Here is a 102,921-nt window from a genome sequence, read left to right on the forward strand (position 1 = left end):
GGCGGCCTCGATGCGCAGGACGCCGTCGGTGTGGGTGACGGTGGTCTGTTCGGCGGCCTTGGTGTCGCGGGTGTTGGAGGCGTTGGCGGGGAGGATCTCGACGGTGGTGTCGGTGCGGTCGGAGGCGATGAGGCGGATCGTGCCGGCGGGGATGTCGAGGACGGTGGTGAGGGCGGTGGGGGTGGTGAACTTCCGCATGGTGTGTTCCTTCGTCCGGGTCGTTCGGCTTGTTCGGCCTCTTCGACGCGTTGTTTCCGATGAAGGAAAAGCTACGTTGCGTTCGCGGGTATGGCAACGTGTTCGTTGCGCAGAAATGCCGTAACTGCAGGTGGATGCGGGAAAGTTGTTGCAATGGGGCTGACGGGTAACGCAACGTCAGGGAGGGGATCGTTGCAATGGGTTGAGCGTGAACGCTATGCTGCGGGCATCGGGCAGTACACGGAACGCGCAGCACCACGAAGGAGACCGCGATGCCGGGAGGCAGGCTCACCCAGCAGGAACGCCAGCAGATCGCACTGGGGTTGGCCGACGGCCTCGCCTACGCGGAGATCGCCAGACGGCTCGACCGCCCGACCTCGACCGTCACGCGCGAGGTGATGCGCAACGGCGGGCCCACCTCCTACCGCGCCGAGTCGGCCCACCGCGCCACCGAACGCCGCACCCACCGGCGCCGGCAGGCCGCCCCCCGCGACCCGGCGGCGCCCGAGCAGCTCCACGGGCGCGACGCGGAGGCGGTGCGCGAGTACGAGGAGACGTTCACCGCGGTCCTCATGGGCTCGGGCATGCCCACGATGATGTCCCGGGTGATGGCCTGCCTCACCCTCACCGACACCGGCAGCCTCACCGCGGCCGAACTCGTCCAGCGCCTCCAGGTCAGCCCCGCGTCCATCTCCAAGGCGGTCACGTTCCTGGAGAGTCAGGGCTTCGTCCGCCGGGAGCGCGACGAGCGCCGCCGCGAGCGGTACATCGTCGACGACGACATCTGGTACCAGTCGATGGTGGCCAGCGCCCGGTCCACCGCCCAGATCGTCGAGATCGCCCGGCAGGGCGTCGGCGTCCTCGGCCCCGACACCCCGGCCGCCACCCGCCTGGAGAACGTGGCCCGCTTCCTGGACTTCGTGTCCGAGAGCATCGCCCGTGCGGCGGAGCAGGCCCGCGACATCCTCCACACGAAGGCGGTGCCGCCCCGGGTCGACACCGCCGAGCCCGGCGCGGCCCGGGGCCAGGACGGGTAGCGGCCACCTCCTGGGCCCGGCACCTCCTGGGCGCGGCAGCACCCCCTCGGCGCGGCGGCTCGGCGGGCTCAGCGGGTCGGCGGCTCGGGAGCTCGGCGGCTCACCGGTTCCGTCGCGCCCCCGCGGTCAGCGCCACGGACCCGGCGACGGCGAGCACGGCTCCCGCCGCGAGTACTCCCCGGCGCGAGCGCCAGGAGAGCACCGACCAGCACGACTGGGCCGAGAGCACCGAACCGACGCTCAGCCAGGAGCCGGCCGAGGCCGCCGAGAGCGCGGAGCCGACCGACCCGACGGACAGGTACGAGCCGACGGAGCCGATCGACAGGAACGAGCCGACCGAGCCGACCGAGAGCATCGACCCGACCGAGCCGACGGACAGGAACGAGTCCCGGGACCACAGGGACAGGGACGAACCATGGCGAAGGGTCATGCCCCGATCGTAAGCACGGGGCGGCCCGGGCGCCTCACCCGCCGCAGGCCGGCAGGAATTCCAGGCCCTCGGGTGTCCCGAAGCGCAGCACGGCGAGGTACGCCTCCGGGTAGTCGCAGCCCAGGTCCGTCCACTGGAGCGCGAGGACGGTCCAGACGGCGAACACGGCAAGGAGGAACCAGCCCCAACCCTTTGACATGTACGCCTCGTACCCGTCGGTTCCGCGGAGGAACCGCTTCCCGTCGCGACCGCCGTCAGTCGATGCGCACGATCTGGAAGGCCTCCGCCATGCGTCCCGGGGGCAGGCCGCCGGCTGCCGCGTGTTCGCCGAGCCAGGTGCGGAGGAGGCCGGCGAGGTCGTCGAAGTGGGCCGTCTGGGAGGTGTGGATGCGCAGGGCCTCGACCTTGCGGTCGAAGACGGAGGTGACGTCGACGTACTGGTTGGGGGTGGGGCCGGTCATCAGCCACAGCTCGTGGACGGTCCAGGGCTCCAGGCCCTCCTCCTTGAGCAGTTCGGCGTGGGCGAAGGGGTTGCGGGCCTCGGGGTAGACCGCGCGCAGGCAGGCGTCGCCGACCGCGCGGTGGTCGGGGTGGAGGTCGGCCACCCGCGCCCAGTTGATCTCGGGCGAGGGGATGATCGCGCGCTGCGGGCGCACTTCGCGGATGACCCGGCACAGGTCGCGGCGGAGGTCCACGGAGGCTTCCACGAAGCTGTCGGGGTAGCCGAGGAAGCGGACGTCGGCGACGCCGCTGAGCTTGGCGGAGTGGACCTGTTCGGCCCGGCGCAGGTCCGCCATCGCCTGGCGGGGGAGCCGTTCGTCGTAGCCGCCCGCGCCGCCGTCGGTGACGATGCAGTAGGTGACGCGGGTGCCGCGCTCGATCCACCGCATGACGGTGCCGCTGACGCAGAACTCGATGTCGTCCGGGTGCGCGGCCACGACCAGCAGGGATTCGGGTGCGCCCCGGTCGGTGAGCTGAGTGGGATCGGTCGCCAAGTCCTCCATGTGTCCAGCCTGTTGGGGTGGCGGGGGCGTCGCAAGGCCAAGCCCTGGCGTGAACCGGACATGGCACTTACGCGCCATTCAAAAACTTGGTAGATTCAAATCATTGGGCGCGACCAGTCTGTTGTGTTGAGGACAGTGACTTCGGAGGCGACCGGCATGTGCAGGATTCTCGGCTCCCTCGCCGCCGGGGCGGACCGCCCCGAACCGGCGCAGCTCGCGGCGGTCTCGGCCCGCCAACGCCACGGCGGACCCGACGAGCACCAGGTGCTCAGCGGACCCGGCTGGTCCCTCGGGTGCGACCGGCTCGCCGTGACCGACCCCCGCGGCGGACGACAGCCCTACCGGCTGCCGCACCTCCCCGGCGTCCTCGCCGTGCTCAACGGCGAGATCTACAACCACGCCGAACTGCGCCGGAGCCTCGCCGCCCGAGGCCACCGGTTCCCCGACCACTGCGACGGCACGCTCCTTCCCGCGCTCTACGCCGAGTACGGCCCCGCCTTCGCCGAGCACCTCGACGGCATGTTCGCCGTCGCGGTCCTCGACCTTCGCCCCGGCACCGCCCAACTCGTGCTCGCCGTCGACGACATGGGCATGAAGCCGGTCCACCTCCACCACGACCCGTACGACGGGTCCACCCGCTTCGCCTCCGAGATCCCCGCCCTCCTCGCCTTCGAGGGGGTGCGGATCTCCCCGCGCGAGGACTCCCTCGACACCGTCCTCGCCACCCGCACCTCGTACTCCACGCACACCGCGCTCGACGGCGTCAGCGTCCTGCCGCCCGGTGCCACCGCCCTCGTACGGCCCGGCGCCGCCCCTCTCGTACGCCGCCGGGGACCCCACCGCACCACCCCCGTCGGCGACACCCAGGACGTCCTGCGCCGCGAGGTGCGGCGGCTCGCCCGGGCCGAGGCGCCCGTCTGCGCCATCACCAGCGGAGGCCTCGACTCCGGGCTCGTCACCGCACTCGCCGCCGAACACGGACGGGAGACCGACGCGCCGCCGCTGCACACCTTCCACCTCACCTACCGGGGCCGGTGGCCCGACTCCGAGGCCGCGTACGCCCGGACGGTCGCCCGCCGCGCCCGGACCGTGCACCACGAGGTCGCCGTCGACCCCGACGAGCTCGGCTCCCTCCTCACCCGGACCGTCCGCCACCTCGGCCAGCCCAACGCCGACCCGATCACCGTCTCCACGTACGCGCTGTTCCGCGCCGTCCGCGAGAACGGCTTCACCGTCGCCCTCACCGGCGACGGCGCCGACGAACTCTTCGGCGGGTACGACCGGATGCGCGCCGCCCTCGCCGCACCCGCCGGAGCCGACTGGGCCGGCGCCTACGCCGACTCCCTCTCGGCCGCGCCCCGGCTGCTCCGCGAGCACCTCTACACCGCCGACTACCGGGCCCACATCGCCGACCAGGGCTCCGCCGCCGACCGCATCGAACAGGAGCTGCGCTCGGCCGAGGCCGTCGGCGCGGACCGGCTCACCGCGATGACCGCCTTCGAGACGCGCTGGCGGCTCCCCGCGTACCACCTGCGGCGCGTCGACCACCTCTCCATGGCGTGGGCCGTCGAGGCGCGGCTGCCGTTCTGCCAGCCGTCCGTCGTCACGCACGCGCGGGGGCTGCCGACGGCGGCGCGGACGGGGAAGCGGGCGCTGTACGAGGCGGGCGCGGAGCTGCTCCCGTCCTCGGTCCTGCGCCGGCCCAAGCAGCCGTTCACGCTGCCGGTCGCCGCGATGCTCGCGCCCGGCAGCCCGCTGCTCGACACCGTGCGCGAACTGCTCTCCCCGGCGCGGCTCGTGCTCGGCGGGAAGGTCCGCGCCGACCGGGTCCGCACGCTCCTCGCCCGCCACCTGGAACGCCCCTCGCACCACGACGCCCAGGCGCTCTGGGCCCTCGCCGTCCACGAACTGTGGACGGAGGTGGTCCAGGGCATGCGCATCCCCGTCGGCTGTGCGGCCTGACCCCTCGGGCCCCGCCCCGGCGGACCGGTCCGCCCCGCCCCCGCGCCCCGTCCCGGCCGCCCCGGCGGCCGTGCCGTGCGTCCCGGTCGCCGTCGTCCGGGCCCGGGACGCCCCCGGCCCCACCCTCGTCGTCCGCTGCGACCGGCTTCCGGCCGGGGCGCTCGGCCTGGGCGGGGAGCTGGCGCGGCTGCGCGGCGCCCTCGCCGGCACCCCGTACGCCGGGCTCGGCAAGCTCGCCCTCTACGGCCCCGCCGCCCGCCCCGGCCACACCCTCGACTACCGGTTCGTCCAGGCCCTCCCCGGCGGCCGACTCGACTTCCGGGCCGGGTGCGGGCACTCGCTGCTCGCCTGTGTGGTCGCGGCGGGGCGGCCCGGGCCCGTCACCGTGCGCGCCGTGACCACCGGGGACACCGTGCTCTGCGAGCCGGACGGGGACGCGTACACGCTCAGCTTCCTCAGGGCCCCCACCGCCCCCGGCGCCCTCCCCACCGGCCGTCCCGTCGACGTCCTGCTCGGCGTGCCCGTCTCGCTCGTCCGGTACGGCAACCCGTACGTCTTCGTCGACGCCCGCCACCTCCCCGAGGAGGCCCTCCGGGAACGGCTCCTCGCCCTCCGCGCCGAGGCCGCCCGGCTCCTCGGCCACCCGCCGCACTCCGCCCTCCCCAAGATCGCCGCGTTCACCGACGGGCCCGAGGGGCTCTCCGTCCGCGCCCTCACCGTCGGCGGCTGGCACCCCCATCTCGCCCTCACCGGCGCCGCCGCCCTCGCCGCCGCCGGGGCGCTCGACGGCACCGTCGTGCCCGCCCCGAGCGGCCCCGTCCGCACCCCCGGCGGCACCGTGACCGTCTCCGCCGGACCCGACCGCGTCCGCGTCCACCACAAGCGCGCCGAACTCCTCGACCGGCTGCACCTGCCGTGGCGTGTCCACGCAACGGCGTGAACGCGCACCCCGCTCACCAGGCCCGGGGTCCGGTCCCTCTGCCACGCTGAAACGGACCGGCCATCGGTATCCGTGGGGAGAGCAGACACACATGAAATTCGAGAACCTGCGTGTCGTCGTGACCGGAGCGTCCCGCTATTTCGGTCGCGCGCTCGCCGTCGGATTCGCGCATCTCGGCGCCGAGGTCTACGTCTCGGCGCGGACCGTCGAGGCGGCCGAACGCACCCGTACCGAGGTCATGGGCTCGGCCCGTGACCGTATCCACGCCTTCGGCTGCGACCTCAGCCGGCCCGCCGAGATACGGGAGTTCGCGGCCCGGGTCGGCGAACACACCGACCGGGTCGACCTGTTGGTCAACAACGGTGCCCGCTGGCTCGACGGCATGGACCTGGAGGCGGCCAGCGACGCCGAGATCGTGGAGACGATCGAGTCGACGGCCGGCGGCACGGTCCTCATGGTGAAGCACTTCCTGCCGCTGCTGCGCGGCTCGCTGCGGCCCGACATCGTCAACATGGTCGCGGTCCGCGACGCCGAGGGCGCCTCGGCGGCAACCGCGGGCGCGGCCCACGAGGCCTTCTGGGCGGCGAAGAGCGCCCAGGCGGGCTTCGCCGACATCCTCTCGCGCCGGCTGCGGCCCTCGGGAGTCCGTGTCTTCTCGCTCTTCCCGCCCGACTTCTCCATCTCCGATCCGCGTGTCGCGGAGTGGGACGGATCGAATCCGGACGGCGTCGCACCCGACGAGAAGCTGACCACCCAGGCCCTCTTCGAATGCATCGTCTACGCGGTCGAGCAGCCCCGTGACTGCTTCATCCGCTCCTTCCACTTCGAGCCCCGCTGACCGCCCTGCGCCGACGGCGCCCCGCCGCCGGCCTCCCGCCGAGGCGACCGCCGAAGCCCACCGCACCACAGCGTCAAGGAGGTCCCATGAGCACCCCCGTCTGGATCACCGCGACCCCTCCCGCCACCCACGGCGAACTCCACATCGGCCATCTCGCCGGGCCGTACGTCGCCGCCGACGTCCTCACCCGCTATCTGCGGGCCGAGGGCGAGGCGGTCCGGTTCACCACCGGCACCGCCGACCACGCCAGCTCGGTCGAGGTCCGGGCGCTGCGCCACCACCGCAAGCCCGAGGAGGTCGCGGAGGGCTACCGGGCCGCGATCACCGCGGACTGGCTGCGTTCGGGGGTGGAGTTCGACCACATCGTGCGCCCGCGCCGCGACAAGGGGTACGGGCGCTGGGTGCAGGACCTCTTCGGCCGTCTCTTCGCGCAGGGCGTCATCGCCCCGCGCACCCGGTTGCTCCCGTACTGCGAGCCCTGCGACCGCTGGCTGTACGGGGCGCACGCGACGGGCGGCTGCCCGCACTGCGGCGCGGTCAGCGACGGCGGCATGTGCCACGAGTGCGCCCGCCCCAACGACGGCGGCGACCTCGTCGCCGCGCGCTGCGCGCTCTGCGACACCCCGGCGGTGGCCCGCCGCTGCCGCCGGCTCTACGTGCCCCTGGAGCCGTTCCGGGAGACGCTCGCCGAGCACTGGGCGACGGCGGGTCTGCCGCCGCGGCTCGCCGCGCTGTGCGAGTCGCTCGTCGAGGACGGCCTGCCCGACGTCGCGGTCGGCCATCCCGCCGAGTGGGGCCTCCCGGTGCTGGTCGAGGGTTTCCCGGACCACCGGATCGACGGCTGCTTCGAGACGGCGGCGATGCACCTCTTCGGCTACGACCTGAAGGGCCCGCTGCCCCGCCGCGCCATCCACTTCTGCGGCTTCGGGCACGCCTTCTGCCACGCCGTGCTGCTGCCGGTGCTGCTGCTCGCGCAGGACGTCAAGCTGCCGCAGGACTTCAACGTCAACGAGTCGTACGTCATCGAGGAGGGGGTCCGGGAGGGCAACGTCTGGGCGCTCGACCTGCTCACCGAGTACGGCTCCGACACCCTGCGCCGCCACGTCCTCCAGGCCCGCCCGCTGGGCCGCCGTACGGTCTTCCACCGGGAGCGGCTCGCCGCGGCCCGGCGCGAGCTGGACGAGAGCTGGAACAGCTGGCTGTCCCGGCTCTTCGCCGCCGTGCGGGAGGAGTGCGACGGTCTCGCCCCGCAGGCGCTGCCCGGCGGCACCGGCTGGGAGATCCTGGAGCGGCGGCTGCACCGGGGCGTGGACGACCTGCGGGAGGCGTACGGCCCCGACGCGTTCGACCCGCGCCGTGCGGTGGCCGTGCTCGACGAGATGGTCCGCTCGGCGGCCGACTTCGGTCATGTCAACGCCCATGAGCGCTGCCGGCCCAGTACCTCCTGCCGTCATCTCCCGGCGCTCGCCGCGCAGTTGGCGGTGGCCTCGGCCCTGTCGGCGTGGTCGCGGCCGGTGATGCCGGAGGGCGCCGACCGGCTGGCGGCGGCGCTCCACGCGGTGCCGGGGCGGCCGGTCGACCGGCACGCCCTGGCGGCCCCCCTCCCGGGGACCCGGCTGGCGCCCCCGTCGGGCCCGGTCTTCGGTTTCTGACCCCCACTACTAATCAACTAAGTAACCCAGTAGCCCGGCGCCCGCGCCGGCAGACGAGCGGCTCGGTGCACCAGCGTCCGATCGATCCCCCTCCCGCCGCGTGACCGCGCGCGAGCGACGCGCGGGGACACGTGGCCCCCACTCCCCAGGAGCCCCACGTGTCCCTGCGCGTCGCCATGCTCAGCGTCCACACCTCCCCGCTCCACCAGCCCGGGACGGGGGACGCCGGCGGGATGAACGTCTACATGGTCGAGCTCTCCCGCGCCCTGGCCGAACAGGGCGCCGAGGTCGACCTGTTCACCCGCTGCCGGGGCGAGGGCCTGCCCCCGTTCGTCGACCTCGCCCCGGGGGTGCGGGTGCGGCACCTGCACGCCGGGCCGCGCCGGGCGCTGCCGAAGGAGGCCATGCCCGACCTGGTGGTGCCGTTCTCGCTGGCCCTGCTCAAGGAGGAGCGGCGCTACGACCTGGTCCACTCGCACTACTGGCTCTCCGGGCAGGCGGGCCGGATCGCCTCGGTGGGCTGGCGCGTCCCGTTCGTGCACACCGCCCACACCCTGGCCCGGGTGAAGAACGCCTCCCTCGCGGCCGGTGACACCCCCGAGCCGGAGCTGCGGGTGCGGGGCGAGCACCAGGTGGTGGCGGCCGCCGACCGGCTGATCGCCAACACCGCCGACGAGGCGGAGGCGCTGCGTGCGCTGTACGGGGCGGAGGGGGCGCGGACCGAGGTCGTACGCCCCGGGGTCGATCTGCGCACCTTCCACCCGGGGGACGGGCGGGCGGCCGCGCGGGCCCGGCTCGGGCTTCCCGTGGACGCGTTCGTGCCGCTCTACGCGGGCCGCATACAGCCGTTGAAGGGCCCGGACGTGCTCGTACGGGCGGTGGCGGAGCTGCTGCGCGACTCCCCGGGCCTGCGCCGCCGGCTCCTGGTCCCGGTGGTCGGCGGGCATTCGGGCGCGACCCGCGAGGGGACGGCCTGGCGGCTCGCGGGGGAGCTGGGGGTGACGGAGGTGCTGCGGTCCTGCCCGCCGGTTCCGCAGGAGCGGCTCGCGGACTGGTACCGGGCGGCGGACGTGCTCGTGGTGCCCTCGCGCAGCGAGTCCTTCGGTCTGGTGGCCCTGGAGGCTCAGGCCTGTGGGACGCCGGTGCTCGCGGCGGCGGTCGGCGGGCTTCCGGCGGCGGTGTGGGACGGGGTGACGGGCCTTCTGGTGCACGGGCACGACCCGGTGGAGTACGCGCGCCGGCTGAGCTGGCTCGCGGCGCATCCGGAGGTGGTGGAGACGATGGGGGCGGCGGCGGTGCGCCACGCGCACGGGATGAGCTGGCGCGCGTCGGCCGTCCGGACCGTCGAGGTGTACCGGGGGGCGCTGGCGGAGACGCGCCGGTCCGTCGTCCATGGGGCGGAGCGGTGGGTGGGGCAGGGGCGGCGGCACGCCCCTGCCCCGTCGGCCCCTCTCTCCTGGAGGAACGAGAAGGCCGTCGCACCAGTCTAGCACCTCTTTTGGTTCGACCAAAGATATGGAGAGGTCCGGATCGTTCAATTCCGTTGTGGCGAAGGCGGATTGACGCATCCACGCCATGGCGAGTCCACGCAGAGACGATCCCTGGATTCGATTCGGGGGCGGGGACAGAATGGAGATGTCTTCAGGGAACGCCCGGCGGCACGGGCCCCCGAAGGCGGAATTCACATTCCAAGTCCTGGAGGAATCATGTCCGTTGCGCAGAACACCGGTGTCCGCAAGGCCGTCCGTCAGCTCCTCGTCGCGGTGGCCGCCTGTACGGCCGTCGCCGGCGGTGCCGTCGTCGCCGTTGCCTCCGACAGCGGCCCGGTCGCCCCGCAGACCGTCGCCGGCGTCACCGAGGACAACGGCTGGCCGGTCGTGCCGCCGAAGCCCACCCCCACCAACTGACGCCGCCCCGCGAGCTCTTCACCCTGGGAATTCCCCTGGGGGAACCACCCGGGAATCCCCCGAGAACCCCGAAGAACCCCGGAGAACTCCCGAGAACCCCCCGAGAACCCCCGAGGGATCCGTCCGGGAATTCCGTTCCCACCCGGCCCCGCAATCGCTGCCACGATTGCGGGGCCGCGGCATTTCCCCGTACGAACGCCCCGCGTTCCCGCGGTCAGTCCAGCCAGCCCAGCCGCACCGCGCGCGCACCCGCCTCGAAACGGCTCGTCGCGCCCAGCTCCTGCATCAGCTCCGAGATCATCCGGCTGACCGTCCGCAGCGACACCCCGAGCGTGCGCGCGATCCGCTCGTCCTTCATCCCCGAGGCCAGCATGAGCAGCGCCGCCCGCTGCTGCTCCGAGAGGCCGTCGCCGCCCGCCTCCGCCGCCGCCTCGTTGCCGTACGGGGTCGCCGTGTGCCAGCAGTGCTCGTACAGGCTCAGGTACGGCCGCACGAGCGCGCTGCCCCGCGCCAGGATCGCGCCCTCGCCGGGCTCCTCGGGACGGATCGGGACCAGGGCGAACTGCTGGTCGGCGATGATCATGTTCATCGGGACGACGGGGGCGAGACGGATCTCCACCCCCAGCTCCGCCCGCTGCCCCAGGAACTTCTCCATCTGCGGGTCGGTGGCCTCCTGCCGGCCGTAGATGGCCCGCACCCGCACCCCGTTGGCGATCTGCCGCCGGTCGCGATCGAGCATCCGGTCCGGGTTCTGCCGCCCCGGCGTCCCCGGGTGCAGCGCGGCCGAACTCTCCTGCATCACGTCGGTGATGTCCTCGATGGCCTGCTGGATCCTGCGGTAGTCGGTCAGCGCCTCGACGTGCGCCTCCGCCCGGGTCAGCGCCTCGGCCCGCAGATAGGAACCCGCGAGGATCTCCAGCGTGCTGTACGCCTCGTCCGCCTCGGCCAGGTGCTCGCGCAGCCGCCCCCGCTCGCGCTCCAGGAGCCGAAGCAGCGCGATCTCCGGGTCGATCGCCGCCACCGTGTCCGTCTCGGAGCGCCAACTGCCGTCCTGGACGGCGGTGACGGTGGCGTGCGCCTGCCCCGTGGGCACGATGAGGCCCAGGGTGAGGAGTTCGCCGCGACATCGCTCGTACTCCTCCGGCGCGAGCCCGATGTCCCTGCGGACCTCCTCGAAGTCCGAGACGCCCCGGCGGCGCAGCTCCTGGTACACGGCCAGCAGGATCTCGTTCGCGCCGTCCCCGATGCCGTCGCCCGCAGTGACCATGGCGAAGTGACCCCCCTCATCCTCCGAGTCGCCCCGCCCTCACCTTGTCATACGGCTCGGCGGGAGTCCGTCGTGCAATGACCGTGCCCGTGCCCGTCCGCGTCCGCGCGTCCGTTCCCGTACCGCCCCCTACAGTGCCGTACGGCAACTCCTCCTCCTAGGCCCCCTGTTCGAGCCCCTCGCCGTCGAGCAGGCCGAGCCGGGCGGCCTTCACCCCGGCCTCGAAACGGCTGGCCGCCCCGAGCTCCTGCATGACCTCCGAGAGCAGCCGGCTGACCGTCCGCAGTGAGACCCCGAGGCTCCGCGCGATCTGCTCGTCCTTGATGCCGGAGGCCAGCATGTGCAGCGCGGCCCGCTGCTGGTCGGACAGTCCGTCGCCGCCGCCCTCGCCGGGCTCCTCCCCGTACCGGGCGGCCGCCTGCCAGCAGTACTCGTAGAGCGCGAGGTAGGAGCGGACGAGGCCGGGGCCGCGGGCGAGGATCGTGGGCGAGTCCGGGTCGTGCGGGTCGGTCGGCAGCAGGGCGAAGTTCTCGTCGGCGAGGACCATGTTCATCGGGACGACGGGGGAGAGCCGCAGCTCCACCCCGAGCGCGGCCCGGTCCGCCAGGTGCTGGGTCATCTCGGGCACGGTGCCGACCCGGCGGCTGTACATGGCGCGCACCCGGACCCCGCGGGCGGCCCGGGAGCGGTCCCGCTCCAGCTCGGCGGTCATGTCCTCGCGCCGCACGGAGCCGGTGTGCATGACGTGGACGGCGGTACGCACGGACCGGGTGAGCTCGGTCAGCTCCCGCAGCACCCGCTGCGGGTCGGTGACGATCTCCACCTCGACCTCGGAGCGGGGGACGGCCCCGGCGCGCAGGAACGGTCCGGCGAGGGCTTCGAGGGCGGTGTGCGCGCGGCTGGTCGCGGCGAGCCGCTCCTGGAGCCGGTCGCGCTCGCGGCGCAGCAGCCGCAGCAGGGCGACATCGGGATCGACGACGGTCCGCGCGGGGCACCCGCCGGGGGCGGGGGCGGAGGAGCCGTCGGCGCTGTCGTCGGGGGTGGCCGGTTCCGACGGGTCCTGAGGGGCGGTGAGTCCTAAGGAGGCGAGTTCCTCGCGACATCGCTCGCGCTCGTCGGCGGAGAGCTCCAGCCGGTCCGCGACCTCGTCGAAGGAGGCGTCGGGGCGGGCGCGGAGTTCCTGGTAGACGGCGAGAGCCTGCTCATTGCCCACACGGGACACGGCGGCGTTTCTGGACACGGCGCAGCGGACTCCCCTCGGATCACGCGGACCCTGTCGAATCGCCCCGCCCGACCCTGCCACAGAATCGAACGACACGCACGGAGTTGAACAGGGGTCAGACCGCGGGGAGTTCCGCCCGGCAGTCGGGGCACAGGCCCTTGAACACGACCTCCGCGTCCTCGACCCGCCACCGCGGCAGCGCGCCGCGCGGCGGCTCCGGCACCGTCGCCGTGACGTTCTCCACGCGGCCGCACACCGTGCACAGCGCGTGCTGGTGCGCCGGCCCCGAGACCTCGAAGACCGCGGGCAGGCCCGGCCGGTCGAACTTGCTGACCAGGCCCGTCTCCTGGAAGTGCCGCAGCATCTCGTAGACGGCCTGGCTGGTCAGCGTGCCGAGCCGCTCGCGGGCGGTCGTGGTGATCGCCTCGACGTCGAGATGGCCGCCGCCGGCGAGCACCGTGAGCACCTCCAGGCGCGGGCCCGTGACCCGCAGCCCGACGTCGCGCAGGCGCTGGATCACCGCCTCGCGGCCCGTCAGGTCTTCCACGACTGCCATCTTCTCCGCCCGCCACCTGGTCGGCTCAAACTTTTGTGGGCATCGTACCTCTTGCCCGTCAACGTCGTCAGGTGCTCTTCGGCCGTCCGTCAGACGTCCGTCCTGCACACGAGCAGGACGGACTCGGTCCGCTCGTCGATCCGGTGCCGCCGCCGGCCCTCGATGCGCAGGCCCGCCGCGTGCAGCTCCGCCGCGAGCCGCTCGGGGTCCACGATCCACTTGTCGGTGGTCAGCACGGCCCGCTCGGTGGAGAGCTTGCCGGTCCTTGCCGCGTAGTAGGTGATCCGCTCGCTCATCGACGGCAGGTCGAAGACCTGCCGGGCCACCACCCACTCGTCGATCCCGTCGAAGCGGGGCACCTGGAACGCCCAGGTCCGCCGCGGCTCCGCGATGAGCCCCGGCAGCTGGTGCGCCGTGTAGTCCAGGGCGAGCGCCCCGCCCGTCTCCAGGTGCGAGGCGACCTCGCGCAGCAGCCCCGGCCGCCGGGCCGGGGGCACGGCGGTGACCATGGCACCCGCGAGCAGCGCCAGCCGGTAGCTGCCGTCGAGCCGCAGGTCGGCGAGGTCCGCCCGGTGGGTGACGACGAGCCCGGCCACCTGCGGACCGATCCGGCGGGCCCAGCGTTCGAGGCGCTCCAGGGCCGAGGCGTCCCGGTCCACGGCTTCCACGGCGAAGCCGTGCCGGGCGAACGGGACGGCGAGCCGCCCGGCGCCGGAGCCGAGGTCCAGAACGGGTCCGCCGGTGGAGCGGGCGAGGCTGAGGTACCGGACGATGTCCGCGCTGTGGGGGCCGAGCAGGGCGTCGTGCAGCCAGACGGAGTGCTCGTCGGCGGGGGAGACGGATTCGAGCCCGGGCAGGGCGTCCGGGGTGACCCGGACACCGGCACCGGGGGCGGGTTCGTGCTCCCGGCCGGATCGGGACGGCAGGACCGGAGCGAACGCCGCGGGCACGACGGGCAGGGAAGTGCCGCTCGGTGTGTGCATCGCTCCTCCAGGGGCTCGCTCGGTCCGTGCCGTCCGGACGAGGTACCCGTGCCGCCGGGACCGCGCCGCTGGACCCATCCTGACCTGGGGAGGGAACCCCGATCCACCGGATCGGGCTGCGTGAACACGCGATGGCGTGGATCTGCCACGCCCTGGATCCCCCGCTCGCGCGGGGGCGTTCCGCCGGAGGGGCGGTCTCTCAGACGAGCGCCCTGCCGAGCCGCCGGGGGGAGAGGAGCCCGAAGCCCAGGTGCGTGTAGAAGGGCAGCGCCGGATCCGCCTCCGCCGGCAGCTCCACCCGCTGGGCCCGCGCGCCGTAGCCGCGCATCCGGTCCGTGGCCGCCGCCATCAGGGCCGTACCCACACCCCGGCGCCGGGAGCCGGAGGTCACGGCCAGGGCGTACACCTCGCCCTCGGACGGGACCGGGACACCGCCCGCGGCGACGCCGACGATCGTGCCCTCCGCGTCGGTCGCGACGAGCCAGCCGAGCCAGCCGGGTGCGCCACCCGGAATTTCAATTTCCGCTCGTATGCGGGGGAGTGCGCATTGTGCGGAGATCAGCCGCCGCATCGGGATTTCGTCCAGGATTCCGGCGTAGCTGCTCCGAATGACGTCGGCGAGCAGCCTGGATATCGGTGTCGCGTCGCCGGCCGCGGCCGTCCGAACGCCAGCCAGCTGCATTGGTTGTGTACCCTTCGACGCGCCGAGCCCGGTCCCCAACATACCCACAATAGCGGGGAATTCAGTTGTCCGTGACCGATGCGAAATCTACGAATTCGCTTAGTAAATAAGGTCGTTCGGCAAGCGGCGGCGGTGAACCGGGTCAATTATCCGGGGAAGGAACAGCAGGCGACGATCAGCGGCGCCATCGCGAGTCCCGCCGACGCGATGGTGAACAGTCCCCGCAGGACGGGATGGCCGGCGCTGTACGGGGTGAGGATGCGCCGCATCCGGAGCGCCGCCGAGGGCCCGCCCGCCGCGAACGCCGACCGGGGCGCCCGCCCCGAGGCGAGCGCGTACAGCGCGGTGGCCAGCGCGTCCCGCGTGCACCGGCGCAACGCCCGGTCGTCCGCCGCCATCTCCAGCAGCAGGGGTACGGAGTCCCCGCCGTGCCGGGCCAGCGGAAGGCGCGGGAAGACGGCCGCGAAGGCCTCGGCCGCCGCGACGAGGAGGTGGTGGCGCCCCGTGATGTGCGCCCGCTCGTGCGCGAGCGCCGCCGCGAGCTGGGCGGGGGTGAGCGCCTCCACCGCGCCGGACGAGACGACGACCCGGCGCGAGCGCCCCGGCAGGCAGTAGACGGCGGGGCGCGCGTCGTCGAGGACGGTGGCGCCCAGGGCGGGGTCGTACCGTCCGACGAGCCGCAGCACCCCCGCGTGCCGCACCCGCACCCGCCGGGCCCTGACCAGGCGCCGTACGAACGCGGCGGTGGGCACCGAGAGGACGGCGAGGGAGAGCGCCAGGGCGAACCCCTCGCGCCCGTCGAGGGCGAGGAGTTGGGCGGGGGTCGGCGGCCGCAGGGTGAACATCATGTCCGCCAGCCGGTGGCTGCTCTCGCCCGACAGGACCATCTGGGCGGGCAGCAGGGCGGTCGCGGCGGCGAAGACGGCGCCGCAGGCGGCCCAGACGCCGAGGGCGAGCCGGGGCGCCTGCTCGGCCCAGCGCGCCCGGACCACCAGCCAGGGGACCAGGAAGCCGGTGAGGGCGACGAGTCCGAGCGGGACGAGCGCGTGGTGGTTCACGCGCCGCCCCCGCGGCCGGGGTGCGGGTCCTGGTCCGCGCGGGCGGCGCGGAGGGCCGCGTCGAGGGCGTCCATGTCCTCGTCGGAGATGACCTCGACGAAGCGGAGGAGGGCGGCGGGACGGTCCTGGCTGTCGCCGAGGGCGTCCCGCATCAGGCCCGCCGTGTACTCCTCGCGGCCGCGGACGGGCTCGTACAGCCAGGCCCGGCCGGCCTTCTCGCGGCGGAGCCAGCCCTTGCGGTGCAGGATGTCGGCGACCGTCATCACGGTCGTGTAGGCGACCCGCCGGCCGCGGTTGATGTCGTCGACGATCTCGCGGACCGTGGCGGGCCGCTGCCAGGCCCACAGCCGGTCCATGATCTCGGCCTCCAGCTCTCCCAGCCGGCGCACGTGCATCCCCTCCCCTTGCGGGCGGCTCATCGTACGGGCCGCCTCACCCGCTCAGATATACCCCCCAGGGGTACGGTGGGGAGCGGTCGATGCCGCGCCCCCGCTCCGTCACGTCCGGATGAGCCGGGCGATCGCCTTCGACGCCTCGCCCACCTTCACCTTCGCCTGGTCCCCGCCCTGGGCGATGGCCTCCGTGACGCAGCAGCTGAGGTGCTCGTCCAGCAGGGCCACCGCACAGGACTGGAGGGCCGCGTTGATGGCGGAGACCTGGGTGAGGACGTCGATGCAGTAGACGTCCTCGTCGACCATCCGCTGCACCCCCCTGACCTGGCCCTCGATCCGTCGCAGGCGTCTGATGATGTCTTCCTTGTGCTGTCCGTAACCGGCCACGACGGGCTCCTCGGAAGTTGGCGGGGGGAAGGGGTTCGTCAGCGGTCGGCGGCCTGGAAGCCCCGCAGCCGCAGGCTGTTGCCGACCACGAAGACCGAGGAGAAGGCCATGGCCGCGCCCGCGATCATCGGGTTGAGCAGTCCGGCCGCGGCGAGCGGCAGGGCCCCCACGTTGTAGGCGAAGGCCCAGAACAGGTTCGAGCGGATGGTGCCGAGCGTCTTGCGGGAGAGCCGGATCGCGTCCGCCGCGGCCCGCAGGTCGCCCCGGACGAGCGTCAGGTCGCCGGCCTCGATGGCGGCGTCCGTGCCCGTGCCCATCGCCAGGCCCAGATCGGCCTGGGCGAGCGCGGCGGCGTCGTTGACGCCGTCGCCGACCATGGCCACCGAACGCCCCTCCGCCTGGAGCCGCTTGACGACGTCGACCTTGTCCTGCGGCATGACCTCCGCGATGACCTCGTCGATGCCGACCTCGGCGGCGACGGCCTCCGCGACCGCCTTGTTGTCACCGGTCAGCAGGATCGGGGTCAGACCGAGCGCGCGCAGCCGCCTGATGGCCTCGGCGCTGGTCTCCTTGACGGCGTCCGCGACCTCAAGGACCGCGCGGGCCTCCCCGTCCCAGGCGACCGCGATGGCGGTCCTGCCCGCCTTCTCGGCGGTCTCCTTCGCGGACTTGAGGTCCGCGGGGAGGGCCATGGCCCACTCGTCGAGCAGCTTCTCGCGGCCGACGAGGACGGCGTGGCCTTCGACGACGCCCTGCACGCCGAGTCCGGGGATGTTGGCGAAGTCCTCGGGGGTCGGAAGCGTCCCCACCCTGGCGGCGGCACCGGTGGCGACGGCCTGGGCGATCGGGTGCTCCGAGGAGTGCTCCAGGGCGCCCGCGAGCCGCAGGACGTCCCTCTCGTCGACGCCCTCGGCGGTGTGCACCTTGAGGAGGGTCATCCGGCCGGTGGTGACGGTGCCGGTCTTGTCCAGGACGATCGTGTCGACCTTGCGGGTGGTCTCCAGGACCTCGGGGCCCTTGATGAGGATGCCGAGCTGGGCGCCGCGGCCGGTGCCGACCATGAGGGCGGTCGGGGTGGCCAGGCCGAGGGCGCAGGGGCAGGCGATGATCAGGACGGCGACGGCGGCGGTGAACGCGGCGGTGAGGCCCTGTCCGGTGCCGAGCCAGAAGCCGAGGGTGCCGAGGGCGAGCGCGATGACGATCGGCACGAAGACGGCCGAGATCCTGTCGGCGAGGCGCTGGGCGGCGGCCTTGCCGTTCTGCGCGTCCTCGACGAGCCTCGCCATGCGGGCGAGCTGGGTGTCGGAGCCGACGCGGGTGGCCTGGACGACCAGGCGGCCGCCGGCGTTCAGGGTGGCGCCGGTGACGGAGTCGCCGACCGACACCTCGACCGGGACGGACTCGCCGGTGAGCATGGAGGCGTCGACGGCGGAGGAGCCCTCGACGACGGTGCCGTCGGTGGCGATCTTCTCGCCCGGACGGACCAGGAAGCGGTCTCCGGCCTGGAGTTCGGCGGTGGGTACGGTGACCTCGCGGCCGTCCTTGAGGACGGTCACCTCCTTGGCGCCGAGCTGCATCAGCGCCTTGAGCGCCGCGCCCGCCTTCCGCTTCGAGCGGGCCTCGAAGTACCGGCCCGCCAGGATGAAGGCGGTGACGCCGGCCGCGGCCTCCAGGTAGATGTTCCCGGCGCCGTCGGTGCGGGCGATCGTGAACTCGAACGGGTGGGTCATCCCCGGCGTGCCGGCCGTACCGAAGAACAGCGCCCACAGCGACCACAGGAACGCGGCGATCGTGCCGACCGAGATCAGGGTGTCCATGGTGGCGGCGCCGTGCTTCGCGTTCGTCCAGGCCGCCTTGTGGAAGGGCCAGGCCGCGTACACGACGACGGGCGCGGTGAGGGTGAGGCTCAGCCACTGCCAGTACTCGATCTGGAGCGCCGGGACCATCGCCATCGCGATGACCGGCACGGCCAGCGAGACGGCGGTGATCAGCCGCTGCCTGAGGGGGCGCAGGGCCGCGTCGGCCTTCTCCTCGTCGGAGGGGCCCTCCGGCGCGCCGGGGGCCTCGGCCTTCGGGGGCGCGGGCTCGGCGGCGGTGTAGCCGGTGGCCTCGACGGTGGCGATGAGCGCGGCGACGTCGATGTCGGCGTCGAAGGTGACCTTCGCCTTCTCGGTCGCGTAGTTGACGGTGGCCTCGACCCCGTCCATGCGGTTGAGCTTCTTCTCGATCCGGGCCGCGCACGAGGCGCAGGTCATGCCGCCGATGGCGAGCTCGACCTGGGCACTGCCCGGTGTGGTCGTGGTCATTTCCTGCTCCTCTTTTTTTGGGGCTCGGTTCTCCCCCTCGCTTCGCTGGGGGGACCCCCACCGGGGCGCTCCAGCCGGGCTCACAGCCCCGACCGTGCTCGCCTCCCTCGTTCCTCGGGAGGCTCCGCGCGCTCGGGGCTGTTCCCCCGGCCGCGCCCCTTCGGCTCACTCGCCGGGTTCTCGGGGCGGAGGCGGACTCGTATGGGCGTCGGGCTCGGCGCGGGAGTCGGGCTCGCGGCCCCGGGGAACGGGTGGCTCGGCGATTCAGGCGCGGCCGGTGAGCTCGTAGCCCGCGTCGTCGACCGCCGCCGTGATCGCCGCGTCGTCGGGCTCGCCGCCGGTGGTCACGGTCACCAGGCCGCCGGCGATGTCGACGTCCACGGAGATGACGCCGTCCAGGGCGCTGACGGACGTGGTGATCGCGGTCCTGCAGTGGCCGCAGGTCATGCCGGAGACGGCGTAGACGGTGACGGTGCTCTCGGCGACCGCGACGGCGGTGGTCTCCGCGGTGGTCGAGCAGCTGTTGTCGGGGGTGCAGCAGGAGCCCATGGCGTCCTCCTCGGTCGATTTCCTGGTCCGATACCCTCGGGGGGTATTCGGTTCGTGGGTCCATGTATACCCCCCGGTGGTATCCCCCGCAAGTGTTCCCCCGGCTTGACTTGATACCCCCCAGGGGTATGGTGAAGTGCGTCGGACGGTAACCCACGCCACCCACGTACGGGAGAGCAGCCATGAACACCGGAGTGAAGATCACCGCCTTTGCCGCCGCGCTCGCCGCGACCTTCGGGACCGCCTACGGGGTCGGGAAGGGCGTCGGCCCCGTCGGAGGAGGGCCCGCCGAGGGCGGCCACGGCGAACACGCGGAGGCCCAGCCCTCCCGGACGCCGGAGAAGGGGCACGCCGGACACGAGGAGGGCGCGACCGCGGACACCTCCGCCACCGCCGCGCTCCCCGGCGGCCTCCAGATCTCCCAGGACGGCTACACCCTCGCCCTGGAGACCCCGACGCCCGCCGCCGGCAAGAGCGTCCTGAAGTTCTCGATCAAGGACGCGGCCGGAAAGAAGGTCACCGCCTTCACCACCGAACACGGCAAGGAGCTGCACTTCATCGTCGCCTCGCGCGACCTCGGCACCTTCCGCCACCTCCACCCCGTGAAGGCGGCCGACGGCACCTGGACCACCCCCGTCGACCTCCCCGCCGCCGGCGGCTACAAGGCCTTCGCCGACTTCAAGCCCGCCGCGCCCGGCGCGAAGGGCGTCACGCTCGGCGCCGACCTCTCCGTCCCGGGGGCGTACGCGCCGAAGCCGCTCCCCGCCGTCGCCCCGACCGCCACCGTCGACGGCTACCAGGTCCGCCTCGGCGGCACCCTGGACCCCGGCAAGGCCGGCGAACTCCGGCTCACCGTCACCAGGGGCGGCAAGCCCGTCGACGACCTGGAGCCGTACCTCGGGGCGTACGGACACCTCGTCGCCCTGCGCGCCGGCGACCTCGCCTACCTCCACGTGCACCCGAACGAGGGCGGCCCCGGCCCGGACGTCTCCTTCACGGCGACGGCGCCCAGCGCCGGCACGTACCGTCTCTTCCTCGACTTCCAGCACGAGGGCAAGGTCCGGACGGCGTCCTTCACGGTCACCACGGGTGGCGCGAAGACATCCGTCCCCGCCACCGGTGAGGCCACGCACGATGCGGGAGACCACGCGCACGGCTAGGCTGGTCATTGGACTAGACCTATGCTGTGGGCGGTGGAGGCGTACGGCGCCATGGATTCTTGTACAGAGTTGTGTACTGTTGCGCGCTGTGAGCAACAACTATCGCATCGGCGAGTTCGCCGAACGCATCGGCAGGTCGGCCGCGACCGTGCGCCGCTGGGAGCGCGAAGGGCGCATCACGCCCAAGCGGACCGCCAGCGGCCAGCGGTACTTCGACGACGCCGATGTGCGAGCGGCTCTGAACGTGGGATCCACCCGGCAGGAGCGGATCACCGTCGCCTACTGCCGCGTGTCGTCACCCGACCAGACGGACGATCTGGTGTCCCAGGTCGCCGCCCTGGAGCAGTTCTGTCTGGCCCGTGGCATCGCGGTGGACGAGTGGCTCCGGGACATCGGCAGCGGCATGGACCTGTGCCGCGAGCGGCTGCTCGACGTGATGGACCGCATCGAGGACGGGAAGATCGGCCACCTGCTGGTCGCTCACAAGGACCGGTTGGCCCGCTTCGGCTTCGAGTACCTGGAGCACGTGGCCCGTCGGCACGGCTGCGAACTCACCGTCGTCAACATCGAATCCCTGTCGCCCCGGCGGGAGCTGGTCGACGACCTGCTGGCGGTCGTGAGCGCGTTCAGCCATCGCGTGGACGGCCTCGGCGACGTCGAGAAAGCACTGCGAAGCGAGCTCCGGAGTCCCCTGCGGTGAAGGTCACCCGTATCGCGTACAGCCGAGGTCTGAACGCGGGCAAGTACCAGCGGCTCGAAGAGCAGGCCCGCCGCCTGGGATCCGTACGGACCCTCGTGTGGCGTCAGTACGGCTCCCTGAAGGGCGTCGGCACGACCGACCGCGTGATCCGTGACCGGTGGATGAAGGACGGCACCGCGCGCGGCTTCCGCGTTCCGGCGAACGCGTGGAAGGAGACCGTGCGGGACGTCTTCGCCGACATCAGGGCGAACCGCGAGGCCGCGAAGGTCCCCGTCCGGCGGGCGGTCTCGCGCCGTTTCGCCGACGAGGAGCCCCGCAAGCGGCGTTGTGCCGCGCTCCGGCACGACCGCTGGACGGCGGACTCCTACCTGTCCCGGATGATGCGGCGCCACTGGCGCCGAGGCGGCAGCGCGGTACGGAACCAGATCGTGGTGCGCTCCGACCAGTACCGCACCTACACCCTGGTCGAGGGAGGGAACGTGTGGCTCTCCGTTCCGTCCCTGGTGCGGAGGAGGACGATCGCCGTCCCGCTGAACACCACCGTCGCGCCCACCGGGACTCTGCGGCTGATCCTCCGCGACGGCCGGGTGGAAGCGCACTACGTCATCGACGGCCGGGAACTGAAGTCCTCCCGGCGCCCCTGTGGCTCGAAGAGGATCGGCGTGGACAAGGGGTACTCCGAGGTCCTCACCGACTCGGACGGACGACACCACGGCGAAGCCCTGGGTGAACTGCTGCGTACGGAGTCGGACTTCCTCAAGGCGAAGAACACCCGACGCGCCAAGATCCGTGCCGTCGCCGAGCGGGCCCGCGAAGAGGGCGACGCCGCGAAGGCCGACAGGATCACCCGCAACAACCTCGGCACCGTCAAACGGGGCAGGCGCCGACGCCGTTTCGCGGCGCTCGCTCGATCGGTCACGTTCACGGCCGTCCACGCGGTCGTCGACCGGGCCGGGCACGTCGTGGCGGAAGACCTCACCCGAAGCCTCCCGGCCCGCAAGAGGCTGGGCAAGGACGCCAATCGTCGCCTCGCCGCCTGGACCAAAGGTGTCACGGCGGAGGCGCTGGCGAGCGTGTCGGAGCGCAGAGGTTCTGCGCTGACACTGGTCAATGCGGCCTACACCTCACAAGTCGCCCCCTGCTGCCGCGTTCTCGGCAGGCGCACAGGGGACCGGCTTCACTGCACCCGGTGCGGGGCGGTGTGGCAGGCGGACCATGCGGCAGCGATCAACGTCCTGGAGAGACACGGAGACCCCGACATCTCCCTGCTCACCCCTCACACCCGGGTGAAGCGGATCATCCAGGAACGGGCCGATCGCCGACGGACCAGACTGCCGGTCCAGGACTCCAGCACCACGGTGCGGAGAGCGAACCATCCGAACCGAACAGCACTCACACGGAACAGGAAGCAGGAATGGGCTCGATGAGCAACCGTGCAGTCCTTGAGGTGATCGCCCTCGACGAGGAAGACGCGGTCGCCGCCCAGACCGGTGGGGCCGACCGGCTCGAACTCGTCACCGACATGGCGGCGGACGGGCTCACCCCGTCCGGGGTCGGCTTCGCCACCATCCGCGCCGCCGTCGACATCCCGCTGCGCGTGATGCTCCGCCTCACCGACGGATTCGCGGCCGGTGACACCGACGCCCTCGTGGAGCGGGCCCTGGAGCTCCGCGAGGCGGGCGCCGACGAGTTCGTGCTCGGCTTCCTCACCCCGGACGGCGAGCCCGACCTGGTCGCCGTCGAGCGCCTCGTCACCGTCGTCGACGGCTGCCGCTGGACCTTCCACCGGGCGATCGACCGCGCCGCCGACCGCGACGGCCTGCGCAAGCGCCTCGCGGACCTGCCCGGCCTCGACACCTACCTGACGGCCGGTGCCGCCACCGGCGTCGACGACGGCCTGGCCACCCTCAAGGCCGAGGCCGCCCGCGCGGGCGAGCCCGGCTACGAGGCCCAGATCCTCGTCGGCGGCGGCCTGCGCCTCGACCACCTCCCCGAACTGCGCGCGGCGGGCCTCGACGCCTTCCACATCGGCGGCGCGGCCCGCCCGCAGGGCTGGGCCTCACCCGTCTCGGCGGACGCGGTCCGGGTCTGGCGAGAGGCCCTCGACTCCCAGGGCTGACCGACGACTCCCGCCGGGCCCGGGCCCCCCGGCCCGATCCGACGCCGAGGGGCGGACACGCCCCGGGGCCGGTCCGGAAAACGCGTGGCCCGGGGAGGCCCGGGCTCGCTAGCCTCCCCGCCATGGCAGCCCGTACGACGCACCCCGACCCCCCGGCCCCCGACACCGCGCTCGTCGAACGGCTCGTCGCCGGGAGGTTCCCCGAGTGGGCCGGCCTGCCGGTCCGGGCCGTGCCCTCGGCGGGGACGGACAACGTGATGTTCCGGCTCGGGGACGACCTGGTCGTCCGGCTGCCCCGGGCCCCGTACGCCGCCCGGCACGTCGAGAAGGAACAGCGCTGGCTGCCCCTGCTCGCCCCGCACCTGCCGCTGGACGTCCCCGTCCCGGTGGGGCGGTCCGGCGCGGGACCCGACTTCCCGCTGCCCTGGTCGGTCTACCGCTGGCTCGACGGGGACGACACGTACGACGCCCCGCTCACCGATCTCGCCCACGCCGCCGTCGAGTTGGGGCGCTTCGGCGCCGCCCTGCGCGCCGTCGACGCGAGCGGCGGACCGGCCTCCTTCCGGGGCGGCCCGGTGACCGCGTGGGTGGAGGACCGGCTGCCGGCCGCGATCCGCGACCTCGCGGCCGACGGGCTGGTCGACGCGGAGCTCGCGACCGCCTCCTGGGAGGCGGTCCTGCGGCTCCCGCAGTGGGACGGCGCGCCCGTCTGGGTCCACGGCGACCTGCTGCCGGGCAACCTGCTGGGCCGTGACGGCCGGCTCAGCGCCGTCATCGACTTCGGGGGTCTGGGTACGGGCGACCCGGCCGTCGACACCCTGCCCGCCTGGACCCTGCTCACCGCCGACACCCGCCCGCTCTTCCGTGAGGCGGCCGGCGTCGACGGGGCGACCTGGGCGCGCGGCCGGGGCTGGGCCCTGGCCTGGGGCCTGTCGACCGAGCACGAGTACCGGGAGACCAACAAGGTCCTCGCGGCGGTGGCCCGCCGTACCCGCACCGAGGCCCTCGCGGAGTACGCGGCGTCCTGATCCGGGCCCGGCCGAGGACCGGGGCCGGGGCCCGGGTGGGCCGGGTTCAGGTCGGGGCCGGGGCCGGGGCGGGCCGGGGTCAGCGGACGACGTCGAACACGTTCTTCTGGATGCCGTTGGCGTACACCTCGTGCTCGACGAGCTTCAGCGTCCGCGCGTCCTTGTCCGACGCGCTGAACAGCCGCTTGCCCGCGCCGAGGAGCAGCGGGAAGACGAGCAGGTGGTACCGGTCGATCAGACCGGCGTCCGAGAGCGCCCGGTTGAGGCTCGCGCTGCCGTGCACGATGATCGGGCCGCCCTCGGTCCGCTTCAGCGCGGCGACCTCGTCGAGCGAGCGCAGGACCGAGATCGGGCCCCAGTCGTCCACCAGCTCGTCCTCGGCGAGGGTCGTCGACACCACGTACTTCGGCATCGCCTTGTAGCCCGCGAAGTCCTCCATGCCCGGCCACACCGTGCTGAACGCCTCGTAGCTGACCCGGCCGAGCAGCATCGCCGTGGCCTCCTCCTGCTCCGCGCCCTTGATCGCGTACGCCTCCGGGAGGAACTCCAGGTGCTTGAAGGTCCAGCCCGCGTTCCGGTAGCCGGACTCGCCGCCGGGGGCCTCCACGACACCGTCGAGCGAGACGAAGGCGGAACTGATCAGGGTGCGCATCTGGGTTCTCCCGTGGGTGGCGACCGGTGTCGCCGCCGGTCACTGGCCCGGCGGCACCTGCAACGTACACACCTGGAGACCGCGGGTGGCGCGGAAACTCATCGGAGGAATCAGGGCTGATCCAACTGGGCGGGTACCGGGGCGGAGTGGACGATCGTCAGGCCGGACACGGCACGGGTCAGCGCCACGTACAGCCGGCGCAGGCCGGTCCGCTCGTCGGGCTCGCCGTCGACGACCGCCGCCGGTTCGTCCAGGACGACGTAGTCGTACTCCAGGCCCTTCGCGAGGGTGGCCGGGACCAGGGTCAGCCGGGACTCGGCCGTGGTCTCCTCGCCGGGGGAGAGGTACGCGTGTCCGGCCGCCGTCAGCGCCTCCGCGAGGGGGGCGATCCGCGCGTCCGCCGCGATCAGACCGATCGAGCCCTCGTGGCCGAGCGCGTCGACGCAGGCCGCGACGGCGGCCGCGTCGAGGTCCTCGGGGGAAGCCGCGTGCCGCAGCTCCAGCGAACCGGGGTTCTCCCGCACCGACTCGACGGGCGCCAGCCCCGGCGACATGTGCGGAAGGAGCCGCGAGGCGTACGCGATGACCTCGCGCGGCACACGGAAGCCGGCGGTCAGCTCCTCCACCAGCGCCTCGGGCTTCCCCAGGTGCCCGAGGGCCTCCGCCCAGCTCTCCGTCGCCCACGGGGTCGTGCCCTGCGCCAGGTCGCCGAGGATCGTCGCCGAACCGGTCGTGCAGCGCCGGCCCACCGCCCGGTACTGCATGGGGGACAGGTCCTGCGCCTCGTCGAGGACGACGTGCCCGAGCGAGTGCGTCCGCTCCACCAGGTCCCGGGCCTCGTCGATGAGGACCGCGTCCGCCGCCGACCACTTCGCGGTCCGCACGCTCCGGGCGGGCTTCTGCCACAGCAGCAGCTTCTGCTCGTCCTCGGTGAACAGCCCCTCGGCGTGCTCGGCCAGGAACTCGGGGTCGCTCAGCAGGCGCAGCACCAGCTTCGCGGGCTCCACCAGCGGCCAGCACTCCTTCACGACGGCCTTCACCGCCGTGTTCCGCGCGACCGCGTTCTGCACCCGGTCGTCGGGCGCCTCGCCCGCCTGCTCCATCCGGACCAGGACGGCGTGCGCGATGCGCTGCGGAAGCGCCTCGCGGGCGGCCCCGTACCGGATGTCGCGCTCCATCAACTCGCGCACGATCTCCTCCAGTTCGTGCGCGGGCACCCGCCAGCGGCGCGAACCGCGCACCACCATGAGGGACTCCTTCGGCAGCGCCACGTGCGAGCGGACCGCCCGCCGCAGCACCTCCGCCATCCGGGCGTCGCCCTTGGCGACCGCCGTCGCCGCCTCGTCCGCGCCCCGCACCTCGACGTGCGCGACGAGATCGTCGACCGTGGCCTGCTTGACCTCCAGCTCGCCCAGGGCGGGGAGGACCTGCTCGATGTAGTGGAGGAAGGAGCGGTTCGGCCCGATGACCAGGGTGCCGGTGCGGGCCAGCCGCTCCCGGTGCGCGTAGAGGAGGTACGCGACACGGTGCAGGCCGACGGCCGTCTTTCCGGTACCGGGGCCTCCCTGCACGCACACCGTCCCCGTCAGGTCGGAGCGGACGATCCCGTCCTGCTCCGGCTGGATCGTGGCGACGATGTCCCGCATGGGGCCGACGCGGGGCCGTTCGATCTCGGCCTGGAGCAGCCGGCTGGTCCGCTCCAGCTCCTCCGGGTCGGAGAGGTGCTCGTCCTCGTAGGCGGTGAGCTCGCCGCCCGTGTACCCGAAGCGGCGGCGCAGGCCGACGTCCTGCGGGTCCTTCTTCGACGCCTGGTAGTACGGCTGGGAGACCGGCGCGCGCCAGTCGATCACCATGGGGTCGCCGTCGGCGTCGTGGACGTGCCGGCGCCCGATGTAGAAGCGTTGCCCTTCCTGCGTGGTGTGCAGGTAGTCGAGCCGCCCGAAGAACAGCGGGAGGCCGGACAGGTCGGCGAGCGCCTTGATGCGGTCCTCGATCTGCCGCTCCAGGATGACGGCGTTGACCCAGTTCGCGGTGACGTCCTTGATGTCGAGCGCCTCCACGTCCTCGCGCATCGCGCGCAGGGCGGCGCGGGACGAGGCCAGGTGGGCGCGCTCGCGCGCGAGGGGATCGTCGTCGGTTACGGGCAGGGACACGGACACGAGGAGCCTCCGGCTCGGGTACACGGATCCACGCGGGCGTGGACGCACAGATGCGAGGTCACGGCGAGGTGGCCGCCGGTTACCGACCGGGCGGCGGCTCTCCACGGAGGGAGGCGGGGAAGCTGGCGAGTGTAACTCCTGGGCCGGGGCCGGGGCGAACGGATTTCCCCCTGTCGGCCGCCGGGTCCACCCCGTAGGGGACGGGGTCCGTCTCACGTCGGACCCGGGCGCGACCCCGGTTCACCCCCGAGACCGATGTGTTCGTAATGTCCGGATTCCATCATGGAGACATGACCGCGACGACCTTCACCCTCGTGACCACCGTGACCCGCCCCCGCGTCCGCCCCCTGCACACGGCCTTGCGCGCCGTACGCGCCTTCGGCGGCGCGGCGGCCGGAGTCGTCCTCCTCGGCGACTACGGCCCGCCCGGGGCCGGGGTCAGGAACCCGCGCCCTGAGTACGCCCCGGGCCCCGACTGAGTACGACAGCGCCTTACCGCGCCGCCACGGCGCTGCTGTGATCGGCACATGACGACGACGCCCGCCCCGGCCACCACCCCGGACACCCGCGCCCTGCGCCTCGCCGCCGCCGGCGGACTCCTGCTCCTCGCGGTGTGCTTCGTGTGCACCTGCGCCCTGGCGCTCGCCGACGCCGTCGGGGGAGACGGCGTCGGCGGAGGATTCCTGACCGCCGGCATGTGGGCCCTGGGCCTGGGCGCGCTCACCGGCGCGGCGGCCCTGATCGTCCCCCGCCGGGGCCTGGTGATCGCCGCGTACGTCCTGGCGGTCGCGGGCCCGCTCCTCGCGCTGATGGACTGACCCCGGGCGCACGCCGGGTCGCGCGACCCGCCGAGGGGCGGGCGACCGCAGTACGGGGCGCGCGGCCCGCCGGGGGGACGAGCCGCTCGCCCGGGGGGACGAGCCGCCCGCCCGGGGGAGGCGCGGCTACGGAGCGAGCAGCTCGTCCGCGTCGACGATCCGGTACGCGTACCCCTGCTCGGCCAGGAACCGCTGCCGGTGCGCCGCGAAGTCCTGGTCGATGGTGTCCCGGGCGACCACCGAGTAGAAGTGGGCCTGGTGACCGTCCGCCTTCGGCCGCAGCACCCGGCCGAGGCGCTGTGCCTCCTCCTGGCGCGAGCCGAAGGTGCCCGACACCTGGATGGCGACGGTGGCCTCCGGCAGGTCGATGGAGAAGTTCGCGACCTTCGACACGACGAGGACGCTGATCTCGCCGGTACGGAAGGCGTCGAAGAGCTTCTCCCGCTGGGAGTTCGGCGTCTCGCCCTTGATGACGGGGGCGTCCAGGTGCTCGCCGAGCTCGTCGAGCTGGTCGATGTACTGCCCGATGACGAGGATCTGCTGGCCCTCGAACTTCTTCACCAGGGCCTCGGTGACCTTCCGCTTCGTCGCGGTCGTCGCGCAGAAGCGGTACTTCTCCTCGGCCTCGGCGGTCGCGTAGGCGAGCCGCTCGGAGTCGGTCAGGTTGACCCGGACCTCGACGCAGTCGGCGGGCGCGATGTAGCCCTGCGCCTCGATCTCCTTCCACGGCGCGTCGAAGCGCTTGGGCCCGATGAGCGAGAACACGTCGGACTCGCGGCCGTCCTCCCGCACGAGGGTCGCGGTGAGCCCGAGCCGCCGCCGGGCCTGGAGGTCGGCGGTGAACTTGAAGACGGGGGCGGGCAGCAGGTGCACCTCGTCGTAGACGATGAGCCCCCAGTCCCGGGAGTCGAACAGTTCGAGGTGGGGGTAGATCCCCTTCCGCTTGGTCGTCAGCACCTGGTAGGTGGCGATGGTGACCGGCCGGATCTCCTTCTTCGTCCCGCTGTACTCGCCGATCTCGTCCTCGGTCAGCGAGGTCCGCTTCACCAGCTCGTGCTTCCACTGCCGGGCGGAGACGGTGTTGGTCACGAGGATGAGCGTGGTCGCCTTGGCCTGCGCCATCGCACCGGCTCCGACCAGCGTCTTCCCCGCACCACAGGGCAGTACGACGACTCCGGAGCCGCCGTGCCAGAAGCCCTCCACGGCCTGCTTCTGGTACGGCCGCAGGCTCCAGCCGTCCTCGGCGAGGTCGATCCGGTGGGCCTCGCCGTCCACGTACCCGGCGAGGTCCTCGGCCGGCCAGCCCAGCTTGAGCAGCGTCTGCTTGATCTGGCCGCGCTCGGAGGGGTGCACCACGACGGTGTCGGCGTCGATCCGCTCCCCGACGAGCGGCTGCACCTTCCGCGACCGCAGGATCTCCTCCAGGACGGGCCGGTCGGTGCTGGTCAGGACGAGCCCGTGGGTGGGGTGCTTGGACAGGGTGAGCCGCCCGTACCGGTCCATGGTCTCGGCGATGTCGACGAGCAGCGCGTGCGGCACGGGATAGCGCGAGTACTCGACGAGGGCGTCGACGACCTGCTCGGCGTCGTGCCCGGCGGCCCGCGCGTTCCACAGCCCGAGCGGCGTCAGCCGGTACGTGTGGATGTGCTCGGGCGCCCGCTCCAGCTCCGCGAACGGCGCGATGGCCCGCCGGCAGGCGTCGGCGAGCTCGTGGTCGACCTCCAGGAGCAGCGTCTTGTCGCTCTGGACGATGAGAGGTCCATTCACGTGATCAGGTCCTTCCGACACCCTGCCGTTCCCGTAACGGCCAATCCTCCAGTGTGCCTGACGAGGGCGTCGGCCGCCGGTGCCCCACGTGAGTACGGGGCCCGCCACGGTTGAGTACGCGCACGCTGGGGCGGCCGGGGCGTCGGAGGTGGGATGGGGGCATGACCCACCGCACCCCGTCGTCCACCACCGCCGCGCCCCTGAGGCCCACCGCGCCCGCCGGGTCCGCCCCCGGCGACGAGGCCGACCCCCGCTGGTGGGTGCCGCCGCTCGTGGCGACCGTGCTCGTGCCCCCGCTGTCGTGGGCGGCGGCGGGCGCGGGCGGCATGTTCGCCGACGTGCCCGTCTTCCTGGTCGGCGGTTTCGTGCTGCCCTTCGCGTTCGTCGTACCGAGCTGGTTCCTCGCGCGCACGAGGCGGCGGCGCCGGACGCGGGTCAGCCTCGCCACCGTGGCCTGCGCCGTGGCGGCGGGGTTCCCGACGGCGGTCAGCGGCGTTCTCTGGACGGTCTTCATCGTCATGCTGCTGACGGGAAACGTCCGTTCCTGAAGCGTCCGCTCGCGACCCGTCCGCCCGCGACCCGTCCGCTCGCGACCCGGCCGCTCAGGGAACGTCCGCTCGCGACCGGCCGGGACCGGTCCCCGCACCCGGCCGGGGCGCCCCTACACCTGGTCGTCCGCCAGTTCCGCCACGCCCGTGATCCGGTGCAGGGGGTACGTGCGGACCTCGTCCGCCGTGTGGTCGTAGCCGGTCACGAAGCCGCCCTCCACGCGGACCGGAGCGATCACCCGCTGGCTCGCCGCGCCCTCCGCGTTCACGTAGCCGATCCAGACCGCCGAGCCCGTCATCGCCGCCGCCTGGACCGTCGCCAGGGTCTCCGCCGCCGACGTGCGGGGGAGCGTGCCCGCCGCCGTCGGGGCGGCCGGTTCCCGCCGTACCGCCGTCGCCGCCCGGTCGCCCGCCCGGATCGCCTTGACCGCGGCGCCCAGCAGGGTCGCGTCGGGCGCGGGCGGGCCGTCCGGGACCGGCACCGGGGCCGTACGGACCGAGGTGCGGTACGCGTCCGCTCGGGTGATCAGGACGTCGCCCTCCGCCGACTCGGCGGCCGGCGCGTACCCCATCGACCGCAGCCCTTCGAGCAGCGACGCCGGGTCCACCTGCGCCGCGAGCACCGTCGGCGCGAGCTTGCGCAGCCCGAGCGGGGCCGAACGCCGGTCGGCCAGGATCTCGCCGAGGACCGTGTCGTCGTCGCAGCGGACGTACGCGGACGCCGCCCCGACCCGCAGGTGCCCGTGCCGGCGCGCCACGTCGTCGACGAGGTACGCGAGCGGCTGCGGCACCGGCGTACGCGCGTGCGCCTTGAGGAACTCGTGCAGGTCGGTGGCGGTCCGCCCGGAGTCGAGGGCCCGCCGCACGGACCCGGGCGTGAACCGGTAGACCGTCGCGCCACCCTTCGATTCCACGTCCGCGAGGACGGCGAGCGCGTCGGCCAGCGGCCGCCGCAGCGGCCCGGGCGCGACGGCCGTCAGGTCCGCCTGGAGGAGTACGTGGTCGACCGCCTCGGGCAGCAGCGGTGCGAGCAGCGTCGCCGCCCGCCCGGCCGCCACCGACAGTTCGACGCCGCCGCCGGGCTCGCCCGCGTCCGCGGCCTCCGCGAGCGGGAGGTTCAGCAGGGCCCGGCCGGGCCCCGACAGGGCGCCCCGGCCGGTCAGCCCGAGGAGTTCCGCCTCGGCCAGCGTCCACCGGGCGAGCCGCGACCGCAGGTCGGTGGGCGCGGCGGGCCGCGCCGCCGGGTCCTCCGCGCGGGACTGCGCCGCGCCCCGCAGCGGCCGCTCCCAGCGGAGCCGCGCGAACAGCGTCTCGGGGTCGGCGGCCGAACCCGGCGGCAGCGTCGCCAGGAGCGCCAGGACCCGGTGCCGGACCTCGGGGGCCGGCGCGCGGTCCAGGTCCGGGCCGAGCGCCGAGAGCGCCCGGCCCTTCGCGTCCTGGCCGCCGACCAGACCGGCCGTGCGGGTCGCCGTCAGCCAGGGGGTGACGAGCAGGGCCCAGCGTTCGGCGGGCGGCAGGTCCAGCCAGTCGTCGTAGGCGGGCGTCGGCGCGTACCGCTCGTCCGCCTCGCCGTCCGACGCGAGCAGCCCCGCCGCGTAACAGAGCTCCAGCCAGAACGAGGCCGTCTCCTCCGTGACGTCCATGGCCGCCGCGGTCCGCTTGAGGTCCCGTACCGACAGACCGCCCGCGCGCAGCACCTGCGGCCCGCCCCGGTCCCAGGACTTCAGCAGCTCCTCGACGGTCGCGAGCGCCAGCTGCGCCTGCCCGGCCGCCGCGCTGTCCACCACCTGTGGGCGGTACTCGCGCCGCACCGAGAGCACCGGCGCCGTCGGCTCGGGCGCCCGGTGCGCCCGTCCGCCCCGCAGATGCAGCGCCACCTCACGCGGCAGCACCATCGTCCGCGCCGACACCGGAAGGAGCAGGCCCCGGTCGCGCAGCCAGCGCACCGGAGGCGCCGGGTTCGCCGTCACCTCGCCGTACGGCGGCCCCCACACCAGCCGGTCCAGGACGGCCAGTGCCTCCGGAGCCGCCGTGTCCAGCAGCGCGCCCATCCGGGCCCCGTCCGTGAAGAGACCCGTGAGGACCGCGACCGCCGACACCGGGTCGTGCGTCGCGGGCAGCCCCGCCGTCGCGATGATCTCCTGCACCCGGCCCGGCGACATCCCCGACGTCGCCTCCGCGACCGTCGGCCCGAGACCCGTGGGCGAGGGGTGCTGCGCCGACGGCGCGAGCAGCTCCCGCGCGGTCCGCACCAGCCGCAGCCGGTCGTCCTCGCCCCACAGCAGGGCCTGCTCGCGCAGCAGCGCCACCGCGCCCGGCAGCGCCGCCTCGATCTCCGGATCGCCCTCGTCACCGGTGAGCAGCCCCAGGAGTACGGAGTACGGGGCGGGGTCGGGGGCGACGGCGAGCGCTTCGGCCGTCTGGAGGGCGAACCGGTCGAGCCGCTCCAGGGCCCGCACCACCGAACCCCGCGTACCGGCGCGCGTCGCCAGCTGCGTCAGGTCGTTCGGCACCGGGTTCAGCAGGTCGGGCCGGGCGCGCAGCAGTGCGGCGAGCCCCTCGTCGCCCCGCGCGCGCAGCGCCTCCGCGAGTGTGCGGGGCGCCGCGGCGGCGCCAGTTACCTCGGGCACGTGCGCCTCCCGGTCGAGCTCACCGATCCCCATCCGGACCACGTTAGCCGCTGCGCAGGCGCTAACGTCGGGCCGTACCGGGCGAACCGGCCGTGGAGGGGCACCGTGGGGATCGAGAGCGACCAGTTGGTCTACGACTATCTGAGCCGGGTCGGCGATCTGGCGCAGCAGCGGCAGCTGCCGGCGAGCGACCGGATGCGGTTGGTGTCGACGCTCCGGAACGAGATCGACCGGCGGCGCGCCACGCACGGCGAGGAGAGCCCGGCGGCGGTACGGGGCATCCTCGGCGCGCTGGGCACTCCGGACAAGGTGGTGGAACGGGCGGGCGGCCCGGGCGAGGCGCCCCCCGCTCCTGCCCCGGTGCCGGAGCCCCGCCGGGGGGAGCGGCCGGGGAAGGGCTCCGGCGCCCGGATCCCGGGCCGCCGCCCCGCTGACGGCCCGGCGCCCGACGGCCCGGCGCCCGCGCGCCGAGGGTCCGCACCGGAACCGCGGACGTCCGCGCCCGGCGGGTCCGCCCCCGGCAGGACCCTGTTCGGCAGGCTCAAGCCCACCAAGCCCACCAAGCCCACCAAGCCCGCCAAGCCCACCAAGCCGACCGAGCCCGCCAAGCCCACCAAGCCGACCGAGCCCGCCTCCGTCCGCCCCGCCTCACCGGACGCGGCGACCACCGGCCCGGCCGCCCCGGCCGGCCCCGTCGGCCCGGGCGGTGGCGGCGACAGCCTCGGCACCGGCGCCCTCGGCGTCGACGACGGCGCGGCGGACTGGTGGCGGGTCGACGCCGCCGCGGGACTGCCGGGTTTCGTCGGCGGAGTCGAGCGCCCGGACCTCTTCACGCCCCCCGTCCCCGACGACGAGGAGGAGGACGAGGGCGAGGGCGAAGAGGACACCGCCCCGGGGAAGCGCCGCCGTCTCGCCCGTGTCCTGCGCCGCCGCAGGCCCGCCGCCCCCGCTGCCGTACCGGAGGCGGAGCCGCAGCCCGAGGCGGCGCCCGCCTCCCGCCTCCGGCTCGCGAACCCCTTCGTCCTGCTCGCCGCACTGCTCCTGATCGGCGGCGCCGTCTTCGGCTCCCTGGTCGCGCTCGCGGCGGGCTGGCTCATCGCGTACGCCTCCCGCCGGCTGACCCCCGGCGAGGCGAAGGCCGCCGTCCTGGTGATCCCGGGTCTCGCCGTCGCCTCGGGCGTCGTGTGGCTGTGGGGCCGGGTGGAGGGCCGCTGGGGCGCTCCGGTGGTGGCGGGCGGCGAGGCGATGGGCGCGGCGGTCTCGGAGACCTGGCCCTGGGTGCTGCGGGGCGCGGCGGTCGCCTCGGCGCTGTTCCTGCTCTGGCGCGCCCGCAGACGCTAGGTCGTCTCCGGAAGCTCCCGCCCGGCCCGGGGCGGGGGCCGCTGCGAGCCGACCGGCCCGGCCCGGGGGCCGCTGCGAGCCGCCCGGCCCGAGCCGGGGCCGCTGCGAGCCGACCCGGCCGGGGCGGCGGTCGGTGTAAGCGGCACCCAGTATTCGAACGCCCGGTTCCGGGGTCCCCCAGAATGGCTCTCATGAGCTCCCTGACGACTTCCGAGACCACCCCGCCGCCCGCCGCCCCGCCCACCGTCGGCTTCGACCTCGACCTGACGCTGATCGACACCCGCCCCGGCATCAAGGCCGCCTGGGAGGCCTTCTCGGCCGAGACCGGTGTCCCGGTCGACGCGGACCTCGTCGTCAGCCGTCTCGGGCCGCCCCTGGAGCACGAGATGGCGTACTGGGTCCCCGAGGCGCTGGTCCCCGAGATGGTGGCCCGCTACCGGGCGCTCTACCCCGCGTACGCCATCGAGCCCTCGGCGCCGATGCCGGGCGCCCGGGACGCGATCCGCGCCGTCCGCGAGGCGGGCGGCCGCACGATCGTCGTGACCGCGAAGAACGGCCCCCACGCCGAACTGCACCTCGCGCACCTCGGCATCGAGCCGGACGCGGTCGTCGGCGGGCTGTGGGCCGAGGGCAAGGCGGAGGCCCTGCGCGCCCACGGCGCGCAGGTGTACGTCGGGGACCACGTCGGCGACGTCCGCGGCGCGGCGGCCGCGAACGCCCTCTCGGTGGCCGTGGCCACCGGCCCCTGCGCCCCCGAGGAGCTGAAGGAGGCCGGGGCTGACGTGGTCCTGACCGACCTGACGGACTTCCGTCCCTGGTGGGAGGGCTACCTGGCCTGAACCGGCGAGGCCGACCCGCTGCGGGCCTGCCGCCGCTGGGCCGCGATCGAGCGCAGCACTCCGGCGGCGGCGACGGCGAATCCGACCCCCATCAGCATGGAGACGGTGTAGGCGACGGTCGGGAACGGGTCGGTCCCGAGGAACAGCGGAGCCACGGTGACCAGCGTGGCCACGGCGCCGATCGCGAAGAGGACGACACCGGCCTTGACGAGGCCGTCTCCCGGAGCGCTGTCGTTCGCCGGTGCGGCGGGGGTTTCACTACGCATCCGGCCAGGGTAGTTCCCAGGCCACGGGAACACATCGGCGACGTCTTGTCACCGGCCTCCGGACCACTAGCCTTGGTGGCGGCGGGTCGGTCGGCCCGCTGTTTGCCACCCCCCATCGACGAGGACGAGGACGAGGACAGACGTGCCTACCGGCAAGGTCAAATGGTTCAACAACGAGAAGGGCTTCGGCTTTCTCTCCCGCGACGACGGCGGCGACGTCTTCGTCCACTCGTCGGTGCTCCCTGCCGGAGTCGACGCACTGAAGCCCGGTCAACGGGTCGAGTTCGGGGTCGTCGCGGGCCAGCGCGGCGACCAGGCCCTGTCCGTCACGATCCTCGACCCGACCCCGTCCGTCGCCGCGGCGCAGCGCCGCAAGCCCGACGAACTGGCGTCCATCGTGCAGGACCTGACGACGCTCCTGGAGAACATCACGCCGATGCTGGAGCGCGGCCGCTACCCGGAGAAGACCCAGGGCAAGAAGATCGCGGGCCTGCTGCGGGCGGTCGCCGACCAGCTGGACGTCTGACCGTCCCGGGCACGGGCCGCCCCCGCAGGGCGGCCCGGCTACGGGAAGGCGAGCGCGTCCGGGCCGAGGGGCGGTACGAGTCCCTCGGCCGCGGCGCGGGTGAGCAGCCCGCGGACCGCCGCGTAGCCGTGCTCGCCGAGGTCGGCCGTGAACTCGTTGACGTACAGCCCGATGTGCTGGTCGGCCACGCCCGGGTCCATCTCCTGCGCGTGCTCCAGGACGTACGGGCGGGAGGCCGCCGGGTCGTCCCAGGCCATCCGCACGGACGCGCGGGCCGCGTCGGCGAGCCGCCGCAGGGTCTCGGGGCCGAGGGAGCGGCGGGCGACGATCGCGCCGAGCGGGATCGGCAGTCCGGTGGTGGACTCCCAGTGCTCGCCCATGTCGGCGAGGCGGTGCAGCCCGTAGTCCTGGTAGGTGAAGCGGGCCTCGTGGATGACGAGTCCCGCGTCGACCTTGCCGTCGCGGACGGCGGGCATGATCTCGTGGAACGGCATCACGACCACGTTCCCGACCCCGCCGGGCACCTTCTCGGCCGCCCAGAGCCGGAACAGCAGGTACGCGGTGGAGCGCTCGCTCGGCACCGCGACCGTCTTCCCCACGAGGTCGGCCCCGGTCGCGGGGTCCCGGGTGAGGACGAGCGGCCCGCAGCCCCGGCCGAGGGCGCCGCCGCAGGGCAGCAGCGCGTACTCGTCGAGGATCCACGGCAGCACGGCGTACGACACCTTCAGGACGTCGTGGTCGTCGGTGCCGCCCTCGGCCCAGCCGTTGGTGACGTCGATGTCGGCGAAGGTCACGTCGAGCCGGGGGGCGTCCGGGACGCGGCCGTGGGCCCAGGCGTCGAAGACGAAGGTGTCGTTCGGGCAGGGCGAGTAGGCGATCTTCAGCTTGGTCACGGCGAGGGCTCCACGAGGACGGTCGGGCTGAGCAGCGCGAAGGTGTGCCGGAGCGCGTCGAGGGCCTCGCCGATGCGCCAGGCACCGCGGTCGCGGGGTCCGACGGCGTTCGACACGGCCCGGATCTCGACGACGGGCACGCCGTACGCGGCGGCGGCCTCGGCGACACCGAAACCCTCCATCGCCTCGGCGGCGGCCCCGGGGTGGCGGTCCGCCAGCTCGGCGGCGCGTCGGGCGGTGCCGGTGACGGTGGAGACGGTGAGCACGGGCGCGACGGCGTGCGGGCGGCCCCCGGCGGCCAGGGCGGCGGCGATGCGGCCGGTCAGGGCCTCCGGCACGGGGTGCGCGGACCGGCCGAAGCCGAGCTCCTCGACGGTCAGGTACCCGTCGGGGGTCTCCGCCCCGAGGTCGGCGGCGACGACGGTCGTCGAGACGACGACGGAGCCGAGGGGCGCGAGGGGCTGGAACCCGCCGGCGATCCCGGCGGAGACGACGAGCTCGTAGCCGGCGCTGTCGGGGCCGGTCAGCGCGGCGTACGCGAGGGCGGTCCCGGTCGAGGCGGCGACGGCGGCCGGCCCGACCCCGCCCACCAGGACATCGGCCCGGACGGAGGCGTCGGCGGTGTCCGTGTGGCGGCGCAGGACGAGACCCCCCGGCAGCGGGAGGAGCTCGGGGCCGCCGAGGCCGAGGCCGGCGGAGACGGAGTCCGCCTCCGCCGCCACGGCCGTCACGATCAGGATCCGGTGGACCACCGGAGGATCAGGATTCCTTCTTCAGCTGGAAGTGCCAGATACCGGTCAGCTTCTTGCCGGTGTTCTCGACGATGGTCACCTGGGTGTTGTCCGGGGCCTCGCCACCACCCTGGGTGGAGAAGAAGGCGCTCGCCGGGATGGTCCGGTACGTCTTCTTGTACGGCTCGGGCTCGGCCTGCTGGCCGCCGAGGAAGATCGTCCAGCCGTTGTCCGCGATCTCGGGGTCGACCCCGAAGCGGATCTTGTCGTCCATCGCCACGGTGATGGACTTCTCGGCCTTCTTGTTGAGGCACTGCTGGATCTGCGACTCCTTGATGGCGTCGCCGTTGTTGTAGCAGGCGGCCTCGGAGTGGATCGAGTCGGACCCGACCGTGACGGTCGCGATCGGAGTCGGCTTGTCGCAGGCGGAGAGTACGAGGAGGCCGGCGGAGACGGCCCCGAGGGCGACGGCGGCCCGGCGGCGCGAGCCGGAGAAGAACGCAACGGTCATGAGCCGAAGGCTATCGGGCCGCCGCGCCCACGCCACGCGGGGGTACGGCGTGCCGCTGTCCGGTACCGGAAGGGGTCGCCGCCCGGCCGGGGGCCCGTCCGGCGATTCCCGCCCGATCCGGCGCCGATTCCCGGGCAGGCCCTAGGCCACGCGGGCCTTGGACCGCCCCTTCGCCCCCGGGCGGCGGCGGGCCGCCGCCAGCAGACCGCGGACCGAGAGGAGCGCGCCCAGGGCGAGGAACCCGGCGGCCACCGCCATGCCCAGCGTCCCGTTCAGCGGCAGCGCGATGCCGATCGCGCCGCCCACCACCCACGCCATCTGCAGCGCCGTCTCCGAGCGCGCGAACGCCGAGGTCCGTACGACCTCCGGCACGTCCCGCTGGATCAGCGCGTCCAGGGACAGCTTCGACAGGGCCTGCGTGAGCCCCGCGACCGCGCCCAGGATCGCCACCATCACGCCGCCGAAGAAGATCGCCGCACAGACCGCCGTACCGCAGACCACGCTGATCATGGTGGCGATGATCACCTCGGGCCCGTGCCCCCGGTCGCGGAGCAGCGAGCCCACCGCCGTGCCGCACGCGTTCCCCACGCCCGCCGCCACGCCCACGATGCCCAGCGAGACGGCGGCGCTCTGTCCCGACAGCGGGTGCTCGCGCAGCAGGAACGCCAGGAAGAAGATCAGGAAACCCGACAGCATCCGCTGCGCCGCGTTCGCCTCCAGACCGTGCAGGACCGACGGCCCCACCGTCCGCAGGCTCGGCTTCCGCTCGCCGTGGGTCAGCAGGTGCGCCCGCCGCTCACCCTTGGCCGAGTCCACCTTCGGCGGCATCCGCAACGCCCAGAACGCCCCGAGCAGGAACAGCGCGCACGCCCCGTACAGCGGATACCGGGGCCCGAGCAGCTGGAGCCCCGCCCCGATCGGCGCCGCGATGCCGGTGGCGAGCAGCCCGGCCAGGGTCACCCTCGAGTTCGCCTTCACGAGCGAGAAGTTCGGTGGCAGGAGGCGTGGCACGACCGCGCTGCGCACCACCCCGTACGCCTTCGAGGCCACCAGCACCCCGAGCGCCGCCGGATACAGCTCGATCCCGCCGGTGGCGACCGCCGCCGACATCATGATCGCGAGCACCGCCCGGGTCAGCATCGCGCCCGCCATCGCCGCCCGCCGCCCGTGCGGGATCCGATCCAGGAGCGGACCGATCACCGGGGCGAGGAGGGTGAAGGGGGCCATCGTGACGGCCAGGTAGAGGGCGACGCGCCCGCGGGCCTCGTCGGTCGGCACCGAGAAGAAGACGGTGGAGGCGAGGGCGACGGTGATCATGACGTCCCCGGCGCCGTTCACGGCGTGCAGTTCGATCAGTTTCCCGAGCCCCGACTCGCCCGCTCCGTGCGCGTGCGTCGCCTTCCGGATGCCCTTCGCGGTCCCCGTGAACGGCAGGTGCAGGGCGCGGCCGACCCTCCGGCCCGCTCGGCGGAGCGGTCCGGCATGATCTTCGGATCGTGCGGGGGACCGTGCGGCTGCCACTCCGTCATAGTGCCCCACCGGCACGCCGGACGAACCGTGGCACGACGGTGAAGCACCTCACGACCACCTCGCGTCACCCTCGTCCGCGGCCTCCCGACCCCTTCCGGACCCCCTCCGGACGTCCGCGATCCGGGCCACTTGGGGCGGGCAGGTGGGCTGAGGCCCGCGAACGGGGTAGCGTGCGTAGCGCGTCACCGGCGGAAGCTCTCGGCCGCGCGCCTCTTCGGCATCCCGCAGAATGGATGGCGATAGGTGTGCCCGAGACACGCGAGACAGGTCGGGTGCGCGGACGTCGATGCGGCCCACAGGTCCGCTCCGCCCGCCGCCCGTGGCTTCGCTCCCGCCCCTCGGCCGGCGCACCCGTGAGACGGCGTAGGAGAGAAGCGAGACCTGTGAGTGCTGCGACGACGCGAAGCGGTACCCCGCGTACCCCGCGAGCCACGCGTATCCCCGACCGCCTGTGCGCGGAGGCCGTAGACCTCGCGCGGGAGGCCGCCGAGGAGGCGGCCTTCCCCGGAATCGTCGGCGCCCACGTCGAAGCGGTCGCCGAGGGTGACCGGGTCGTCACCCATTACTTCGAGTCCAAGGAACCCGGCTACCGCGGCTGGCGCTGGGCGGTGACGGTCACCCGCGCCTCCCGCGCCAAGAACGTCACGCTTGACGAAACCGTCCTGCTGCCCGGCTCCGACGCCCTCCTGGCCCCCGAGTGGGTGCCGTGGAGCGAGCGGCTCCGCCCCGGCGACATGGGCCCCGGCGACCTGCTGCCGACCGAGCAGGACGACCTGCGCCTGGAACCCGGCTACTCGGGCGAGGACGTGCCGCCGCCGAACTCCGCGGTGTCGGAGGAGCTCGCCGACCACCTCGACGTCGAGGATGCCGAGATCGTCACCCGCGCCCCGTCGCGCAGCACGATCGCCGCGGTCGCCGACGAACTCGGCATGCGCCGGGCCCGGGTCCTCTCCCGGTACGGCCTGCACATGGCCGCCGACCGCTGGGACGAGGCCTTCGGCGCCCGCACCCCGATGGCCCAGGCCGCCCCGGCCACCTGCGAGTCCTGCGCCTTCCTGGTGCCGCTCGACGGCTCCCTGAAGCAGGCCTTCGGCATCTGCGCCAACGAGTTCTCCCCGGCCGACGGCCGGGTCGTCTCTCTCTCGTACGGCTGCGGCGGCCACTCGGAGGCCGCGATCATGCCGAAGCCGCCGCGCCCGGCGCCGCCGGTGCTCGACTCGATGGCGGCGGACGCGTTCCCCCTCCGCCCGGCCAAGGACTCCGGCTCCACCACGGAACCGGACGCGACGTCGGAAGACCTGGGCCACTCCTGACCCGGGGGGCCGCGCCCCCGCCGTGTGGGCAATCGTCCCGCTGGGCGATGGGGGTCCCCCGGACGAAGTCTGGGGGAGGGTGGGCACACGGGACGGCGCCCCCTGCCGGGCCTAGGCCCCTTGTGCCTGGGCCCGTACCCCGTGTGCGGCGCCGTGTGCCCACCCGCGCCCCCGCCGTCCCCCCTCCCGCCGCGCGGTACCTTCGGGCCCCCGGGTCCTGAGGTCCGGGGACCGATCATCGCCCCGCAGAGTGGAGTCAGACGTGAGCGTCAGCGTCCGGACGACGACCGACGGAACCGATCCCTTCGGAACCGCCCGGCTGCGGCGGGGGGTGCTCGACGCCTGGGGCGCGTCGCCCGCCCGGTTCCGGGAGGACGCCAACGCCGAGGAGGACCTCGCCCTCGGCGGCTACCGCGACCGCCTCGTCGTGGAACTCGCCCAGAACGCCGCCGACGCCGCCCACCGCGCCGGCGTCACCGGCCGTCTCCGTCTCACCCTCCACCCGGCGGACCACGAGGGCCCGGCGATCCTCGCCGCCGCCAACACCGGCGCCCCGCTGGACGCGGCCGGCGCCGAGTCGCTGTCCACGCTCCGGGCGTCGGCGAAGCGCGAGCAGACGGACGGCGCCGTCGGCCGTTTCGGCGTCGGCTTCGCCGCCGTCCTCGCGGTCACCGACGAGCCCGCCGTCCTCGGCCGTCACGGCGGCGTCCGCTGGTCCCTCGCGGAGGCCCGCGAACTGGCCGCCGGGACCGCGGAGTCCAGCCCGGGCCTCGGCGACGAACTGCGCCGCCGCGACGGCCACGTACCCCTGCTGCGGCTTCCGCTGCCCGCCGAGGGCACCGCTCCCGACGGCTACGACACCGTCGTCGTCCTCCCGTTGCGCGACACGGCCGCCCGCGACCTGGCGGAACGCCTCCTCGCCGCCGTCGACGACGCCCTCCTCCTCACCCTTCCGGGTCTCGCCGAGATCGTCGTGGAGACACCGGAGGGGGTACGGACCCTCCGCCGCTCCGAGGACGACGGCTACGTCCGGATCGAGGACACCGGCACCGGCACCGACACCGCCACCCACCGCTGGCGCACCGTCTCCCACGGCGGCCCCCTCGACGCCGAACTCCTGAAGGACCGCCCGGTCGAGGAGCGCCTCCGCCCCCACTGGTCGGTCACCTGGGCCGTACCCGTGGACGCGGAGGGAGCCCCGCGCTACCCGCGTACGACTCCGGTGGTGCACGCCCCCACGCCCACCGACGAGCCCCTGGGCATCCCCGCGCTCCTCATCGCCTCCCTGCCGCTGGACACCGCCCGGCGGCACCCGGCGCCCGGCCCGCTCACCGACTTCCTGGTGCAGCGCGCGGCCGACGCGTACGCCGAACTGCTCGCCGAATGGCAGCCGGTGACGACCGCCACGCTCGACCTCGTCCCCGGTCCGCTCGGCAAGGGGCCCCTCGACGGGGCGCTGCGCGAGGCGATCCTGGACCGGCTGCCGAGGGTCGCGTTCCTGGCGCCGGCCGCGCCCTCCGAGGAGCTTCCGGCGCTCCGCCCGATCGAGGCGGAGGTCGCCGAGGGCGCGGGCGCGGACACGGTGGACGTCCTCGCCGAGGTGTTCCCGACCCTCCTCCCGGCCGGTCTCGAACGGCGTCCGGAGCTCCGGACCCTGGGCGTCGGCCGCGTCCCCCTCACCGAGGCGATCGACCGCCTGGCCGGCGTGGACCGGGCCCCGACGTGGTGGTGGCGGCTCTACGACTCCCTGGCCGGCGTCGACCCGGACCGCCTGTCGGGCCTCCCGGTGCCGCTGGCGGCGCCGGACGCGGCGGACGGCGCCCGGATCCGTACGGCGATCGGCCCCCGCCAGGTCCTCCTGCCCCAGGACAGGACCCCGGCGGAGCTGACCCGCCTCGGCCTGAAGGTCGCCCACCCGGAGGCCGCCCACCCGCTCCTGGAGAAGCTGGGCGCCCTGCCCGCCACGCCCCGCGCGGTCCTGACGACCCCGCAGGTACGGGCGGCGGTCGCGGCCTCCCTCGACGCGGGCGAGATCTGGGACGAGGACGGGGACGCCCTCGACGCGGACGAACTCGTCGAGACCGTCCTCGCGCTCGTACGGGACGCGGAGCTCGACCCGGGCGAGGAGCCCTGGCTGGGCGCCCTGGCCCTCCCCGACGAGGACGGCGAACTCTCCCCGGCGGGTGAGCTGGTGATGCCCGGCTCGGCGTTCGCCGCCGTCATGCGCGAGGACGAACTCGCCTACGTCGACGGGGACCTGGCCGCCCGCTGGGGCGAACAGCCCCTCGCCGCCTGCGGCGTCCTCGCCACCTTCGCGCTGGTCCGCGCCACCGACCTGCTCCTCGACCCGGACGAGGTCGAACCCCGCGAGGGCGACTACCCGGAGCCCGACGACGCCGGACTCCTCGACGCGGTCGACGTGTGGTGCGAGGACGTCCTCGACCGGCTGCCGGAGTCGCCGGTGCCGCCGGTGGCGACGGAGATCGTGGCCGTACGGGACCTGGACCTGGTCGACGACGACGCCTGGCCGCAGGCGCTCGCCCTCCTCGCGCAGCCGCCCCTGCGGGACGCCCTGACCCAGCCCGTACGGGTGCTGCTGCCCGACGGCACGACGGAGACGGTCCGCTCGTACACGGCGTGGTGGCTCCGCGACCACCCCGTCCTCGACGGCCGGCGCCCGGCCGGACTGCGCGCGGCGGGCTCGGACCCGCTCCTGACCGGCCTGTACGACTCCGCCGACGCGACCGGCTTCGAGGACGAGCAGGTCCTCCGCGCCCTGGGCGTCCGCACCTCGGTCGCCGCCCTCCTCGACGAACCGGGCGGCGCGGCCGAACTCCTGACCCGCCTGGCGGACCCGGAGCGCGAGGTCACGGACGCCCAACTCCTCGCCCTGTACACGGCCCTGGCCGACCTGGACCCGGAGCAGGTGACGCTCCCGGACGAGGTGCGCGCGGTCGTGGACGGCGCCGTGGTCGTCGTCGACGCGTCGGAGGCCATGGTGGCCGACGCCCCGGACCTCCTGCCGCTGGCGGGCGGCGTGCCGCTGCTCCCGGTGTCGCCGGCGCGGGCGGCGGACCTGGCGGACCTGTTCCAGGTGCGGCGCCTCAGCGAGGCCGTGGAGGCGGAGGTGGCGACGGTGGGCGAGGAGCACGAGGTGCCGGAACCGGTCCGGACCCTCCTGGGCCCGTCGACCCCCACCACGTACATCGAGCACGAGGAACTCCTGGCGGCGGGCACCGAACTCGACTGGCGCCGCACGCCGGACGGCACGGTCCACGCCTCCACCCTGGAGGGCGTGGCGGCGGGTCTGGCCTGGGCGGCGGGCCAGTGGCCGCGCCGGTTCGAGGTGGCGGCGCTCCTGGAGGACCCGTCGAGGACGGCGGAACTGGCGCGGGACCGCTGGTTCGACTGATCGGGACCGAGGAGAGGGCGGCACGGGGGACGTACGGCCCGCGGGCACGGCCGAGGTCCCCCGGGCCCTCACTCCCGCCGGGGAGTGAGGGAGCAGACGCCGTCGACGCACTGGCGCTCCAGACGGCCGCGGGAGACCGTCTGGACCAGGCCCACCAGCCAGCAGGTCGGGCAGCCCCGGAAGGGGATCAGGGCCAGGGGTGCCGCAAGGAGGGTGACCGGGCCGGCCAGCGGCACCAGGGCGACCGAGGCGATGATCAGCCCGAAGCCGAGGGCGCCGCGCGCGAGATGGCGGGGAACGGAGCTGCTGGCGAAGTCCCTCCGGGGTGGGGTGGTGTTCACGATCGTGCGTCTCCTTCGGTCGCCGCCAGGGAGTGGCGCAGTGCCGCACGGGCGCGGTGCAGCCGCGACTTCATCGCGGCCGTGCTCAGACCGAGCGCGTCGGCGACGGTCCTGCCGGGCAGGCCCTGGACGTCCCGCAGGACGAGGACCCGCCGCTGGTCGAGGGGGAGGGCGCGGAGCGCGGCGGCGATGCGCTCCGCCTCGAGGCGGTGCAGTACGGCGTCCTCGGCGGACGCCTCGGGCGCGGGCTCCGCCTCGTCGCTCCGCGTGACGAGGAACCGCACCTGCCGGAGGCATTCGTTGCGCACGATCCGGAACATCCACGAGGCGAGCGCGCCGGTGGCCCGCAGGGTGCCGATCTTCCGGTAGAGGATGATCAGCGCCTCCTGCGCCGCGTCCTCCGCGTCCTGCGGCGAGGAGCACAGCGAGAGGGCGAACCTGCGGACGTGGGGCTGGGACTCCATGACGACGGTGGTGAGCGACCTGAGGTCGCCGCCCTGGGCGGCCCTGATCAGCCGCTCGTCCGGCCAGGTGAAGCGCCGGTCCGTCCGCGTACGCATTCCGTGAACCCCCCACGCCCGGACGCCGGTCAGCGCCGGCCCTTGTATCGCCGCGTCAGATGCCAGCCGCAGGCGCCGACGAGCAGCGCTCCGATCACCACGAGTCCGGCGATCATCATGAGTCTTTCCTCCCGCTCCCACCGGCCCGTGCGGCCGGTACGGGAACAAGAGACGGCAGACCCCGAAAAGGATTCACCCCCGGCCGCCGCCCGAGGTCTCCGGCCTACGCCGGGAACCTCCTGCTCACCCAGCGCCAGGTGACTTCGAGGAGGAGGCCGCCCGCCGCGGCGATGGAGACGGCCGCCCACGGCATCGTCGTGCCCACCAGTTTCAGGGCGAAGAAGTCCTGGAGCCAGGGCACGACGAGGACCAGGAGGAACGCGCCGCCCATCGTGGCGACCAGGGTGAGGCGCCACCAGGTGTACGGGCGGGCGATGATCGCCAGGACCCACATCGAGACCAGGAAGAGGGTGAGGGTGGCGGCGCTGGTCTCGGCCTCCAGGGCCCCTTCGCCGCTGTAGTGGTGGCGGGCCAGGAGGTACGTGGTGAAGGTGGCCGCCGCCGCGATGACGCCGCCGGGGATCGCGTACCGCATGACCCGCCGTACGAAGTTCGGCTTCGCCCGCTCCTTGTTGGGGGCGAGCGCGAGGAAGAACGCCGGGACGCCGATCGTCAGGGTGGACAGCAGGGTGAGGTGGCGGGGGAGGAACGGGTACTCGACCTGCGAGCACACCACCAGGACCGCGAGGAGGACCGAGTACACCGTCTTCGTGAGGAAGAGCGTGGCGACCCGGGTGATGTTGCCGATGACCCGGCGGCCCTCGGCCACCACCGACGGGAGGGTCGCGAAGGAGTTGTTCAGGAGGACGATCTGGGCGACCGCCCTCGTCGCCTCCGAGCCGGAGCCCATCGAGACGCCGATGTCGGCGTCCTTGAGGGCGAGCACGTCGTTCACGCCGTCGCCCGTCATCGCGACCGTGTGCCCGCGGGACTGGAGCGCCGCCACCATGTCCCGCTTCTGCTGCGGTGTGACCCGGCCGAAGACCGCGTTCTCGTCGAGGACCTTCGCCATCTCCTCCCGGTCGGTGGGGAGGGTGCGGGCGTCCACGGTGTTCGCCGCGCCCGGCATGTCGAGCTTGCCGGCCACCGCGCCGACCGACACCGCGTTGTCGCCCGAGATGACCTTGGTGGCGACGTTCTGTTCGGCGAAGTAGGCGAGGGTGTCGCCGGCGTCGGGCCGGAGCCGCTGCTCCAGCACGACGAGGGCGGTCGGGTGGGCGTCGGCGGCGACCCCGGGGGCGTCGAGCTCGTGCGCCGTACGGGCGAGGAGGAGGACCCGCAGGCCCTGTTCGTTGAGGTGGTCGATCTCGGTGAGGGTGGGGTCGCCGGCGGGCAGGAGCACGTCGGGCGCGCCGAGCAGCCAGGTGGAGTTCTCTCCGTCGCCCTCGCTGAACGCGGCGCCGCTGTACTTCCGCGCCGAGGAGAACGGCAGCGCCTCCGTGCACCGCCACTCCACCGTGTCCGGGTAGGCGTCGATGATGGCCTGGAGGGAGGCGTTGGGGCGGGGGTCGGACTCGCCGAGCGCGCCGAGCACCTTGCGGATGTACGTCTCGTCCGCGCCGTTCAGCGGCCGGAGCTCGGTGACGTCCATGCCGCCCTCGGTGAGCGTGCCCGTCTTGTCGAGGCAGACGACGTCGACGCGGGCGAGGCCCTCGATGGCGGGCAGCTCCTGCACGAGGCACTGTTTCCGGCCAAGGCGTACGACTCCGATAGCGAAGGCGACGGAGGTGAGCAGGACGAGCCCCTCGGGGATCATCGGGACGATGCCGCCGACCGTACGGGCGACCGCGTCCTTGAAGTTGTTGTCCTTGACGACGAGCTGGCTGATGATGAGCCCGATCGCGGTCGGGACCATCATCCACGTCACGTACTTGAGGATCGTGGAGATGCCGCTGCGCAGCTCGGAGTGGACTAGCGTGAAGCGGGAGGCCTCCTCGGCGAGCTGCGCCGCGTAGGCCTCGCGGCCGACCTTGGTGGCGGTGAAGGCGCCGCCGCCGGCGACCACGAACGAGCCGGACATCATCCGGTCGCCCGGCTTTTTCACGACGGGGTCGGCCTCGCCGGTCAGCAGGGACTCGTCGATCTCCAGGCTGTCGGCCTCGGCGACCTCGCCGTCGACGACGACCTTGTCGCCGGGTCCGAGTTCGATGAGGTCGCCGAGGACGATCTCGGCGGTGGAGATCTCGGCGGCCGTGCCGTCGCGCCGGACGGTCGGTTTCGCCTCGCCGATGACGGCGAGTCCGTCGAGCGTCTTCTTGGCGCGGAGTTCCTGGATGATGCCGATGCCGGTGTTGGCGATGATCACGAAGCCGAAGAGGCTGTCCTGGATCGGCGCGACGAAGAGCATGATCACCCAGAGCACGCCGATGATCGCGTTGAAGCGGGTGAAGACGTTGGCGCGGACGATCTCGGTGGTCGAGCGGGAGCTCCGCACCGGTACGTCGTTGACCTCGCCGCGCGCGACGCGTTCGGCGACCTCGGCCGAGGTGAGTCCGGCGGGCCGGTGGACCACGGGTGGGTCCACCGCCTCGGTCTCGCTTCCGTCGGTGTCGATCTTCGCCCGCTGAGTCATGTTCTCGACGGTACGACCGGAACCATCCGTTCACCTGCCGAGAAGGCCGAAGATCAGACCGGGGGAGGAGGGGAATGGTCCCCTGGTGCTACACGGGGCACCCCGGGCCGGGGTCGCGTCACGGGCGAGGGGCGCCGTCGCGGTCGGGGCTGTGTCACGAGCAGGGGTGCGTCACGGCCGGGGGCGCGTCACGAGCCGGGGCGCGCCTCGGGGGTCCCGGCCGGTTCCGCCGCCTGTGCCGCCGCGTGGCGCTTGAGCGCCGCGTCCCGCTTCCGTACGTACCAGATGCCGATCAGCCCGAGTCCGGCGCCGGCCAGGCAGGTCCAGACCCACCAGGTGAGGTCCCGGTCGCCGAACCAGCCGTAGAACGGGACCTGGACGAGGAAGAGGACGAACCAGAGGATCGTTCCGCCGGTGATGGTGGCGACGACGGGCCCTTCGAGGGGCTCGGGTGCCTCGTGCTTCGGTGTCCACTTCGCCATGGGCCCAGTCTAGGTGGCGGGAATCCGGACGCGTCCGCCCATGGTCCACGCGGGTCCGCCGGGGGCCGGGGCCCGCGGCCCACCCGTGTCCCGCCGGGGGTCTACGCGCGGAGATGGACGCTCCCTCATTCATGTGTTCATACTGAAACGGTTTGCCTCTGGCGGGTTTCCTTCGTATGAACCGCCAAAACGGACGTCTCCCGAAGAGGAACCCACCCCCATGAGCACCACGGCCACCGCCAAGGCCACTTCCCCCGAGAGCCCCGATCCCTCGACCTCGGGTCTCGACCGCTACTTCAAGATCTCGCAGCGCGGCTCGACCGTCGCCCGCGAGGTCCGTGGCGGCTTCGCCACCTTCTTCGCGATGGCCTACATCATCGTGCTGAACCCGATCATCCTCGGCAGCGCCAAGGACATGTACGGGAACCAGCTCGACAGCGGCCAGCTCGTCACCGCCACCGTCCTCACAGCGGCGTTCTCGACGCTCCTCATGGGCGTCATCGGCAACGTCCCGATCGCCCTCGCCGCCGGACTCGGCGTCAACACGGTCGTCGCCCTCCAGCTCGCGCCGAAGATGTCCTGGCCCGACGCCATGGGCATGGTCGTCCTCGCCGGTGTCGTCGTGATGCTGCTCGTCGCGACCGGTCTGCGCGAGCGCGTGATGAACGCGGTCCCGGTGGGCCTGCGCAAGGGCATCGCGATCGGTATCGGCCTCTTCATCATGCTGATCGGCCTCGTCGACTCGGGCTTCGTCTCCCGCATCCCCGACGCCGCGCACACCACCGTCCCGCTCCAGCTCGGCGGCGACGGTCACCTCACCGGCTGGCCGGTCCTGGTCTTCGTCCTGGGCACGCTCCTCACCCTCGCGCTGATCATCCGCAAGGTGCCGGGCGCCATCCTCATCTCCATCGTCGTCATGACGATCGTGGCGATGGTGATCAACGCGGTCGCGACCGTCCCGTCCTGGGGTCTGACCACCCCGGAGTGGCCCGGCAACCCGGTCGCCTCGCCCGACTTCGGCCTGGTCGGCGAGGTCAGCCTCTTCGGCGGCTTCGAGAAGGTCGGCTACCTGACCGGCGTCCTCTTCGTCTTCACCGTGCTGCTGTCCTGCTTCTTCGACGCGATGGGCACGATCCTCGGCGTCGGCGACGAGGCCAAGCTGATCGACAAGGACGGCAACTTCCCCGGCATCAACAAGGTCCTGCTCGTCGACGGCCTGGCCGTCGCCTCCGGCGGCGCGACCTCCTCCTCGGCCACCACCTGCTTCGTGGAGTCCACGGCGGGCGTCGGCGAGGGTGCGCGCACGGGTCTGGCCTCGGTCGTGACCGGTGGTCTGTTCTCGGTGGCGCTGTTCCTCACGCCGCTGGCCACGATGGTTCCGTCCCAGGCGGCCACCCCCGCGCTGCTCGCGGTCGGCTTCCTGATCCTGGCCGGTTCGATCAAGGACATCGACTGGAGCGACTTCACCATCGCGGTGCCGGCGTTCCTGGCCATGGTGATGATGCCGTTCACGTACTCGATCACGAACGGCATCGGCATCGGCTTCATCGCGTTCAGCGTGCTGCGTCTCGCGGCCGGACGGGGCCGTGAGGTCCCGGCGGCCATGTACGTCGTGTCGGCGGTCTTCGTCTTCTACTACGCGATGCCGGCGCTCGGCCTCACGTGATCGCGGGGGGTGTCGGTGGCGGTGTCGGCCACCGGCTCCCCGTCCGACTCCCCGTAGAACTTCTCCGTCTCGTCGACGGCGGTCTTGAACCGCTCGTCGAAATCCTCGCGAATGAGCGTCCGGACGACATAGTCCTGGACGCTCATTCCTCTTTTCGCGGCGTGACTCCTGAGCCGGTCGAGCAGCTCACCGTCGATGCGCAGGCTGAGCACTGTCGATCCCATGCCGTTCAGGGTCGGGGCACCCGGGGCCTCTTTGCGTCACTTTCCGGATCCGACTCACTCGTTTGGGTGATACATGGATGCCGAAGCGTGATCTGCGTGCATCCGGTTCACGCGGGGGCGCGGCCGTACGGGTGTGACGCGCGCTACGCCGGCGCGTTCCCGTTGGTATTTAGACAGAGTAATGAGTTAGGCTAACAAACATGCCTGACCTGTCCCACGGCACCGCCGACGACGCCGCGGCCGTGAACGCGCTCCGCTCCTCCGTCATGCGACTGGGCCGACGCCTCAAGCACCAGCGCGTCGACGAGTCGCTGAGCCCCACCGAGATGTCGGTACTCGGCACCCTCGCGCTCTGCGGCTCCGCCACCCCCGGTGAGCTCGCCCGCAAGGAGCACGTCCAGCCGCCGTCGATGACCCGCATCGTCGCGCTGCTCGAAGCCAAGGGACTGGTCCGGCTGGAGCCGCACCCCGACGACCGCCGGCAGAAGGTGGTCAGCCAGACCGAGCAGGCCGAGGCCATGCTCGAAGAGTCCCGCCGCAAGCGGAACGCCTGGCTGGCCACCCTCGCCGAGGGCCTGGACGAGGACGAATGGGCCAAGCTGCGCGCCGCCGCCCCGGTCCTGGAGAAGCTCGCCCACCTGTAATCCACGCGCCAAGGAGGCGACGCACTTTGAGTACGGGACCCGGAGCAGACTCCGCACCCGTCCACAAACCCACCCTCAAGACCCGTGGGCGGGGGGAAACCTTCTCCTCGCTCCGTATCCGCAACTACCGGCTGTTCTTCACCGGAGCGATCGTCTCCAACACCGGTACGTGGATGGCCCGTATCACCCAGGACTGGCTGGTCCTGAGCCTCACCGGCTCGGCCGCCGCCGTCGGCATCACCACAGCCCTGCAGTTCCTGCCGATGCTGCTCTTCGGCCTGTACGGCGGTGTCATCGCCGACCGCTACCCGAAACGGCTCCTGCTGCTCTTCAGCCAGGCCGCCCTCGGCCTCTGCGGCCTCGCGCTCGCCGTCCTCACCCTCTCCGGCAACATCCAGGTCTGGCACGTCTACCTGATCGCCTTCCTCCTCGGCATGGTGACGGTCGTCGACAACCCGGCCCGGCAGTCCTTCGTCTCCGAGATGGTCGGCCCCGACCAGCTCCGCAACGCCGTCTCCCTGAACTCGGCCAACTTCCAGTCCGCGCGGCTCGTCGGCCCCGCCGTCGCCGGTGTCCTCATCGCCGGAGTCGGCAGCGGCTGGGCCTTCCTCCTCAACGGCCTGTCCTTCCTCGCGCCCCTCGTGAGCCTCCTGCTCATGCGGACGAGCGAACTCCACAAGGTGGAGCGCGCCCCGCGCGGCAAGGGCCAGCTCCGGGAGGGCCTGCGGTACGTGGCCGGGCGGCCCGACCTGATCTGGCCGATCGTCCTCGTCGGCTTCATCGGCACCTTCGGGTTCAACTTCCCGATCTGGCTCACCGCCTTCTCCGGCGACGTCTTCCACGTCGGCGCCGGTACGTACGGCTTCCTCAACACCCTCATGGCGGCCGGCTCCCTGGTGGGCGCCCTCGCGGCGGCCCGGCGCGGCTCGACCCGGCTGCGGATGCTGGTGATCGCGGCGGCCGTCTTCGGCGTCCTGGAGATCGCGGCGGCCCTGTCGCCCGCGTTCTGGATGTTCGCGCTGCTGCTCGTACCGATCGGCATGATCGGCCTCACGGTCAACATCACCGCGAACTCCGCCGTCCAGATGGCGACCGACCCGGCCATGCGGGGCCGCGTCATGAGCCTCTACATGATGGTCTTCGCCGGTGGTACGCCGATCGGCGCGCCGCTCCTCGGCTGGGTCACCGACACGTACGGCGCCCGTGTCGGCTTCGCCACCGGCGGCGTGATCTCGCTGACGGCGGCGGTCGTCGTGGGTCTCGTCCTGGCCAGGGTGGGCGGCCTCAAGGTCGCCTGGGCCTGGCGGCACGGGCACCCGCAGGTGCGTTTCGTGGCACGCGAACGGCTGGCGACGGCCGCGTAGCTCTCGGGCGGGCGGCTTCGGGGCGTCCTCGGGGCGGCTTCGGGGCGGCCTCGGGGTCGTCCCGGTGACGGGCGGGCGGGTGCGGAGGCCGGGCCTTCGCACCCGCCCGCCCGTCCGTGTCGCTGCCCGTGCCTCGCATACCCCCCTTCCCGCTCGCATCCTTGTGCGAGGATCGCGGCACCGTGCAGGTGTTGATCTTGGAAGGGGGGCTTGCACGCCCATGCCCATGTGTTCCGCCGTACCGTGCCACAGCTCGTCGAACGGACCGGTGGCCTCCGCCGCCCCGCCGCGGCGAGGAATGTCCGCCCCTCGCCCGCGCCGAGGAGACGGAGCGCTCCCGACATGCCGCTGACCCGTCGCACCGTCCTGTCCGCGATGGCCGCCGCCCCGGTCCTCGCCCCCGTCGCGACCGCGCACGCGGCCGGCCCGCGGACCGCGCCCGCAGCCGTCCCCGCCGCCGCGCCCGCCGCCCGGAACCTGTCGAGCGCCGGTCTGCCCGCGGGGCACAGGTTCGACCTGAAGGCCGAGCCCGTCGACCTGTTCGGCAAGGAGCTCCGGCTCGCCCAGGGCAGGGTGCACCAGCAGGTCGCCTTCGACCCCGTGACCGGCCTCGCCTACGTCACCCAGATCATCAGCGACGGCCGCAAGCTCGCCGACGAGACCGCTCCCGTGCCCGGTGAGGACCGCGACCGCCGGGGCGATCTCTGCGTCAACGAGGTCACCGCCGACGGCACCGTCCGCGCCGTCATGTACCTGAGGGGCGTCGGCCACGGCGGCGGACTCGGCGTCGAACACGTCGACGGCCGCCCCTGGCTCTGGCTGGAGACCGACGCGGACCGCGTCACCGGCGGCTTCGCCTACGGCAAGCGCGTCGGCCGCGTCGCGTTCACCCCCGACGCGATCGTCGACGCGGGGAGCGACCGCATCGAGGTGTTCGACCCCGTCCCCGGGACCTCCGGCGTCACCCCGTCCCTGGACGTCGCGAACGGCCGCGTCGCGGTGCGCCACGTGTCGTCCGCCGGCGCGGAGTACCGCGTCTACGACCTGGCGGCCTTCCGGAGCCGCACCTTCACCCCGCTCCACACCTTCCCGGCCCGCTACCGCACCCAGGCCTGGTGCCTGTACGGGAACCTCGTCTACCAGAACGAGGGCAGCGCGTACGGCTCCACCAACCCCCGCCCCGGCAACTCCTGGTGGAACGTCTACGACATCACCACCGGCGAGGTCGTCGAGCGGGCCTTCAACACCACGGCTCTCGGCCTGTCCCACCGCGAGACCGAAGCCATCACCGTCCGCCGAACGCCCGACGGGCCGCAGCTCGTCTTCGGCTTCGCCACCCAGGAACCAGGACCGCGCCGCATGGCCCTCTACGGCATCAGCAGCACCACCGACGGCACCGGCGACCACGTCCCGTGGACCGACCTGGAGTACGACACCGCCGTCCTCACCGCCACCGGTACCTACCTTCCCCAGTACCGCCAGGTCGGCAACCGCGTCGACCTCCACCTCCGGCTGTCCCGCGTCGACGGCGCCCCGTGGACCAACGGCGAGAAGATCCTGACCCTCCCGCCGCACATCCGCCCCCACCGCACCCAGGGCATGGTCGGACAGACCACCGGCTCCGGGGTGTCCGGCTCCCTCACCATCCGCTGGGAGGTCCTCGCCGACGGCTCGCTGCGCATCTTCGACCAGCGCGGCTTCACGGGCTGGATCGGACTGGACGCCGGGTACTTCACCAGCTGACCACCTCCTCGGCCGAGGCGTGCCTCCTGCCCGCCCTCGGCCGGGCCGGACCTCCCGGCGGCCCGGACCTCCGGCGGCCCGGACGGGTCCGCACCCGAGAGCTCCCGGCGAGGCCCGTCCCTGCCGGGCCTCGCCGGGAGGCCCGCCCCTGCCGGGCCGTCAGACCCGCCGCTCCAGCACCTGCCCCTCCCAGCCGTCGACCGCGAAGGTCTCCGTGCGGGTGAAGCCCCGGGACTCGTAGTACGCCACCAGCCGGCCCTCGCTGCCCGCGAAGCAGTCCACCCGCAGCAGCGACACCCCCTGCCGCCGGGTCTCCTCCTCCGCGTGGGCCAGCAGCGCCGCCCCCACCCCGTGGCCGTGGAACCGCGTGTCGGTCGCGAGGAGCCGTACGTACACCTCGGGCTCGTCCACCGGCGGCACGTGCCGGCCCGGATGCGGCGTCAGCGTCATCGTGCCCGCCGCCACGCCGTCGATCTCGGCGATCCACGGATCGCCCTCCGACATGGTCCGCCGGACCTGCTCCACCGCCGCGGGCCGCCCGGAGAACGACTCGGTGCCCCACTGGGCGGTGATCCCCTTGCCGTTCAGCCACACCACGGCGCTGTCGAGGACGCCGAGCACCACGGGGAGGTCCTCCGCCGCGCCCTTCCTGATGCTGATCTTCATCCGGTCGAGGTTAGTCGTACGACCATGCGACGAGCCGGGGGGTGGGGGGGAGGGGCACGTCCACGCGGTCGGCGGCGTACCACCACGACTCGTGACGCGGCCGGGGTCTGCCCGCCCGGGCCGCCGCCCTGCCAGACTCCCGCCATGAGGCTTTTCGCCGCCGTCCTGCCGCACCCCGAGCAGCTGGCCGAGCTCGGACACGTCGTGGACCGTCTGCACGCGCTGCCCGGGGCCGACGGGCTCCGCTGGACCTCGCGGCCCGGGTGGCACCTCACCCTCGCCTTCATGGGCGAGGTCGACGAGGAACTGCTGCCCGAGCTGCGCGTCCGGCTCGCCCGGGCCGCGCACCGCACGCCGCCGTTCCCGCTGCGGCTGCACGGCGGCGGTCACTTCGGCCGCCGCGCGCTGTGGACGGGCGTGGCGGGGGACCTGGACGAGCTGCGGCTGCTCGCCGAGCGGGCCGACGCCGCCGCGCGCCGGGCCGGGGTCGCCATGGACGAGCACCGCCGCTTCCAGGCGCACCTGACGCTGGCCCGGGCCCGCGCGGAGGAGGTGGACCTGCACCCCTTCCTCGACGATCTCGCCACCTTCGAGGGCGCCCGCGCGCAGGTCGGAGAGCTGGCGCTGATCCGCTCGAACCTGCCGGTGAGCGGGGTGCGGGGCGAGCAGCCCCGCTACGAGAAGGTCGACGGCTGGCCCCTTGAGGGACGCGAGGGGCGGCCGGGTTAACCTCGACGGGTGGATCCCAAAACCCGTAACCGCATCATGGCCGGCGTGCTCGTACTGATGTTCGCGATCATCGCGGTGGCTTCCGTGACCGGTCAGTAGCCGCACGCCGCCGCCGTTCCCGGGCGTCTCCCGGCGTCTGCCACCCCGTGGGAAGCCCCTTGCTTCGAGCGCACTCGAAGCAGTTGGCTTGACGTCCATGGAGTACACGCAGCTCGGACGCACCGGACTCAAGGTCAGCCGACTCGTCCTCGGGACGATGAACTTCGGACCCCAGACCGACGAACAGACCAGCCACGGCATCCTGGATGCCGCGCTCGACGCAGGTCTGAACTTCGTCGACACCGCCAACGTGTACGGCTGGGGTGAGAACAAGGGGCGGACCGAGGAGATCCTCGGTTCCTGGTTCGCCCAGGGGGACGGCCGTCGTGACCGGACCGTCCTCGCCACCAAGGTGTACGGGAACATGGGCGTCGACGGTGAGGCCTGGCCCAACCACGACAAGCTCTCGGCGCTGAACATCCGCCGCGCCGTCGACGCCAGCCTCAAGCGCCTCGGCACCGACTACATCGACGTCTACCAGTTCCACCACGTCGACCGTTCGACCCCCTTCGAGGAGATCTGGCAGGCGGTCGACGTCCTGATCCAGCAGGGCAAGGTCCTCTACGCCGGCTCCTCCAACTTCCCCGGCTACAAGATCGCCCAGGCCAACGAGATCGCCGCCCGGCGCGGCTCGGTCGGGCTCGTCAGCGAGCAGTGCCTCTACAACCTCTTCGAGCGGCGCGCGGAGATGGAGGTCGTCCCGGCCGCGCAGGAGTACGGCCTCGGGGTCATCCCCTGGTCGCCGCTGCACGGCGGCCTGCTCGGCGGCGTCCTCAAGAAGGAGGCCGAGGGCAAGCGGCGTACGGAGGGACGCGCGGCGGCCACGCTCGCCGACCCGGCCTCCCGGGCGCAGCTCCAGGCGTACGAGGACCTGCTCGACAAGCACGGTCTGGAGCCGGGCGAGACGGCCCTCGCGTGGCTGCTCACCCGCCCCGGCGTGACGGGCCCGATCGTCGGCCCGCGGACGCCCGAGCAGTTGGGGAGCGCGCTGCGCGCCCTTGAGGTGGAGCTGGGCGAGGAGGTCCTGTCCGCCCTGGACGAGATCTTCCCGGGCCCGGGTCCGTCCCCGGAGGCCTTCGCCTGGTGACCCCGTAGGGGGTTGTGGGGGCAGGCGGCTCAGGGTTCGTACGGGCCGCCGAGCCCCCACGCCTGGTGCATCGCGTCGGCGAAGGCGGCGGCCAGTTTGTGCTCGCCCGAGGGGCCCGGGTGGGTGCCGTCGTAGGTGTCGGTGCCGAGGTCGTACGACTCCGGGACCGTCGCCAGGAGGAGCGGCGAGGCCGCCGTGTCCAGGTCGGCGACGGCTTTCCCGAGGAGTTCGTTGAAGCGGGCGCACTGGGCGGCGAAGGGGGCGTCGTACCCGGCGCGCACGTTGGGGATGACGGGCAGCAGGACGGCCCGGACGTGCGGGTTCGCGGCGCGGGCCGCGACGACGAACGCCCGGACGTTCTCCTCGGTCTGCTCGCTGTCGGTGTAGAAGCCCAGGTCGATCAGGCCCAGCGAGATCAGCAGCACGTCGGCTCCGGTCTCCGTGACCGTTCCGCCGATCACGGGCGCCATGTGCAGCCAGCCCTCGCCCCAGCCGGCCAGGTGGCGGCGGGCGGGGGCGGGGAAGGCGGCGTCGGCGTACTCCTCCGAGGCCGGGGCGTCGGAGGCGGGGTCGTACAGACCGGTGCGGGGGCCGACGATCTCGTACCCGCCGGGGAGGGTGGACTCCAGGTGCCGCCACATGCGGTACCGCCAGGTCCAGTCGCCGGCGCGTCCGATGGTCATGCTGTCGCCGACGAACAGAAAACGCATGGTCATATCATCGCGGACGGCGTCCCGGCCCTGCGACGTGATCCGGGACACGGCCTCCGCCGTCAGGCGTCCAGGAAGGCCCCGACCGTCGCCGCGCACCACGCGGGGTCGTCGTGCCACGGGAAGTGCCCGGCCCCCGCGAGGACCGCGACCCCGGCGTTCGGGAACAGCCCCGCGTACGCGGTGGCCGTCGGCACCGGCGTGTTCACGTCCCCCTCCCCGGCGACGACCAGCACCGGCCGCCCGAACTCCGCGAACACCGCGCGTGTGGCGGCCGGTTCGAAGGCGCCCTCGCTCCCGTAGAGACCGGCGGCCCCGTCGTTCCGCTGCCGCGCCCCCGCCTCGTGCCGCTCCCGCGCGGCCTCGTCCCACGTCCCGTGGAAGAACGGCGTCACCGCGCCGAAGGCCTCCGCCGTCCCGCGCCCCGCCGTGACCTCCTCCAGGGCGGCGTACGCGGGCCCGAACCACGGTTCGTCCCGCCGCAGCCGCGCCGCCGCGAGCCGCTCCCCGGGGGCGGTGTCGAGACCGACGGCCGCCGTGCCCGGGGTGACGAGGACCAGCCGGGCCACCCGCTCCGGGTACCGGGCCGTGTACAGCGCGGCCAGGTTGGCGCCCGCCGAGTGTCCGAGGAGATCGATCGCGTCGAGCCCGAGGTGGGCCCGCAGCGCCTCCACGTCCTCGACGAGCCGGTCGCAGCGGTACGAGGCCGGGTCGTCCGGCACCGCCGACGCGCCCGTCCCCCGCAGGTCGAGCCGGACCGTCCGGCGGCGGGCGGTCAGTCCGCCGAGGTCGCCGAGGTAGCCGGAGTCCTGGAAGGGGCCGCCGGGCAGGCAGACCAGCGGGGCGCCGGTTCCGGAGCCGGTCCCGGAGCCCGAGTCGTGGTACGCGAGCAGGGTGCCGTCGGGGGCGGCGAAGGTGTGCGGGGAGAAGCCGGGAGCGGGCGCGGCGGAGGTAGGCATGGGCGCGACCCTGACAGGGGCTCCGGGGCCGGTCAAGCAGGTTTCGGGGGCAGTGGACACGGCCCTCGCCCCCGCGTCGTGGCAGGCTGGGGGGCATGCGATCTGCTCTGTGCGCCCTCGGGGCGGCGGCGGCCCTGGTGCTGCTCCCGGCCGGTCATGCCCGTGCCGAAGGGCAGGGACCCGACCAGGACTTCACCATCGAGGACTCCCGCGTCAAGGAGTCCAGCGGCATCGCCGCGAGCCAGGCGCACCCCGGGATCTACTGGACGCACAACGACCAGGACGCACCCCTGATCTACGGCGTCGACTCCCGTACGGGCAAGACGGTCGCGACCCTGACCATGCAGGGGGTCGGCACCCCCCGGGACATGGAGGCGATCGCGGTCGGCCCGGACGGGGACATCTACGTCGGCGACATCGGGGACAACCTCGACGGCTCCTGGGACCACGTCTGGATCTACCGCTTCCCCGAGCCGAAGGCCCTCAGGGACCAGAAGGTGGCGGCGAGGCAGTACGTCGTGAAGTACGCCGACGGGGCGCGCAACGCCGAGGCGATGATGGTCCATCCGAAGACCGGCCGGGTGTACATCGCGAGCAAGAACGAGGACGGCGGCGGTCTGTACGCGGGCCCCGAGAAGCTCTCCTCGTCCGGGACGAACGTCTTCCGGCGCGTCGGCGAGGTGCCGTGGGTGACCGACGGGGCGTTCTCGCCGGACGGCGACCGGCTCCTCCTGCGCGGCTACCTGATGGCGCGCGAGTACCCGTGGAAGGACGGTCGTCCCGTCGGCGAGGGCCGGAGCGTCGGGGCCCCGTTCCAGGGGCAGGCGGAGTCGGCGACGTACACGAGGGACGGCTCGGCGTTCATGTTCGGCTCGGAGGGCCTGAACAGCAGGGTCGTCCGGGTGGAGCGAACGGACGCGGGGAGCCCCTCGGGGCAGCCGACGGACACGCCGGGCGCACCGAAGACCCCCGGGTCGCCGAGCGGCCAGGACGGTGGCGAGAAGGGGAGCGTCACGGTCGGCTTCCTGGTCCTCGCGGGCGCGACCGTGCTCGTCGTCGGCGCGAAGCGACTCCTGAGGCGCCGCTGACGCCCTCAGGCTCACTGACGCGTGGGGCGCGCTGACGCCCTCAGGTGCGCTGCCGCCTGGGGTGTCTGACGCGGCTTCAGGCCTCGTCCGTGCCGGTGTTCCCGCTCGCGCCGCCCGCTCGCGCGACCAGGAGCTCGAAGCCGTCCAGGAGCCGTTCGAGGCCGAAGGCGAAGTGGTCGACCTCGCGGGAGAAGGTGTCCTCGGCCATCGCCGCCATGACGGGGTACGCGCCGGAGGCCATCGCCCGCTCCAGGTAGGGCTGTTGGGCGCGCCAGAACTCCTCGTCGTCGACGCCGGTCTCCTTCGCGGCCTCGACGGTCTGGATTTCCATGCGGGCGATCCCGGCCGTGTAGCTCTGCACGGTGATGATGACCGAGATGGTCTCGTGGTCGCCGAGCCCCATGCCGTGCGGCCCCTTGAGCCCCGACAGGCAGAGCTCCAGGCCGCGCAGCGCGCTCGGGCCGAGGACGGAGCGGGCCTCGTTGACCTTGAGCAGCCAGGGGTGGGCCCGGTACAGGTCGAGGGTCGTGCGGGCCAGCGCCGTGACGGTGTCGCGCCAGTGGGTGGGCGGCGGCGGTTCGTCGTCGAAGGACTCGCCCTGGACGCGGTCGAGCATCAGGTCGAGCAGTTCCGTCTTGCCGGGGACGTACCGGTAGAGCGACATCGTGCCGACGCCGAGCTCGCTCGCCACCCGCCGCATCGAGACGGCGTCGAGCCCCTCGGCGTCGGCGAGGCCGACCGCCGTGGCGACGATCCGGTCGAGGGTGAGGCCCGGCTTGGGGCCCCGGCTGGGTCGGTCGCCCGTGCCCCAGAGGAGGTCGAGGCTGCTCGTCGTCATGCCGCCACTCTAAAACTGAGTACGCTGTACTCTGAATTGGGTACGGTGTACTCAGATGCTCGCGGAGACGCGGACCCACGACCCACCGGAGGCCTCCCATGTCCGAACACGCCGTCCTCGCCGAGGGCTTGACCAAGCGGTACGGCAAGAAACGGCGCGACGACGTCACCCACGCCCTCGACGGCTTCGACCTCGCCGTCCGCCCCGGCACCGTCCACGGCCTCCTCGGCCCCAACGGCGCCGGCAAGACCACCGCCGTCCGCATCCTCGCCACCCTCCTCAGGGCCGACGGCGGCCGCGCGGAGGTCGCCGGTCTCGACGTGGCCCGCGACCCGCGCGCCGTCCGCACCCGCATCGGTCTCGTCGGCCAGAACGCCGCCGTCGACGAGGGCCTCACCGGGCGCCAGAACCTCGAACTCTTCGGCCGCCTCTTCCACCTCGGCGGCGCGGTGTCCCGCACCCGGGCCGCCGAACTCCTCGACCGCTTCGGCCTCACCGAGGCCGCCGACAAGGGCGCCGGCCAGTACAGCGGGGGCATGCGCCGCCGCCTCGACCTCGCCGCCTCGATGATCCTGGCCCCCGCCGTCCTCTTCCTCGACGAACCGACCACCGGCCTCGACCCGCGCGCCCGGGGCGAGGTCTGGGAGGCGGTCCGCACCCTCGTCGCACGCGGGACGACCGTCCTGCTCACCACCCAGTACCTCGACGAGGCCGACCGGCTCGCCTCCCGGATCACCGTCATGGACCGGGGCCGGGCCATCGCCGACGACACCCCCGGCGGCCTCAAGGACCGGGTGGGCGGCGACCGCGTGGAGGTCGTCGTCGCCGAGCGCGCCGACCTCCCGGCCGCCCACGCGATCCTCGCCCGGACCGCCGGCTCCGATCCCCGTACCGACGAGGCCGAGCGACGCGTCCACGCCGCCGTCACCGACCGGGTCGCCGCTCTGACGGAGGTGGCCCGCGCCCTCCAGGAGGAGCGGATCGCCGTGGAGGACCTGGCGCTCCGCCGCCCCACCCTCGACGACGTCTTCCTCCGCCTGACCGGCCAGGAAGCGGACCGGGAAGCTGCCCGGGAAGCGGACCGGGATGCGGACCGGGAAGCGGACCGGGACGCGGCCCGGAAGGAGGTCGCCGCATGAGCGCCGTCGCCGCCGGGCGCGCCTACTGGGCGTGCGCCGACTCCCTGACCCTCGTCCGCCGCACCCTGCTCAACTACCGCCGCCAGCCCGCCGCCATCCTCTGGCAGCTCGGCTTCCCCATCGTCTCCGTCCTCCTGTACGGCTTCGTCTTCGGCAGCGCCATGCTGGTGCCCGGCGGTGGCGACTACCGCGAGTTCCTGATGCCGGGGATGTTCACCATGACCATGGCCTTCGGGCTGATGAACACCGCGTCGGCCGTCGTCTCGGACAGCGGCAAGGGGGTCGTGGACCGGTTCCGTTCCATGCCGATGGCCCCGTCCGCCGTGACCACCGGCCGGGGCCTCTCCGACCTGGTGATCGCCGCCGCCGAACTCACCATCCTCGCCGCGACCGCCCTCGCCATCGGCTGGACCTCGGACGGCGGCCCCGGCGCGACCGCCCTCGCCTTCGGTCTGCTGCTGTTCCTGCGCTTCAGCCTGATCTGGGTGGGCGTGTGGTGCGGTCTCGTGCTGCCGAACACGGAGGCGGCGGGCGCCCTCTACGCGGTGATCTTCCCGGTCACGATGATCTCCAGCGTGTACGTGGCACCGACCCTGATGCCCTCCTGGCTCGCGCCCGTCGCCGCCTGGAACCCGATCTCGTCCACGGTGACGGCCGCCCGCGAACTCTTCGGCAACCCGGGCGTGGGCGGCGGCTCCTGGGTCGAACAGCACGCGGTCCTGATGGCCTTCGCCTGGCCGCTGGCGATCACGGCGGTCTTCCTGCCCCTGGCGGTCCGCCGCTACCAGTCACTGAGCCGGTGAAGCGCGAGGCGTGCTGAAGCGCGAGGGCCCGGTGACGCACGAGGGCCCGGCACGGACGATGTCCGGTGCCGGGCCCGCCGTACAGAAGGTCAGAGCTTCTCGATCACGTAGTCGACGCAGGCCGTGAGCGCCCGCACGTCCGCCGGGTCGACCGCCGGGAACATCGCGATCCGCAGCTGGTTGCGGCCCAGCTTGCGGTACGGCTCGGTGTCCACGATCCCGTTGGCGCGCAGCACCTTGGCGACCGCCGTGGCGTCGATCTCGTCCGCGAAGTCGATCGTGCCGATGACCTGCGAGCGCTTCGCCGCGTCCGTCACGAACGGCGTCGCGTACTTGGACTCCTCGGCCCAGCCGTACAGCGCGTCCGAGGACTCCTTCGTCCGGGCCACGGCCCAGTCGAGACCGCCCTGGCCGTTGATCCACTTCAGCTGCTCGTTGAGCAGGAAGAGGGTCGAGAGCGCCGGGGTGTTGTACGTCTGGTTCTTCAGCGAGTTGTCGATCGCGGTCGGCAGCGAGAAGAACTCGGGGATGTGCCGGCCGGAGTCGTGGATCCGCTGCGCCCGCTCCAGGGCGGCCGGGGAGAAGGCCGCCAGCCACAGGCCGCCCTCGGCGGCGAAGGACTTCTGCGGGGCGAAGTAGTAGACGTCCGTCTCGGCGATGTCGACGGGGAGACCGCCCGCGCCGGAGGTCGCGTCGACCAGGACGAGCGCGCCCTCGTCGGCACCGGCGACCCGCTTGATCGGGGCGGCGACACCGGTGGAGGTCTCGTTGTGGGTGTACGCGTAGACGTCGACGCCCGCCTCGGCCACCGGCTCCGGGTGGGTGCCCGGGTCGGAGGAGATCACGGTCGGCTCGGCCAGCCACGGGGCCAGCTTCGCGGCCTTCGCGAACTTGGAGGAGAACTCGCCGAAGGTGAGGTGCTGCGACTTGTTCTCGATGAGACCGTGGGTCGCGACGTCCCAGAAGGCGGTGGAGCCGCCGTTGCCCAGGATCACCTCGTAGCCCTCGGGGAGCGAGAAGAGGTCACGGATGCCGGTGCGTACCTCGCCGACCAGGTTCTTGACCGGAGCCTGGCGGTGGGAGGTGCCGAGGAGGGAGGTGCCGGTGGCGGCCAGGGCGTCCAGCGCCTCCGTACGCACCTTGGAGGGGCCCGCGCCGAAACGGCCGTCGGCGGGCTTGATGTCAGCGGGAATCTGGATATCAGCCACGAGGCGGAGAGTATCGGGTCGGGAAGGGGCCGGTCGCCGGATGTCCGCCCGATGAGACGAGGACTGAGACATCCTGGCCTTGTGGGAACACACCAGGAACGCGCCGGGGAGTCAGGGCGGCTCGCCGCCGAGCTGCGCGCGGCCGTCGCCGGCGAGGTCGACTTCTCGGCCACGGCCCGGGCCCTGACGACCATGGACGCCTCCAACTACCGCCGCGTGCCCGTCGGTACGGTCGCGCCGCGCGACGCCGACGACGTCGCGGCGACCCTGGAGGTGTGCCGGGCGCACGGCACGCCGGTCGTCGCCCGGGGCGGCGGCACGTCCATCGGGGGCCAGGCCACCGGGACGGGTGTCGTGCTCGACCTCACACGGCACATGGGCGGGCTGGTCTCGCTGGACCCGGAGGAGCGGACGGCGGTCGTCCGGCCGGGGCTGGTCCTGGACCGGCTGCGGGAGGCGGCGCGCCCGTACGGGCTGACCTTCGGCCCCGATCCGTCCACGCACAGCCGCTGCACCCTCGGCGGAATGATCGGCAACAACGCGTGCGGGGCGCACTCGGTCGCCTGGGGGACCACGGCGGACAACGTGCGCTCGCTGGATGTGGTGACCTACCGGGGCGCGCGGTTGACGCTGGGGCGTGCGGGGCAGCCGGGGGCGCCGGACGGCCGGGGCGCGCGGGCCGGGTCGCCGGAGGCGCGTGACATGCCGCCCGGACTCCTCGACCTCGTCGAACGGAACCTGGCGCTGCTGCGCACCGGTTACCCGCCGGGGCTGCCGCGCCGGATCTCCGGCTACGCGCTGGACGCGCTGCTGCCCGAGCGGGGCGTCGACGTGGTCCGCTCGTTCTGCGGCAGCGAGGGCACGCTCGGGGTGGTGACGGAGGCGACGGTGCGGCTCGTCCCGCTGCCAGCGGAGCCGGTGCTCGTCGTCCTCGGGTACGCCGACGAGAGCGCGGCGGCCGAGGCGGCGGCCGGACTCCTGCCGTACGGCCCGCTCACGGTGGAGGGGATGGCCGCCGACCTGGTGCGGGGCGCGCGGGGGCTGCCGAAGGGCGGGGCCTGGCTGTTCTGCGAGGTCGACGGGGAGGGCCCGGCGCGGCGGCTCGTGCGGGCGGCGGACGCCCTCGACGCCGCCGTGGTGAAGGACCCGCTCGGGCAGCGGGCGCTCTGGCGGATCAGGGAGGACGCGGCGGGGACGGCGACCCGGACGCCCGGGGGCGGGGAGGCCTGGCCAGGGTGGGAGGACTGCGCGGTGCCGCCGGCGCGGCTGGGCGCCTATCTGCGCGAGTTCCGGCTGCTCTTGGGGGAGTTCGGGCTCCGGGGAGTCCCGTACGGGCACTTCGGTGACGGCTGCGTGCACGTCCGCATCGACTTCGACCTGTGGACGGAGAAGGGGGTACGGGACTTCCGCCGGTTCTCGGAGGCGGTGGCCGACCTCGTGGTCGCCCACGGCGGCTCGCTCTCCGGGGAGCACGGCGACGGGCAGGCGCGGGCCGAGCTGCTGCCGCGGATGTACGGGGAGGAGCTCGTCGGCCTCTTCGGCGCGGTCAAGGACGTGTGGGACCCGGACGGCGGGCTCAACCCGGGGATGCTGGTCCGCCCGCGCCCGCTCGACGAGGGCCTGCGGTTCACCGGACTGCCCCTGGTGGGGGTGGGGAGGGCCGCGGCCCGGTGCGTGGGCGTGGCCAAGTGCCGGGTCGAGGGACCGAGTTCGGGGCCCGGCGTGATGTGCCCGTCGTACCGGGTGACGGGGGAGGAGAAGCACTCCACCCGGGGGCGGGCGCGGCTGCTCCACGAGATGGCGCTCGGCGAGGTCATCACGGACGGCTGGCGTTCGGAGGAGGTGCGGGAGGCGCTCGACCTGTGCCTGTCGTGCAAGGGCTGCCGCAGCGACTGCCCGGTGGGCGTCGACATGGCCGCGTACAAGGCGGAGTTCCTGGACCGGCACTACGCGGGCCCGCTCGGCCTCCTGCGCCGGCCGCGGTCGCACTGGACGATGGGCCGCCTGCCACGCTGGCTCGACCTCTTCGGGCGGGCGCTGAACCCGGCGATGGGGCTGCCGTTCGCCACGTGGCTCGCGGGGGTGACGCCCGAGCGGACGATGCCGAGGGTGGCGGAGAGGTCGTTCACGTCGTGGTTCGCCGAGCGGAGCTCGACCCGCCCGGCGGCGCTCACGCTGTGGCCGGACACGTTCACGAACCACCTGGCCCCGGAGGTGGGACGGGCGGCGGTCAGGGTCCTGGAGGACGCGGGCCTGGGGGTGGAACTGCCGCCGGGCCGGGTCTGCTGCGGTCTCACTTACGTGTCGACGGGGCAGCTGGGAGCGGCGCGGAGGGTGATGCGGAGGACGCTCGACGTGATGGAGGGGAGGGAGGAGGGAGTGGCCGGGGCGGCCGGGTCGGCCGGGTCCGCCGGGTCCGCCGGAGCGGCCGGTTCGCCGGGTTCCGCTGGTCCCGCCGGGTCCGCCGGGTCCGCCGGGTCCGCCGGAGCCGCTGGACCCGCCGGGTCCGCCGGGTCCGCGCGGCCCGTCGTGGTCCTGGAGCCCTCCTGCGCGGCGACCCTCCGCACCGACCTGCCGGAACTCCTGCCGGACGACCCGAGGGCGGCCCGCCTCGCCGCCTCCGTCCGCACCTTCGCGGAGGCGCTGGAGACCCTGGCGCCGGAGTGGGAGCCGCCGCGCCTGGACCGCCCGGTGGCGGGCCAGACCCACTGCCACCAGCACGCGGTGCTGGGCGACGCGGCCGACGGCCGCCTCCGCGAACGCGCGGGCCTGACGGGGGCGCTGGCGGGCGGCTGCTGCGGACTGGCGGGAAACTTCGGCTTCGAGCCGGGCCACTACGAGGTGTCGGTGGCGTGCGCGGAGGACCAGCTGCTCCCGGCGCTGAGAGCGGCGGCGCCGGAGACGACCGTCCTGGCGGACGGCTTCTCGTGCAGGACCCAGATCGCCGACCTGACGGCCCACCGGGGCCGGCACCTGGCGGAGGTGTTGGCGGAGGCGCTGGACGAGGGCCTCTGAGACGACCGTGGCGGGAGGCTCGGGTGCGGGCGCCCCCTCAGCCCCCGCTCACGATCTCGCGGGCCAGCGCCACCAGCGCCCCGGTCGCCGGGTGCGGGAACGCGTCCCGCCAGGCCAGGACCACCGGCAGTGCCGGGGCGTCCGGCAGGGGGCGGTAGGCGACGCCCGGGTGGGGGTGCAGGGCCGCCGTCGAGGCGGACGAGACGCCGACGCCCCGGCCCGCCGCGATCGCCGCGAGCCAGTCGTCGGTGTTGGCGACCGTGACGGTGGCCGCCGGGCGGGCGGCGGCCGGCCAGAGGGCGAGGGTGGTCGTACCGGAGACGGTGTTGAGGACGACGGTTCCGTCGGCGAGGTCGTCGAGGGTGAGCCGGGTCCGGTCGGCGAGCGGGCTGTCGGCGGGCACGGCGGCGACCCGGTCCTCCGTGGTGAGCTCCTCGGTGGCCAGGCCCGGCGCGTCGACCGGGCCCCGGAGGAGTGCGGCGTCGACCTCGCCCCGGGTGAGGCCGGCGGTGCGGTCGTCGATGCGGAGGAGTTCGAGCGGGGTCTCGGGGTGTTCGCGCCGCCAGCGCCGGAGGAGAGGCGTGGTGTACGGGCCGAAGGCCGACCAGGCGTGTCCGAGGCGCAGCGGCCGGTGGCGCAGTCTGGCCGGGTCGACGGCGGCGTCGAAGGCGGCGAGTGCGGCGGCGGCCCGGTCCTGGAAGGCGCGGCCCTCGGCGGTGAGGGCGAGGTGGTGGGTGGAGCGGTCGACGAGGCGGGCGCCGAGGTGGTGTTCGAGGGCGGCGAGCGTGCGGGAGACGGCGGGTTGGGTGAGGTGGAGCCGGGCGGCCGCTCTGGTGAGGCTGGATTCCTCGGCGATGGCGAGGAAGCAGCGGAGGTGGCGCAGCTCGATGCTCATGCGTCCGGAGCATAACCGCAGCGCAATCGGCATTTCCGGTGCCGCGCGGGGGCTCGTAACGTGAGAGGGGAAGCCTGGCTTCCGGAAACCGGTAGTTCATTATTCTGAACTGCCGGTACAGTGAACTAAACCCCCATGCTGGGGGTCCTGTCGTGTGCGGGTCTGGAGGAGCGGTCGGTGGACAGTCCGGTCAAGCAGGGGACCCCGGTGGTGGCCGCGGCCGGCGCGGAGCCGGTCGGCGTCTCCGCCCGGGGAGCGGCCGGTCATCGGCTGGGGCCCGTGGGGCTCGTCGTGGCGGGCGGGCTCTCCGTCCAGTTCGGGTCGGCGCTCGCCGTCCTCCTGATGCCCCGGGCCGGCGCGTTCGGCGTCGTCACCCTGCGGCTCGTGCTGGCCGCCCTCGTGCTCCTCGCCGTCTGCCGCCCCAAGGTCCGGGGCTACGCCCGCGCCGACTGGGGCACCATCGTCGCCTTCGGCGCCGCCATGGCGGGCATGAACATCTGCATCTACCAGGCCGTGGACCGGATCCCGCTCGGCGTCGCCGTGACCCTGGAGGTCCTCGGCCCGCTCGCCCTCTCGGTGATCGCCTCGCGCCGCCTGATGAACCTCCTCTGGGCCGGGCTCGCCCTCGGCGGCGTCCTGCTGCTCAGCGGTGGCGGCTTCGACCGCCTCGATCCGGTGGGGGTCGCCTTCGCGCTCGCCGCGGGCGTCATGTGGGCCCTGTACATCGTGTTCAGCGCGCGGACGGGCCGCCGCTTCCCGCAGGCGGACGGGCTCGCGCTCGCGATGGCGTTCGGCGCCGTCCTCAGCCTGCCGCTGGGTCTCGTGGAGGCGGGCGGCAAGCTCCTCGTACCGTCGACGATCGGCCTGGGCCTCCTGGTCGCGCTGATGTCCTCGGTCCTGCCGTACACCCTCGAACTCCTCGCGCTGCGCCGGCTGCCCGCCCCCACGTTCGCCATCCTGATGAGCCTGGAACCGGCCATCGCGGCGACGGCGGGCTTCCTCGTCCTGAGCCAGGCGCTGTCGTTGACCGACGCCCTCGCCATCGCCCTGGTCATCGCGGCGAGCATGGGCGCGGTCCGCACGCAGGCGCGCCGCACCGGTTGAGTAGGGTCCTGCCCGGCGCGTGGACGCGCGCCGGCGGGAACGGGGGCGGGGCCGTGGACGACGGCGGGTGGGACGGCGACGAGGGCCGCGAGGTGCTCCGGCGGGCCGAACGGGCGACGCGGTGGGGATGGACGGGGATCGCGGGCGTGACGGGACTGCTCGGCTGCGCGCTGGTCGCGGTGGTCGGTGGCGGGCTGCTCGTCCTCGTCGGCACGGTGTATGTCCTGATGGCGGCGGACCGCTGACGAGCGCGACGGCCGCGCGCGGAGGGCGGCGGACCGCCGAGGGGCGGGGCGGCCGCGTGCGGACGGCGGCGGACCGCTGACGGGCGGGACGGTCTCGTGAGGCCTAGGATCCGGCCATGATCGCCGATCTCCAGTGCGTCGTGCTCGACTGCTCCGCCCCGCGCGAACTCGCCGCGTTCTACCGCGCGGTCCTCGGCGGGGAGGTCGACCGGCCGGACCGCCGCTGGGCCCTCGACGGGGCCTGGTCCACCCTCCACACCCCCGGCGGGCTCGTCCTCTGCTTCCAGGGCGTGTCCGGCCACCGCCCGCCGACGTGGCCGGATCCCGAGCGCCCGCAGCAGTTCCACCTCGACTTCGGCGTCCCCGACCTCGACGCGGCCCAGGAGCAGGTCCTCGCCCTGGGGGCGACCCTCCTGGAGGAGGGGGACCCCGCCCGGGGCTGGCGTGTCTACGCGGACCCCGCCGGCCACCCGTTCTGCCTGATCGGGCACTGACGGGTCGATCGGGCACCGTCGGGTCGATCGGGCACCGACGGGTCGATCGGGCACGGCCGCCGGCCGGAGGGTCCCGGCCCCACCGCCCCCACCGCCCCACCGCCCCCCCCGCAGCCCACCCCCCGGCCCGATCCTGTCGAGTCTTGGCCCTCCGGCTGTTTCGGGGGTGGTGGGGCCCCTCCGACGATGGGGTTGTCGTCGTCGGAGCGAGAAGAGGAGCAGGTCGTGGCCCTGGAGATGCGTGAACGGTGCGAGCGGTGCGAGACGGCCGTGCTGGGGCCGGACGGGCCCGCGCTGATCTGCTCGTACGAGTGCAGTTTCTGTGTGCCGTGCGGCGACGCCATGGGCGGCGTCTGCCCCAACTGCGGGGGTGAACTGGTCCGGCGGCCGCGTCGCGTCACGGCCTAGGTCCTGTCCTCGCGGCGCGCGTCCCTCTCCGAAAAAACTAAAGCAAGCACGCTTGATTGTTTCTGGTGCCGCTGCCATGCTCCTCGCGAAGGACCGTGGCGGCGGCATCGGCGTCGGTGCCGAGCCCGACCGTGACGCCCGTGATCGTGAACGACCGTGACCGTGAACGCCCGTCCCCGAGGGGAGCGCACCGTGTCCGACCCCGTCGTCGTGCTCGACGACCTGCGTGACGAGAGTGCTGAACTCGACCGTCTCGTCGCCGAGTTGAGTGAGGACCGGTGGGGCGCGCCCACCCCGGCCCCCGGCTGGACGATCGCCCACCAGATCGCGCACCTCGCCTGGACCGACCGTGCCGCGCTCCTCGCCGCCACCGACGCCGAGGCCTTCGCCGCCGAGACCGAGAAGGCGCTCGCCGCCCCGGACCGCTTCGTCGACGAGGGCGCGGAGGAGGGCGCGAAGCTGCCGCCCGCCGAGCTCCTCGCCCGCTGGCGCGAGGGCCGCGACCGGCTCCAGGAGGCCCTGCGCGCGGTCCCGTCCGGGGTCCGTTTCCCCTGGTACGGACCGCCGATGAGCGCCCCCGCCATGGCCACCGCCCGGCTCATGGAGACCTGGGCGCACGGCCAGGACGTCGCCGACGCCCTCGGTGTCGTCCGTGCGCCGACCGCCCGCCTCCGGCACGTCGCCTGGATCGGCCACCGCGCCCGTGACTACGCCTTCCTGGTGCGGGGCCTCCCGGTGCCGACCGAGCCGGTCCGGGTCGAAGTCACCGCCCCCGACGGCGCGTTGTGGACGTACGGCCCCGAGGGCGCCGCCCAGAGGGTCACCGGGACGGCTCTCGACTTCTGTCTGCTGGTCACCCAGCGCGTGCACCGCGACGACACCGCCCTGGTCGCCGACGGGCCCGACGCCGAGCGGTGGCTCGGCGTCGCCCAGGCCTTCGCGGGCCCGGCGGGCCCGGGCCGCGCCCCCGAGGGGGCGTAGTGGTCCTCCGCATCGGCAACGCCTCCGGGTTCTACGGCGACCGCTTCGACGCCGTCCGCGAGATGCTCACCGGCGCCGGGCCCGGCGGTGGTCCCGACAGCGGCCCCGACGGTCCGATCGACGTCCTCACCGGCGACTACCTCGCCGAGCTGACGATGCTGATCCTCGGCCGGGACCAGCTCAGGGACCCGTCGTCCGGGTACGCGAAGACGTTCCTGCGCCAGATGGAGGAGGGGCTCGGTCTCGCCCACGAGCGCGGGGTCAGGATCGTCACCAACGCGGGCGGGCTGAACCCCGCCGGGCTCGCCGACGCCCTGCGCGCCCTCGCCGCGAGGCTCGGCCTGCCGACCCGGATCGCGTACGTGGAGGGCGACCGGCTGCCCGCCACGGGCGGCGCGCTGACCGCCAACGCCTATCTCGGCGGGGCCGGCATCGCCGCCTGCCTCACCGCCGGGGCCGATGTCGTCGTCACCGGCCGGGTCACCGACGCCGCCCTCGTCACCGGGCCCGCGCAGTGGCACTTCGGCTGGGGCCCCGAGGAGTACGACCGGCTGGCGGGCGCGGTCGTCGCCGGGCACGTCCTGGAGTGCGGCACCCAGGCCACCGGCGGCAACTACGCCTTCTTCCGCGAGCACGACCCGAAGCTCTTCCGCCGGCCGGGCTTCCCCGTCGCCGAGCTCCACGAGGACGGCAGCGCCGTCATCACCAAGCACTCCGGCACCGGCGGCCTCGTCGACGTCGGTACGGTCACGGCCCAGCTCCTCTACGAGACGGCCGGCGCCCGTTACGCGGGGCCGGACGTGACCGCCCGGCTCGACACCGTACGGCTCGTCCCGGAGGGCCCCGACCGGGTCCGGATCTCCGGCGTACGGGGGGAGGCGCCGCCCCCGACGCTCAAGGTCGGGCTCAGCAGGCTCGGCGGCTACCGCAACGAGGTCGTGTTCGTCCTGACCGGCCTCGACATCGAGGAGAAGGCGGACCTCCTGCGGGCGCAGGTGACCGACGCCCTGGAGAAGTCGCCTCCCGCCGAGGTCCGTTGGGAGCTGGTCCGCACCGACCGGCCCGACGCCGCCACCGAGGAGACCGCGAGCGCCCTGCTCCGGCTCGTCGTCCGGGACCCCGCCCCCGAGGCCGTCGGCCGCACCCTGACAGGGGCGGCGATCGAACTGGCCCTGGCGAGCTACCCCGGCTTCCACGTCACCGCCCCGCCCGGGAAGGGCGCCCCCTACGGGGTCTTCGAGAGCGTGTACGTGCCCGCCGCCGACGTTCCGCACACGGCCGTGCTCCCGGACGGGACCCGCGTCCCCGTCCCCGTACCGGAGCGCACCCGCGCGCTGGAGCCCGTGCCCGGACCGGACCTTCCCGAGCCGCTCCCGCCGGGGCCCACGCGGCGGGCCGCGCTCGGCCGGATCGCCGGGGCCCGCAGCGGCGACAAGGGCGGCGACGCCAACATCGGCGTCTGGGTCCGCACGGAGGAGGAGTGGCGCTGGCTCGCCCACGCCCTCACGGTGGACGGGCTGCGCGCGCTCCTGCCCGAGACCGCCGGCCTCACCGTCACCCGGCACGTCCTGCCGCACCTGCGCGCGCTCAACTTCACCGTCGCCGGGATCCTCGGTGAGGGCGTCGCCTCCCAGGCCCGCTTCGACCCGCAGGCCAAGGCCCTCGGCGAGTGGCTCCGCTCGCGCCACCTCGACATCCCGGAGTCCCTGCTGTGAACCCCGTACCCCAGGCACGTCAGGCACGTCAGGCACGTCAGGCACCGCACGCACCGCACGCACCGCACGCACCGCACGCACCGCACGCACGTCACGCACCGCACGCACCCCAGACACCTCAGGCGCCCCCCGTACCCCAGGCCGTCCGGGAAGGACTCCAGTGACCGTCCTCGCCTCCGCCCTCGACACCGGCGGACCCGACTACGCCGCCGCCCGCGCCGCCATGCTGGACAAGCTGGCCGCCCTCGACACCGAGCACGCCAAGGCCCTCGCGGGCGGCGGCGAGAAGTACACCGCCCGGCACCGCGGGCGCGGCAAGTTGCTGGCCCGCGAGCGCGTCGAGCTGCTCGTGGACCCCGACTCGCCGTTCCTCGAACTGTCGCCGCTCGCCGCCTGGGGCAGCGACTACACGGTCGGCGCCTCCCTGATCACCGGCATCGGGGTCGTCGAGGGCGTCGAGTGCCTGATCACCGCCAACGACCCCACCGTCCGCGGCGGCGCCTCCAACCCCTGGACGCTGAAGAAGGCCCTGCGCGCCAACGAGATCGCGTACGCCAACCGGCTGCCCGTCATCTCGCTCGTCGAGTCCGGCGGCGCCGATCTCCCCTCCCAGAAGGAGATCTTCATCCCCGGCGGGGCGCTCTTCCGGGACCTCACCCGGCTCTCCGCCGCCGGCATCCCGACCATCGCGGTCGTCTTCGGGAACTCGACGGCCGGTGGCGCGTACGTCCCCGGGATGTCCGACCACGCCGTGATGATCAAGGAGCGCTCGAAGGTGTTCCTCGGCGGTCCGCCGCTGGTGAAGATGGCGACGGGGGAGGAGAGCGACGACGAGTCGCTCGGCGGCGCCGAGATGCACGCCCGGACCTCCGGGCTCGCCGACCACTACGCCGTCGACGAGACCGACGCCCTCCGCCAGGCCCGGCGGATCGTCGCCCGGCTCAACCACCGCAAGGCGCACCCCGATCCGGCCGTGCTCGCCGAGCCGCCGAAGTACGACGGGGACGAGCTGCTCGGGATCGTGCCGGGGGACCTCAAGACCCCGTTCGATCCGCGCGAGGTGATCGCCCGGATCGTCGACGGTTCGGACTTCGACGAGTTCAAGCCGCTGTACGGGCCGAGCCTCGTCACCGGCTGGGCGAGCCTGCACGGCTACCCGGTCGGCGTCCTCGCCAACGCGCAGGGCGTGCTCTTCGGCCCGGAGTCGCAGAAGGCGGCGCAGTTCATCCAGCTCGCCAACCAGCGGGACATCCCGCTCGTCTTCCTCCACAACACCACCGGCTACATGGTGGGCAGGGAGTACGAGCAGGGCGGCATCATCAAGCACGGCGCGATGATGATCAACGCGGTGTCGAACTCCAAGGTGCCGCACCTCTCCGTCCTCATGGGGGCGAGCTACGGGGCCGGGCACTACGGCATGTGCGGCCGGGCCTACGACCCCCGCTTCCTCTTCGCCTGGCCGAGCGCCAAGTCCGCCGTCATGGGCCCGCAGCAGCTCGCGGGCGTCCTCTCCATCGTGGCGAGGGCCTCGGCGGCGGCGAAGGGCCAGCCGTACGACGAGGACGCCGACGCGGGGCTGCGCGCCCTCGTCGAGGCGCAGATCGAGTCCGAGTCCCTGCCGATGTTCCTCTCGGGCCGGCTCTACGACGACGGGGTCATCGACCCCCGCGACACCCGCACGGTCCTCGGACTGTGCCTGTCCGCGATCCACACGGCACCGGTCGAGGGCGCGCGCGGCGGCTTCGGCGTCTTCCGAATGTGAGGCCCCAGATGACCTCTTCGACCCTCCGAACCTCGATGATCACCTCCGTCCTGGTCGCGAACCGGGGCGAGATCGCCTGCCGGGTCTTCCGCACCTGCCGCGAGCTCGGCGTCTCCACCGTCGCCGTGTACTCCGACGCGGACGCCGACGCCCTGCACGTCCGGGAGGCGGACGCGGCGGTACGGCTGCCGGGGGCGGCGCCCTCGGAGACGTACCTGCGCGGCGACCTCGTCGTGAAGGCGGCGCTCGCGGCGGGCGCGGACGCCGTCCACCCCGGCTACGGCTTCCTCTCCGAGAACGCCGACTTCGCCCGGGCCGTGACCGACGCGGGCCTGGTCTGGATCGGCCCGCCGCCGGAGGCGATCGAGGCGATGGCCTCGAAGACGCGGGCCAAGGAGCTCCTGGGGATCGCGCCCCTGGCCGAGGTCACCGAGGCGGACCTCCCCGTCCTGGTGAAGGCGGCGGCGGGCGGCGGCGGCCGGGGCATGCGGATCGTCCGCGAACTGGCTGCCCTGGAGGTCGAGTTGGCGGCGGCTTCGGCGGAGGCGGCGAGCGCGTTCGGAGACGGCGAGGTCTTCGTCGAGCCGTACGTGGAGAACGGCCGCCACGTCGAGGTGCAGCTCCTCTGCGACACCCACGGCACGGTCTGGGCGCTCGGCACCCGCGACTGCTCCCTCCAGCGCCGCCACCAGAAGGTCGTCGAGGAGTCCCCGGCGCCCGGCCTGCCCGCCGCGCTCGAAGCCTCCCTCCTGGACACGGCCGTCCGCGCGGCGAAGGCCGTCGGCTACACCGGCGCGGGCACCGTCGAGTTCCTGGTCGCGGACGGCCAGGCGCACTTCCTGGAGATGAACACCCGCCTCCAGGTCGAGCACCCGGTGACGGAGGAGGTGTACGGGGTCGACCTCGTCGCCCTCCAGCTCGCGGTCGCCGAGGGCCGCGAACTGCCGCCGGAGCCCCCGTCCCCGAGCGGCCACGCGATCGAGGCGCGCCTCTACGCGGAGGACCCGGCGCGGGAGTGGGCGCCGCAGACGGGCGTCCTGCACCGCTTCGACGTCCCCGGGGAGGGCCGCGTCCGGGTCGACACCGGATACGTCTCCGGGGACACGATCGGCGTCCACTACGACCCGATGCTCGCCAAGGTCGTCGTCCACGCCCCCACCCGCGCCGAGGCGGCCCGCAAGCTCGCCCGCGCGCTGGAACGGTCCCGGATCCACGGCCCGGTCACCAACCGGGAGCTGCTCGTCGCCTCGCTGCGGCACCCGGAGTACGGGTCGCCGGACACGCTCGACACGGGCTTCTACGACCGGAACCTGACCGCCCTGACCACGGCGCCGGAGGACGAGGGGCACGCGGCGGTGGCGGCGGCCCTGTCCGGGGCGGCCTCCCGCCGGGGCCGCTTCGGCGGCGGCTGGCGCAACCTGCGCTCCCAGGACGAGACGAGGGCGTACGGGGAGCACGAGGTCCGCTACCGGCCGGGCCGGGACGGCGGATACGAGGTCACGGCCCCCGAGGGGGTCCGGGTCGTGTCGGCGTCCCCCGACCGCGTGCGCCTCGACGTCTCCGGAGTCGTACGGGACTTCGACGTCGCCCGGTACGGCGACGGCACCGTCCACGTCGGCCCGTACCGACTCACCGCCCGGCCCCGTTTCCCCGACCCCGCCGACCAGCGGGAACCCGGCTCGCTCCTCGCCCCCATGCCCGGCACCGTCGTCCGGGTCGCGGACGGGCTCGCCGTCGGCGACCCGGTCGCCGCCGGACAGCCGCTTCTCTGGCTGGAGGCGATGAAGATGGAGCACCGCGTCATCGCCCCCGCCTCCGGCACGCTCACCGCACTCCACGCCGCCCCCGGCCGCCAGGTCGAGGTGGGCGCCCTGCTCGCCGTCGTACAGACCGAAGCACAGGAGGACAAGACCGTATGAGCACCATGATCGAGAGTGAAGAGCTCACCGCGCTCCGGGCCGCCGTCTCCGCGCTCGGCCACCGGCACGGCCCCGGCTTCGACCGGGCCGCCCTGTGGGCGGAGGCGGGCAAGCTCGGCTACCTGGGCGTGAACCTGCCCGAGGAGTACGGCGGCGGGGGCGGCGGCATGGCCGAGCTGTCGATCGTCCTGGAGGAGGCGGGCGCCGCGGGGGCGCCGCTCCTGATGATGGTCGTCTCGCCCGCGATCTGCGGCACGGTCATCGCCCGCTTCGGCACGGAGGAGCAGAAGCGGGAGTGGCTGCCGGGGCTCGCGGACGGCTCGCGGACGATGGCGTTCGGCATCACGGAGCCCGACGCGGGCTCGAACTCGCACCGCATCACGACCACCGCGACCCGCACGGAGGAGGGCTGGGTCCTCAACGGCCGGAAGGTGTTCGTGTCGGGCGTCGACATCGCCGACGCGACGCTGATCGTGGGCCGCACGTCGGACGCGCGGACGGGAAACCTCAAGCCCTGTCTCTTCATCGTCCCGCGTGACGCCCCGGGCTTCCAGCGGCGGCACATCGAGATGGAACTGGACGCGAACGAGAAGCAGTTCGAGCTGACGATCGACGACGTCCACCTGCCGGCGGAGGCGCTCGTCGGGGACGAGGACGCGGGCCTGCTGCAGCTCTTCGCGGGGCTGAACCCGGAGCGGATCATGACAGCGGCCTTCGCGATCGGCATGGGCCGGTACGCCCTCGCGCAGGCCGTGAGGTACGCCAAGGAGCGCCAGGTCTGGAAGGCCCCGATCGGCGCCCACCAGGCCGTCGCGCACCCCCTGGCGCAGGCGCACATCGAGCTGGAACTGGCCCGCCTGATGATGGCGAAGGCGGCTCAGCTGTACGACGCGGGGGACGACGCCGGTGCGGGCGAGGCGGCCAACATGGCGAAGTACGCGGCGGCGGAGGCCTGCGTGAAGGCCGTGGACCAGGCGGTCCACACCCTCGGCGGCAACGGCCTCACCAAGGAGTTCGGCCTGGCCCGACTGATCACGGCGGCCCGGGTGGCCCGCATCGCCCCGGTCAGCCGGGAGATGATCCTCAACTACGTGTCGCACCAGACCCTGGGTCTGCCCAAGTCGTACTGACACCCCCGGGGCGGCCGTCGGACCGCGAGCCGCACGCCGGGCAGGCAGCGGAGGACTCCCGGCAGCAGGGTCGGCCCGGCCGCCGGCGGGGGACGGCGACGGCGTATCGATCTGCGTACGGAGGGGAGTCGATTGTGAACATCCTGTGTACGATCCTCGCCACTTCTACACGTACCAGAGCCATCGGGAGAGACGCACGTGTACCCGACCCCGCCCCCGCCGCCGTACCGCCCCGTTCACGCTCCCGTCCGGCGCTGGTGGCAGCATCCGGCCCTGATCATCTGCCTGTTGGTCTTCCTCCCGCCGGCGGGCATAGCCCTGGTCTGGACGAGCCGCTGGGACCGGAACAAGAAGATCGTCGCGACGGTCCTCGGCGCGCTGTGGTTCCTGATGGCTCTCGTCATCGGCCCGGAGGAGGAGAAGGCGGACGACAGGAAGGACGCGCCGAAGCCGACGGCCACGGCGGCCGCCGCTCCGACCCCCACCCCGACCCCCACACCGTCGGAGACGGAGGAGGCCCCGGTCATGCCCCGGCTCGTCGGCGGGAACTACGCGGACGCCGAGCAGCTCCTGACCGAGAACCTGGGCCGGGCGTACGCCGCCTACAAGGACGTCGAGCTGCCCGCCACCTACGCGAACTGGACCGTCTGCTTCCAGCGTCCCGACGCCGGCGCACCGGTCTCGTCGGCGGTCCCGGTGGTGTATCTGACGGCGCCGGGCGTCCCCTGCCCCAAGTCGCCCAACGAGGTGCTGCGCAAGCCCACTCCGAAGCCCACGCCCAAGCCCACGACGCAGCGGCCGACGCCCGCGCCGGAGCCCACCCGCACCACGGAGGCCCCGGAACCCACCGAGGAGCCCGGTGGCGGCAGTGTCTACTACCGCAACTGCTCGGCCGCCCGCGCCGCGGGCGCCGCCCCCGTCCGGGTGGGCGATCCCGGCTACGGCCGGCACCTCGACCGCGACGGCGACGGCGTGGGCTGCGAGGGCTGACCGCCCGAGCCCCGCACGCGGCCCGTTCCCTCGCGGGGGCGGGCCGTCCGCCCGCGCTCCCGGCTCCCGGGTCTGAACCATGCATGCGTGCTTGTTCGTTTCGCTGCCGCCGAGCTCGACGCGGTCCTGCACCGCCTTCGGCCAGATCGTGTCCTCATCCACTCCCAGCGCCCGCGCGGTTCCGCGCGTGCGGCGTGAGCCTCGCGTCCGCAAGCCGTCGTTGCAGCTGCTTCGGCGATCCCCCACCCGGTAGGCCGCCTCTCGGCCGGGGACGCGGGGCCGTCGTCGTACTCACAACGGCATTCCGGCGATGCGCGAGAGCCGCAACAACTCGGGGTTGCTCCGGCGGTGCAGGGAGGCGAGGACCCGGAAGACCTCGCGGGCCGTCGGGTGGATGCGGGCCATCTGCGGTGCCGCCTCCCACGCGGCGGACAGGTTCGCGAGGGCGGCCTCGCGGTCTCCGACGTCGAGGTGGGCACGGGCGACGTTCAGGCGCGACGGAGCGACCCGGGTGGCCGGCAGGCCGTCGAGGACCGTGTCGAGGTTCTCCGCGACGGCGAGGGCCTCCCGGGGGCGGCCGAGGTCGAGACGGGTCGCGAGGACGTGTGTGGCGGTGTTCTGTGGCCCGAAGATCATCGAGTGCCGGTGTGCGTCACCGCCGCTCCACCACGCCTCGGCCACGCGTTCGGCCGAGGCGATGTGCCGTTCGGCCTCGCGCGCGCCCTCGGTCTTGTCGTCAAGCCGCCCCGCGAGCGTCATCCCCCGCAGGTTCAGCACGCCGACGGCGAACGCGCGCTCCTCCCCGGAAAGCGTGGACTCGGCCCGGGTGAGGGCACGGTCCACGATCGTGAGGCCTCCCTCGGCGTCGCCGCCGTTCAAGTAGGCGCCCGCCCGGTCGCGCGCGGCGATGGCCTCCCCCAGCGGGTTGGGCTGCTGCTCGACGGCCCAGCGCTGCCGCGTCACGGCCAACTCGGCCATGTCCATCCAGCGGTGCCGTGCGGCGAGCCAGTAGACGGAGCTGTAGACCTCCGCCAGGGTCATCCAGGCATCGACCGTGTTCGCGGTGTGGGCGTACGTCGTGGCGCTGCGGAGCAGGCCCGGCAGCCGGGCGAGGACGTGACGGACGCGTGCGGCGTCACGGGCGTTCCGTACCGCCTCCACGGCGGCCAGCACGGCCGCTTCCTCGACCGGTGCGCGACCGGCTAGGTCGTAGTCCCGGACGGCCGACCGCAGTGCCGTGAGCCGCGGTTCGTCGTCCCCGTCGACGCGTGTCCTGCCCTGGACCTCGGCCATGGACAGGCCGAGGGCCCTGCCGATCGCCGCGGCCACGGTCGGCGTGAGGGTCCGGTCGCCCACCTCGATCTTGGACAGCAGCGACACGGAGACACTGGCCGTCCGGGCGAGCTGGGCCTGGGAGAGGCCGCGTTCCTTCCGGAGCAGGGCGAGGTTCGTCCCGGGTGCCACGTCGCTGGTCGTGCACATGCGATGAGTCCTACCCCGTCGGGAACCGGTCACGTCTCATGCTCACAGGCTCCGGGCACACCCGCACGGCCCTTGTGCAAGCCGTGTGCAAGCTCGCGAGCACGGAGCGCAGTTGACTGATCACACCCGATCGGGAAGCCCGTCAGGAAGTGAGCACACGATGAGCAAGCCGCCGCCCCCGCCGCGCACTCCGCCGCATGTCCGACCCGTGAGCGCCGCCGAGGCCGGCGTGGTGTTCCGTGAGCTCCGGGGTCCCATGGAGGCCGCCGACTTCCTGACGCGGGGGCTCTACCGCGAGCAGCGGGCGACCCGGGACGGGTCCCTGCTCGTCTTCGGGCTGGGCGAGGCCACCGTCGCCGGGGCGAACGCCTGCCTCCCGTACAGCCGCCCTCGCGCTGTTCCTGACCGGCGTGGCCGTCACCGCCGGCGCCACCCCCAGTAGCTCGACAGGCTGAGCCCGACGGCGGAGTCGGATCGACCCACGACCGTCGAGGACCCCGGTTCGAGTCCGGGCACGGGGACCCGGCCTCCCGGTTTCGGGGACGGCCGTACCGAGCACCACCCAACCGAAGGAGTGACCATGTCGGGAAGGCACGGCGGCGGTTCGGGCAGCGGATCCGGCGGTAGCCAGCAGGACGACAGCAGCAGCGGCCGACAGCACGGAGGGGGCGGCTCGGAGACGAGCGGCGGGAACTCCTCCGACGGCAGCGGCCCCGCGAAGAAGTAGGGGCGCAGGTGAGCACACGCGTAGAGGCGGCGGGCCCGGAGGGGCTCGCCGCCGCGCTCGTCGAGGCGGGCGCACTGGAAACGGACTGGCTGGACACGTACCGCGCCGTCCCCCGGGCCATGTTCGTTCCGGCCCGGGTCTGGCCCGGCATGCCCGAGGGCACTGAACAAGGCCCGCTCGTCGACCGCGCCGTCGACCCGCGGACATGGCTCGACGCCGTGTACTCGAACGTCCCGCTCACCACGCAGTGGGACCGGGGCGAGCACCAGGGCGACGAGCAGGGGACCACGCCGACGAGCAGCAACTCGCTACCGTCCATGGTGTTCGCCATGCTCGCCGACCTCGGCGTCGAGGCCGGGCACAGGGTGTTGGAGATCGGCACGGGGACCGGATGGAACGCGGCCCTCCTCGCCCACCGGGCCGGGGCCGGGAACGTCGTCAGCGTGGAGTACGACCCGTCCGTCGCCGAGCAGGCCCGGGAGACCCTCGCCGAGTTCGGCGGGCCGGCGCCGCTCGTCGTGACCGGCGACGGCCGAGCAGGGGTCGCCGACCAGGCGCCGTACGACCGGGTGATCGCCACCGCGTCGGTCGGCGAGGTGCCGTCGGCGTGGATCGAGCAGACGGTCGCCGGGGGCGTGATCGTCGCCCCATGGGGGCCGCTGTACGGCGGCGAGGCCATCGTGCGCCTCACTGTCGGCCACGACGGGCACGCCCGAGGCCTGTTCACCCGCTCGTCTGCGTTCATGCGGATCCGTCAGCAGTCGCCGGAGCTTCCCGAGCCGTCGGTGTACTTCCGGGGGCGGGAGTGGCCGGCCGGCGGGCAGCGCAGCACGACCACGTTGTCGCCCACGGCCCTCGGCGGGTGGGTGGAACAGTTCGTCATCGGGTTGGAGGTGCCCCGGGCGTTCTGGAGAACGGAACGGTACGACGACGGGGCGTACACCCTGTGGACGTACGACCTCGACGGGAGGTCGTGGGCGTCGGCCGACTACGCGCCGGAGCGCGCCCGCTTCGAGGTCGTGCAGGAGGGGCCTCGGCGCCTGTGGGACGAGGTCGAGGCCGCCTACCGGTGGTGGAACGGTCGGGGTCGGCCGGGATTCGAGCGCTTCGGGCTGACGGTCGGGCCGCGAGGCACGGTGGCGTGGCTCGACGACGAGTCGTGCCCGGTCCCGGAGGCCGCGCGGCTCCGGTGAGGGTTTGGACATGACGAAAGCGGCCCACTCCGGTGGGGTGCGGGCCGCTTTCGGGTGGGGATCATCGCGTGACGAGCTGCCGTACGGCCGTCACGACCCCGACGGGGGCGGCTCCACGGTCGCCGCCGTCGCCATGACGCGGGCGAGGCCGCATGCGGCGTACGGAAGCGAGACGGGCCGGTCCAAACATGCATGCATGCTTGATTGTTTTACGGGTGGCTGTCAAGGTCTCCCCAAGTCGTACCCCCACACGTGATCCTGGCGACCACCTTCCACCACTCCCACCTCTCCCCAGGGGGCCTGCATGGTGTTCCACAGCGAGTACGAGGCCGTTTCGACCGTTTCCCTGCCGATCCACGACGCGGTGCTCGGCCGTGCCGCCGAGCGTGGGGACGCGCCCGCGCTGATCGACGGGGCCGGGGAGCTGACCCTCACGTACGGGCAGGTCGACGCCTTCCACCGGCGGGTGGCCGCCGGGCTCGCCGAGGCCGGGGTGCGGAAGGGGGACGTGCTCGCGCTGCACAGCCCCAACACCGTGCTCTTCCCCATCGCCTTCTACGCCGCCACCCGTGCCGGGGCGGCCGTCACCACCGTGCACCCGCTCGCCACGCCCGAGGAGTTCGCGAAGCAGCTCAAGGACTCCGCCGCGCGCTGGATCGTCACCGTCTCGCCGCTGCTCCCGGCCGCCCGCGCCGCCGCCGAACTCGCGGGCGGCGTCCGGGAGATCTTCGTCTGCGACCAGGCGCCCGAAGGACCCGGCGGCGAGGGCGTGCGGTCGTTGCAGTCCTTCCTCGGCTCGACCGGGCCCGTGCCCGAGATCGACGTCGACCCAGACGAGGACGTCGCCGCGCTCCCGTACTCCTCCGGCACCACCGGCGTCCCCAAGGGCGTGATGCTCACGCACGCGTCGATCGCCACGAACCTCGCCCAGCTGGACCCGGTCATCCCCATGGGCCCCGGTGACCGGATTCTGGCGATCCTTCCCTTCTTCCACATCTACGGCCTGACCGCGCTCATGAACGCGCCCCTGCGCCAGGGCGCCACCGTCGTCGTCCTCCCCCGTTTCGAGCTCGACACCTTCCTCGGCGCCATCCAGAAGCACCGGATCAACGGCCTGTACGTCGCCCCGCCGATCGTCCTCGCCCTCGCCAAGCACCCGGCCGTCGCCGCCTACGACCTGTCCTCCCTGGAGTACGTCGTCAGCGCCGCCGCCCCCCTCGACGCGGCCCTCGCCGAGGCCTGTTCCGCCCGGCTCGGACTGCCGCCGGTCCTCCAGGCGTACGGCATGACGGAGCTCTCCCCGGGCACCCACGTCGTCCCCCTCGACGCCGAGAACCCGCCGCCCGGCACCGTCGGCAAGCTGCTGCCCTCCACCGAGATGCGGATCCTCTCCCTCGACGACCCGTCCGAGGACGCCGCCCCGGGCGAGGAGGGCGAGGTCGCCATCCGGGGGCCGCAGGTCATGAAGGGGTACCTCGGCAGGCCCGACGCCACCGCCGCCATGATCGACGCCGACGGCTGGGTCCACACCGGCGACATCGGGCGCGTCGACGCCGACGGCTGGCTGTACGTCGTCGACCGCGTCAAGGAACTCATCAAGTACAAGGGCTTCCAGGTCGCCCCCGCCGAACTCGAAGCGCTCCTCCTCACCCACGGCGGCGTCGCCGACGCCGCCGTCATCGGCGTCACCGACGCGGAGGGTACGGAGATACCCAAGGCCTTCGTCGTACGCCAGCCCTCGGCGCCCGGCCTCACCGCCGAGGACGTCATGGCACACGTCGCCGCACGGGTCGCCCCGTACAAGAAGGTCCGCAGCGTCGAGTTCGTCGACACCGTGCCCCGGGCGGCCTCCGGGAAGATCCTCCGAAGGGAACTGAGGGACCGCGCATGACCACCACGCTCGTGACATCGGCCGAGGACCGGGGCATCACCACCCTCACCCTGAACTCCCCGGCCACCCGCAACGCCCTCTCCGCGCCCCTCGTCACCGAACTCGCCGACGCGCTCACCGCCTGCGGAAAGGACCCGGCGGTCCGTGCGGTGGTCCTCGCCCACACCGGTACGACGTTCAGCGCGGGCGCCGACCTGAAGGCGCCGCCCAGCCCGTACGCCTTCGTCGACCTGCTCCGGCAGATCGTCGAGCTGCCGAAGCCGGTCGTCGCTCACGTCACCGGGCACGTCCGGGCCGGCGGCCTCGGCCTGCTCGGCGCCTGCGACATCGTGGTGGCCGGGGAGACCTCGGACTTCGCCCTCACCGAGGTACGGATCGGGGTCGCCCCCGCCGTCATCTCCCTCACCCTCCTCCCCAGGCTGGAACCGCGCGCGGCCGCCCGTCACTACCTGACGGGGGAGCGGTTCGGGGTCCCGGAGGCGATCGCCATGGGTCTCGTCACCGACGGGGACGCGGCCCTCCCCGGCATCCTCGACGCCCTGCGCGCCGGGTCCCCGCAGGGCCTGCGGGAGGCGAAGCGGCTGGTCACCGCTAGAGTCCTGGAGACCTTCGAACGCGACGCGGAGGACCTCGTGCAGAGGTCGGCCACGCTCTTCGCCTCCGCCGAGGCGCGCGAGGGGATGACGGCCTTCCTCGAACGACGGGACCCTCAATGGCGGCTGTGACCGCGCCCAAGCAGGACAGGAGCCGCGCCACCCGGCAGCGGCTCCTGGAGGCGGCCGTGTCCTGTCTGGCCGAGCACGGCTGGGCGGGCTCCACGGTCGCCGCCGTCGCGGAACGGGCCGGCGTCTCCCGGGGCGCCGCCCAGCACCACTTCCCGACCCGCGAGGACCTGTTCACGGCCGCCGTCGAGTACGTCGCCGAGGAACGTTCGCAGGCGCTGCGGTCCCTGCCGTCCCGCGACCGCCACGAGGCCGTCGCCGCGCTCGTCGACCTCTACACCGGGCCCCTCTTCCGGGCCGCCCTCCACCTCTGGGTCGCCGCCTCGGGCGAGGACCAGCTCCGCACCCGCGTGACCGAGCTGGAGGCCCGCGTGGGCCGCGAGTCGCACCGGATCGCCGTCGAGGTGCTGGGCGCGGACGAGTCCCGCCCGGGCGTCCGCGAGACCGTCCAGGGCCTGCTGGACATGGCCCGCGGCCTGGGCCTCGCCACCCTCCTGACGGACGACCGCGCCCGCCGGGAACGGGTGGTGTCCCAGTGGGCCCACCTGCTGGACGAGGCCCTGGCGTAACCGTCGCGTCCACGGCGGCCGGGCGCACGCCACGACCACCGCCCGCAGGTTCCAGGGCGTCCGGGCTCCCGCCCCCGCCGGGGCCCAGGTCCGTGCCTTCGGACCTCCGTGCGCCCGCCCGGAACCCCCTCGCGCCCCTTCCGGAATTTCCTGCGCCCCCTCGGGCTTCCCCCTACGTGACCCGGACCACAGTCGTTCGACCCCTGCCGCAGTACTGTGGTCGCATGCCCCTGCTCGTACGCCGTCGCCACGTGGACTTCGTCCGCGTCACGAGCATGAGCTGTCGCCGCTCCGCCTGACCCTCAAGGGCACCACCACCGCCCCCCGGGTCCCTCGTTCCGAGCCCAAGCCGACCGGCACCCGTGGCCCCCGCCCCACCCCTGGCGGCCGCTCCGGGCACCCGTAGACCCCGCGGACGCATCCATGACTCTCAGCTCGTCCTCCCCGCAGCCGACCAGCAGCCCGAAGACCCGGAGCTCGTACGCCTCGCAGCTCCCGATCGTCGACCTCTCCGCCGCCGACCGCGGCCCCCAGGCCCGGCGTCTGCTCCACGCGCAGCTCCACTCGGCCGCCCACGACGTCGGTTTCTTCCAGCTCGTCGGGCACGGTGTGACCGAGGCCGAGACGCGGGCCCTGACCTCCGCGATGCACGCCTTCTTCGCGCTGCCCGAGGCCGACCGGCTCGCCCTCGACAACATCAACTCGCCGCACTTCCGCGGCTACACCCGCATCGGCGACGAGCGGACCGCCGGCGCCCGCGACTGGCGCGACCAGCTCGACATCGGCGCCGAGCGCCCCGCGCGCACCCCCGCGCCCTGGGAGGCCCCGTACTGGTGGCTCGAAGGTCCCAACCAGTGGCCCGCCGCGCTCCCCGAGCTGCGGACCGCGGCCCTGCACTGGGTGGACCGGCTCAGCGGGGTCGCCGAGCGTCTGCTGCACGAGCTGCTGGCGTCGATCGGGGCGCCGCGCGACTTCTACGACGACATCTTCGGCCCGCGCGCCCACCCGCACCTCAAGCTGGTGCGCTACCCGGGCAGCAGCGGCGAGGGCGACGACCAGGGCGTCGGCGCGCACAAGGACTACGGCTTCCTCACCCTGCTCCTCCAGGACCAGGTGGGCGGGTTGCAGGTCCAGCGCGAGGACGGGAACTTCCACGACGTGCCGCCGCTGCCGGGCGCGTTCGTCGTGAACCTCGGCGAGCTGCTCGAAGTGGCGACCAACGGCTATCTGCTCGCCACCAACCACCGGGTCGTCTCGCCGCCCGGGGCGACGGAGCGGTACTCGGTGCCGTTCTTCTACAACCCGCGGCTCGACGCCCGGATCTCGCCGCTCGTCTTCCCGCACGCCGAGACGGCGCCCGGTGTCACGGCCGACCCGGCGAACCCGCTGTTCGCGGAGTACGGCCGCAACGAGCTGAAGGGCAAGCTGCGGGCCCACCCGCTGGTGGCGGCCCGCCACCACGCGGACCTGCTGCTGCACCCGGAGTCCCAGCCGGCGCTGTCGGCGTAGCCGGGACGGCGCGTGACCGGTGGGCGAGCCGCCCACCGGTCCGGGCCCCCGCGACCCGTACGGAAACGACGTCCGCGACGCCCGCGGCGACGGCCCTGACTGTGCGGGTCGGGTCGTCGCCGTGGTCGTCGCGGCAGCCGGCGGGGGGCGGGATCAGCCCGCGATGTCGCCGTATCCCTCGATCTCGCGCGGGTTCCGCTGGCCCGGGCCCGTGTAGAGCGCGGACGGGCGGACCAGGCGCCCGGTGCGCTTCTGCTCCAGGATGTGCGCCGACCAGCCGGCCGTGCGCGCGCACGTGAACATCGAGGTGAACATGTGCGCCGGGACCTCCGCGAAGTCCAGGACGATCGCCGCCCAGAACTCGACGTTGGTCGCCAGGACGCGGTCGGGGCGCCGGTTGTGCAGCTCTTCGAGCGCGGCCTTCTCCAGCGCCTCGGCGACCTCGAAGCGCGGCGCCGCCAGCTCGCGGGCGGTGCGCCGGAGCACGCGCGCGCGGGGGTCCTCGGCGCGGTAGACGCGGTGGCCGAAGCCCATGAGGCGCTCGCCCTTGTCGAGGGCCTGCTTCACGTAGGCGGTGGCGTCGCCGGTCCGCTCGATCTCCTCGATCATGCCGAGGACGCGGGAGGGCGCGCCGCCGTGCAGGGGGCCGGACATGGCGCCGACGGCACCGGAGAGGGAGGCGGCCACGTCGGCACCGGTGGAGGCGATCACACGCGCGGTGAACGTGGAGGCGTTCATGCCGTGTTCGGCGGCCGAGGTCCAGTAGGCGTCGACGGCCTTGACGTGCTTCGGGTCGGGCTCGCCGCGCCAGCGGATCATGAAGCGCTCGACGACGGACTCGGCCTTGTCGATCTCGCTCTGCGGGACCATCGGGAGGCCCTGGCCGCGCGCGGACTGGGCGACGTAGGAGAGGGCCATGACGGCGGCGCGGGCGAGGTCGTCGCGGGCCTGCTCGGCGGAGATGTCGAGGAGCGGCTTGAGGCCCCACACGGGGGCGAGCATCGCGAGCGCGGACTGCACGTCGACGCGGATGTCGCCGGAGTGCACCGGGATCGGGAAGGGCTCGGCGGCCGGCAGGCCCGGGTTGAAGGCTCCGTCGACGAGGAGTCCCCAGACGTTGCCGAAGGACACGTGGCCGACCAGGTCCTCGATGTCGACGCCGCGGTAGCGGAGCGCGCCGCCTTCCTTGTCGGGTTCGGCGATCTCCGTCTCGAACGCGACGACTCCCTCGAGCCCGGGTACGAAGTCGGACATCAGGCGGCTCCTCTATCGATGATCGATCAACCGAGTGCTGGTCGATGGTGGGGATTCAACAGTCGTCCAGCCCCGAGTCTGTACGGTTCCGATGATGCGGGGAAGCGTGACATCCGGCACAGTGCGTCGATTCGGCGAGTATGGATTGGCGGCACGTGGTGCCGGGCAAACTGCGGGGCTGCGGCAGGATGGCCCCGTGACCGATCCCGTGACCGATCCCGCGAACGATCCCCAGAGAGGCGCCGTGAACGACGCCGTGGATCCCGCCGACATGCGCGAGCAGTACCGCACCACGGAGCTGTCGCCGGCCGACCTCGCGCCCGAGCCGATCGCGCAGTTCACCCGCTGGTTCAAGGAGACCGTCGCGAACCCGGCGATCCACGAGCCGAACGCGATGGTCGTCTCCACGGCCACCCCCGACGGCCGGCCGTCGGCCCGCACGGTGCTCCTGAAGCACTACGACCGGGCCGGGTTCGTCTTCTTCACCAACTACGACTCCCGCAAGGGCGTGGAGATGGCGGCCAATCCGTACGTCGCGCTGCTCTTCCCCTGGCATCCGCTGGCCCGCCAGGTCGTCGTCACCGGCCGCGCCGAGCGCATCGGCCGCGACGAGACGGTCGCCTACTTCCGCACCCGCCCGCACGGATCCCAGCTCGGTGCCTGGGCGAGCCGCCAGTCCTCGGTGATCGCCTCCCGCGAGGAACTCCTCGCCCGGTACGAGGAGCTGGCCGCCCGCTACCCCGGGGACGCCCAGGTGCCGGTTCCCCCGGAGTGGGGCGGTGTCCGGGTCGTGCCGGACGCGATCGAGTTCTGGCAGGGCCACGAGAACCGCCTCCACGACCGCCTCCGCTACGTCCGTGAGGACGGGCCGGACGGCCCGGACGCGCGGGACGGCGAGACGTGGCGCGTGGAGCGGCTGGCGCCCTGAGCGGCCCGGGCCCCGGGGCCCCGGCGCCCGAAGCCGCGAGTGCCCGCCCTCCCCGTGACCGAATTCGTTTCCGCGGTGCAACGATTTCGGTGAAGGTGATGTGCTCTGCGTCACGTTCCAGTTGAATGGCCGCAGCATGGGGGGTGCCGGGATGAGTGCTTTCACGGGGTCCGCGAGCGAGACCGCTTCCGTTCCCGGGGCGGGGGCCGATCTGCTGGCCGCGCTGCTCGACGGGATGGACGCGGCGCTCTGCGCGTTCGACGCCGACGGGACGGTCACGCACTGGAACCGCGAGGCCGAGCGCATCCTCGGCTGGTCCGCCGAGGAGGCCGTCGGCAGGCGCGGGTTCGAGGGGTGGGCCGCGCGCAGCGCCGACGCCGAGGAGACCCTGGGCCGGCTGATGGGGGTCATGAAGGGCCCCGGGCGGCAGGTCCACGAGCTGGCGCTGCTGCGCAAGGACGGCGGCCGGGTGCTCGTACGGAGCCAGGCGGCCGGAGTGCGCGGCGCGGACGGCAGTCCGGCCGGGGTGTACTGCGCGTTCAGCGAGGTCCACGTCCAGCTCGACCTGGAGCGGTCGGTGGCGCTCAGCGAGGCCCTGTTCGAGGACGCCTCCTGGGGGGTCGTCCTCGTCGACGCCGATCTGCGCCCCGCCATGGTCAACGGCCACGCGGCCCGCGCCTTCGAGACCGGGCGCACGGCCCTGCTGGGGCGCCCGCTGGGCGATGTCGTGGTGCACGGCGCGGAGGAGCTGGAGGCCGCGCTCCAGCACGTCCTGGCGGAGGGCACGCCGCCCGCGCCCGCCGAGGTGTGGGTGACGCTCCGGACCTCGGCGGGGGAGCGGCGCCGGTGCTGGCGGAGCGGCTTCCTGCGGCTGTCCTCGCCGATGGCGGAGGAGCCGGTGCCGCTGGGGGTGGCCTGGCTGTTCCAGGACGTCACGGAGGAGCGGCTCGCGACGCGGGACGCGGACCGGCTGCGGTTCCGGTGGAGCCAGCTGCACCGGGCGGGCGCGGCGGCGGCGGAGTGCGAGGACCCGGCGGAGGCGGCGACGGTGCTGCTCGACTTCGCCCTGGCGGGCTTCGCGGACCACGCCCTGGTCGACCGGATCGCGGGCGAGCGGCGGCTGACCCGGGCCCTGGCCACCCCGGCGGGCGGTGCTCCCGGCCCGTCCTCGCCGGTCGTCGGCGGCGGTATCCCGCTGCGGTACGGGCCGAGGCACCCGGCGCTGCAGGCCTGGGACCGGGTGGGCACGGTGCGGGCGAGCGCGGGCCGGACGGCCGAGGTGTGGGCGGAGGCCCACCAGTGGCCGGGGGACGCGGCGCACGCGGTGTGCGTGGTGCTGCGCTCCCGGGGCCGGACGCTGGGTGTCCTGACGTTCCTGCGGGCCGCCTGCCGCAAGCCCTTCGAGCGCGAGGACGTGGTCTTCGCGGAGGCGGTGGCGTCCCGGGTGGCGGCGGCCCTGGACCTGGCCGACCCGGCGTAGCCGCCGCGCGCGGCGGCCACCCGGGGGCGGGGCTCAGTGCCGGTAGAAGATCCGGTCGCCGTACTCCGTCATCACGCGGCCGTTCCACTCGTGCCCGCCGTCGACGTTCCCGGAGCGGAGCAGCGGCGGCTCGATGCCGCGCCGGACGAGCTCCTCGGCGGCGGCGGCGAGCGTGGCCTGCATGAGGGCGCTGGTGACGACGGTGGAGGCGGGCGCGAAGGGGGCCTCGATGCCCTCGTGGGTGAGTTCGGCGTCGCCGACGGCGATGCGGGAGTCGAGGACGATGTCGCAGTGGTCCTTGAGGTACGTCCCCGAGACGTGCCGCGACTTGGTCTCCGTCGCGTACGCGACCGAGGTGACGCCGATGACGGTGAGGCCGAGGGCGCGGGCGTTCATCGCCATCTCGACGGGCAGGGCGTTGCGCCCGGAGAGGGAGATGATGATCAGGACGTCCCCGGCCTTGGCGGGGGAGGAGTCCAGGACCGCTCCGGCGAGGCCGTCGACGCGTTCGAGGGCGGAGCCGAGCGTCGCCGGCATGACGTCGACGCCGACGACGCCGGGGACGACGAGCAGGTTCATGAGGGCGAGGCCGCCGGCGCGGTAGACGACGTCCTGGGCGGCGAGGGAGGAGTGGCCCGCGCCGAAGGCGAAGAGCCGGTTGCCGTTCGCGACGGCCTCGGCGATCGCGGTGCCCGCCGCGGCGATCTCGGCGGAGTCGCCGTCGCGGACCTGCTGGAGCAGGCCGATCGCGGCGTCGAAGAACTGTCCGGCCAGCTTGCTCTCGCCCGCGCTGTCGCCCATTCCAGAAGCTCCTTGTTCGTCGCCGTCGTGTCGTGGTCGTGCCCTGGTCGCCGATCACGGTGCGGTCTGGACCATTGCTCTGTCAATACCACCTGTGGACGGCGAGACCCGGTTGTCGGCGCGATGCGTCAGAATTGGTGCAGGGCCAGCGCACGACTCATCGAGGGGCACGTATGTCCGGACTGATCGACACAACGGAGATGTATCTCCGCACCATCCTCGAGCTTGAGGAGGAAGGTGTGGTCCCCATGCGTGCCCGGATCGCCGAACGGCTCGACCAGAGCGGGCCAACGGTGAGCCAGACGGTGGCCCGGATGGAGCGCGACGGTCTGGTGGCCGTGGCCAGCGACCGGCACCTGGAGCTCACGGACGAGGGCCGCCGCCTCGCCACCCGCGTCATGCGCAAGCACCGCCTCGCGGAGTGTCTGCTCGTCGACGTGATCGGCCTGGAGTGGGAGCAGGTGCACGCCGAGGCCTGCCGCTGGGAGCACGTGATGAGCGAGGCCGTGGAGCGGAGGGTCCTGGAGCTGCTGCGTCACCCGACGGAGTCGCCGTACGGGAACCCGATCCCGGGCCTTGAGGAGCTGGGCGAGAAGGCGGAGGCGGAGGCCTTCCTCGACGACTCGATGGTCTCGCTCGCCGATCTGGACGCCAGCGAGGGGAAGACGGTGGTCGTCCGCCGGATCGGCGAGCCGATCCAGACGGACGCGCAGCTGATGTACACGCTGCGGCGCGCGGGCGTGCAGCCCGGCTCCGTGGTGTCGGTGACGGAGTCTCCGGGCGGTGTCCTGGTGGGTTCGAGCGGCGAGGCCGCCGAGCTGGACGCGGAGGTCGCTTCGCACGTGTTCGTCGCGAAGCGCTGAACCCGGGCGCGGGACCGCGCCGCCTCCTTCCCGGGGGTCCCCGGGAAGGACGCGGCGATCCCGTCGGCGGAAGGGCGCGGCGACTCCCGGTCATAGGGACGAGATCCACCTCCGGTGGGCGGATGACGGGCCGTCATGGTCGCCCCGGGCCGGTCACGACCGGCCGGCGGATCGGCGGGATGGGAGCTCAACGTCCGTCGCGCGCCCCGGTTTACGCCGGAATGGCCACGCCCGCGCCCTCGCCGTGCCACGCTGGTGCGAGAGGTGCGATACCGGGGAGGGGTGGGGCCGTGCAGCGAGCGGATGCCGGACGCCCGGATCGGTCCACCGCGCCCCGGGCGGATGTCGGGCCGCCGGCGCGGACCACCGCGCCCCGGACGGCTGCCGAACAGCCGACGCGGGTGGCCGTGGACCGGACGACAGAGGGCCCCGGCGCCCTCGGGCGCCGGGGCCTGTCCTCCCCTGAGCTGACCTGGAGCCCCGAGCTCTCAAGGTCAATCCCCTCGGACCGTTTTCCCCGAGCGGTCCGCCTCCCGTTCAAGATCTCCCCTCGGCGGCGAGGGTCAATCCTTGAGCCCTGTCACTCGAACGAGGGGTGTTGTGCGGCAGGAGCGCATTTTCGAATGCGAGTTCGATAGTCTGGCGAGGTTCGACGGCAGGAAGAGGGGGTGCCAGGGATGGCGCGACGACTCGACGTCACCGGGGCCGACGGCGTACGGCTGGCGGCCTGGGACTTCACGCCCACGTCCGCCCCGCGGACCGGCCCCGGGGTCTTACTCCTCCACGGCCTGATGGGCCACGCGGCCCACTGGGCCCCGGCGGTCGCCCGCCTCGCGCGGGCCGCGGAAGACCGGGGAGCCGGGGAGCCGGGAGCCGTCGGCCCCGGGATCCCCCGTACCGTCGCCCTCGACCAGCGCGGGCACGGGCACAGCGAGAAGCCCGCCGCCGGCCTCTTCACCCGCGAGGCGTACGTGGCGGACGCCGCCGCCGCCGTCGAACAGCTCGGCCTCGGCCCGGTGACCCTCATCGGCCACTCCATGGGCGCCCTCACCGCCTGGCAGCTCGCCGCCGAGCGGCCGGACCTCGTCCGCGCCCTCGTCATCTGCGACATGCGCGCCTCGGCGCTCGGGGCCGCCTCGCAGCGCGAGTGGCGGGACTGGTTCCGCCGCTGGCCGGCCCCGTTCCCCTCGCTCGACGCCGCCCGCCGGTGGTTCGGCGAGGACGACCCGTGGGTCGAGCGGCCGAACCCGGCCCGGGGCGCCTTCTTCGCCGAGGTCATGGCCGAACGGCCGGACGGCTGGGGCCCGGTGTTCGACCCCGAGCAGATGCTGACCTCCCGGGAGACCTGGGTCCACGACGCCCACTGGGAGTCGCTCGCCCAGGTCCGCTGCCCGACGCTGGTCCTCCGGGGCCTGGACGGCGAGCTCGGGCGGGCGGAGGCGCAGGAGATGGTCCGGGTGCTGCCCCACGGGTCGTACGCGGAGATCCCCGACGCCGGCCACCTCCTCCACTACGAGCACCCGGACGCCTGGCGCGAGGCGGTCGGGCCCTTCCTGAACGGGGTGCTGACGCCGTAGAGCGGCCCCCCGGGGGGCGAGCGGGAAGCCCGGATGTTGGCGTGCATCGTGCGGCGGGATACCGTCCCTCTCGCGGCGCGTCCGAGGTCTTCTCCGCGCCGCCTCAGGGAGGGAACGCATGCGCACTTCTATGCTGCGGCGCCTGGCCACGGTGGCCACGGCGCTGGGGCTCAGCTCCGCCGGGCTCCTCGGCGCGGGCGCCGCGCCGGCCCAGGCCGTGGTCCAGGACTGTCCGAAGGGCTACTTCTGCGCCTGGAAGACGGACAACGCCACCGGCACGATGTACAAGACGAAGACGAACGCGCCGACGCTGGGCTCCTGGGACAACGCGTTCCGGACGATCGCCAACCGCACGGACAAGTTCGTCTGCACCTACGACAGCCCGAACTACGCGGACGCCCTCGGCGGCTCCGTCCGGGACCCGGACCCGAACCTCAGGGACTGGGGCGGCCCCGGCAGCAACTCCGTCAGCTCGGTGAAGTTCGTGCCCACCGCGCGCGAGTGCAGCGAGTCGGCGTACCCGTCGTGGCACTCCTACACGTCGCCCAAGGCCGCCGGTTTCGGCGACCTGAACGCCGACCGCAAGGCGGACGTCGTCGTCCGCGACACGGCGGGCCGCCTCTGGTTCCTGCCCGGCGACAACACGGGCCGGATGATCGGCAGCGGCGGCTGGAACGCCATGAACACCCTCACCCGGCACGGCGACTTCAGCCGCGACGGCCGGGAGGACGTGATCGCCCGCGAGGCGGCCACCGGCAAGCTGTGGCTCTACCCCGGCACCGGTACGGGCGCCCTCGGCGCGCGCAAGCTGATCGGCAGCGGCGGCTGGAACAGCATGGACCGGATCACCGCGTTCGGTGACCTGTCCGGCGACGGCCGCGCGGACCTGATCGCCGTCGAGAAGGCCTCGGGCAAGCTCTGGCTCTACCCGGGCACCTCGACGGGCACCCTCGGCGCCCGCAAGCTGATCGGCAGCGGCGGCTGGAACGCGATGAACACGCTGGTCGGCGCGGGCGACATGAACGGCGACGCCCGCCCCGACCTGATCGCCCGCGAGGCGGCCACCGGCAAGCTCTGGCTCTACCCGGGCACGACCGGCGCGGTCGGCTCCCGCCAGCTGATCGGCTCCGGCGGCTGGAACGTCATGGCCTCGTTCCTCGCGGTCGGCGACTTCGGCTCCGACGGGCTCAACGACCTGGCGACGATCACCACCAGCGGATACGACGGCGAGGGCTGCCGAGGCGTCGGCTGCCTGGTCCTCTACGGCGGCACGGGCACGGGCAAGCTCCGCGCGGGCCAGCCGGAGATGAGCGCGTGGTGGGGCCTGAACGGCGCGTTCTGACGCGCCGGACGGGCAACCGAAGGTCTCCGCTCCGGGGTACGGGGCGGAGACCTTCGCCGTTGTCAGACGAGGGTGAGGAAGTCGCCCCAGGCGGCGGGGGAGACGGAGAGGGAGGGAAGGTCGGTGTCCTTGGAGTCACGGACGTGCACGGCGCCGGGGCAGGCGGCGACCTCGACGCAGTCGCCGCCCTGGTCGCTGCTGTAGCTGCTCTTGAACCAGTTGAGGTCGGTGCTCATAGCTCTCGTGCCACCTGTTCGATGAGTTCTGCTGACTCCTCCGGGGTGAGGGCCTGAGCCCGCAGGGCGCTGTAGCGGGCGAAACAGTCCCCGACATCCGGCTGTTCGCTGAGAAAGTACCTGCCACCCTGGCCCTCGACGTAGACGAGCTGACTACGGCGTTCGTGGGTCTCCAGGAGGGTGAACGAACCGCTGAGCCCGGCGTGAGTTCGCCGTCCCTCGTCCATCACCTGAACCGTGACGTTCCGCAGGTCGGCGCACTCAAGCACGTACAGCAGATTCCTTCGGAGTACCTCCGGACCGCCGAGCGGCTTGGTGATCGCGGCCTTGTCGAGGACGAAGGTCACGATCGGGGCGGGCTTGCGGCGGAACAGTTCCTGCCTCTTGATGCGAGCCGCCACCATCGCCTCGACTTCCTCGTCCTCCCAGGCCGGAATGGCGCACTCGAAGACTGCCCGGGCGTACTCCTCGGTCTGGAGCAATCCGGGGATGAGGATGGCCTCGTACTTGTGGACACCGGCGGCCTTGGCCTCCTCCTCCACGTAGTCCCCGAACCAGGCCGCGATTCCACTCGCCGTCACCTCCCCGGCCACTGTCAGCAGTGCACCGTGTGCACCCACCATCCGATCCGCGATCTCGACGAAATTTCCTCTGCCTCGCCGATCGCCGCGCTCGATCATGGCCACCTGGGACTTGGAATATCCGGCTTCCCGCCCCAGGGCCTCCTGTGAGACACCCGCCCTTTCGCGGTAGAAGCGCAGCAGCGCGCCGAACGCCTTCGCGGCGCCCGGGCCTCCACTGTTCCCCTTGTTCACAGCCCACCTCCCCGAGTGCACAGTCCCGCACAACCGGACTGTGTCGCTGGTCACAGGAGAACACGGCCTCCAAGCTGGCCGCATGAATCTGCGCAAGTCGCTTGACACCGCACCCTCTTGGGTGCCCGCAACCGGTCATGCCCTCCGTCACGCGGGCGTGCACTTCGACGCCGTACGGATCGGCGGGTTCCTCGGTGAGGACGTGGCGTACCGCCTGATGGCGTTCACGGATTTCCAGGCGGGCCCGATCGTGCGGGAGGCGACGGGTGAGCGGAACCTGTACTTCCTGCTGCCGCCCCGCACCGCCGGGGACCACGTGTGGCCGGCGCCGTCGAGGGCGCTGAGCGGCGGCGGGAGGAGTGAGTCGTACGTGGGGATCCCGGCGCTGACCGGGGCGACGTGGCCGCTGGACTGGCGGTCGCGGCCGACGCTCGAAGATCCGTTCGTAGAGCCGGAGTTGTTGCATCAGCTGGTGAAGTGTGCGGTACGGTGACCGCGACATCACGCTCCGTGAGAATGGGAGCGGCCCCCGGTGGTGCGCCAACACCAGTAGCCCGGGGACCTTCACCACTAGTGGATCTGGAGTCCACCAGAAATGCTTCGGCATGTTATCGCGCCGGTTCGTTGCTTCACGATGGTCTCGAAGAACCTCGTGTCCCATCCGCGTCTGAACAGCGACGCGAAGATCCTCCTCATGCACGTCCAGGGCCTTCCCGAGGACGCGCCGGAGAAGCCCCTCCACCAGCACGCCACCGACCTGGGGATCAAGCTCCGTGCCTATCAGCGGGCGAAGGAGTTCCTGATCGCCTGCGGGCTGCTCCACGAGTGGAAGTCGCAGTGCGAGCGCGGGTACTGGACCACCGCGCAGCTGCTGTCCAACGTCACCCTCACGCGTGAAGAGGCGGTCGCGATCCGGGACCGGGTTCCGGCGGCCGGGGAACCGACGAGCGGTTCTCCGAGGGCCCGGACCACCGGTCACTATCCACCGGAAGACGAAGACTTTGGTAGCAAGACTTCCTCCCACCCACCCACCCAAGCGCGCGCGCCGAAATCGCGGCGCTCGCCGCTACCGCCTCCGGCGCCGGAGGCGTACGCAGCCCAGGAGCCGCGACTGACCCTGGAGCCGCAGCCGACCCCGGCGCCCGTGCAGGAGCCGCCGTCGGCCCCGGCACCCGACCCCGCCCCGGCATCCGACCCCGCTCCCGAGCCGCAACCGGCTCCCGAGCCGCAACCGGCTCCGAAGCCGCAACCGGCTCCCGAGCCGGAGGGCGGCGGTGCCGAGGGGCAGGCCCCCGAAGTCGCCCTGGCGGAACGCCTGCTGCTCTCGCTCCGGCACCGGAACCGGGACCTGCTGCTCGGGGTGCGGGAGGCCAGGGGGCTGGCCGAGGCGGCGGCGGAGTGGCTGCGGAGAGGCGTGTCGGCCGCTGATCTGCTGCATGCGCTGTCGTCTCATCTGCCCCGTGACGGCGTCCGTTCGGCGGCGGGGTTCCTCAGGCACCGCCTGGTCGCGAAGCTCCCGCCCGCCGTGAGCGAGCCGCTTGCCGCGACCGGGGCCCTCGGCCACGCGACCGAGGCTCCCGGCCACGAGGCCTGGGCCCCGGCGGCTCCCGTCCCCAAGCCGCTGATCACCTGCGACGGGCCGGGGAACACCCACGTGTTCCGGCCCACCGGCGACGAGACCTTCTGCGGCCCCTGCCGCACGGAGGAGGCCTGGAAGACCCATGAGCGCCGGTTCCAGCCCCGCCCGACGACCCCGTTCACGCCCTGGCGGGACCGCGTGGACAAGGTCGTTCGGGAGCGGCTGGGTTGAAGCCGCCCGGCGGACTCCCCGCCCTCGCCCGAGCGTCCTGCCGACGAGTCGCGTACAACCCCTCCGACCTCCCGTGAGTCAGACCGTGCGGCGCCCGTGGGAGCGCGCGCCGCTTCGATCTCCCTGGGGGGAAGCCTTGAACTCCGCACGTCCGACCCGCCGCCGTGTCTCCGCAGCGGCCACCGTCGTCCTCGCCGTCACGCTCGGCGCGGGCGCCCTGGCCGTGCCGGCGACCGCGGCTCCCGCACCCGCGCCGGCCGCCGCGCCCGCCGCCCCGGCGAACGCGCCCCTGCCGTTCCCGAAGGACGCGAGCCTGGCCGCGGCCGGGAAGACCGGCTTCCTGTCGTACACCTGGCAGACGGGGTACCAGTGGACCCGGTACGGGGACGGCACGACGACGAAGCTGGACGTCTCCCAGGTCGACTCCACCGCCTCGGACGTGATCGTGTCCGGAGACGGGGAGAGCATGAGAAGTTCCAAGATCGTCAAACTCCACGACATGGCCGTCGGCGGTGCCCCCGTCACGATCGACCTCGGCGCGCTGAAGCTCAGCTACGTGAAGGGCGTCTCCCGGGACACGGTCCTGGCGACGGCCATCCGTCAGGACCGCACGGAGGAGCCCCGGCTCGTCACCCGCACCGGAGCCGCCGTCACCCAGAGGACGATCACCGGCATCCCCGCCGCCGCCCGGCGTGTGCAGTCCACCGTCGCGCGCGACGGCTCCGTCCTCGTCTCGTACTACGTGTGGAACGAGGAGGGCAGTTCGCCCGGGTACCACCTCGCCCTGGTGGACCTCGCCACCGCCTCGGTGGTCTCCACCCACGACACCGACTCGGTGGTCCACCCCGACGAGAGGTGGGGGTTCAGCGCGTTCTCCGACACCCACCTGGCCTGGACACACTGGAAGGACGACAGCCCCCAGCACCTCGTGGTGGCGGACCGGGCCACCGGCGCGGAGACACGGCTGGACCTGGGCGACGGGGACGCGCTCACGGGCGGTCTGCTGGGCTCGTGGGCGATGTACGCCCAGCCGTCGACCCTCGAAGGGAACGGTCTGGGCGGCAGCGGGCAACCGCTGATCCCGCTCAGGGCGAAGTCCCCGGTCCGGGACGCACCGATCACGATCCTCGACTACACCGAGCGGATCGTGCCCGGCCCGGACGGCACCTTCCTCGCGCGCGGCGGCACCCTCGACAAGGGCGAGGGGCTCTACCGGATCGCCCTCGGCACGGACGGCATGCCGGCCGCCGAGCTGATCGCCTCCACCGGCGAGCCGACGGAGCTCGTCTACCTCGGTGCGCAGTTCCCGCAGACGCTCGACCTGGACACCGCCCCGCTGCTCAAGTGGCAGCTGTCGCGGAACAACGCCGACATCGACCTCACGGTCACCCACCGTCGGACCGGCAAGACCTTCACCAAGTCGTTCTCGCTCTACACCGAGTCCGCCGGCAGCCCCTACCTCTGCGCGGACGACGTCGTCTGCGTCTCCTGGTCGACGATCGTGGACGAGTCCGAGATGGGCGCGGACGCCCGCATCGGCGAGTACGACTGGTCCTTCAAGGCCACCCCGCAGAACGGTGTGGGCCCGGCCGTGGAGGCCAACGGCTCCTTCTACGGCATCAAGACCTCCGCCCCCCACGACCTCAAGGACAACGGCACCCCCGACCTGCTGGCCCGCGACGCCCAGGGCGTGCTGTGGCGGACCGACACCAGGTACGACACCTCGAAGAAGCGCCTCGTCGCGGACGGCGAGCGCATCCGGGTCGGTGGCGGCTGGCAGGGCTACGACCGGATCGAGGCCGTCGGCGACATCGTCGTGCGCGGCGCCGCCGACTTCGTCGCCCGGGACCGGGACGGCGTGCTCTGGATGTACGACGGGGCCGGCGTCGGCTACAACGTGACGTTCCCGCCCCGGACGCGGATCGGCGGAGGCTGGAACACGTACACCCAATTCACCGGCGGCAGCGACCTGACCGGCGACGGCCGCGCGGACCTCGTGGCCACCGACAAGGCCGGTGACCTGTGGCTCTACAAGAGCATGGGCCGGAGTGAAGAGCGCCCCTTCGAGAAGCGCAGGAAGATCGGCCGGGGCTGGGGGATCTACAACCAGATCACCGCCACGGGGAACATCGGCGGCGGCCCGGCCGGTGACCTCGTCGCCCGCGACAGGAGCGGCGTCCTCTGGCTGTACCTGGGCAGGGGCGACGGCACGTTCGCGCCCCGCACCAGGATCGGCGGCGGCTGGAACGCGTACACCGACACCATCGGCATCGGCGACGGCAACGACGACGGCCGCCCCGACCTCCTCGCGTACGGCCCCGGCGGCGCCGCGTACCTCTACGCCGGTACGGGCGACTACAAGGCGCCGTTCGCGGGCCGCACGGCCGCCGGAGTGCTCGGCGGAGGCACCTCGTACAACCTCGTCTTCTGACGCGGAACGCCGTACGCGGGGCCGGTCCTCCACCGCGAGGACCGGCCCCGCGGTAAATCCCTCGACACCGGTCGCGGTGATCGGGGACGCTGCGCGCGATGACAAGAATCGACGACACGCCGCCCGCGTGGGACGAGCGCAGCCAGCTCACCGCGTTCCTCGACTACGCCCGTGACACCGCCCGCGCCAAGTGCGAGGGGGCCTCCGCGGAGAACGCGCGCAGGTCCGTCCTGCCGGGCTCACCGCTGATGACCCTGAGCGGACTGGTCAACCACCTCCGCTGGGTCGAGTACTACTGGTTCCAGGTGGTCTTCCTCGGCGAGGAGGACGAGGGCCCCTGGACCGACGAGGACCCCGACCGCGAGATGCGGATCGCCGTCGACTTCCCGCTGGAGCGGCTGCTCGACGAGTACGCGGCGCAGAGCGCCCGCTACCGCGAACTGGTCGCGGCGAGCGACCTCGACGACAAGGCGAAGCGGGCCGTCCGCGAGGGCCGCCACGTCGACCTGCGCTGGATCCTCCTCCACCTCGTCGAGGAGACGTCCCGTCACAACGGTCACCTCGACATCGTGCGCGAACTGCTCGACGGCACGACCGGCGACTAGCTCCGCCGCACGGCTGGAGGAGCAACCGCCCTTCGCCTGAACGAAATTCGATCATTCGACAGCGACGCATTGACTCGATCATCGAGCGCTCATACCTTCTGGCCGCAGCAGACCTCCAGAAAGGCGTTGCGCCATGAGTCTCAGGTCAGTCGAGGGGCGCAGGGCGATGAGCCGCGGGCTCGTCTCCCTCGCCCTCGCGTTCACCGGAAGCGTCGCGGTCTCCGACGCCACCGCCTCGGCCGCGGGCGGCACCACCTACGTGGACTGCTCGCGGCCGACGGCCGGCGACGGCAGCCAGGCCTCGCCGTTCCACAGCATCGCCCAGGCCAACGCGAGGACCTACGGACCCGGCGACACGCTCGCCTTCGCGTCCGGCACCACCTGCACCGGCGCCCTCGCCCCCCGGGGCAGCGGCACCGCCTCCGCGCCCATCACCCTCACCTCCCACGGCACCGGCGCCCTGCCCGTCATCGACGGCGGCGGCGCTCCCGACGCCGTCTCCCTGACCAACCAGGACCACTGGCGGATCAGCGGCCTCAGACTGACCAACCCCGCCGCCACCCTCGCCCGCCGCACCGGACTGCGGATCTCCGCCACCGACGGCACCGCCCACCGGGGCTTCGACATCGGCAACCTCGTCATCGACCGCGTCGCCGGACAGACGAGCAAGAACAGCCCCACCACCGAGGACTTCGTCCAGTCCGCCGGCATCGTCACCGGCGCGAGCGGCACGAACTCGACGCTGAACGACGTGTACGTCCACCACAACCGGGTCGCCGACACGGGCGGCGGCGGCCTCAAGATCCGCGTCGGCGCCATGGCGGTCAAGGGCACCGGCGTCCTGGTCGAGCACAACGTCGTCGAGGACGTCGGCGGTGACGGCATCATCGTCAGCTACGCCGACACCCCGATGATCCAGTACAACAACGCCTCCGGCGTCGGGAACGGCGTGTACCCCTTCTCCGGAGGCAACTTCGCCGGGATCTGGGTGCTCGGCGACCACAACCCCACCATCCAGAAGAACGCCGTGTACGGCATCACCCGGATGTCCGTCGCCGACAGCCAGGCCTTCGACTGCGACTGGGGCAACACCGGAACCTGCCTGATCCAGTACAACTTCAGCCGCGACAACATCGGCGGCTTCTTCCTCGACTGCGACGGCTGCGGCACCATCGGCGGCGCCCGGCAGGTCATCCGCCACAACATCTCCGAGAACGACTGCCGCATGAGCAGCGTCAGCGCCGGACGCTCCGCGCTGCACATGTACAACAACGTCTTCTACTGCACGGACAGGAAGTTCTCCGTCACGCTCCCGGACGAGAGCGTCGTCGAGAACAACATCTGGGTGGGCACCGCCGACTCCCGGCTGCCCACGGCGGCCGGGATCTCCTACCGGTGGAACGTCTTCCAGGGCGTGCCCCGCCCTACCGCCAACGGAATCGCCGGCGACCCGCACTTCGTGAACCCCGGCACCGGCGGCGACACGATCCACTCCGTGGACGGCTACAAGCTGCGCTCCACCTCCCCCGCCCTGGGCAACGGCTCCGTGATCAGCGGCAACGGCGGCCGCGACTACTGGGGGAACCCGGTCTCCACGACGGCGAAGCCGCACCGGGGCGCCTACAACGGCCCCGGGCTGTAGGAGCGTGAAGGGGGCGTGCCGGGCCGGCCACGCCCCCTGAGATGCAGGTCACATCCGCCCGTGTCACATCCCGGCGCGCTCGTTCCGTCCTGTGTGTGTACGCAACGACCACGACGGAGGAACTCGCCATGAGCGCTCGCCTGAACATGTTCACCAGCCCGATCGCCGGCAAGGTCTGGAAGCACATCATCGCCGCGGGCAAGGCTCTGGAGGGCTCGACCCTGCCCGCCGCCACGCAGGAGCTCGTGAAGATCCGCGCCAGCCAGATCAACGGGTGCGGCTTCTGCCTCGACATGCACATCAAGGACGCCCTCGCCGCCGGCGAGGACTCGGTCCGGCTCCACCTGGTCGCCGCCTGGCGCGAGGCCACCGTCTTCACCGACGCCGAGCGCGCGGCCCTCGAACTGGCCGAGCAGGGCACCCGCCTCGCCGACGGCGGCGGCGTCTCGGACGAGGCCTGGGCGAACGCCGCCAAGCACTACGACGAGGAGCAGCTCGCCGCCCTGGTGACCGCGATCGCCATCATCAACGCCTTCAACCGGGGCAACGCGATCATCCAGCAGCCCGCCGGCGACTACCAGCCCGGCCGGTTCGCGTAACGACCACCGCACCCCGTAACCCCACCACCCCGAGAGGCAACGTCCCATGAACGTCGCGCTGTGGATCGTCACCGGACTGCTCGCCCTCGCCTACCTGGCCGGCGGCGGCTACAAGGTGGTCACCCCCAAGGCGCGGATCGCCGCGGCCGGGCCGAGCGGTCGGTGGGTCGAGGACTTCAGCGCCGGAGGCGTGAAGGCCATCGGCGCCCTTGAGGTCCTGGCCGCCCTGGGCCTGGTCCTGCCCGCCCTGCTCGGCGTCGCGCCGGTGCTCGTCCCGCTCGCCGCCGTCGGGCTGCTGATCATCATGGTGGGGGCGGCGATCACCCGGCTCCGGCGGCACGAGACGAAGCTCGTGGGGGTGGATCTCGTCTACATCGTCCTGATCGCCTTCGTGGCGTGGGGCCGCTTCGGCCCGGAGGCCTTCACCGGCTGACCGGACGGGACGCGCAGCGAACGGCCGGGGGGGGGGGGGGGGCCCCCGGGCGCCGCGCC

Annotated in this window: 97 protein-coding genes and 1 pseudogene; 59 read left to right on the forward strand and 39 right to left on the reverse strand. The window is 73.4% G+C overall.

All coding sequences use genetic code 11. The features are described from left to right. Positions 1-198 (reverse strand): annotated as a pseudogene (locus ABT129_RS21185) (DUF4097 family beta strand repeat-containing protein); the annotation flags it as partial. Between the two features lie 272 nt (positions 199-470). Here ABT129_RS21185 and ABT129_RS21190 point away from each other — a divergent pair. Then, positions 471-1,235, forward strand: a complete 765-nt coding sequence (locus tag ABT129_RS21190) for a GbsR/MarR family transcriptional regulator (RefSeq protein ID WP_351903580.1) — start codon at positions 471-473, stop codon at positions 1,233-1,235. Between the two features lie 100 nt (positions 1,236-1,335). On the opposite strand, the gene ABT129_RS21195 is transcribed toward ABT129_RS21190, so the two are convergent. The 3 genes from ABT129_RS21195 to ABT129_RS21205 are packed head-to-tail and all read right to left on the reverse strand — an operon-like array spanning position 1,336 to position 2,669. After that, a complete protein-coding gene (locus ABT129_RS21195) occupies positions 1,336-1,665 on the reverse strand; it encodes a hypothetical protein (RefSeq protein ID WP_351903583.1) in 330 nt (109 codons plus the stop codon). A gap of 34 nt (positions 1,666-1,699) precedes the next feature. Further along, on the reverse strand, positions 1,700-1,864 hold the full coding sequence (locus ABT129_RS21200) for a hypothetical protein (RefSeq protein WP_351903586.1): 165 nt from the start codon (positions 1,862-1,864) through the stop codon (positions 1,700-1,702). 55 nt (positions 1,865-1,919) lie between these two features. Continuing rightward, on the reverse strand, positions 1,920-2,669 hold the full coding sequence (locus ABT129_RS21205; protein WP_351903589.1) for a PIG-L deacetylase family protein: 750 nt from the start codon (positions 2,667-2,669) through the stop codon (positions 1,920-1,922). 156 nt (positions 2,670-2,825) lie between these two features. Here ABT129_RS21205 and asnB point away from each other — a divergent pair, with 156 nt between their 5' ends. From asnB to ABT129_RS21235, 6 genes are all read left to right on the forward strand, one after another. Then, positions 2,826-4,631 (forward strand): asparagine synthase (glutamine-hydrolyzing), encoded by a 1,806-nt coding sequence (gene asnB, locus ABT129_RS21210; RefSeq protein WP_351903592.1) that lies wholly within the window; start codon positions 2,826-2,828, stop codon positions 4,629-4,631. Then, positions 4,621-5,571: a 2-methylaconitate cis-trans isomerase PrpF family protein gene (locus ABT129_RS21215; protein WP_351903595.1), complete on the forward strand. Its 951-nt coding sequence runs from the start codon at positions 4,621-4,623 to the stop codon at positions 5,569-5,571. Before asnB ends, ABT129_RS21215 begins: the two co-directional genes overlap by 11 nt. A gap of 91 nt (positions 5,572-5,662) precedes the next feature. Next, complete coding sequence (locus tag ABT129_RS21220) at positions 5,663-6,409, forward strand: SDR family oxidoreductase (protein WP_351903598.1); 747 nt, start codon at positions 5,663-5,665, stop codon at positions 6,407-6,409. An 86-nt stretch (positions 6,410-6,495) separates the two neighbouring features. Further along, on the forward strand, positions 6,496-8,061 hold the full coding sequence (locus ABT129_RS21225; RefSeq protein WP_351903601.1) for a class I tRNA ligase family protein: 1,566 nt from the start codon (positions 6,496-6,498) through the stop codon (positions 8,059-8,061). Positions 8,062-8,237: 176 nt separating this feature from the next. Beyond that, positions 8,238-9,551 carry a D-inositol-3-phosphate glycosyltransferase gene (gene mshA / locus ABT129_RS21230; protein ID WP_351903830.1) on the forward strand — a complete coding sequence of 438 codons (1,314 nt, stop codon included), beginning with the start codon at positions 8,238-8,240 and terminating at the stop codon, positions 9,549-9,551. Between the two features lie 216 nt (positions 9,552-9,767). Beyond that, the gene (locus tag ABT129_RS21235) at positions 9,768-9,968 is read left to right on the forward strand and encodes a hypothetical protein (RefSeq protein ID WP_351903604.1); all 201 of its coding nucleotides are present in this window, start codon (positions 9,768-9,770) and stop codon (positions 9,966-9,968) included. A 214-nt stretch (positions 9,969-10,182) separates the two neighbouring features. Here the strand turns inward: ABT129_RS21235 and ABT129_RS21240 are convergent, their stop codons facing one another. From ABT129_RS21240 to ABT129_RS21285, 10 genes are all read right to left on the reverse strand, one after another. Further along, the gene (locus ABT129_RS21240) at positions 10,183-11,235 is read right to left on the reverse strand and encodes a helix-turn-helix transcriptional regulator (RefSeq protein WP_351903607.1); all 1,053 of its coding nucleotides are present in this window, start codon (positions 11,233-11,235) and stop codon (positions 10,183-10,185) included. A gap of 157 nt (positions 11,236-11,392) precedes the next feature. Then, positions 11,393-12,475, reverse strand: coding sequence for a LuxR C-terminal-related transcriptional regulator (locus tag ABT129_RS21245; RefSeq protein ID WP_351903609.1), 1,083 nt, complete (start codon positions 12,473-12,475; stop codon positions 11,393-11,395). Positions 12,476-12,572: 97 nt separating this feature from the next. Continuing rightward, the gene (locus ABT129_RS21250; protein WP_351903611.1) at positions 12,573-13,013 is read right to left on the reverse strand and encodes a Fur family transcriptional regulator; all 441 of its coding nucleotides are present in this window, start codon (positions 13,011-13,013) and stop codon (positions 12,573-12,575) included. Between the two features lie 89 nt (positions 13,014-13,102). Further along, a complete protein-coding gene (locus tag ABT129_RS21255; RefSeq protein WP_351903614.1) occupies positions 13,103-13,996 on the reverse strand; it encodes an SAM-dependent methyltransferase in 894 nt (297 codons plus the stop codon). A gap of 199 nt (positions 13,997-14,195) precedes the next feature. After that, the gene (locus ABT129_RS21260) at positions 14,196-14,678 is read right to left on the reverse strand and encodes a GNAT family N-acetyltransferase (RefSeq protein ID WP_351903617.1); all 483 of its coding nucleotides are present in this window, start codon (positions 14,676-14,678) and stop codon (positions 14,196-14,198) included. Positions 14,679-14,824: 146 nt separating this feature from the next. Then, positions 14,825-15,736 (reverse strand): M56 family metallopeptidase, encoded by a 912-nt coding sequence (locus tag ABT129_RS21265; RefSeq protein WP_351903620.1) that lies wholly within the window; start codon positions 15,734-15,736, stop codon positions 14,825-14,827. Then, positions 15,733-16,125 carry a BlaI/MecI/CopY family transcriptional regulator gene (locus ABT129_RS21270; protein ID WP_351903833.1) on the reverse strand — a complete coding sequence of 131 codons (393 nt, stop codon included), beginning with the start codon at positions 16,123-16,125 and terminating at the stop codon, positions 15,733-15,735. Before ABT129_RS21270 ends, ABT129_RS21265 begins: the two co-directional genes overlap by 4 nt. A 108-nt stretch (positions 16,126-16,233) precedes the next feature. After that, positions 16,234-16,515, reverse strand: a complete 282-nt coding sequence (locus ABT129_RS21275) for a metal-sensitive transcriptional regulator (protein WP_015035316.1) — start codon at positions 16,513-16,515, stop codon at positions 16,234-16,236. 38 nt (positions 16,516-16,553) lie between these two features. Beyond that, positions 16,554-18,821: a heavy metal translocating P-type ATPase gene (locus ABT129_RS21280; protein ID WP_351903623.1), complete on the reverse strand. Its 2,268-nt coding sequence runs from the start codon at positions 18,819-18,821 to the stop codon at positions 16,554-16,556. A gap of 264 nt (positions 18,822-19,085) precedes the next feature. Then, the gene (locus ABT129_RS21285) at positions 19,086-19,370 is read right to left on the reverse strand and encodes a heavy-metal-associated domain-containing protein (protein ID WP_351903625.1); all 285 of its coding nucleotides are present in this window, start codon (positions 19,368-19,370) and stop codon (positions 19,086-19,088) included. A 182-nt stretch (positions 19,371-19,552) separates the two neighbouring features. Here ABT129_RS21285 and ABT129_RS21290 point away from each other — a divergent pair, with 182 nt between their 5' ends. The 5 genes from ABT129_RS21290 (at position 19,553) to ABT129_RS21310 (ending at position 24,377) form a co-directional block, all read left to right on the forward strand. After that, entirely contained in the window at positions 19,553-20,530 is a 978-nt protein-coding gene (locus ABT129_RS21290) for a DUF8832 domain-containing protein (RefSeq protein ID WP_351903628.1), read from the forward strand. An 88-nt stretch (positions 20,531-20,618) separates the two neighbouring features. Continuing rightward, positions 20,619-21,230, forward strand: coding sequence for an IS607 family transposase (locus ABT129_RS21295; RefSeq protein WP_351903631.1), 612 nt, complete (start codon positions 20,619-20,621; stop codon positions 21,228-21,230). Further along, positions 21,227-22,657, forward strand: a complete 1,431-nt coding sequence (locus ABT129_RS21300; protein WP_351903634.1) for a zinc ribbon domain-containing protein — start codon at positions 21,227-21,229, stop codon at positions 22,655-22,657. Before ABT129_RS21295 ends, ABT129_RS21300 begins: the two co-directional genes overlap by 4 nt. Next, the gene (locus tag ABT129_RS21305) at positions 22,654-23,349 is read left to right on the forward strand and encodes a copper homeostasis protein CutC (RefSeq protein ID WP_351903637.1); all 696 of its coding nucleotides are present in this window, start codon (positions 22,654-22,656) and stop codon (positions 23,347-23,349) included. Before ABT129_RS21300 ends, ABT129_RS21305 begins: the two co-directional genes overlap by 4 nt. Positions 23,350-23,471: 122 nt before the next feature. Next, positions 23,472-24,377, forward strand: coding sequence for an aminoglycoside phosphotransferase family protein (locus ABT129_RS21310; protein WP_351903640.1), 906 nt, complete (start codon positions 23,472-23,474; stop codon positions 24,375-24,377). A 79-nt stretch (positions 24,378-24,456) separates the two neighbouring features. Here the strand turns inward: ABT129_RS21310 and ABT129_RS21315 are convergent, their stop codons facing one another. Together ABT129_RS21315 and ABT129_RS21320 are read right to left on the reverse strand one after the other, a co-directional pair. Next, positions 24,457-25,029 carry a dihydrofolate reductase family protein gene (locus ABT129_RS21315; protein WP_351903643.1) on the reverse strand — a complete coding sequence of 191 codons (573 nt, stop codon included), beginning with the start codon at positions 25,027-25,029 and terminating at the stop codon, positions 24,457-24,459. A 110-nt stretch (positions 25,030-25,139) separates the two neighbouring features. After that, complete coding sequence (locus ABT129_RS21320) at positions 25,140-27,176, reverse strand: HelD family protein (protein ID WP_351903839.1); 2,037 nt, start codon at positions 27,174-27,176, stop codon at positions 25,140-25,142. A 302-nt stretch (positions 27,177-27,478) separates the two neighbouring features. Here ABT129_RS21320 and ABT129_RS21325 point away from each other — a divergent pair, with 302 nt between their 5' ends. Continuing rightward, a complete protein-coding gene (locus ABT129_RS21325) occupies positions 27,479-27,667 on the forward strand; it encodes a hypothetical protein (protein ID WP_351903646.1) in 189 nt (62 codons plus the stop codon). A 48-nt stretch (positions 27,668-27,715) separates the two neighbouring features. Further along, positions 27,716-28,006 (forward strand): hypothetical protein, encoded by a 291-nt coding sequence (locus ABT129_RS21330; protein WP_351903649.1) that lies wholly within the window; start codon positions 27,716-27,718, stop codon positions 28,004-28,006. 126 nt (positions 28,007-28,132) lie between these two features. Here ABT129_RS21330 and ABT129_RS21335 read toward each other — a convergent pair whose 3' ends face one another. Further along, positions 28,133-29,773, reverse strand: coding sequence for a DNA repair helicase XPB (locus ABT129_RS21335; protein WP_351903651.1), 1,641 nt, complete (start codon positions 29,771-29,773; stop codon positions 28,133-28,135). 161 nt (positions 29,774-29,934) lie between these two features. Between ABT129_RS21335 and ABT129_RS21340 the strand changes: the two genes are divergently transcribed. Next, complete coding sequence (locus ABT129_RS21340; RefSeq protein WP_351903654.1) at positions 29,935-30,321, forward strand: hypothetical protein; 387 nt, start codon at positions 29,935-29,937, stop codon at positions 30,319-30,321. A gap of 113 nt (positions 30,322-30,434) precedes the next feature. Here the strand turns inward: ABT129_RS21340 and ABT129_RS21345 are convergent, their stop codons facing one another. Beyond that, entirely contained in the window at positions 30,435-32,984 is a 2,550-nt protein-coding gene (locus tag ABT129_RS21345; RefSeq protein WP_351903657.1) for a helicase-associated domain-containing protein, read from the reverse strand. Between the two features lie 72 nt (positions 32,985-33,056). Here ABT129_RS21345 and ABT129_RS21350 point away from each other — a divergent pair, with 72 nt between their 5' ends. Both ABT129_RS21350 and ABT129_RS21355 read left to right on the forward strand, forming a co-directional pair. Further along, positions 33,057-34,292: a hypothetical protein gene (locus ABT129_RS21350; RefSeq protein WP_351903660.1), complete on the forward strand. Its 1,236-nt coding sequence runs from the start codon at positions 33,057-33,059 to the stop codon at positions 34,290-34,292. Positions 34,293-34,483: 191 nt separating this feature from the next. Then, complete coding sequence (locus tag ABT129_RS21355) at positions 34,484-35,131, forward strand: HAD family hydrolase (protein ID WP_351903663.1); 648 nt, start codon at positions 34,484-34,486, stop codon at positions 35,129-35,131. On the opposite strand, the gene ABT129_RS21360 is transcribed toward ABT129_RS21355, so the two are convergent. Beyond that, complete coding sequence (locus tag ABT129_RS21360; RefSeq protein WP_351903666.1) at positions 35,119-35,397, reverse strand: hypothetical protein; 279 nt, start codon at positions 35,395-35,397, stop codon at positions 35,119-35,121. The genes ABT129_RS21355 and ABT129_RS21360 overlap by 13 nt on opposite strands. Before the next feature lie 142 nt (positions 35,398-35,539). Between ABT129_RS21360 and ABT129_RS21365 the strand changes: the two genes are divergently transcribed. After that, a complete protein-coding gene (locus ABT129_RS21365; protein ID WP_351903669.1) occupies positions 35,540-35,923 on the forward strand; it encodes a cold-shock protein in 384 nt (127 codons plus the stop codon). A gap of 38 nt (positions 35,924-35,961) precedes the next feature. On the opposite strand, the gene ABT129_RS21370 is transcribed toward ABT129_RS21365, so the two are convergent. From ABT129_RS21370 to ABT129_RS21385, 4 genes are all read right to left on the reverse strand, one after another. Beyond that, positions 35,962-36,816 (reverse strand): 1,4-dihydroxy-6-naphtoate synthase, encoded by an 855-nt coding sequence (locus ABT129_RS21370; RefSeq protein WP_351903672.1) that lies wholly within the window; start codon positions 36,814-36,816, stop codon positions 35,962-35,964. Beyond that, entirely contained in the window at positions 36,813-37,568 is a 756-nt protein-coding gene (locus ABT129_RS21375; protein ID WP_351903675.1) for a futalosine hydrolase, read from the reverse strand. Before ABT129_RS21375 ends, ABT129_RS21370 begins: the two co-directional genes overlap by 4 nt. Positions 37,569-37,575: 7 nt before the next feature. Then, the gene (locus ABT129_RS21380; RefSeq protein ID WP_351903678.1) at positions 37,576-38,058 is read right to left on the reverse strand and encodes a DUF2771 domain-containing protein; all 483 of its coding nucleotides are present in this window, start codon (positions 38,056-38,058) and stop codon (positions 37,576-37,578) included. Between the two features lie 141 nt (positions 38,059-38,199). Continuing rightward, positions 38,200-39,579 (reverse strand): MFS transporter, encoded by a 1,380-nt coding sequence (locus ABT129_RS21385; RefSeq protein ID WP_351903681.1) that lies wholly within the window; start codon positions 39,577-39,579, stop codon positions 38,200-38,202. 392 nt (positions 39,580-39,971) lie between these two features. On the opposite strand from ABT129_RS21385, the gene ABT129_RS21390 reads away from it, so the two are divergent. Next, complete coding sequence (locus ABT129_RS21390; RefSeq protein ID WP_351903684.1) at positions 39,972-40,901, forward strand: DUF3027 domain-containing protein; 930 nt, start codon at positions 39,972-39,974, stop codon at positions 40,899-40,901. Between the two features lie 250 nt (positions 40,902-41,151). Beyond that, the gene (locus ABT129_RS21395; protein ID WP_351903687.1) at positions 41,152-44,313 is read left to right on the forward strand and encodes a sacsin N-terminal ATP-binding-like domain-containing protein; all 3,162 of its coding nucleotides are present in this window, start codon (positions 41,152-41,154) and stop codon (positions 44,311-44,313) included. A 68-nt stretch (positions 44,314-44,381) separates the two neighbouring features. On the opposite strand, the gene ABT129_RS21400 is transcribed toward ABT129_RS21395, so the two are convergent. The 4 genes from ABT129_RS21400 to ABT129_RS21415 all read right to left on the reverse strand — a co-directional run bounded on the left by ABT129_RS21400 (position 44,382) and on the right by ABT129_RS21415 (position 48,328). Continuing rightward, entirely contained in the window at positions 44,382-44,657 is a 276-nt protein-coding gene (locus tag ABT129_RS21400) for a hypothetical protein (RefSeq protein ID WP_351903842.1), read from the reverse strand. After that, positions 44,651-45,214 carry an RNA polymerase sigma factor gene (locus ABT129_RS21405; RefSeq protein WP_351903690.1) on the reverse strand — a complete coding sequence of 188 codons (564 nt, stop codon included), beginning with the start codon at positions 45,212-45,214 and terminating at the stop codon, positions 44,651-44,653. Before ABT129_RS21405 ends, ABT129_RS21400 begins: the two co-directional genes overlap by 7 nt. A 223-nt stretch (positions 45,215-45,437) precedes the next feature. After that, positions 45,438-47,846, reverse strand: coding sequence for a cation-translocating P-type ATPase (locus tag ABT129_RS21410; protein ID WP_351903693.1), 2,409 nt, complete (start codon positions 47,844-47,846; stop codon positions 45,438-45,440). A gap of 188 nt (positions 47,847-48,034) precedes the next feature. Then, positions 48,035-48,328, reverse strand: coding sequence for a DUF2530 domain-containing protein (locus tag ABT129_RS21415; RefSeq protein ID WP_351903696.1), 294 nt, complete (start codon positions 48,326-48,328; stop codon positions 48,035-48,037). Between the two features lie 220 nt (positions 48,329-48,548). On the opposite strand from ABT129_RS21415, the gene ABT129_RS21420 reads away from it, so the two are divergent. After that, positions 48,549-49,994, forward strand: a complete 1,446-nt coding sequence (locus tag ABT129_RS21420) for an NCS2 family permease (RefSeq protein ID WP_351903699.1) — start codon at positions 48,549-48,551, stop codon at positions 49,992-49,994. Here ABT129_RS21420 and ABT129_RS21425 read toward each other — a convergent pair. Then, a complete protein-coding gene (locus ABT129_RS21425) occupies positions 49,964-50,218 on the reverse strand; it encodes a hypothetical protein (RefSeq protein ID WP_351903702.1) in 255 nt (84 codons plus the stop codon). The genes ABT129_RS21420 and ABT129_RS21425 overlap by 31 nt on opposite strands. A gap of 200 nt (positions 50,219-50,418) precedes the next feature. Here ABT129_RS21425 and ABT129_RS21430 point away from each other — a divergent pair, with 200 nt between their 5' ends. From ABT129_RS21430 to ABT129_RS21440, 3 genes are all read left to right on the forward strand, one after another. Beyond that, a complete protein-coding gene (locus ABT129_RS21430; protein WP_015035348.1) occupies positions 50,419-50,862 on the forward strand; it encodes a MarR family winged helix-turn-helix transcriptional regulator in 444 nt (147 codons plus the stop codon). Positions 50,863-50,888: 26 nt separating this feature from the next. Next, on the forward strand, positions 50,889-52,226 hold the full coding sequence (locus ABT129_RS21435; protein WP_351903705.1) for an MFS transporter: 1,338 nt from the start codon (positions 50,889-50,891) through the stop codon (positions 52,224-52,226). Between the two features lie 342 nt (positions 52,227-52,568). Further along, positions 52,569-53,969 (forward strand): signaling protein, encoded by a 1,401-nt coding sequence (locus tag ABT129_RS21440; RefSeq protein WP_351903708.1) that lies wholly within the window; start codon positions 52,569-52,571, stop codon positions 53,967-53,969. Positions 53,970-54,128: 159 nt separating this feature from the next. Here the strand turns inward: ABT129_RS21440 and ABT129_RS21445 are convergent, their stop codons facing one another. After that, positions 54,129-54,635 carry a GNAT family N-acetyltransferase gene (locus tag ABT129_RS21445; protein ID WP_351903711.1) on the reverse strand — a complete coding sequence of 169 codons (507 nt, stop codon included), beginning with the start codon at positions 54,633-54,635 and terminating at the stop codon, positions 54,129-54,131. A 144-nt stretch (positions 54,636-54,779) separates the two neighbouring features. Here ABT129_RS21445 and thpR point away from each other — a divergent pair, with 144 nt between their 5' ends. Together thpR and ABT129_RS21455 are read left to right on the forward strand one after the other, a co-directional pair. Then, positions 54,780-55,364 (forward strand): RNA 2',3'-cyclic phosphodiesterase, encoded by a 585-nt coding sequence (gene thpR, locus ABT129_RS21450; RefSeq protein WP_351903714.1) that lies wholly within the window; start codon positions 54,780-54,782, stop codon positions 55,362-55,364. Positions 55,365-55,560: 196 nt separating this feature from the next. Next, complete coding sequence (locus ABT129_RS21455; protein WP_351903717.1) at positions 55,561-56,550, forward strand: aldo/keto reductase; 990 nt, start codon at positions 55,561-55,563, stop codon at positions 56,548-56,550. 29 nt (positions 56,551-56,579) lie between these two features. Here the strand turns inward: ABT129_RS21455 and ABT129_RS21460 are convergent, their stop codons facing one another. Both ABT129_RS21460 and ABT129_RS21465 read right to left on the reverse strand, forming a co-directional pair. Next, positions 56,580-57,260: a GDSL-type esterase/lipase family protein gene (locus ABT129_RS21460; RefSeq protein ID WP_351903720.1), complete on the reverse strand. Its 681-nt coding sequence runs from the start codon at positions 57,258-57,260 to the stop codon at positions 56,580-56,582. A gap of 62 nt (positions 57,261-57,322) precedes the next feature. After that, positions 57,323-58,219: an alpha/beta fold hydrolase gene (locus tag ABT129_RS21465; RefSeq protein WP_351903723.1), complete on the reverse strand. Its 897-nt coding sequence runs from the start codon at positions 58,217-58,219 to the stop codon at positions 57,323-57,325. A 95-nt stretch (positions 58,220-58,314) separates the two neighbouring features. On the opposite strand from ABT129_RS21465, the gene ABT129_RS21470 reads away from it, so the two are divergent. After that, positions 58,315-59,307 carry a WD40 repeat domain-containing protein gene (locus tag ABT129_RS21470; protein WP_351903726.1) on the forward strand — a complete coding sequence of 331 codons (993 nt, stop codon included), beginning with the start codon at positions 58,315-58,317 and terminating at the stop codon, positions 59,305-59,307. A 76-nt stretch (positions 59,308-59,383) separates the two neighbouring features. On the opposite strand, the gene ABT129_RS21475 is transcribed toward ABT129_RS21470, so the two are convergent. Continuing rightward, positions 59,384-60,145: a TetR/AcrR family transcriptional regulator gene (locus ABT129_RS21475; RefSeq protein WP_351903729.1), complete on the reverse strand. Its 762-nt coding sequence runs from the start codon at positions 60,143-60,145 to the stop codon at positions 59,384-59,386. A gap of 98 nt (positions 60,146-60,243) precedes the next feature. On the opposite strand from ABT129_RS21475, the gene ABT129_RS21480 reads away from it, so the two are divergent. Together ABT129_RS21480 and ABT129_RS21485 are read left to right on the forward strand one after the other, a co-directional pair. Continuing rightward, positions 60,244-61,284, forward strand: coding sequence for an ATP-binding cassette domain-containing protein (locus ABT129_RS21480; RefSeq protein ID WP_351903732.1), 1,041 nt, complete (start codon positions 60,244-60,246; stop codon positions 61,282-61,284). Then, positions 61,281-62,087, forward strand: coding sequence for an ABC transporter permease (locus ABT129_RS21485; RefSeq protein ID WP_351903735.1), 807 nt, complete (start codon positions 61,281-61,283; stop codon positions 62,085-62,087). Before ABT129_RS21480 ends, ABT129_RS21485 begins: the two co-directional genes overlap by 4 nt. Positions 62,088-62,176: 89 nt before the next feature. On the opposite strand, the gene serC is transcribed toward ABT129_RS21485, so the two are convergent. Further along, positions 62,177-63,295 (reverse strand): phosphoserine transaminase, encoded by a 1,119-nt coding sequence (gene serC, locus ABT129_RS21490; protein WP_351903738.1) that lies wholly within the window; start codon positions 63,293-63,295, stop codon positions 62,177-62,179. Between the two features lie 51 nt (positions 63,296-63,346). Between serC and ABT129_RS21495 the strand changes: the two genes are divergently transcribed. Then, a complete protein-coding gene (locus tag ABT129_RS21495) occupies positions 63,347-66,310 on the forward strand; it encodes an FAD-binding and (Fe-S)-binding domain-containing protein (protein WP_351903741.1) in 2,964 nt (987 codons plus the stop codon). Positions 66,311-66,347: 37 nt separating this feature from the next. Here ABT129_RS21495 and ABT129_RS21500 read toward each other — a convergent pair whose 3' ends face one another. Next, the gene (locus ABT129_RS21500; RefSeq protein WP_351903744.1) at positions 66,348-67,205 is read right to left on the reverse strand and encodes a LysR family transcriptional regulator; all 858 of its coding nucleotides are present in this window, start codon (positions 67,203-67,205) and stop codon (positions 66,348-66,350) included. Between the two features lie 135 nt (positions 67,206-67,340). On the opposite strand from ABT129_RS21500, the gene ABT129_RS21505 reads away from it, so the two are divergent. The 10 genes from ABT129_RS21505 (at position 67,341) to ABT129_RS38065 (ending at position 77,953) form a co-directional block, all read left to right on the forward strand. Further along, the gene (locus ABT129_RS21505) at positions 67,341-68,309 is read left to right on the forward strand and encodes an EamA family transporter (protein ID WP_502981842.1); all 969 of its coding nucleotides are present in this window, start codon (positions 67,341-67,343) and stop codon (positions 68,307-68,309) included. A 53-nt stretch (positions 68,310-68,362) separates the two neighbouring features. Then, a complete protein-coding gene (locus tag ABT129_RS21510) occupies positions 68,363-68,554 on the forward strand; it encodes a hypothetical protein (RefSeq protein WP_351903747.1) in 192 nt (63 codons plus the stop codon). A gap of 116 nt (positions 68,555-68,670) precedes the next feature. Continuing rightward, a complete protein-coding gene (locus tag ABT129_RS21515; protein WP_351903750.1) occupies positions 68,671-69,048 on the forward strand; it encodes a VOC family protein in 378 nt (125 codons plus the stop codon). 225 nt (positions 69,049-69,273) lie between these two features. Continuing rightward, positions 69,274-69,456, forward strand: coding sequence for a DUF1272 domain-containing protein (locus ABT129_RS21520; protein WP_351903753.1), 183 nt, complete (start codon positions 69,274-69,276; stop codon positions 69,454-69,456). Between the two features lie 192 nt (positions 69,457-69,648). Beyond that, entirely contained in the window at positions 69,649-70,437 is a 789-nt protein-coding gene (locus ABT129_RS21525; protein ID WP_351903756.1) for a TIGR03084 family metal-binding protein, read from the forward strand. Beyond that, entirely contained in the window at positions 70,437-72,152 is a 1,716-nt protein-coding gene (locus ABT129_RS21530) for an acyclic terpene utilization AtuA family protein (RefSeq protein ID WP_351903759.1), read from the forward strand. The genes ABT129_RS21525 and ABT129_RS21530 overlap by 1 nt, the downstream gene beginning before the upstream one ends. A gap of 160 nt (positions 72,153-72,312) precedes the next feature. After that, positions 72,313-73,914 (forward strand): acyl-CoA carboxylase subunit beta, encoded by a 1,602-nt coding sequence (locus tag ABT129_RS21535; RefSeq protein ID WP_351903762.1) that lies wholly within the window; start codon positions 72,313-72,315, stop codon positions 73,912-73,914. A 35-nt stretch (positions 73,915-73,949) separates the two neighbouring features. Then, positions 73,950-75,833 carry an acetyl/propionyl/methylcrotonyl-CoA carboxylase subunit alpha gene (locus ABT129_RS21540; protein WP_351903847.1) on the forward strand — a complete coding sequence of 628 codons (1,884 nt, stop codon included), beginning with the start codon at positions 73,950-73,952 and terminating at the stop codon, positions 75,831-75,833. Continuing rightward, entirely contained in the window at positions 75,830-76,963 is a 1,134-nt protein-coding gene (locus ABT129_RS21545) for an acyl-CoA dehydrogenase family protein (protein WP_351903765.1), read from the forward strand. The genes ABT129_RS21540 and ABT129_RS21545 overlap by 4 nt, the downstream gene beginning before the upstream one ends. 198 nt (positions 76,964-77,161) lie before the next feature. After that, positions 77,162-77,953: an excalibur calcium-binding domain-containing protein gene (locus ABT129_RS38065; RefSeq protein WP_502981843.1), complete on the forward strand. Its 792-nt coding sequence runs from the start codon at positions 77,162-77,164 to the stop codon at positions 77,951-77,953. Positions 77,954-78,244: 291 nt separating this feature from the next. On the opposite strand, the gene ABT129_RS21555 is transcribed toward ABT129_RS38065, so the two are convergent. Further along, positions 78,245-79,435, reverse strand: a complete 1,191-nt coding sequence (locus ABT129_RS21555; protein WP_351903768.1) for a helix-turn-helix domain-containing protein — start codon at positions 79,433-79,435, stop codon at positions 78,245-78,247. 208 nt (positions 79,436-79,643) lie between these two features. Between ABT129_RS21555 and ABT129_RS21560 the strand changes: the two genes are divergently transcribed. From ABT129_RS21560 to ABT129_RS21590, 7 genes are all read left to right on the forward strand, one after another. Continuing rightward, positions 79,644-79,877, forward strand: a complete 234-nt coding sequence (locus tag ABT129_RS21560; RefSeq protein ID WP_351903771.1) for a hypothetical protein — start codon at positions 79,644-79,646, stop codon at positions 79,875-79,877. 138 nt (positions 79,878-80,015) lie between these two features. Beyond that, a complete protein-coding gene (locus ABT129_RS21565) occupies positions 80,016-80,162 on the forward strand; it encodes a hypothetical protein (RefSeq protein ID WP_351903774.1) in 147 nt (48 codons plus the stop codon). 8 nt (positions 80,163-80,170) lie between these two features. Continuing rightward, complete coding sequence (locus ABT129_RS21570) at positions 80,171-81,355, forward strand: methyltransferase domain-containing protein (RefSeq protein WP_351903775.1); 1,185 nt, start codon at positions 80,171-80,173, stop codon at positions 81,353-81,355. A gap of 304 nt (positions 81,356-81,659) precedes the next feature. Next, positions 81,660-83,246, forward strand: a complete 1,587-nt coding sequence (locus tag ABT129_RS21575; protein ID WP_351903778.1) for an AMP-binding protein — start codon at positions 81,660-81,662, stop codon at positions 83,244-83,246. Next, positions 83,243-83,971: an enoyl-CoA hydratase family protein gene (locus ABT129_RS21580; protein WP_351903781.1), complete on the forward strand. Its 729-nt coding sequence runs from the start codon at positions 83,243-83,245 to the stop codon at positions 83,969-83,971. Before ABT129_RS21575 ends, ABT129_RS21580 begins: the two co-directional genes overlap by 4 nt. Beyond that, positions 83,959-84,537 carry a TetR/AcrR family transcriptional regulator gene (locus ABT129_RS21585; protein WP_351903783.1) on the forward strand — a complete coding sequence of 193 codons (579 nt, stop codon included), beginning with the start codon at positions 83,959-83,961 and terminating at the stop codon, positions 84,535-84,537. Before ABT129_RS21580 ends, ABT129_RS21585 begins: the two co-directional genes overlap by 13 nt. Before the next feature lie 423 nt (positions 84,538-84,960). After that, a complete protein-coding gene (locus ABT129_RS21590) occupies positions 84,961-86,046 on the forward strand; it encodes an isopenicillin N synthase family dioxygenase (protein ID WP_351903786.1) in 1,086 nt (361 codons plus the stop codon). A gap of 153 nt (positions 86,047-86,199) precedes the next feature. Here ABT129_RS21590 and ABT129_RS21595 read toward each other — a convergent pair whose 3' ends face one another. After that, positions 86,200-87,300, reverse strand: a complete 1,101-nt coding sequence (locus tag ABT129_RS21595; protein WP_351903789.1) for a citrate synthase 2 — start codon at positions 87,298-87,300, stop codon at positions 86,200-86,202. A gap of 244 nt (positions 87,301-87,544) precedes the next feature. Here ABT129_RS21595 and pdxH point away from each other — a divergent pair, with 244 nt between their 5' ends. After that, a complete protein-coding gene (gene pdxH, locus ABT129_RS21600) occupies positions 87,545-88,228 on the forward strand; it encodes a pyridoxamine 5'-phosphate oxidase (protein WP_502981845.1) in 684 nt (227 codons plus the stop codon). Positions 88,229-88,379: 151 nt separating this feature from the next. Beyond that, on the forward strand, positions 88,380-89,708 hold the full coding sequence (locus ABT129_RS21605) for a PAS domain-containing protein (RefSeq protein ID WP_351903792.1): 1,329 nt from the start codon (positions 88,380-88,382) through the stop codon (positions 89,706-89,708). A gap of 33 nt (positions 89,709-89,741) precedes the next feature. Here the strand turns inward: ABT129_RS21605 and ABT129_RS21610 are convergent, their stop codons facing one another. Further along, positions 89,742-90,509, reverse strand: coding sequence for an SIS domain-containing protein (locus tag ABT129_RS21610; RefSeq protein WP_351903795.1), 768 nt, complete (start codon positions 90,507-90,509; stop codon positions 89,742-89,744). Positions 90,510-90,682: 173 nt separating this feature from the next. On the opposite strand from ABT129_RS21610, the gene ABT129_RS21615 reads away from it, so the two are divergent. The 3 genes from ABT129_RS21615 (at position 90,683) to ABT129_RS21625 (ending at position 94,291) form a co-directional block, all read left to right on the forward strand. Further along, entirely contained in the window at positions 90,683-91,372 is a 690-nt protein-coding gene (locus tag ABT129_RS21615) for an iron-dependent transcriptional repressor DtxR (protein WP_351903798.1), read from the forward strand. A gap of 677 nt (positions 91,373-92,049) precedes the next feature. Beyond that, positions 92,050-92,949 (forward strand): alpha/beta fold hydrolase, encoded by a 900-nt coding sequence (locus ABT129_RS21620; protein WP_351903801.1) that lies wholly within the window; start codon positions 92,050-92,052, stop codon positions 92,947-92,949. A 118-nt stretch (positions 92,950-93,067) separates the two neighbouring features. After that, complete coding sequence (locus tag ABT129_RS21625; RefSeq protein ID WP_351903804.1) at positions 93,068-94,291, forward strand: FG-GAP-like repeat-containing protein; 1,224 nt, start codon at positions 93,068-93,070, stop codon at positions 94,289-94,291. A gap of 62 nt (positions 94,292-94,353) precedes the next feature. On the opposite strand, the gene ABT129_RS21630 is transcribed toward ABT129_RS21625, so the two are convergent. Both ABT129_RS21630 and ABT129_RS21635 read right to left on the reverse strand, forming a co-directional pair. Further along, on the reverse strand, positions 94,354-94,527 hold the full coding sequence (locus ABT129_RS21630) for a DUF397 domain-containing protein (RefSeq protein WP_351903807.1): 174 nt from the start codon (positions 94,525-94,527) through the stop codon (positions 94,354-94,356). Then, the gene (locus ABT129_RS21635) at positions 94,524-95,342 is read right to left on the reverse strand and encodes a helix-turn-helix domain-containing protein (protein ID WP_351903810.1); all 819 of its coding nucleotides are present in this window, start codon (positions 95,340-95,342) and stop codon (positions 94,524-94,526) included. The genes ABT129_RS21630 and ABT129_RS21635 overlap by 4 nt, the downstream gene beginning before the upstream one ends. Here ABT129_RS21635 and ABT129_RS21640 point away from each other — a divergent pair. From ABT129_RS21640 to ABT129_RS21670, 7 genes are all read left to right on the forward strand, one after another. Further along, positions 95,335-95,835, forward strand: coding sequence for a hypothetical protein (locus tag ABT129_RS21640; RefSeq protein ID WP_502981844.1), 501 nt, complete (start codon positions 95,335-95,337; stop codon positions 95,833-95,835). The genes ABT129_RS21635 and ABT129_RS21640 overlap by 8 nt on opposite strands. A 141-nt stretch (positions 95,836-95,976) precedes the next feature. Further along, positions 95,977-97,152 (forward strand): hypothetical protein, encoded by a 1,176-nt coding sequence (locus ABT129_RS21645; RefSeq protein WP_351903813.1) that lies wholly within the window; start codon positions 95,977-95,979, stop codon positions 97,150-97,152. A 136-nt stretch (positions 97,153-97,288) separates the two neighbouring features. After that, positions 97,289-99,583 carry an FG-GAP repeat domain-containing protein gene (locus ABT129_RS21650; RefSeq protein WP_351903816.1) on the forward strand — a complete coding sequence of 765 codons (2,295 nt, stop codon included), beginning with the start codon at positions 97,289-97,291 and terminating at the stop codon, positions 99,581-99,583. A 98-nt stretch (positions 99,584-99,681) separates the two neighbouring features. Continuing rightward, positions 99,682-100,188: a DinB family protein gene (locus tag ABT129_RS21655; RefSeq protein WP_351903819.1), complete on the forward strand. Its 507-nt coding sequence runs from the start codon at positions 99,682-99,684 to the stop codon at positions 100,186-100,188. A gap of 133 nt (positions 100,189-100,321) precedes the next feature. Beyond that, complete coding sequence (locus ABT129_RS21660) at positions 100,322-101,830, forward strand: right-handed parallel beta-helix repeat-containing protein (protein ID WP_351903821.1); 1,509 nt, start codon at positions 100,322-100,324, stop codon at positions 101,828-101,830. Between the two features lie 128 nt (positions 101,831-101,958). Continuing rightward, positions 101,959-102,429 (forward strand): carboxymuconolactone decarboxylase family protein, encoded by a 471-nt coding sequence (locus ABT129_RS21665; protein ID WP_351903824.1) that lies wholly within the window; start codon positions 101,959-101,961, stop codon positions 102,427-102,429. Positions 102,430-102,475: 46 nt separating this feature from the next. Then, on the forward strand, positions 102,476-102,862 hold the full coding sequence (locus ABT129_RS21670; RefSeq protein ID WP_351903827.1) for a DoxX family protein: 387 nt from the start codon (positions 102,476-102,478) through the stop codon (positions 102,860-102,862). Positions 102,863-102,921: the final 59 nt, after the last annotated feature.

The sequence above is a fragment of the Streptomyces sp. NPDC002057 genome (assembly GCF_040296665.1).
Lineage (GTDB): Bacteria > Actinomycetota > Actinomycetes > Streptomycetales > Streptomycetaceae > Streptomyces.

What these genes read in the sequence shown, in the direction of transcription:
- ABT129_RS21190 (WP_351903580.1), top strand. Translation starts at nt 471, where the DNA reads ATGCCGGGAGGCAGGCTCACCCAGCAGGAACGCCAGCAGATCGCACTG.
- ABT129_RS21195 (WP_351903583.1), bottom strand. Translation starts at nt 1,665, where the DNA reads ATGACCCTTCGCCATGGTTCGTCCCTGTCCCTGTGGTCCCGGGACTCG.
- ABT129_RS21200 (WP_351903586.1), bottom strand. Translation starts at nt 1,864, where the DNA reads ATGTCAAAGGGTTGGGGCTGGTTCCTCCTTGCCGTGTTCGCCGTCTGG.
- ABT129_RS21205 (WP_351903589.1), bottom strand. Translation starts at nt 2,669, where the DNA reads ATGGAGGACTTGGCGACCGATCCCACTCAGCTCACCGACCGGGGCGCA.
- asnB (WP_351903592.1), top strand. Translation starts at nt 2,826, where the DNA reads ATGTGCAGGATTCTCGGCTCCCTCGCCGCCGGGGCGGACCGCCCCGAA.
- ABT129_RS21220 (WP_351903598.1), top strand. Translation starts at nt 5,663, where the DNA reads ATGAAATTCGAGAACCTGCGTGTCGTCGTGACCGGAGCGTCCCGCTAT.
- ABT129_RS21225 (WP_351903601.1), top strand. Translation starts at nt 6,496, where the DNA reads ATGAGCACCCCCGTCTGGATCACCGCGACCCCTCCCGCCACCCACGGC.
- mshA (WP_351903830.1), top strand. Translation starts at nt 8,238, where the DNA reads ATGCTCAGCGTCCACACCTCCCCGCTCCACCAGCCCGGGACGGGGGAC.
- ABT129_RS21235 (WP_351903604.1), top strand. Translation starts at nt 9,768, where the DNA reads ATGTCCGTTGCGCAGAACACCGGTGTCCGCAAGGCCGTCCGTCAGCTC.
- ABT129_RS21240 (WP_351903607.1), bottom strand. Translation starts at nt 11,235, where the DNA reads ATGGTCACTGCGGGCGACGGCATCGGGGACGGCGCGAACGAGATCCTG.
- ABT129_RS21250 (WP_351903611.1), bottom strand. Translation starts at nt 13,013, where the DNA reads ATGGCAGTCGTGGAAGACCTGACGGGCCGCGAGGCGGTGATCCAGCGC.
- ABT129_RS21255 (WP_351903614.1), bottom strand. Translation starts at nt 13,996, where the DNA reads ATGCACACACCGAGCGGCACTTCCCTGCCCGTCGTGCCCGCGGCGTTC.
- ABT129_RS21260 (WP_351903617.1), bottom strand. Translation starts at nt 14,678, where the DNA reads ATGCAGCTGGCTGGCGTTCGGACGGCCGCGGCCGGCGACGCGACACCG.
- ABT129_RS21280 (WP_351903623.1), bottom strand. Translation starts at nt 18,821, where the DNA reads ATGACCACGACCACACCGGGCAGTGCCCAGGTCGAGCTCGCCATCGGC.
- ABT129_RS21285 (WP_351903625.1), bottom strand. Translation starts at nt 19,370, where the DNA reads ATGGGCTCCTGCTGCACCCCCGACAACAGCTGCTCGACCACCGCGGAG.
- ABT129_RS21290 (WP_351903628.1), top strand. Translation starts at nt 19,553, where the DNA reads ATGAACACCGGAGTGAAGATCACCGCCTTTGCCGCCGCGCTCGCCGCG.
- ABT129_RS21305 (WP_351903637.1), top strand. Translation starts at nt 22,654, where the DNA reads ATGAGCAACCGTGCAGTCCTTGAGGTGATCGCCCTCGACGAGGAAGAC.
- ABT129_RS21310 (WP_351903640.1), top strand. Translation starts at nt 23,472, where the DNA reads ATGGCAGCCCGTACGACGCACCCCGACCCCCCGGCCCCCGACACCGCG.
- ABT129_RS21315 (WP_351903643.1), bottom strand. Translation starts at nt 25,029, where the DNA reads ATGCGCACCCTGATCAGTTCCGCCTTCGTCTCGCTCGACGGTGTCGTG.
- ABT129_RS21325 (WP_351903646.1), top strand. Translation starts at nt 27,479, where the DNA reads ATGACCGCGACGACCTTCACCCTCGTGACCACCGTGACCCGCCCCCGC.
- ABT129_RS21330 (WP_351903649.1), top strand. Translation starts at nt 27,716, where the DNA reads ATGACGACGACGCCCGCCCCGGCCACCACCCCGGACACCCGCGCCCTG.
- ABT129_RS21340 (WP_351903654.1), top strand. Translation starts at nt 29,935, where the DNA reads ATGACCCACCGCACCCCGTCGTCCACCACCGCCGCGCCCCTGAGGCCC.
- ABT129_RS21345 (WP_351903657.1), bottom strand. Translation starts at nt 32,984, where the DNA reads ATGGGGATCGGTGAGCTCGACCGGGAGGCGCACGTGCCCGAGGTAACT.
- ABT129_RS21355 (WP_351903663.1), top strand. Translation starts at nt 34,484, where the DNA reads ATGAGCTCCCTGACGACTTCCGAGACCACCCCGCCGCCCGCCGCCCCG.
- ABT129_RS21360 (WP_351903666.1), bottom strand. Translation starts at nt 35,397, where the DNA reads ATGCGTAGTGAAACCCCCGCCGCACCGGCGAACGACAGCGCTCCGGGA.
- ABT129_RS21380 (WP_351903678.1), bottom strand. Translation starts at nt 38,058, where the DNA reads ATGACCGTTGCGTTCTTCTCCGGCTCGCGCCGCCGGGCCGCCGTCGCC.
- ABT129_RS21405 (WP_351903690.1), bottom strand. Translation starts at nt 45,214, where the DNA reads ATGCGTACGCGGACGGACCGGCGCTTCACCTGGCCGGACGAGCGGCTG.
- ABT129_RS21410 (WP_351903693.1), bottom strand. Translation starts at nt 47,846, where the DNA reads ATGACTCAGCGGGCGAAGATCGACACCGACGGAAGCGAGACCGAGGCG.
- ABT129_RS21415 (WP_351903696.1), bottom strand. Translation starts at nt 48,328, where the DNA reads ATGGCGAAGTGGACACCGAAGCACGAGGCACCCGAGCCCCTCGAAGGG.
- ABT129_RS21420 (WP_351903699.1), top strand. Translation starts at nt 48,549, where the DNA reads ATGAGCACCACGGCCACCGCCAAGGCCACTTCCCCCGAGAGCCCCGAT.
- ABT129_RS21425 (WP_351903702.1), bottom strand. Translation starts at nt 50,218, where the DNA reads ATGGGATCGACAGTGCTCAGCCTGCGCATCGACGGTGAGCTGCTCGAC.
- ABT129_RS21430 (WP_015035348.1), top strand. Translation starts at nt 50,419, where the DNA reads ATGCCTGACCTGTCCCACGGCACCGCCGACGACGCCGCGGCCGTGAAC.
- ABT129_RS21440 (WP_351903708.1), top strand. Translation starts at nt 52,569, where the DNA reads ATGCCGCTGACCCGTCGCACCGTCCTGTCCGCGATGGCCGCCGCCCCG.
- ABT129_RS21445 (WP_351903711.1), bottom strand. Translation starts at nt 54,635, where the DNA reads ATGAAGATCAGCATCAGGAAGGGCGCGGCGGAGGACCTCCCCGTGGTG.
- thpR (WP_351903714.1), top strand. Translation starts at nt 54,780, where the DNA reads ATGAGGCTTTTCGCCGCCGTCCTGCCGCACCCCGAGCAGCTGGCCGAG.
- ABT129_RS21455 (WP_351903717.1), top strand. Translation starts at nt 55,561, where the DNA reads ATGGAGTACACGCAGCTCGGACGCACCGGACTCAAGGTCAGCCGACTC.
- ABT129_RS21460 (WP_351903720.1), bottom strand. Translation starts at nt 57,260, where the DNA reads ATGCGTTTTCTGTTCGTCGGCGACAGCATGACCATCGGACGCGCCGGC.
- ABT129_RS21465 (WP_351903723.1), bottom strand. Translation starts at nt 58,219, where the DNA reads ATGCCTACCTCCGCCGCGCCCGCTCCCGGCTTCTCCCCGCACACCTTC.
- ABT129_RS21470 (WP_351903726.1), top strand. Translation starts at nt 58,315, where the DNA reads ATGCGATCTGCTCTGTGCGCCCTCGGGGCGGCGGCGGCCCTGGTGCTG.
- ABT129_RS21475 (WP_351903729.1), bottom strand. Translation starts at nt 60,145, where the DNA reads ATGACGACGAGCAGCCTCGACCTCCTCTGGGGCACGGGCGACCGACCC.
- ABT129_RS21480 (WP_351903732.1), top strand. Translation starts at nt 60,244, where the DNA reads ATGTCCGAACACGCCGTCCTCGCCGAGGGCTTGACCAAGCGGTACGGC.
- ABT129_RS21485 (WP_351903735.1), top strand. Translation starts at nt 61,281, where the DNA reads ATGAGCGCCGTCGCCGCCGGGCGCGCCTACTGGGCGTGCGCCGACTCC.
- ABT129_RS21495 (WP_351903741.1), top strand. Translation starts at nt 63,347, where the DNA reads ATGAGACGAGGACTGAGACATCCTGGCCTTGTGGGAACACACCAGGAA.
- ABT129_RS21500 (WP_351903744.1), bottom strand. Translation starts at nt 67,205, where the DNA reads ATGAGCATCGAGCTGCGCCACCTCCGCTGCTTCCTCGCCATCGCCGAG.
- ABT129_RS21505 (WP_502981842.1), top strand. Translation starts at nt 67,341, where the DNA reads ATGCTGGGGGTCCTGTCGTGTGCGGGTCTGGAGGAGCGGTCGGTGGAC.
- ABT129_RS21515 (WP_351903750.1), top strand. Translation starts at nt 68,671, where the DNA reads ATGATCGCCGATCTCCAGTGCGTCGTGCTCGACTGCTCCGCCCCGCGC.
- ABT129_RS21540 (WP_351903847.1), top strand. Translation starts at nt 73,950, where the DNA reads ATGATCACCTCCGTCCTGGTCGCGAACCGGGGCGAGATCGCCTGCCGG.
- ABT129_RS21545 (WP_351903765.1), top strand. Translation starts at nt 75,830, where the DNA reads ATGAGCACCATGATCGAGAGTGAAGAGCTCACCGCGCTCCGGGCCGCC.
- ABT129_RS21555 (WP_351903768.1), bottom strand. Translation starts at nt 79,435, where the DNA reads ATGTGCACGACCAGCGACGTGGCACCCGGGACGAACCTCGCCCTGCTC.
- ABT129_RS21565 (WP_351903774.1), top strand. Translation starts at nt 80,016, where the DNA reads ATGTCGGGAAGGCACGGCGGCGGTTCGGGCAGCGGATCCGGCGGTAGC.
- ABT129_RS21575 (WP_351903778.1), top strand. Translation starts at nt 81,660, where the DNA reads ATGGTGTTCCACAGCGAGTACGAGGCCGTTTCGACCGTTTCCCTGCCG.
- ABT129_RS21580 (WP_351903781.1), top strand. Translation starts at nt 83,243, where the DNA reads ATGACCACCACGCTCGTGACATCGGCCGAGGACCGGGGCATCACCACC.
- ABT129_RS21585 (WP_351903783.1), top strand. Translation starts at nt 83,959, where the DNA reads ATGGCGGCTGTGACCGCGCCCAAGCAGGACAGGAGCCGCGCCACCCGG.
- ABT129_RS21590 (WP_351903786.1), top strand. Translation starts at nt 84,961, where the DNA reads ATGACTCTCAGCTCGTCCTCCCCGCAGCCGACCAGCAGCCCGAAGACC.
- ABT129_RS21595 (WP_351903789.1), bottom strand. Translation starts at nt 87,300, where the DNA reads ATGTCCGACTTCGTACCCGGGCTCGAGGGAGTCGTCGCGTTCGAGACG.
- ABT129_RS21605 (WP_351903792.1), top strand. Translation starts at nt 88,380, where the DNA reads ATGAGTGCTTTCACGGGGTCCGCGAGCGAGACCGCTTCCGTTCCCGGG.
- ABT129_RS21610 (WP_351903795.1), bottom strand. Translation starts at nt 90,509, where the DNA reads ATGGGCGACAGCGCGGGCGAGAGCAAGCTGGCCGGACAGTTCTTCGAC.
- ABT129_RS21615 (WP_351903798.1), top strand. Translation starts at nt 90,683, where the DNA reads ATGTCCGGACTGATCGACACAACGGAGATGTATCTCCGCACCATCCTC.
- ABT129_RS21620 (WP_351903801.1), top strand. Translation starts at nt 92,050, where the DNA reads ATGGCGCGACGACTCGACGTCACCGGGGCCGACGGCGTACGGCTGGCG.
- ABT129_RS21625 (WP_351903804.1), top strand. Translation starts at nt 93,068, where the DNA reads ATGCGCACTTCTATGCTGCGGCGCCTGGCCACGGTGGCCACGGCGCTG.
- ABT129_RS21630 (WP_351903807.1), bottom strand. Translation starts at nt 94,527, where the DNA reads ATGAGCACCGACCTCAACTGGTTCAAGAGCAGCTACAGCAGCGACCAG.
- ABT129_RS21645 (WP_351903813.1), top strand. Translation starts at nt 95,977, where the DNA reads ATGGTCTCGAAGAACCTCGTGTCCCATCCGCGTCTGAACAGCGACGCG.
- ABT129_RS21655 (WP_351903819.1), top strand. Translation starts at nt 99,682, where the DNA reads ATGACAAGAATCGACGACACGCCGCCCGCGTGGGACGAGCGCAGCCAG.
- ABT129_RS21660 (WP_351903821.1), top strand. Translation starts at nt 100,322, where the DNA reads ATGAGTCTCAGGTCAGTCGAGGGGCGCAGGGCGATGAGCCGCGGGCTC.
- ABT129_RS21665 (WP_351903824.1), top strand. Translation starts at nt 101,959, where the DNA reads ATGAGCGCTCGCCTGAACATGTTCACCAGCCCGATCGCCGGCAAGGTC.
- ABT129_RS21670 (WP_351903827.1), top strand. Translation starts at nt 102,476, where the DNA reads ATGAACGTCGCGCTGTGGATCGTCACCGGACTGCTCGCCCTCGCCTAC.